Origin of the sequence: Pseudomonas sp. D(2018) (assembly GCF_005502555.1) — a bacterium.
Lineage (GTDB): Bacteria > Pseudomonadota > Gammaproteobacteria > Pseudomonadales > Pseudomonadaceae > Metapseudomonas > Metapseudomonas resinovorans.
The window spans coordinates 1-110,619 of the sequence record NZ_SCOK01000009.1 but is presented as its reverse complement, the minus strand read 5'-3'; the positions used below and the strand labels follow the sequence as shown (position 1 = coordinate 110,619).

Annotated in this window: 111 protein-coding genes, 3 tRNA genes, 3 pseudogenes and 1 riboswitch (1 of these 118 only partly in view); of the genes and pseudogenes, 52 read left to right on the top strand and 65 right to left on the bottom strand. The window is 64.0% G+C overall.

The window, feature by feature from the left end:
* The 3 genes from FFS60_RS08940 to FFS60_RS08930 all read right to left on the bottom strand — a co-directional run.
* Positions 1–1,546, bottom strand: partial view of a LuxR C-terminal-related transcriptional regulator gene (locus tag FFS60_RS08940; RefSeq protein ID WP_137821758.1) — the 5' portion only. Its footprint begins 1,001 nt before the window's first position; 1,546 of the gene's 2,547 nt are visible here — the first part of the coding sequence; the start codon lies at positions 1,544–1,546; the stop codon falls past the left edge of the window.
* A 185-nt stretch (positions 1,547–1,731) separates the two neighbouring features.
* Positions 1,732–3,099 (bottom strand): DUF1329 domain-containing protein, encoded by a 1,368-nt coding sequence (locus tag FFS60_RS08935; RefSeq protein ID WP_137821757.1) that lies wholly within the window; start codon positions 3,097–3,099, stop codon positions 1,732–1,734.
* A gap of 20 nt (positions 3,100–3,119) precedes the next feature.
* Entirely contained in the window at positions 3,120–4,916 is a 1,797-nt protein-coding gene (locus FFS60_RS08930) for a DUF1302 domain-containing protein (protein ID WP_137821756.1), read from the bottom strand.
* Between the two features lie 254 nt (positions 4,917–5,170).
* Here FFS60_RS08930 and FFS60_RS08925 point away from each other — a divergent pair, with 254 nt between their 5' ends.
* The 3 genes from FFS60_RS08925 to FFS60_RS08915 all read left to right on the top strand — a co-directional run bounded on the left by FFS60_RS08925 (position 5,171) and on the right by FFS60_RS08915 (position 8,083).
* Entirely contained in the window at positions 5,171–5,947 is a 777-nt protein-coding gene (locus FFS60_RS08925) for a helix-turn-helix domain-containing protein (RefSeq protein WP_371926395.1), read from the top strand.
* Between the two features lie 309 nt (positions 5,948–6,256).
* Positions 6,257–7,663: an FAD-binding oxidoreductase gene (locus FFS60_RS08920; protein WP_137821754.1), complete on the top strand. Its 1,407-nt coding sequence runs from the start codon at positions 6,257–6,259 to the stop codon at positions 7,661–7,663.
* A gap of 75 nt (positions 7,664–7,738) precedes the next feature.
* Entirely contained in the window at positions 7,739–8,083 is a 345-nt protein-coding gene (locus tag FFS60_RS08915; protein ID WP_137821753.1) for a cupin domain-containing protein, read from the top strand.
* 117 nt (positions 8,084–8,200) lie between these two features.
* On the opposite strand, the gene FFS60_RS08910 is transcribed toward FFS60_RS08915, so the two are convergent.
* The 6 genes and pseudogenes from FFS60_RS08910 to FFS60_RS08885 form a co-directional block, all read right to left on the bottom strand.
* On the bottom strand, positions 8,201–8,974 hold the full coding sequence (locus FFS60_RS08910; protein ID WP_028630260.1) for a crotonase/enoyl-CoA hydratase family protein: 774 nt from the start codon (positions 8,972–8,974) through the stop codon (positions 8,201–8,203).
* A gap of 192 nt (positions 8,975–9,166) precedes the next feature.
* Positions 9,167–10,078 (bottom strand): SDR family oxidoreductase, encoded by a 912-nt coding sequence (locus tag FFS60_RS08905; RefSeq protein WP_028630454.1) that lies wholly within the window; start codon positions 10,076–10,078, stop codon positions 9,167–9,169.
* 104 nt (positions 10,079–10,182) lie between these two features.
* Positions 10,183–10,434, bottom strand: a complete 252-nt coding sequence (locus tag FFS60_RS08900) for a hypothetical protein (RefSeq protein WP_137821752.1) — start codon at positions 10,432–10,434, stop codon at positions 10,183–10,185.
* A 120-nt stretch (positions 10,435–10,554) separates the two neighbouring features.
* On the bottom strand, positions 10,555–11,379 hold the full coding sequence (locus FFS60_RS08895) for an alpha/beta fold hydrolase (protein WP_051246865.1): 825 nt from the start codon (positions 11,377–11,379) through the stop codon (positions 10,555–10,557).
* Positions 11,380–11,429: 50 nt separating this feature from the next.
* Entirely contained in the window at positions 11,430–12,212 is a 783-nt protein-coding gene (locus FFS60_RS08890) for a class II aldolase/adducin family protein (RefSeq protein WP_028630451.1), read from the bottom strand.
* Between the two features lie 94 nt (positions 12,213–12,306).
* Positions 12,307–12,414, bottom strand: a pseudogene (locus FFS60_RS08885) (LrgB family protein); the annotation flags it as partial.
* A 5-nt stretch (positions 12,415–12,419) separates the two neighbouring features.
* On the opposite strand from FFS60_RS08885, the pseudogene FFS60_RS08880 reads away from it, so the two are divergent.
* Positions 12,420–12,530: pseudogene (locus FFS60_RS08880) on the top strand (LysR family transcriptional regulator); the annotation flags it as partial.
* A 90-nt stretch (positions 12,531–12,620) separates the two neighbouring features.
* Here the strand turns inward: FFS60_RS08880 and FFS60_RS08875 are convergent.
* Positions 12,621–13,079, bottom strand: coding sequence for a cupin domain-containing protein (locus FFS60_RS08875; protein WP_137821751.1), 459 nt, complete (start codon positions 13,077–13,079; stop codon positions 12,621–12,623).
* On the bottom strand, positions 13,079–13,528 hold the full coding sequence (locus FFS60_RS08870; RefSeq protein WP_137821750.1) for a flavodoxin: 450 nt from the start codon (positions 13,526–13,528) through the stop codon (positions 13,079–13,081). The genes FFS60_RS08875 and FFS60_RS08870 overlap by 1 nt, the downstream gene beginning before the upstream one ends.
* Before the next feature lie 103 nt (positions 13,529–13,631).
* Between FFS60_RS08870 and FFS60_RS08865 the strand changes: the two genes are divergently transcribed.
* The gene (locus FFS60_RS08865) at positions 13,632–14,078 is read left to right on the top strand and encodes a PAS domain-containing protein (protein ID WP_137821749.1); all 447 of its coding nucleotides are present in this window, start codon (positions 13,632–13,634) and stop codon (positions 14,076–14,078) included.
* Between the two features lie 229 nt (positions 14,079–14,307).
* On the opposite strand, the gene FFS60_RS08860 is transcribed toward FFS60_RS08865, so the two are convergent.
* A complete protein-coding gene (locus tag FFS60_RS08860; RefSeq protein WP_028630447.1) occupies positions 14,308–15,255 on the bottom strand; it encodes a MerR family transcriptional regulator in 948 nt (315 codons plus the stop codon).
* 233 nt (positions 15,256–15,488) lie between these two features.
* Between FFS60_RS08860 and FFS60_RS08855 the strand changes: the two genes are divergently transcribed.
* The 7 genes from FFS60_RS08855 (at position 15,489) to FFS60_RS08825 (ending at position 19,309) form a co-directional block, all read left to right on the top strand.
* Positions 15,489–16,058, top strand: coding sequence for an antibiotic biosynthesis monooxygenase (locus FFS60_RS08855; RefSeq protein WP_028630446.1), 570 nt, complete (start codon positions 15,489–15,491; stop codon positions 16,056–16,058).
* 80 nt (positions 16,059–16,138) lie between these two features.
* Positions 16,139–16,849 (top strand): dihydromonapterin reductase, encoded by a 711-nt coding sequence (gene folM, locus FFS60_RS08850; RefSeq protein ID WP_028630445.1) that lies wholly within the window; start codon positions 16,139–16,141, stop codon positions 16,847–16,849.
* A gap of 20 nt (positions 16,850–16,869) precedes the next feature.
* Complete coding sequence (gene folE, locus FFS60_RS08845; RefSeq protein ID WP_028630444.1) at positions 16,870–17,430, top strand: GTP cyclohydrolase I FolE; 561 nt, start codon at positions 16,870–16,872, stop codon at positions 17,428–17,430.
* Positions 17,431–17,433: 3 nt separating this feature from the next.
* The gene (gene folX / locus FFS60_RS08840; RefSeq protein ID WP_028630443.1) at positions 17,434–17,805 is read left to right on the top strand and encodes a dihydroneopterin triphosphate 2'-epimerase; all 372 of its coding nucleotides are present in this window, start codon (positions 17,434–17,436) and stop codon (positions 17,803–17,805) included.
* An 87-nt stretch (positions 17,806–17,892) separates the two neighbouring features.
* Positions 17,893–18,186, top strand: coding sequence for a DUF1244 domain-containing protein (locus FFS60_RS08835; protein ID WP_028630442.1), 294 nt, complete (start codon positions 17,893–17,895; stop codon positions 18,184–18,186).
* A complete protein-coding gene (locus tag FFS60_RS08830) occupies positions 18,183–18,524 on the top strand; it encodes a HopJ type III effector protein (RefSeq protein WP_028630441.1) in 342 nt (113 codons plus the stop codon). Before FFS60_RS08835 ends, FFS60_RS08830 begins: the two co-directional genes overlap by 4 nt.
* Before the next feature lie 197 nt (positions 18,525–18,721).
* Positions 18,722–19,309, top strand: a complete 588-nt coding sequence (locus FFS60_RS08825) for a putative glycolipid-binding domain-containing protein (protein WP_137821748.1) — start codon at positions 18,722–18,724, stop codon at positions 19,307–19,309.
* 370 nt (positions 19,310–19,679) lie between these two features.
* Here FFS60_RS08825 and trxB read toward each other — a convergent pair whose 3' ends face one another.
* Positions 19,680–20,627 (bottom strand): thioredoxin-disulfide reductase, encoded by a 948-nt coding sequence (gene trxB / locus FFS60_RS08820; RefSeq protein WP_028630439.1) that lies wholly within the window; start codon positions 20,625–20,627, stop codon positions 19,680–19,682.
* Positions 20,628–20,914: 287 nt separating this feature from the next.
* On the opposite strand from trxB, the gene cysZ reads away from it, so the two are divergent.
* Positions 20,915–21,682, top strand: a complete 768-nt coding sequence (gene cysZ, locus FFS60_RS08815; RefSeq protein ID WP_028630438.1) for a sulfate transporter CysZ — start codon at positions 20,915–20,917, stop codon at positions 21,680–21,682.
* Positions 21,683–21,745: 63 nt separating this feature from the next.
* Here cysZ and FFS60_RS08810 read toward each other — a convergent pair whose 3' ends face one another.
* Entirely contained in the window at positions 21,746–22,264 is a 519-nt protein-coding gene (locus tag FFS60_RS08810; protein ID WP_051246862.1) for a hypothetical protein, read from the bottom strand.
* A gap of 193 nt (positions 22,265–22,457) precedes the next feature.
* Between FFS60_RS08810 and FFS60_RS08805 the strand changes: the two genes are divergently transcribed.
* Complete coding sequence (locus FFS60_RS08805) at positions 22,458–23,669, top strand: glycosyltransferase family 1 protein (protein WP_137821747.1); 1,212 nt, start codon at positions 22,458–22,460, stop codon at positions 23,667–23,669.
* Here FFS60_RS08805 and FFS60_RS08800 read toward each other — a convergent pair.
* The 5 genes from FFS60_RS08800 to FFS60_RS08780 all read right to left on the bottom strand — a co-directional run bounded on the left by FFS60_RS08800 (position 23,666) and on the right by FFS60_RS08780 (position 27,762).
* Positions 23,666–24,625 carry a DegV family protein gene (locus tag FFS60_RS08800; RefSeq protein ID WP_028630436.1) on the bottom strand — a complete coding sequence of 320 codons (960 nt, stop codon included), beginning with the start codon at positions 24,623–24,625 and terminating at the stop codon, positions 23,666–23,668. The two genes, FFS60_RS08805 and FFS60_RS08800, sit on opposite strands and share 4 nt — an antisense overlap.
* Before the next feature lie 143 nt (positions 24,626–24,768).
* Positions 24,769–25,878 (bottom strand): NADH:flavin oxidoreductase, encoded by a 1,110-nt coding sequence (locus FFS60_RS08795; RefSeq protein ID WP_028630435.1) that lies wholly within the window; start codon positions 25,876–25,878, stop codon positions 24,769–24,771.
* A gap of 57 nt (positions 25,879–25,935) precedes the next feature.
* The gene (locus FFS60_RS08790; RefSeq protein ID WP_256658056.1) at positions 25,936–26,526 is read right to left on the bottom strand and encodes a TetR/AcrR family transcriptional regulator; all 591 of its coding nucleotides are present in this window, start codon (positions 26,524–26,526) and stop codon (positions 25,936–25,938) included.
* A gap of 141 nt (positions 26,527–26,667) precedes the next feature.
* The gene (locus FFS60_RS08785) at positions 26,668–27,150 is read right to left on the bottom strand and encodes a glutathione peroxidase (protein ID WP_028630433.1); all 483 of its coding nucleotides are present in this window, start codon (positions 27,148–27,150) and stop codon (positions 26,668–26,670) included.
* A 126-nt stretch (positions 27,151–27,276) separates the two neighbouring features.
* Positions 27,277–27,762, bottom strand: coding sequence for a peptidylprolyl isomerase (locus tag FFS60_RS08780; protein ID WP_028630432.1), 486 nt, complete (start codon positions 27,760–27,762; stop codon positions 27,277–27,279).
* On the opposite strand from FFS60_RS08780, the gene FFS60_RS08775 reads away from it, so the two are divergent.
* From FFS60_RS08775 to FFS60_RS08760, 4 genes are all read left to right on the top strand, one after another.
* Positions 27,731–28,057 (top strand): DUF3565 domain-containing protein, encoded by a 327-nt coding sequence (locus tag FFS60_RS08775; protein ID WP_081668144.1) that lies wholly within the window; start codon positions 27,731–27,733, stop codon positions 28,055–28,057. The genes FFS60_RS08780 and FFS60_RS08775 overlap by 32 nt on opposite strands.
* Positions 28,057–29,223, top strand: a complete 1,167-nt coding sequence (locus FFS60_RS08770) for an acetate/propionate family kinase (RefSeq protein ID WP_028630430.1) — start codon at positions 28,057–28,059, stop codon at positions 29,221–29,223. The genes FFS60_RS08775 and FFS60_RS08770 overlap by 1 nt, the downstream gene beginning before the upstream one ends.
* 22 nt (positions 29,224–29,245) lie before the next feature.
* Positions 29,246–31,282 (top strand): phosphate acetyltransferase, encoded by a 2,037-nt coding sequence (pta, locus tag FFS60_RS08765; RefSeq protein WP_137821745.1) that lies wholly within the window; start codon positions 29,246–29,248, stop codon positions 31,280–31,282.
* 452 nt (positions 31,283–31,734) lie between these two features.
* Entirely contained in the window at positions 31,735–32,640 is a 906-nt protein-coding gene (locus FFS60_RS08760) for an acyltransferase (protein ID WP_028629979.1), read from the top strand.
* Between the two features lie 79 nt (positions 32,641–32,719).
* Here FFS60_RS08760 and FFS60_RS08755 read toward each other — a convergent pair whose 3' ends face one another.
* The 5 genes from FFS60_RS08755 to FFS60_RS08735 form a co-directional block, all read right to left on the bottom strand.
* Positions 32,720–33,034: an EthD family reductase gene (locus tag FFS60_RS08755; RefSeq protein ID WP_028629978.1), complete on the bottom strand. Its 315-nt coding sequence runs from the start codon at positions 33,032–33,034 to the stop codon at positions 32,720–32,722.
* A gap of 113 nt (positions 33,035–33,147) precedes the next feature.
* A complete protein-coding gene (locus FFS60_RS08750; protein ID WP_137821744.1) occupies positions 33,148–35,304 on the bottom strand; it encodes a bifunctional diguanylate cyclase/phosphodiesterase in 2,157 nt (718 codons plus the stop codon).
* Complete coding sequence (locus FFS60_RS08745; RefSeq protein ID WP_137821743.1) at positions 35,285–39,013, bottom strand: response regulator; 3,729 nt, start codon at positions 39,011–39,013, stop codon at positions 35,285–35,287. Before FFS60_RS08745 ends, FFS60_RS08750 begins: the two co-directional genes overlap by 20 nt.
* Before the next feature lie 193 nt (positions 39,014–39,206).
* The gene (locus FFS60_RS08740; RefSeq protein WP_137821742.1) at positions 39,207–39,911 is read right to left on the bottom strand and encodes an OmpA family protein; all 705 of its coding nucleotides are present in this window, start codon (positions 39,909–39,911) and stop codon (positions 39,207–39,209) included.
* A gap of 80 nt (positions 39,912–39,991) precedes the next feature.
* Positions 39,992–40,636 carry an MBL fold metallo-hydrolase gene (locus FFS60_RS08735; protein WP_028629975.1) on the bottom strand — a complete coding sequence of 215 codons (645 nt, stop codon included), beginning with the start codon at positions 40,634–40,636 and terminating at the stop codon, positions 39,992–39,994.
* Positions 40,637–40,815: 179 nt separating this feature from the next.
* On the opposite strand from FFS60_RS08735, the gene FFS60_RS08730 reads away from it, so the two are divergent.
* Together FFS60_RS08730 and FFS60_RS08725 are read left to right on the top strand one after the other, a co-directional pair.
* Positions 40,816–41,838 carry an amino acid ABC transporter substrate-binding protein gene (locus FFS60_RS08730; RefSeq protein WP_137821741.1) on the top strand — a complete coding sequence of 341 codons (1,023 nt, stop codon included), beginning with the start codon at positions 40,816–40,818 and terminating at the stop codon, positions 41,836–41,838.
* A 14-nt stretch (positions 41,839–41,852) separates the two neighbouring features.
* A complete protein-coding gene (locus tag FFS60_RS08725; protein WP_137821740.1) occupies positions 41,853–43,193 on the top strand; it encodes an SLC13 family permease in 1,341 nt (446 codons plus the stop codon).
* A 62-nt stretch (positions 43,194–43,255) separates the two neighbouring features.
* On the opposite strand, the gene FFS60_RS08720 is transcribed toward FFS60_RS08725, so the two are convergent.
* Positions 43,256–44,275 (bottom strand): AraC family transcriptional regulator, encoded by a 1,020-nt coding sequence (locus tag FFS60_RS08720; RefSeq protein WP_137821739.1) that lies wholly within the window; start codon positions 44,273–44,275, stop codon positions 43,256–43,258.
* A gap of 122 nt (positions 44,276–44,397) precedes the next feature.
* Between FFS60_RS08720 and FFS60_RS08715 the strand changes: the two genes are divergently transcribed.
* Complete coding sequence (locus tag FFS60_RS08715) at positions 44,398–45,234, top strand: metal-dependent hydrolase (protein ID WP_137821738.1); 837 nt, start codon at positions 44,398–44,400, stop codon at positions 45,232–45,234.
* Between the two features lie 135 nt (positions 45,235–45,369).
* On the opposite strand, the gene FFS60_RS08710 is transcribed toward FFS60_RS08715, so the two are convergent.
* Both FFS60_RS08710 and FFS60_RS08705 read right to left on the bottom strand, forming a co-directional pair.
* On the bottom strand, positions 45,370–46,311 hold the full coding sequence (locus FFS60_RS08710) for an alpha/beta fold hydrolase (RefSeq protein WP_137821737.1): 942 nt from the start codon (positions 46,309–46,311) through the stop codon (positions 45,370–45,372).
* 87 nt (positions 46,312–46,398) lie between these two features.
* Positions 46,399–47,061 (bottom strand): TetR/AcrR family transcriptional regulator, encoded by a 663-nt coding sequence (locus tag FFS60_RS08705; protein ID WP_028629967.1) that lies wholly within the window; start codon positions 47,059–47,061, stop codon positions 46,399–46,401.
* Positions 47,062–47,148: 87 nt separating this feature from the next.
* On the opposite strand from FFS60_RS08705, the gene FFS60_RS08700 reads away from it, so the two are divergent.
* Complete coding sequence (locus FFS60_RS08700; protein ID WP_137821736.1) at positions 47,149–48,012, top strand: hypothetical protein; 864 nt, start codon at positions 47,149–47,151, stop codon at positions 48,010–48,012.
* On the opposite strand, the gene FFS60_RS08695 is transcribed toward FFS60_RS08700, so the two are convergent.
* From FFS60_RS08695 to FFS60_RS08680, 4 genes are all read right to left on the bottom strand, one after another.
* The gene (locus FFS60_RS08695) at positions 48,001–50,724 is read right to left on the bottom strand and encodes a LuxR C-terminal-related transcriptional regulator (RefSeq protein ID WP_137821735.1); all 2,724 of its coding nucleotides are present in this window, start codon (positions 50,722–50,724) and stop codon (positions 48,001–48,003) included. The two genes, FFS60_RS08700 and FFS60_RS08695, sit on opposite strands and share 12 nt — an antisense overlap.
* Positions 50,725–50,876: 152 nt before the next feature.
* Positions 50,877–52,244 (bottom strand): DUF1329 domain-containing protein, encoded by a 1,368-nt coding sequence (locus tag FFS60_RS08690; protein ID WP_028629964.1) that lies wholly within the window; start codon positions 52,242–52,244, stop codon positions 50,877–50,879.
* 31 nt (positions 52,245–52,275) lie between these two features.
* Complete coding sequence (locus FFS60_RS08685) at positions 52,276–54,138, bottom strand: DUF1302 domain-containing protein (protein ID WP_137821734.1); 1,863 nt, start codon at positions 54,136–54,138, stop codon at positions 52,276–52,278.
* A 240-nt stretch (positions 54,139–54,378) separates the two neighbouring features.
* Positions 54,379–56,061: a fatty acid--CoA ligase gene (locus FFS60_RS08680; protein WP_137821733.1), complete on the bottom strand. Its 1,683-nt coding sequence runs from the start codon at positions 56,059–56,061 to the stop codon at positions 54,379–54,381.
* 179 nt (positions 56,062–56,240) lie between these two features.
* Here FFS60_RS08680 and FFS60_RS08675 point away from each other — a divergent pair, with 179 nt between their 5' ends.
* Positions 56,241–57,416, top strand: a complete 1,176-nt coding sequence (locus tag FFS60_RS08675; protein WP_028629961.1) for an acetyl-CoA C-acyltransferase — start codon at positions 56,241–56,243, stop codon at positions 57,414–57,416.
* 91 nt (positions 57,417–57,507) lie between these two features.
* Here the strand turns inward: FFS60_RS08675 and FFS60_RS08670 are convergent, their stop codons facing one another.
* On the bottom strand, positions 57,508–58,686 hold the full coding sequence (locus FFS60_RS08670; protein ID WP_137821732.1) for an MFS transporter: 1,179 nt from the start codon (positions 58,684–58,686) through the stop codon (positions 57,508–57,510).
* An 83-nt stretch (positions 58,687–58,769) separates the two neighbouring features.
* On the opposite strand from FFS60_RS08670, the gene FFS60_RS08665 reads away from it, so the two are divergent.
* A complete protein-coding gene (locus FFS60_RS08665; protein WP_137821731.1) occupies positions 58,770–59,549 on the top strand; it encodes a helix-turn-helix domain-containing protein in 780 nt (259 codons plus the stop codon).
* 50 nt (positions 59,550–59,599) lie between these two features.
* On the opposite strand, the gene FFS60_RS08660 is transcribed toward FFS60_RS08665, so the two are convergent.
* The gene (locus FFS60_RS08660) at positions 59,600–60,229 is read right to left on the bottom strand and encodes a LysE family translocator (RefSeq protein ID WP_028629958.1); all 630 of its coding nucleotides are present in this window, start codon (positions 60,227–60,229) and stop codon (positions 59,600–59,602) included.
* An 82-nt stretch (positions 60,230–60,311) separates the two neighbouring features.
* Here FFS60_RS08660 and FFS60_RS08655 point away from each other — a divergent pair, with 82 nt between their 5' ends.
* From FFS60_RS08655 to FFS60_RS08635, 5 genes are all read left to right on the top strand, one after another.
* Positions 60,312–61,274, top strand: coding sequence for a 2-hydroxyacid dehydrogenase (locus FFS60_RS08655; RefSeq protein ID WP_137821730.1), 963 nt, complete (start codon positions 60,312–60,314; stop codon positions 61,272–61,274).
* A gap of 52 nt (positions 61,275–61,326) precedes the next feature.
* On the top strand, positions 61,327–62,325 hold the full coding sequence (locus FFS60_RS08650) for a class I SAM-dependent methyltransferase (RefSeq protein ID WP_137821729.1): 999 nt from the start codon (positions 61,327–61,329) through the stop codon (positions 62,323–62,325).
* 90 nt (positions 62,326–62,415) lie between these two features.
* Positions 62,416–63,891: an amino acid permease gene (locus tag FFS60_RS08645; RefSeq protein ID WP_371926391.1), complete on the top strand. Its 1,476-nt coding sequence runs from the start codon at positions 62,416–62,418 to the stop codon at positions 63,889–63,891.
* Positions 63,892–63,939: 48 nt separating this feature from the next.
* A riboswitch (yybP-ykoY riboswitch) is annotated at positions 63,940–64,122 on the top strand.
* A gap of 31 nt (positions 64,123–64,153) precedes the next feature.
* Positions 64,154–64,735 (top strand): TMEM165/GDT1 family protein, encoded by a 582-nt coding sequence (locus tag FFS60_RS08640; protein WP_137821781.1) that lies wholly within the window; start codon positions 64,154–64,156, stop codon positions 64,733–64,735.
* Between the two features lie 164 nt (positions 64,736–64,899).
* The gene (locus tag FFS60_RS08635) at positions 64,900–65,343 is read left to right on the top strand and encodes a ketosteroid isomerase-related protein (RefSeq protein WP_028629953.1); all 444 of its coding nucleotides are present in this window, start codon (positions 64,900–64,902) and stop codon (positions 65,341–65,343) included.
* On the opposite strand, the gene FFS60_RS08630 is transcribed toward FFS60_RS08635, so the two are convergent.
* Complete coding sequence (locus FFS60_RS08630; RefSeq protein WP_137821728.1) at positions 65,344–66,327, bottom strand: NAD-dependent epimerase/dehydratase family protein; 984 nt, start codon at positions 66,325–66,327, stop codon at positions 65,344–65,346. It lies immediately after the preceding gene.
* Between the two features lie 113 nt (positions 66,328–66,440).
* Positions 66,441–67,259 carry a M48 family metallopeptidase gene (locus tag FFS60_RS08625; protein WP_137821727.1) on the bottom strand — a complete coding sequence of 273 codons (819 nt, stop codon included), beginning with the start codon at positions 67,257–67,259 and terminating at the stop codon, positions 66,441–66,443.
* Positions 67,260–67,435: 176 nt separating this feature from the next.
* Between FFS60_RS08625 and FFS60_RS29415 the strand changes: the two are divergent.
* Positions 67,436–68,716: pseudogene (locus tag FFS60_RS29415) on the top strand (HAMP domain-containing protein); the annotation flags it as partial.
* Between the two features lie 15 nt (positions 68,717–68,731).
* Positions 68,732–69,574 carry a methyl-accepting chemotaxis protein gene (locus FFS60_RS29410; RefSeq protein WP_371926399.1) on the top strand — a complete coding sequence of 281 codons (843 nt, stop codon included), beginning with the start codon at positions 68,732–68,734 and terminating at the stop codon, positions 69,572–69,574.
* 49 nt (positions 69,575–69,623) lie between these two features.
* On the opposite strand, the gene FFS60_RS08615 is transcribed toward FFS60_RS29410, so the two are convergent.
* The 3 genes from FFS60_RS08615 to FFS60_RS08605 are packed head-to-tail and all read right to left on the bottom strand — an operon-like array spanning position 69,624 to position 70,705.
* Positions 69,624–70,238 carry an SOS response-associated peptidase gene (locus FFS60_RS08615; protein ID WP_028629949.1) on the bottom strand — a complete coding sequence of 205 codons (615 nt, stop codon included), beginning with the start codon at positions 70,236–70,238 and terminating at the stop codon, positions 69,624–69,626.
* A 24-nt stretch (positions 70,239–70,262) separates the two neighbouring features.
* On the bottom strand, positions 70,263–70,523 hold the full coding sequence (locus tag FFS60_RS08610; RefSeq protein WP_028629948.1) for a DUF2007 domain-containing protein: 261 nt from the start codon (positions 70,521–70,523) through the stop codon (positions 70,263–70,265).
* Positions 70,523–70,705 (bottom strand): CPXCG motif-containing cysteine-rich protein, encoded by a 183-nt coding sequence (locus FFS60_RS08605; RefSeq protein WP_028629947.1) that lies wholly within the window; start codon positions 70,703–70,705, stop codon positions 70,523–70,525. Before FFS60_RS08605 ends, FFS60_RS08610 begins: the two co-directional genes overlap by 1 nt.
* 105 nt (positions 70,706–70,810) lie before the next feature.
* Here FFS60_RS08605 and FFS60_RS08600 point away from each other — a divergent pair, with 105 nt between their 5' ends.
* Complete coding sequence (locus FFS60_RS08600; RefSeq protein ID WP_137821725.1) at positions 70,811–71,974, top strand: 1-acyl-sn-glycerol-3-phosphate acyltransferase; 1,164 nt, start codon at positions 70,811–70,813, stop codon at positions 71,972–71,974.
* 62 nt (positions 71,975–72,036) lie between these two features.
* Here the strand turns inward: FFS60_RS08600 and FFS60_RS08595 are convergent, their stop codons facing one another.
* Both FFS60_RS08595 and FFS60_RS08590 read right to left on the bottom strand, forming a co-directional pair.
* Positions 72,037–72,321, bottom strand: a complete 285-nt coding sequence (locus tag FFS60_RS08595) for a hypothetical protein (protein ID WP_028629945.1) — start codon at positions 72,319–72,321, stop codon at positions 72,037–72,039.
* A gap of 233 nt (positions 72,322–72,554) precedes the next feature.
* Positions 72,555–73,136: a YajG family lipoprotein gene (locus FFS60_RS08590; RefSeq protein WP_028629944.1), complete on the bottom strand. Its 582-nt coding sequence runs from the start codon at positions 73,134–73,136 to the stop codon at positions 72,555–72,557.
* A 175-nt stretch (positions 73,137–73,311) separates the two neighbouring features.
* On the opposite strand from FFS60_RS08590, the gene FFS60_RS08585 reads away from it, so the two are divergent.
* Entirely contained in the window at positions 73,312–73,545 is a 234-nt protein-coding gene (locus tag FFS60_RS08585) for a hypothetical protein (RefSeq protein WP_028629943.1), read from the top strand.
* Between the two features lie 308 nt (positions 73,546–73,853).
* The gene (gene mqo / locus FFS60_RS08580; RefSeq protein WP_256658055.1) at positions 73,854–75,416 is read left to right on the top strand and encodes a malate dehydrogenase (quinone); all 1,563 of its coding nucleotides are present in this window, start codon (positions 73,854–73,856) and stop codon (positions 75,414–75,416) included.
* Between the two features lie 156 nt (positions 75,417–75,572).
* Here the strand turns inward: mqo and FFS60_RS08575 are convergent, their stop codons facing one another.
* Together FFS60_RS08575 and FFS60_RS08570 are read right to left on the bottom strand one after the other, a co-directional pair.
* Positions 75,573–75,860, bottom strand: coding sequence for a PA4642 family protein (locus FFS60_RS08575; protein WP_028629941.1), 288 nt, complete (start codon positions 75,858–75,860; stop codon positions 75,573–75,575).
* Positions 75,861–75,923: 63 nt separating this feature from the next.
* The gene (locus FFS60_RS08570; RefSeq protein WP_137821724.1) at positions 75,924–76,412 is read right to left on the bottom strand and encodes a hypothetical protein; all 489 of its coding nucleotides are present in this window, start codon (positions 76,410–76,412) and stop codon (positions 75,924–75,926) included.
* Between the two features lie 129 nt (positions 76,413–76,541).
* Between FFS60_RS08570 and dauA the strand changes: the two genes are divergently transcribed.
* Entirely contained in the window at positions 76,542–78,296 is a 1,755-nt protein-coding gene (gene dauA / locus FFS60_RS08565) for a C4-dicarboxylic acid transporter DauA (protein ID WP_137821723.1), read from the top strand.
* On the opposite strand, the gene FFS60_RS08560 is transcribed toward dauA, so the two are convergent.
* Together FFS60_RS08560 and FFS60_RS08555 are read right to left on the bottom strand one after the other, a co-directional pair.
* A complete protein-coding gene (locus FFS60_RS08560; protein WP_137821722.1) occupies positions 78,263–78,736 on the bottom strand; it encodes a WbuC family cupin fold metalloprotein in 474 nt (157 codons plus the stop codon). The genes dauA and FFS60_RS08560 overlap by 34 nt on opposite strands.
* 3 nt (positions 78,737–78,739) lie before the next feature.
* A complete protein-coding gene (locus FFS60_RS08555) occupies positions 78,740–79,297 on the bottom strand; it encodes a hypoxanthine-guanine phosphoribosyltransferase (RefSeq protein WP_028629937.1) in 558 nt (185 codons plus the stop codon).
* Positions 79,298–79,576: 279 nt separating this feature from the next.
* Here FFS60_RS08555 and upp point away from each other — a divergent pair, with 279 nt between their 5' ends.
* Together upp and FFS60_RS08545 are read left to right on the top strand one after the other, a co-directional pair.
* Positions 79,577–80,215: a uracil phosphoribosyltransferase gene (gene upp / locus FFS60_RS08550; protein WP_137821721.1), complete on the top strand. Its 639-nt coding sequence runs from the start codon at positions 79,577–79,579 to the stop codon at positions 80,213–80,215.
* A gap of 3 nt (positions 80,216–80,218) precedes the next feature.
* Positions 80,219–81,496: a uracil-xanthine permease family protein gene (locus FFS60_RS08545; protein ID WP_028629935.1), complete on the top strand. Its 1,278-nt coding sequence runs from the start codon at positions 80,219–80,221 to the stop codon at positions 81,494–81,496.
* Positions 81,497–81,543: 47 nt separating this feature from the next.
* Here FFS60_RS08545 and FFS60_RS08540 read toward each other — a convergent pair whose 3' ends face one another.
* The 3 genes from FFS60_RS08540 to FFS60_RS08530 form a co-directional block, all read right to left on the bottom strand.
* Positions 81,544–82,911: an MFS transporter gene (locus tag FFS60_RS08540; protein ID WP_137821720.1), complete on the bottom strand. Its 1,368-nt coding sequence runs from the start codon at positions 82,909–82,911 to the stop codon at positions 81,544–81,546.
* A 139-nt stretch (positions 82,912–83,050) separates the two neighbouring features.
* Entirely contained in the window at positions 83,051–84,079 is a 1,029-nt protein-coding gene (gene hemH, locus FFS60_RS08535) for a ferrochelatase (RefSeq protein ID WP_137821719.1), read from the bottom strand.
* Positions 84,079–84,987: a TIGR01777 family oxidoreductase gene (locus FFS60_RS08530; RefSeq protein WP_137821718.1), complete on the bottom strand. Its 909-nt coding sequence runs from the start codon at positions 84,985–84,987 to the stop codon at positions 84,079–84,081. The genes hemH and FFS60_RS08530 overlap by 1 nt, the downstream gene beginning before the upstream one ends.
* 197 nt (positions 84,988–85,184) lie before the next feature.
* On the opposite strand from FFS60_RS08530, the gene FFS60_RS08525 reads away from it, so the two are divergent.
* The 5 genes from FFS60_RS08525 to phrB all read left to right on the top strand — a co-directional run bounded on the left by FFS60_RS08525 (position 85,185) and on the right by phrB (position 89,837).
* Entirely contained in the window at positions 85,185–86,168 is a 984-nt protein-coding gene (locus tag FFS60_RS08525; protein ID WP_028629931.1) for an NAD(P)/FAD-dependent oxidoreductase, read from the top strand.
* Between the two features lie 11 nt (positions 86,169–86,179).
* On the top strand, positions 86,180–86,386 hold the full coding sequence (locus FFS60_RS08520; protein WP_245586523.1) for a TIGR02450 family Trp-rich protein: 207 nt from the start codon (positions 86,180–86,182) through the stop codon (positions 86,384–86,386).
* 96 nt (positions 86,387–86,482) lie between these two features.
* On the top strand, positions 86,483–87,463 hold the full coding sequence (locus FFS60_RS08515) for a 2-thiouracil desulfurase family protein (protein ID WP_256658054.1): 981 nt from the start codon (positions 86,483–86,485) through the stop codon (positions 87,461–87,463).
* Between the two features lie 2 nt (positions 87,464–87,465).
* Positions 87,466–88,395, top strand: a complete 930-nt coding sequence (locus FFS60_RS08510; RefSeq protein WP_028629928.1) for a MerR family transcriptional regulator — start codon at positions 87,466–87,468, stop codon at positions 88,393–88,395.
* Positions 88,396–88,406: 11 nt separating this feature from the next.
* Positions 88,407–89,837, top strand: a complete 1,431-nt coding sequence (phrB, locus tag FFS60_RS08505) for a deoxyribodipyrimidine photo-lyase (protein ID WP_137821717.1) — start codon at positions 88,407–88,409, stop codon at positions 89,835–89,837.
* A gap of 130 nt (positions 89,838–89,967) precedes the next feature.
* Here the strand turns inward: phrB and FFS60_RS08500 are convergent, their stop codons facing one another.
* The 6 genes from FFS60_RS08500 to hemA all read right to left on the bottom strand — a co-directional run bounded on the left by FFS60_RS08500 (position 89,968) and on the right by hemA (position 95,306).
* Positions 89,968–90,483, bottom strand: a complete 516-nt coding sequence (locus FFS60_RS08500; protein ID WP_028629926.1) for an acyloxyacyl hydrolase — start codon at positions 90,481–90,483, stop codon at positions 89,968–89,970.
* 101 nt (positions 90,484–90,584) lie between these two features.
* Positions 90,585–91,379, bottom strand: coding sequence for a glutamate racemase (gene murI, locus FFS60_RS08495; RefSeq protein WP_137821716.1), 795 nt, complete (start codon positions 91,377–91,379; stop codon positions 90,585–90,587).
* Complete coding sequence (locus FFS60_RS08490) at positions 91,372–92,127, bottom strand: molybdopterin-synthase adenylyltransferase MoeB (protein WP_028629924.1); 756 nt, start codon at positions 92,125–92,127, stop codon at positions 91,372–91,374. Before FFS60_RS08490 ends, murI begins: the two co-directional genes overlap by 8 nt.
* Positions 92,121–92,951, bottom strand: coding sequence for a peptide chain release factor N(5)-glutamine methyltransferase (gene prmC / locus FFS60_RS08485; protein WP_137821715.1), 831 nt, complete (start codon positions 92,949–92,951; stop codon positions 92,121–92,123). Before prmC ends, FFS60_RS08490 begins: the two co-directional genes overlap by 7 nt.
* A gap of 1 nt (position 92,952) precedes the next feature.
* Positions 92,953–94,035, bottom strand: coding sequence for a peptide chain release factor 1 (gene prfA / locus FFS60_RS08480; RefSeq protein ID WP_028629922.1), 1,083 nt, complete (start codon positions 94,033–94,035; stop codon positions 92,953–92,955).
* Positions 94,032–95,306 carry a glutamyl-tRNA reductase gene (gene hemA / locus FFS60_RS08475; RefSeq protein ID WP_028629921.1) on the bottom strand — a complete coding sequence of 425 codons (1,275 nt, stop codon included), beginning with the start codon at positions 95,304–95,306 and terminating at the stop codon, positions 94,032–94,034. The genes prfA and hemA overlap by 4 nt, the downstream gene beginning before the upstream one ends.
* Positions 95,307–95,489: 183 nt before the next feature.
* Here hemA and FFS60_RS08470 point away from each other — a divergent pair, with 183 nt between their 5' ends.
* From FFS60_RS08470 to FFS60_RS08425, 10 genes are all read left to right on the top strand, one after another.
* Entirely contained in the window at positions 95,490–97,220 is a 1,731-nt protein-coding gene (locus FFS60_RS08470) for a tetratricopeptide repeat protein (RefSeq protein ID WP_137821714.1), read from the top strand.
* Between the two features lie 3 nt (positions 97,221–97,223).
* The gene (gene lolB / locus FFS60_RS08465) at positions 97,224–97,841 is read left to right on the top strand and encodes a lipoprotein insertase outer membrane protein LolB (RefSeq protein ID WP_028629919.1); all 618 of its coding nucleotides are present in this window, start codon (positions 97,224–97,226) and stop codon (positions 97,839–97,841) included.
* 1 nt (position 97,842) lies between these two features.
* Entirely contained in the window at positions 97,843–98,694 is an 852-nt protein-coding gene (gene ispE, locus FFS60_RS08460) for a 4-(cytidine 5'-diphospho)-2-C-methyl-D-erythritol kinase (RefSeq protein ID WP_137821713.1), read from the top strand.
* A gap of 32 nt (positions 98,695–98,726) precedes the next feature.
* Positions 98,727–98,801, top strand: a tRNA-Gln gene (locus FFS60_RS08455).
* A gap of 61 nt (positions 98,802–98,862) precedes the next feature.
* Positions 98,863–98,937 (top strand) — tRNA-Gln (locus tag FFS60_RS08450).
* Positions 98,938–99,022: 85 nt separating this feature from the next.
* Positions 99,023–99,964, top strand: coding sequence for a ribose-phosphate pyrophosphokinase (locus tag FFS60_RS08445; RefSeq protein WP_028629917.1), 942 nt, complete (start codon positions 99,023–99,025; stop codon positions 99,962–99,964).
* Between the two features lie 105 nt (positions 99,965–100,069).
* Entirely contained in the window at positions 100,070–100,672 is a 603-nt protein-coding gene (locus tag FFS60_RS08440) for a 50S ribosomal protein L25/general stress protein Ctc (RefSeq protein ID WP_028629916.1), read from the top strand.
* Positions 100,673–100,710: 38 nt separating this feature from the next.
* A complete protein-coding gene (gene pth, locus FFS60_RS08435; protein ID WP_137821712.1) occupies positions 100,711–101,295 on the top strand; it encodes an aminoacyl-tRNA hydrolase in 585 nt (194 codons plus the stop codon).
* 26 nt (positions 101,296–101,321) lie between these two features.
* Positions 101,322–102,422 (top strand): redox-regulated ATPase YchF, encoded by a 1,101-nt coding sequence (gene ychF / locus FFS60_RS08430; RefSeq protein ID WP_028629914.1) that lies wholly within the window; start codon positions 101,322–101,324, stop codon positions 102,420–102,422.
* Positions 102,423–102,645: 223 nt separating this feature from the next.
* A tRNA-Met gene (locus FFS60_RS08425) sits at positions 102,646–102,722 on the top strand.
* A gap of 88 nt (positions 102,723–102,810) precedes the next feature.
* On the opposite strand, the gene FFS60_RS08420 is transcribed toward FFS60_RS08425, so the two are convergent.
* The 12 genes from FFS60_RS08420 to FFS60_RS28650 all read right to left on the bottom strand — a co-directional run.
* Complete coding sequence (locus tag FFS60_RS08420; RefSeq protein ID WP_120654602.1) at positions 102,811–103,233, bottom strand: type II toxin-antitoxin system VapC family toxin; 423 nt, start codon at positions 103,231–103,233, stop codon at positions 102,811–102,813.
* Positions 103,230–103,475 (bottom strand): Arc family DNA-binding protein, encoded by a 246-nt coding sequence (locus FFS60_RS08415; protein WP_028629912.1) that lies wholly within the window; start codon positions 103,473–103,475, stop codon positions 103,230–103,232. The genes FFS60_RS08420 and FFS60_RS08415 overlap by 4 nt, the downstream gene beginning before the upstream one ends.
* A 35-nt stretch (positions 103,476–103,510) precedes the next feature.
* Positions 103,511–104,500 (bottom strand): tyrosine-type recombinase/integrase, encoded by a 990-nt coding sequence (locus tag FFS60_RS08410; protein WP_137821711.1) that lies wholly within the window; start codon positions 104,498–104,500, stop codon positions 103,511–103,513.
* Entirely contained in the window at positions 104,497–105,759 is a 1,263-nt protein-coding gene (locus tag FFS60_RS08405; RefSeq protein ID WP_137821779.1) for a hypothetical protein, read from the bottom strand. The genes FFS60_RS08410 and FFS60_RS08405 overlap by 4 nt, the downstream gene beginning before the upstream one ends.
* 184 nt (positions 105,760–105,943) lie before the next feature.
* Positions 105,944–107,122 (bottom strand): zonular occludens toxin domain-containing protein, encoded by a 1,179-nt coding sequence (locus tag FFS60_RS08400; protein ID WP_137821710.1) that lies wholly within the window; start codon positions 107,120–107,122, stop codon positions 105,944–105,946.
* A gap of 11 nt (positions 107,123–107,133) precedes the next feature.
* A complete protein-coding gene (locus FFS60_RS08395; protein WP_137821709.1) occupies positions 107,134–107,460 on the bottom strand; it encodes a DUF2523 domain-containing protein in 327 nt (108 codons plus the stop codon).
* On the bottom strand, positions 107,460–108,554 hold the full coding sequence (locus FFS60_RS28995) for a virulence factor TspB C-terminal domain-related protein (RefSeq protein WP_256658053.1): 1,095 nt from the start codon (positions 108,552–108,554) through the stop codon (positions 107,460–107,462). Before FFS60_RS28995 ends, FFS60_RS08395 begins: the two co-directional genes overlap by 1 nt.
* A gap of 475 nt (positions 108,555–109,029) precedes the next feature.
* Complete coding sequence (locus tag FFS60_RS08385) at positions 109,030–109,254, bottom strand: major capsid protein (RefSeq protein WP_137821708.1); 225 nt, start codon at positions 109,252–109,254, stop codon at positions 109,030–109,032.
* 7 nt (positions 109,255–109,261) lie between these two features.
* Positions 109,262–109,477, bottom strand: a complete 216-nt coding sequence (locus FFS60_RS08380) for a hypothetical protein (RefSeq protein ID WP_137821707.1) — start codon at positions 109,475–109,477, stop codon at positions 109,262–109,264.
* A gap of 182 nt (positions 109,478–109,659) precedes the next feature.
* Positions 109,660–110,061, bottom strand: a complete 402-nt coding sequence (locus FFS60_RS08375; RefSeq protein ID WP_137821706.1) for a DNA-binding protein — start codon at positions 110,059–110,061, stop codon at positions 109,660–109,662.
* A 266-nt stretch (positions 110,062–110,327) separates the two neighbouring features.
* Positions 110,328–110,540, bottom strand: a complete 213-nt coding sequence (locus FFS60_RS08370) for a hypothetical protein (protein ID WP_137821705.1) — start codon at positions 110,538–110,540, stop codon at positions 110,328–110,330.
* Between the two features lie 3 nt (positions 110,541–110,543).
* On the bottom strand, positions 110,544–110,619 hold a 76-nt coding region (locus tag FFS60_RS28650), incomplete at its 5' end, for a DUF5447 family protein (RefSeq protein WP_171016507.1).

Sequence of the window (110,619 nt, the reverse complement as noted above, 5' to 3'; positions counted from 1 at the left end):
CATGGTCCAGTTCGAGAAACGCCTCCATCAGCAGGTTGCCATGACTGCGCGCCAACAGCAGGGCCTCGCGATTGAGGCCCTGGGCATCGTCCAGCTTGCCGTCCAGCAACGCCTGCTGGGTAAGGCCGGAGTAGCAGATCAGGCTCTGTTCCCAGGCAGATTCGGGCAAGACGTCCAGCGCCTCGCGCAGGTGCAGGCGGGCACCGGGGGAGTCGCCCTGCAGGTGCGCCAGCAACCCGTACTGCGCCTGCCAGTACGCCACCAGCGCCTGCTGCGATGCAGCATCCGGCTGCGGCAGGAAGCGCGCCTGCTCGGCGATACAGGCCGCCGCCTCGTCCAGTTGCCCGGAGAACAGCAACGCGCCGGCCAGCATGCGCATGCAATGGGGCGAAACCAGCAGCAGGTTTTCGTCGACTTCCCGATTCAGGCGCAGCAGCAAGGCAACGTTGCGTCCCTGGAACAAATGTTCGACGCCCAGGTGCTGCAGCAGGCTGACGGCGGCTTCCGGCTGGCCGGCTTCCAGTGCATGCTCGACGGCGGTCTGCCATTCACCCTGGCCGGCAAACCACTGGCAGGCGCGCAGGTGCCAGCTGCGACCGGCCTGTGCATCCCGCGCCCGCATCTTGCTGGCCAGCGGTGCAAACACGCGGAACCAGCCGGGTTGCTCGGCCAACGGTTCGATGAAACTGCCCAGCGCCTGCAGATCTCGCAGCAACACAGCGCCTGCTCGGTTGCCGAACAGGTGGTCGCAGAGCGCCGCGTTGAAACGCGGCAAATGCACCAACGCATGCCAGGCCTCGATCTGCTCGGCGTCGAGGCTGGAAAACAGTTCATGGTCGAGGTACGCCGCCAATGTGGCGGAATGGCCGATACCGCTGCCGTACTCGGCAAAGCCCCACTCCGGTGGTTCGAGCAAGGCCATGCGCAGGCCCGCGCACCAACCGCCGGTACTTTCCAGCAGCCGACTGGCGGCATCGCCGGGCCAGTCCAGGGGTGATTGGGCGAGCAGCTTGAGCAATTCACCGCGCTCGAAGGCCAGGGCGTTGGCGTCCAACTCCAGCAGTTCGCCGTCGATCAACAGGCGCGGCAAATTGCAGGAAGGACGGCGACGACCGCTGAGCCACCAGCTCACGGACGAACTGCTGGCATTCAGTAAACGATCAAGGCAGGCATCGAGCTCAGCGTTGGGCCGACGACAGTAGTCATCCAGCATCAACCAGGTGGGCGTGTTCCAGGCAGCCAATGCACGCACCAGGCCCTCTTCATCCGCAACCGCGATCCCCAGGGCGTCCGCCAACATTGCGCAGAACTCGGCGACCGTTCGTTCCCGTCCCCCCAGGGGCAGCCAATGTACCGTGCAATCGCTCGGGCGGCGTGCCGCGCACTCCATCAGCAGGACGCTCTTGCCGCTGCCAGCGGGCGCGCAGAGCAGACGCAGGCGTGACGTGGAAGCGAGCAGGCGCTCGCACAGGCGTGGACGCGGGGCATGCAACGCCGGCAGACGGGGCAGGTGGGCAAAGGTTTCGAAGCGGCTCATGGCAGACATCCGGGTGTGCCTTTTGTTCTTGTGGGGGCGACCTGAATCCACACCCTAGGCCTCTATCTCGGGCTTTATGAAGGATCATTCAAAGCCCTGATCCAGCGCCATAAAAAAGGCGGCCAACGGCCGCCAGGTTCTGGAGTAGTGCAATCACATGCCTTGCCTGGCGCACATCCCTGTGCGCCGGTTGCTCAGCGTACTCCGGCGTTACGCAGCGCCGCCGGGGTGTAGTCGGCCGCCTTGCCGACGAAGCCGAATTCGAAGCTGTGCTTCTCTTCGTTCTTCATGCCCAGGGCCAGGTAGCGGCCGGCGATGATGTCGTACAGGGCTTCCAGGGTGTAGGCCGGAACCTGCTGGTGGTAGTAGAACTGGGCATGCCCTTCGGCGACGCGCCAGAGCTGGCCGCGACCGTCGTAGTGATCCACCAGCGCCACCTGCCAGCTGTCTTCGTCGATGAACATGTGGCGCTTGGCGTAGATGTGGCGCTCGCCCGGCTTCACGGTGGCGACCACTTCCCACACGCGGTGCAGCTCGTAACGCGTCAGGTCCTGGTTGATGTGCCCTGCCTTGATCACGTCGTCGTACTTGAGCTGCGGCGAATCCAGCTTGTAGCTGTTGTAGGGGATGTACATCTCCTTCTTGCCCACCAGCTTCCAGTCGTAGCGGTCTGGCGCGCCGGAGAACATGTCGAAGTTGTCCGAGGTGCGCAGGCCGTCCGCGGCGGTGCCCGGGCCGTCGTAGGCGACCTGCGGGGCGCGGCGCACCCGCCGCTGGCCGGCGTTGTAGATCCACGCCAGGCGCGGCTCCTTGACCTGGTCCAGGGTCTCGTGGACCAGCAGCACGTTACCGGCCAGGCGCGACGGCGCGGTGACCTGCTGCTTGAAGTAGAGCAGCACGTTCTCGCCCTTGGCCGCCGGCAGGTCCGGCATCTCCTGAGGTACGGCCACTTCTTCCTCGAAGCGGATCGGCGTGTAGGAGCCGTTCACCTGGGGGGTCGCCTGGGTGATGATCCGCCGCAGGTTGCCGCCACGGTAACGGGTGATGTGGTTCCAGATCACTTCCACGCCGTTCTTCGGGATGGGGAAGGCGTAGTAGCGGCTGGCGGTGAAGTTGGACAGGCCGTTGCCATCGTTGATCGGCTGCACGTTGAGCGCGCTCTTCTTCGCCGCTTCGTACACCGCCGGCGGCACGGCGACCGTGCGATGGGTCGGGTAGACCGGAATGCGGTAGGTGTCGGGGTAGCGCTTGAGCATCGCCACCTGGCCGTCGGAGAGTTTGTCCTTGTACTGCTCGACGTTGGCCGCGGTGATGGTGAACAACGGCTTTTCGCTGGCGAACGGGTCGGCGAGGAAGCCCTTGGCATCCACCGCACCGGCGTTCTTGCCGAGGCCACCGCTCCACTCGGGAATGCTGCCATCGGCATTGCCGGCCTTCTCCGCGCCCAGTGGGGTCAGGCTGGTGCCGAGTTTCGCCGCCTCATCGGCGGATACCGCCGCCATCACGTTGGCGGCCAGCAGGGACAGCGCCAGGGCGCCGCATTTCAGGATCGTCTTGCGCATCTTCATGTTCCCTTTGCCCCTCAGAAGTTCACGCCGAAGCTGACCGCGAGGAAGTCACGGTCTACCAGCGTGTTGTACTTGCCGCCGAAGAAGTCGGTGTAACTGAGGCTCGCGGTGTAGGTGTTCTGGTAGTCGGCATCGACGCCGATGCTCAGTGCCTTGGCGCCTTCGTTGAACAGACCGTTGGGGCCGTAGCCGTCGACGTCGTGGGACCAGGCGAGGTTGGGCCGCAGGTTGATGCCGGCAATCGCGTTGCTGTAGTCGAGCACGGCACGGGTGCGGTAGCCCCAGGAGGTGCTGGTGACGAAACCGTGGGTGTCGCCGCCGAAACCGTAGGCGCCGTAGATCGAGTCGCGGCCGTAGCGCAGCTCGCGAGTCGACTCCAGGCCGCCGACATGCACCACACCGATTTCACCCACCAGGGTCAGGCGGTCCGCGCCCATCACCTGGTCGATGAAGTGGGTCAGGGTGGTCTGTACCTGGGTGATTTCCTTGCGCTTGTAGCCGGTGTTGTCGGCACCGGGGCGGGTGGCAATGGGCGAGGCCGCGCCGCCGGCGATGGGGTTGACCAGGGCCAGGGTCATGTCGGTGGTGTTCAACTGCACCGGCGCGTTGGGGCGATAGCTCAGCTCGCCGCTCCAGGCCGTTCCGGTGGGTAGCGTGGTGGAAAAACTCAGGCCGTAGAGCTGGATGTCTTCCGGGTACTCCAGGTAGTACTGGCCGTTGCCCAGCAGGGTGCTCTGGGCCAGGCCGGCTCCGCTACCCGGGACAATGCCATTGGCGGTGGCGACGATGCCGGGAATCGCCGCCAGGGTTGCGGCGCTGGCGGTGGTGGTGCCCACCAAGGGTGTGCGGCTGTGGTAGTTCATGAAGTACGCGCCGTACTCGGTCTCGTCGCCCAGCCAGCGCAGGGCCGTACCGAACTGGCCGCCGTCACGGGCGTCACGGTCGCCACCACGCGGCAGGATCACGCCTTCGGAGGTAACGTCAAAACCCTGGCCGAACGCCGCCGCGATGGGCTGCAATGGCGCGATGGCCGGGCTGCCCACGGTGTAGCCGGTGTCGCAACCGTCAGCCGCCACATCGGACGTGGCGAAAAAGGTGCCGCAGTTGTCGAGGACAGTCTGGTCCCACTCCAGTTGATAGAAGGCCTCGGCGGACAGGTTGTCGGTCAGGCTCTGGGACACGTAGAACATGTTGACCGGAATCAGACCTTCCTTGAGCTCTGCACCAGGGCGGCGGAATGCGGACACGTCGATCGGGTTGATCGAGTTGATGCTGTTGCCGATGAAGGTGCTTTCACCCCAGCTCACCACCTGCTTGCCCAGCCGCACGCTGCCCGGCAGGTCGGCGATGGCGTAGTTGTGATAGATGAACGCATCGAGTAGCTGAGCCCCCGAGGACTTGGAACCTTCCTTGCGGTTGTGGTCGCTGATGTCCTTGAACAGGCGGCTCTCATCCTTCAGCTCGAAGTCGTACCAGTACTTGCCACGGACGAACACACCGGTATTGCCGTACTTCAGTTCGAGGTCATGGATACCCTTGAATATCTTCGAGAAGGTCTCGCCCTTCTTGAAGTTGAGGCGACCGTCATCGCCGGTCGAGGACTGCCCCTTGCCGCCGTTGTTGACGCTGATCAGGTCCGGATCGGCACCGCGCATGGACCAGCTCGCGCCCACCGACAGCGAGGAGTCGAATTGCCCCTCGATCTCGCCGATGTTGAAGGAGACCGCGTGAGCCTGGGCGGCGAATCCCATGGCGACTGCGGCGGCCAGCGCGTGCGGCCGGAAAACTGCGCGCATTGTTGTTCTTGTCATGCGGCTTTCCTGGTTAGTGAAGGAAGGCACAACCCTAACCAGTCACCCGTGCAGGCGATAAGCGCACCAAGGAGGGATTCATCCTGTCGCTCGAAAGAGTGAATCCGCGCTCTGCAATGCCGCCTGGCGCACCCTGATGGACGCCCCGCATAGCGCATCATCCAGAACATGGATGGAACTTCTGCCGCTCACTACCTCAGGGCCGCTGACTGAGGCATCCTGAGCGGGTCCCACCGCCCTGACCGACCATGACCATGCAAGACGCCCTCCCCGACCCGCAGACCGCCGCCACCCGTGATGTGGTGACGCGTTACCACCTGAGCTGGAAAGCCCGTGACATCGAAGCCGTATTAGCGCTCTACCACCCCGAGGTGGAATACAACGACTTCTTCCAGAACCGCTGCATGCGCCGCGAAGACCTGCGGGATTACCTCCAGGCCACCATGCCCACCGGCCCGGACGATTTCCTCGAACACAACGACCGCATCCGCATCGACGGCGACACGGCCTTCATCCAGTACGCCATCAGCGTCGCCGGCGGCGGTACCTTCCGCGCCAGCGAAGCCATCACCGTGCGCGACGGCTTGATCTGGCGAATCAACGAGTACGCCCTGCTGGTTCAACCCGCCTCGCAGACCAGCAAGCACCCGTCGCAGCGGCCAGCGGCCAGCCGCCTGGGTCTTTCGGCGCGGCAGCTGGGCATGCTGGCGCGGGATATCGAGGAATACTTCCAGCGCTCCAAGCCCTACCTCGATCCCGCGCTGGACCTGCACCAGGTCGCCGGCGCCACCGGTTACACCCGCAACCAGATTTCCTACCTGCTGAACCAGATGCTTGGGCAGAGCTTCTACCAATACGTCAACCAGGCGCGACTGGAGCACCTGCTCAGGCTGCTGGAAACCGCCGTGCCGCCCGTGCGCATCGACGAACTCGCCTTCAGCGCTGGCTTCAACTCGCTCTCGGCCTTCTACCGCTGCTTTCGCCAGCACACCGGCCTGTCGCCCAAGGCCTACCTCAAGCAGCTACTGTAGGGACGGATTCATTCACCCTGCAGGCCGAAAGCCGGCCCCTACCGAGGCGATGGGGCAGCTGCATTGCCCGTAGGAGCTGGCTTGCCAGCCAATGGCCGCGTTTCGCTGGCAAGCCAGCTCCTACAAGGCTCTTGGCCCGATGGTAGATCTCTCGCAACAGCTAACGCAGACATAGCGAATGAATTCGCCCCTACAACCGTCATCCAGACCGCCGCGCCCTCGCATTCCCAGCGTGCCCGCGCACACGACAAGCGCACCGCCACCCTCTAGCCTTGCCCGTCACGACAACCTTTGACCGGGGACCTGCCTATGCAGAACTGGCGCGAAATCAGCCTGTGGATGGACCAGCTCGATGAGGACCTCAAGCCAAGACCGGCGCTGTCCGGTTCGCTGGAGGTGGATGTGGCGATCATCGGCGCCGGCTACACCGGGCTGTGGACGGCCTACTACCTGAAGCGCCAGGCCCCCGAGCTGAGGATCGCCATGGTCGAGGCGCAGTTCGCCGGCTTCGGTGCCAGCGGCCGCAACGGTGGCTGGCTGATGGGCAACCTGCTGGGCGAGGATCGCGCCCTGGCATCGCTGCCCGCCGAGGTGCGCAAGGCCTCCTTCGACCTGCTCCATGGCATTCCCGATGAAGTAGCCGAGGTGCTGGAGCGTGAAGGTATCGACTGCCACTACCGCAAGGCCGGCATCCTCTACTGCGCCGCACGCTACCCGGAACAGGAGAAGCGCCTGCGCGAGCAGTTGGCGGACCTGCATGCCGAGGGCCTGAGCGAAGCCGACTACCGCTGGCTGAGCCCCGAGGAACTGAACGGCCAGTTGCGTGTGGCCAATCCCTACGGCGGCATCCATACCCCGCACTGCGCGACCATCCAGCCAGCGCGCCTGGTGCGCGGCCTGGCAGAAGCGGTGGAACGCATGGGTGTGCAGCTGTTCGAGCAGAGCCCCGCCACCCATTGGCAGCCGGGTCTGGTACGCACCCCCCAGGGCGAGATCAAGGCCCATTGGGTGGTGCCCGCCATCGAAGGCTATGCCGCCAGCCTGCCGCCGCTCGGCAAGTACCAGTTGCCGGTGCAGAGCCTGCTGATCGCCACCGAACCGCTGAGCGACGCCCAGTGGGCGGAAATCGGCCTGGAGCATGGCCAGGCGTTCAGCGAGAGCAGCCGCCAGGTCACGTATGCACAACGCACCGCCGACAACCGCCTGGCCTTTGGCGCGCGCGGCGGCTACCGCTTCGGCGGTCGGCTAAGGGAGGACTTCCAGCTCAGCGTTGACGAGGTCGACCTGCGCCGCTACCTGCTCGGCGAGCTCTTCCCGCAGCTACGCAACGTGCGCATCACCCACAGCTGGGGCGGCAACCTGGGCATGGCGCGGCGCTTCCATCCGCACATGCTGGTTGACCGCAACAACGGCATCGCCCTCTCCGGCGGTTACGGCGGCGAAGGTGTTGGCGCCAGCAACCTGGGCGGGCGCACCCTCGCCGACCTGATCCTCGGCAAGGAGACCCTGCTCACCCGCCAGCCCTGGGTGCTGGGCGATGGCCCGCTGGACCGCCTGAGCGCCTGGGAGCCCGAGCCCTGCCGCTGGCTCGGCTACAACGCGATCATCCGCAGCTTCGTCCACGAAGACCGGGTGCTGGCCAACCCCCACAGTGCGCCCTGGCGCCGTGCCATGGCGCAGAAGCTGGCCAACCTGATGGAAGGCCTGATGCGCTGAGCCGCACGAAATCCAATCTCACCCGTTCGCGAGCAGCGCTCGCTCCTACATCCAGGCATTTGCGGAGCCAACAACATGAAAGCCACTTTGCTGAAGAACACCCACGACCTGCCCCTGTCCGAACCGAACCCGGTACCCGTGCCCGTCGGCGAACCCGTGCCGCAGACTCGCGTGCACTCGGTGGAGCGCACCGACGGCGTGGAAACCGGCGTCTGGGAATGCAGCCCCGGCCGCTTCCGCCGGCAGATCGTCGAGCAGGAGTTCTGCCACTTCACCCATGGCCGCTGTACCTTCACCCCCGATGGCGGCGAGCCCATCGAAATCAACGCCGGCGACGCCCTGCTGCTACCGGCCAACAGCCTGGGCATCTGGGATGTGAAGGAGACCCTGCGCAAGACCTACGTGATCATTTCGCGCTGACGGACTTTCGCCCCTTCATGCGCTGGAGGGGCGAATTCATTCGCCAAGCAGAACGAAGTTCTGCCGAAGGAGTTTCGCCTCGCGCTTGCGGAACGCCGCCCGCCGCAACCTACGGAGTCAATCGTCGAATCGCCCGTGCCGCCCCTGCCCCGCTTTGAAGGATCGGGCACCGGCCAGCGTCTCGCCGCTGTGGATAACCTTCATCCCACCCGCGAATTCATTGGCAAGGGCCTCCTCGAACGGCAAGTCCCACTGGGCATAGGCGCTGGCACGATCAGCGAGCATGCACCGCAGCGGGAATGCAGCAATGGCGTGGGCCAGTTCCTCGGCCGCCGCACGGGCTTCACCCTTCGGCACCACCCGGTTGGCCAGCCCCATGGCCAAAGCCTCCTGGGCCTTCACCGGACGCCCGGTGAGAATCAGGTCCAGCGCCCGCCCCTGACCGATGACTCGCGGCAAACGCACAGTGCCGCCGTCAATCAGCGGCACACCAAAGCGGCGGCAGAACACGCCGAATACCGCGTCCTCGGCCATCACCCGCATATCCGCCAACAGCGCCAGCTCCAGCCCACCGGCCACGGCATGGCCTTCGACGGCGGCGATCAGTGGTTTCTGCAGTTGCATCCGGCTCGGCCCCATGGGCCCATCGCCCTCGGGATCGAGGCGATTGCGCCGCGCACCGTCCTCGGCCACCGCCCCCAGGTCGGCACCGGCACAGAAGGTGCCGCCAGCCCCGGTGAGCACAGCGACACGCGCTTCCTCGTCCACCTCGAACGCCCGCAGCGCCGCTGCCAGTGCGTCAGCCGTGGGCCGGTCGACGGCGTTACGCACGTCGGGCCGGTCGATGATCAACGTGGTGACCGGACCGTTCTTCTCGACTCTTACGTTCATGGGGGCTCCTGGGGGTGGAAATGAAGAACTGCTTTTTCTGTAGGGGTGAATTCATTCACCCCTACAGGATTTTTGCTCTCACCACGTTGCATGACCAATGAAAAAGGCCGGCAACAATGCCGGCCTTCAACATAGTGCTTCCCGAGACGGATGATCAGCCCACTGGCGGAACTGCCCCGGTGAACGGCGCGATCAGAGGGCGTACTTCTGCAGGTTGGCCATCATCTCGCGCAGCGCTTCAACGTTGTCCGCCGGATGGGCGGCATCGGTGAAGTCGCAGATGCGCTGCCAGTTCGCCGCAACGTCTTCGGCATCGAAGCCCGCCTTGGGGTCGAAGCCGAAGCCCAGGCTGCGCTCCCAGCGCACCTTGCCGATCCAGCCGCCACCCACTTCGAACAGGCCGGAAGTGTCCTGGCACTGTTCGCTGCCAAGGAACACCACCAGCGGGCTCACCAGCTCGGGCTTGAGCTGCTCGAACACCTGCGGCGGGATCAGGCCTTCGGTCATGCGGGTACCGCCGGTGGGGGCGATGGCGTTGACCAGGATGTTGTTCTTGCGGCCTTCGATGGCCAGGTTACGGGTCAGGCCGTAGAGACCAAGCTTGGCCATGCCGTAGTTGGACTGGCCGAAGTTGCCGTAGATGCCGGAGGTGGACGAGGTGAAGATGACGCGGCCGTAGTTCTGCTCGCGCATATGCGGCCAGGCGGCGCGGGTGACCTTGTAGGCGCCTTCGACGTGGACCTTGTAGACCAGGTCCCAGTCGGCGTCGTCCATCTTGTGGAAGGTCTTGTCGCGCAGGATGCCGGCGTTGTTCACCACCACGTCGATACGGCCGAAGTGGTCGAGGGCGGTCTGCACGATCTTGTCGCCGTCGGTCACCGAATCATGGCTGGCAACAGCGGTACCACCGGCTTCGCGGATTTCCGCTACCACGCGGTCGGCCGCCGAGGCGTTGGCGCCTTCGCCGTGGGTGCTGCCTCCCAGGTCGTTGACCACCACCCTGGCGCCATGACGGGCGAATTGCAGTGCGTGGGCGCGGCCAATGCCACCGCCGGCACCGGTGACGATTACGACTTTGTCTTCGAAGCGGATTGCATCGCTCATGGGCTGGGCTCCTTGGCAGGCCTGGGTATCCGCCGAGTCTCCGGCAGCCGCCCCGGCCCCACAAGAATCGGAACCGCCATGAATGGTGCCCGATAAGGGCGGCGTTACTTGATGGGAAGGTACAGGCTGCCACGCGGGCGCAGCTTGAACAGCCACCAGTGGTAGCTGTGACAGAGCAATGCGAGCAATGCAGCGGCCATCAGGCAACCGATCGAAGCCAGCCAGCTCCACAGGCCGGGCTCGCGCAGCACGGCATAGCCGATCAGGCTGAGACCGGCGATGAACAGCAGGGCCGCAGTGGCCGGCCCCAGGGTACGAATGATCGGATAGAGGAACACCAGAAAGCGGAACAGCATGGTCAGGCCTCGAGGGTGCCGGGCAACGCCTGCCCGGCCAATGGGTGAGGCCGGAGATGCTAGTGCCACGCCTCCAGCGACTGGAGGCGGACACGTCCTAATAGGTTGTGGGAAATGCCGCTATCTATCTCGATCATGAAAGGCCAGGTAGTGCTCCAGCACCTGATCCGGCGCCTCAGTCTGTGGGTAGTGGCCGATGCCTTCGAGCAGCACGGTGTCGGCATTCGGGATCAGTTCGCGGTAGCGCGCCACCATGTGCGCCCCGGAAATCGGGTCCACTGCGCCGTCGATCACCCGCAACGGCACCCCACCCTTCTGCATCGCTGCCACCCAACGGTCACGCTGCTGGCGACGTTCGGGGATGTAATGGATCAGGCGGTGCATCACGGACGGCCCATCGCTTTCGGCGATCAAGCGCCAGAAGTCATCCAGCTCCCGTTCGCTGGGCTGGGTGTTCGGGCCGAACACCTGGGCGAAGCTGGCAGCCAGCTTGCGCCGCGAGAACAGCCGACCGACCAGGCTACCGACGGGACTGAGCAGCAGTTTCTGCACCAGCACCGGCCGGTGGGTTTCCGGGAACAGGCCGCCATTGAGGAAGACGCAGCTGGCCAGGTTGAAACGCCCTTCGTGGTGCCGCGCCAGCAGCTCCTGGGCGACGCTGTCGCCATAGTCGTGGGCCAGCACATGCACCGGGCCATCCACCCCCAGGTGCGCCAGCAGCGCCTGCTTCAGGTCGGCCTGCTCCAGCAGCCGGTAGTCATGCCCACGCGGTTTTGCGGAGTAGCCGAAACCCAGCAGGTCGCAGGCGATGACGCGGAAGCGCCGCGCCAGGGGTTCCCAGAGGTAGTGCCAGTCCCAGGACGCAGTGGGAAAGCCGTGGATCAACAGCAACGGTTCGCCCTCCCCCGCCGTCCAGTAGCGGATGCGCTGGCCACGGAAGTCCATGTCCTGTGCCTGGGCGCGCCAATCGCCCAGGGGAATGCCGGCCAGGCCGGTCACTGCGCGTAACCGGGGAACTGCTGGTCGAGTTTGCGCAGCAGCGCCGGCCAGGGCAGCGCGCCGCCCATGCCCGAGGAGCTTCTCATCACACCGGCGAGCATCGCCTTGGCGCCGTCGAGGATCTGCTGCGGGATGTGGATAAGTTCGCCGCCACCGGACTGGGCCATCACCTGGATCTCGCAGGCGCGCTGCATCGTGAACATGCCGAGGAAAGCATCGGCGATGCTGCCGAAGGCGGTGAGCAGGCCATGGTTGGGCAGGATCATGAAGTTGGCCTGACCGAGGTCGGCCTGCAGGCGGGCTTTCTCGTCATGGTTCAGCGCGACGCCCTCGTAGCCGTGGTAGGCCAGGCTGGAAAGCACGAACAGCGACTGCTGGGACAGCGGCAGCAAGCCCTGCTTCTGCGCCGATACGGCAATGCCGGCGGGGGTGTGGATATGCAGCACGCAGCCCACGTCCGGACGCACCTCATGCACGGCGCTGTGGATGGTGTAGCCGGCCGGATTGATGTCGTAGGGGCCATCCATCAACTTGTTGCCGGCCAGGTCGATCTTCACCAGGCTGGAGGCGGTGATCTCGTGGAACATCAGCCCATAGGGGTTGATCAGGAAGTCCTCGGTGCCGGGGACCTTGGCGGAGATGTGGGTGAAGATCAGGTCGTCCCAGCCGTACAGGGCGATCAGGCGGTAGCAGGCGGCCAGGTCGACACGGGTCTGCCATTCGGCGGCGGACACCTTGTCCTTGAGGTTGAGCGACGGGAGGACGTGAGCGGCGGTCATGGCGAAACCTCGTTGTTGTTATCTGTGCGAGGAGTCTAGCCATGGGCTGCCGCGGCGATAGTCGCCTTGGCAGCCAGCTTAATGGCCTTGCGGGTCAGATCAGGGCAACCACCAGCGGCGCGGCAAAAAGATTGAGCAGGCCCATCAGGACCATCACGAGACCGGCCACCGTGTCCTCTTCACGCCCCACCTCCTGGGCCTGGTGCCCCTGACCTGCGCTGGGACATCGCCTTCGTCTGGCGCGAGGGCGCCTACCTGTCACGGGCAGCGCAGGCGTGGCTCGAATTGCGAGAGTATTCGCCGCTGAACGTTTCGTAGGGGCGAATGAATTCGCTCACAAGCGGGCTTCTGCCGTAGGGTGGACCTCGCTTCACCGGTCCACCATTCGAGGCCCGGCATAGCCCCCGGTCAGAGCAACGCAATATCCAGCAATGGCCATTCCCGCTGCGCCTCGGGGTCGTCGGCCAGCAGACGGAAGCCGGCGAATTCGAAACCCGGAGCCACATTGCACCCCACCAGGGTGTAAGCGCCCAAGGCACGGGCAGCTTGCCAGGCATGGGCCGGCACGGTGCGCTGGGGCAGGCTGCCGTCGGCCACCGGGCCGAGGATTTCACGGCGGACGTCTGCGGGCGATTCGGCGACCAGCAACTCCAGCGGATCGCCTTCATAGAAGTGCCAGATCTCGTCGGCATCCACCTGATGCCAGCGGCTCACGCCCCCCTGCGGCAAGAGGAAGAAAATCCCCGACACAGCTGCACGACCGCCCGGCAGGCGGCTGGCCGACTCGAACACCCGGCGGTAGAAGCCGCCCTCCGGGTGAGGAGCCAGTTGCAGCTCGCGGATCAGGTATTCGGCACGCGGATGCATCAGGCTTTCAGCGCTGCAATGACGCTGTTCAGCCAGGGCTCGGCGTCCAGCTCCGGGGTAACGGTTTCGCTGGCGTCCAGGCGCTGCATCTCCACCACTTCGCGCAGGCCGAGTTCGGCATAGAGTTCGCGCATCATCTCGCCGCCGCCGCAGAACAGGTCATAGCTGGAATCGCCCAGGGCGAGGATGGCGCCAGCGCGGCCGCGCCAGTTGGGCAGGCGGTCGCGCAGCTCGGCGTACAGGGGCAGCAGGTTGTCCGGCAGTTCGCCCATGCCCGTGGTGGCGGTCACGGTGAGCAGCGCCCCGGGGTCGAAGGTGATCAGGTCGTCCAGGCTCACCCGCGGCAGGTAGTGGGCATCGAGGCCGGCGGCCTTGAGCAGCTTTTCTGCATGACGGGCGACTTCTTCGGCGGTGCCGTAGACCGAGCCGGACAGGATGGCGACTTTCATGGGTACTCCGAGTCTGGGGCGAAATGCCGCGCATTATGCCGCAACTGGCAAGGACCGAAGGATGCCTTAGACTGCTTCCGGTCAGGTCGAGCGAGTCCGGGAAATGATCAACGCCAAGCTTCTGCAACTGGTAATAGACGCCTCCAACGACGGCATCGTGGTCGCCGAACAGGAGGGCGACGACAATATCCTGATCTACGCCAATGCCGCCTTCGAGCGCCTTACCGGCTACTCCAGCGACGAAATCCTCTACCAGGACTGTCGCTTCCTCCAGGGCCAGGACCGCAACCAACTGGGCCTGGCCGCTATCCGCCAGGCGATCCGCAACGGCCAGCCGTGTCGGCAAATCCTGCGTAACTACCGCAAAGACGGCAGTCCCTTCTGGAACGAGCTGTCGATCACCCCGGTTCTGAACGAATCCGACCAACTCACCTATTTCATCGGCATTCAGAAGGACGTTACCGAACAGGTGGAAGCCCGTCAGCGAGTGCGTGAACTGGAAGCGGAGTTGGCCAGCCTCAAGGCCGAGCTGGCGGCCCTGAAAGGCTGAAAAAAACCGGTAGCCCAGGAAAGGTGAATGAATCGGCCACCGGTAGCGCAGACAAACTTATACAAAGCAAATTTATGTACAAGTATTTGTATAGAATTTGATCAGCGCGCCAGCAAGGGTTGCTCGACTCTTCCTGCCGAACGGTCGCCTGAAGCGCAGCGCGCCGGGTAGCTACCCGGCACGCTGCCTTAGCCTCGATGAAGTCGACAAAAGACGGGCGAAAGCAGCTTCAGGTATCCAGGTGACCGGAAAGGAACTGCCGCAGGCGCCGCTGCATCAGTCGTCCCTCGCTGCCGAGGCAGGCGACGGGCGTGCCGTCGAGTTCCTCGCTCATCAGGTCGGCGGTATCGCCGGCCAGGGCCAGGGGGCAGTCCAGGCCCCGAGCCAGCCGGTTGAGTTGCTGGCCAAGGTCATCGTCCGGCGGCTGGTTGGAGAACAGCACCATGGCCTGGGGCTGCAGCTTGCCGCAAACCATCTCCAGCTCGGCCAGCGGCTGGCCCAGGCCAAGTACGCTGATTGCCACCTCGCTGCTGCCAAGCAGCAGGCCGGCCACCAGCAGCTCCAGTTCACGCCCCTGCCCTGGCAACGGTGCGAGCAGCACGCGTTGCTGCTGGCCACTGCGGGCCAGTTGCAGACGCTGCAGGACCCGGGCGCGGAGAAAACTGTCGAAGAAGACCCACTCGCTGCCACGACCGAACTCATCCTGACGCAGCAACAGCGCCTGCCAGACCGGCATCAGCACATCGGCGAAGGCCACGTGCAGGGGATAGGTGGAGAACACCTGGCCGTAGACCCGCTCCAGCTCCGCCTCGTCCAGGGTGGACAGGGCCTTGTGCACCTGGGCGCGCCGCTCGCTCCACTCCCCTGCGGCCGCTTCGTGGTGGATCGACGCCACCGGCACCTTCGCCGCATGGCTGCGGGCCAGCAGCTTGCCCACCTTGCTCACCGAGACGCCGCGCTCGATCCAGGCGAGGATGCTGCGTACCGCCTCGACATCCGCCATTGAATACAGGCGGTGACCGCTGTCGGTGCGCGTCGGCTGGATCAGCCCGTAGCGCCGTTCCCAGGCCCGCAGGGTGACCGGGTTGACGCCTGTCAGGCGCGAAACCTCCCGAATCGGGAAGAGTTCTTCCTGTTTCAGGGCGCTGGATGCGTGGGATGCACCGGATTCGGTCATGGTGGGCATTCGTCAGGGGAAAGATTCACGCAGTTTAAACCTTGCGGCGGGGATTCCAATTGGCCACAGGCCACGGAAAGCATGCCACGACCCACCGGTCATCCTTCACGCTGGCACTTTGTTGAAAAAACGGAATAATCCTTGCCTCTTTTTTTGCGCAGCCCACCACCCCGGCGCTGCGTGATGTGCCACTGCCCTACCCGGGCGGGCACCCGGTTGCAAGGAGATACACGATGTCTGCCGATCCCGTCACCCTGATGGTGGCCCGCCGCGTCGCCCGCGAGCGCTACCACGACTTCATGGCCTGGCTGCGCGAAGGCGAGCAACTGGCCGCCGACTTCCCCGGTTATCTCGGATCGGGCGTACTGGCGCCACCGCCGGATGACGACGAATTCCAGATGATCTTCCGCTTCACCGACGAGCCGACCATGGCCGCCTGGGAGCACTCTGCTTCGCGTCGCGCCTGGCTGGAACGGGGCACCGGCCTGTTCCAGCAACCCCACGAACATCGCGCCCTGGGCCTGGATGCCTGGTTCGGCAAGGCCGAACAGCGCCCGCCCCGCTGGAAGCAGAGCGTGGCCATCTGGCTGGCATTCTTCCCGGTATCCCTGGCCTTCAACCTGCTGTTCGAAGGCGCGCTGGGCGACTTGCCGCTGGCCGTGCGGATCCTGATCAGCACCCTGGCGCTGACGCCGCTCATGACCTATTGGTTCATCCCGCTCTCGACCCGCCTGCTGGCCCCCTGGCTGCAAGGCGGCCGCGCATCCCTGGCAAGCAATGGGGCTGCGGTGCAACCACGCTGAGCCGGCTCTTCCGAAAATTTGTACAAGCCCCACCCCTGGTATAACGTGGCCGGCCATAGTCCTCAGATTTCGAGGCGTCAATGAGCCGCCCCACCGCCCCCATCCTGATCACCGGCGCCAGCCAGCGCGTTGGCCTCTACTGCGCCGAGCGCCTGCTGGACGACGGCCAGCCGGTGATCATCAGTTACCGCACCGAACGTGACGGCGTCCGGCACCTGCGCCAACGCGGTGCCGTGACGCTGCAGGCGGACTTCTCCAGCGAAGCCGGCATCCTTGCCTTCATCGACTCGCTCAAAGCCTGCACCGACAGCCTGCGCGCCATCATCCACAACGCCTCGGACTGGCTCACGGAAGCGCCCGGCCAGGAGGCCGAGGCCTTCCAGCGGATGTTCAGCGTGCACATGCTGGCGCCCTACCTGATCAACCTGCAGTGCGAGGAACTGCTGCGCCGCAGCAGCCCGGCCGACATCATCCACCTCAGTGACGACGTGGCGCGCAAGGGCAGCGAAAAGCGTATCGCCTACTGCGCCAGCAAGGCCGGGCTGGACAACCTGACGCTGTCCTTCGCCGCGCGCTTCGCCCCGCACATCAAGGTCAACGGCATTGCTCCAGCTCTGGTGATGTTCAATGCCGATGACGATGACGCTTACCGCAAGAAGACCCTGGCCAAGTCGGCGCTAGGCATCGAGCCCGGCCCACAGGTGGTCTACCAGGGCCTGCGTTACCTCCTGGACAACTCCTACGTCACCGGAACGACCCTGACCCTGAACGGCGGCCGCCACCTCAAGTAGGCGCCACAAGGACTGCCACCATGAGCGATGATCTGAACCGGCACTACCGGGAAATCCTGCTGGGCCTGGGCGAAGACCCGGACCGTGAAGGCCTGCGCGACACGCCCAAGCGGGCGGCCAAGGCCATGCGCTACCTGTGTCACGGCTATGAACAGAGCCTGGACGAGATCGTCAACGGCGCCCTGTTCGCCTCGAACAACGACGAGATGGTGACGGTCAAGGACATCGAGCTCTATTCCCTCTGCGAACACCACCTGCTGCCCTTCATCGGCAAGGCCCATGTGGCGTACATTCCCACCGGCAAGGTGCTGGGGCTGTCGAAGATCGCGCGCATCGTCGACATGTTCGCGCGGCGGCTGCAGATCCAGGAGAACCTCACCCGCCAGATCGCCGAAGCGGTGCAGCGCGTGACCGGCGCCGCCGGGGTGGCGGTGGTGATCGAAGCCCAGCACATGTGCATGATGATGCGCGGCGTGGAAAAGCAGAACTCGGTGATGAGCACCTCGGTGATGCTCGGGGCTTTCAGGGAGTCCCAGAACACCCGCCACGAATTCCTGAAACTGATCGGACGGAGCAACTAGAGAATGCCGAGACTGGAGCCCGGAATGGCGCGAATCCGCGTCAAGGACCTGCGCCTGCGCACCTTCATCGGAATCAAGGAGGAGGAAATCCTCAACAAGCAGGATGTGCTGATCAATCTCACCATCCTCTACCCGGCTGCCGAGGCGGTGCGCGACAACGACATCGACCACGCGCTGAACTACCGCACCATCACCAAGGCGATCATCCGCCACGTCGAGGAAAACCGCTTCGCCTTGCTGGAGCGCCTTACCCAGGAAATCCTCGACCTGGTGATGGCCAACCCCAGCGTGCGCTATGCCGAAGTGGAAGTGGACAAGCCCCACGCGCTGCGCTTTGCAGAATCGGTTTCGATTACCCTTGCCGGCCACAGATAGGCCGGTGAGCAGCGCTGTTTACCGAGGCCACGGAGGGCTCTTATCATCCCCGCCCATTCCTCCCGAAAGCCCCAGGAGAATCCTGCCATGACCGAGCAAGAACGCCTCGAACTCGAAGCCGCCGCCTTCCGCCGTCTGGTGCAACACCTGCGTAGCCGCCCCGATGTACAGAACATCGACCTGATGAACCTCGCCGGTTTCTGCCGCAATTGCCTGTCCAAGTGGTACAAGGCCGCCGCCGACGATCTCGGCATGGACGTCACCCCGGACCAGGCGCGCGAAGAGATCTACGGCATGCCCTACGCCGACTGGAAAGCCAAGTACCAGAAAGAAGCCAGTGCCGAGCAGCAAGCGGCCTTCAACAAAGCGAACAAAGAATGAGCAATCTGAACGACTTCCGCGCCCGCCTGCACAGCGACCAGCACGTCTTCGCCGACACCCTGGCGTTCATCGCCGCCGGCTACGACTACCAGCAGAGCGCCTTTGCCAATGGCCCGGTGGAGAACGCCGCCGGCCAGAACGAAGGCTCCTGCAAGACCCTTGGCCTGGCCCTGCTGGAAGGCTTCAGCCTGGAAGAGACCCTGCTGGCCTTTGGCGAGCACTACCGCTCCGTGCTGGCCACCCCGGACGGCAGCGACCACGGCAATATCCGCGCCCTGATGAACACCGGTCTGGCGGGTGTGCGCTTCGAGCGCCAACCGCTGCAACGCAAGGCCTGATCCCTATCGACCGCCCCGTCCGGGGCGGTTTCTTACGCTTTGGCTTCCGATTTCTGTCGGTAATGACTGACAGATTTTTCCCAACCAAACGCGTATTTTTCTCATTTGTTATCGGTGGCAAACGGATACACCGAAGGATCGCGCGCTTTCCCGCAGGAGCGAACCCACCCCCCCTCTCCTCATCCCGGAGCGCATGGATGCAGCAAACCCTTGTCTGGAAACCCCTGACGACGCCCGGCGTGGAAAGCCTGCGCCTGTCCATGGATGAGCAGGGCATACATGCCAGCAGCCACCTGATCCAGAACCGCAATGGCCAGAGCATCGCCGCCACTTACGTGCTGGACAGCGACCCGCGCTGGCGCTTCCGCCATCTCTGGCTGAAGGTGGACTATCACGGACCACGCAGCCTGCGCCTGGACCGCGATATCCGCGGCCGCTGGCTGCTCAATGGCCAGCACCGTCGCGACCTCGACCCGTGCCAACTGGTGATGCTCGCCGGAACACCCTTCACCCATACCCCGGCACTGCAACGCTGCGGCCTGGAAACCGGCCAGAGCGAACAGGTGCAGGTCGCCTATATCGACCTGTCGAGCCTGCGGGTAGAAGCCCGTCAATTGCGCTACCACTGCCTGCGCCAGCACGCCCAGCAGAGCCTCTACCGCTGCGAGGCGGAAGGTCGCAAGGCAATCGAGCTGACCGTGGACAAACAGTCCCTGCTTCTGGAAGCGCAGGGGCTGTACCAGCGCATGAGCGCGCGGACACTGGAGCTGAATACCTGGGTTTGATCCGTAGCGCCCCTGCAAGGCTGACTCGGGTTAGGGCTACGCGCTTCTCTGTAGGGTCGAATTCATTCGCTATGTCTGCGTTAGCTGTTGCGAGAGATGGACCATCGGGCCAAGAGACTTGTAGGAGCTGGTTGCCAGCGAAACGCGGCCATTCGCTGGCAAGCCAGCTCCTACGGGCGATGCAGGTGCCTACAACATGCAATGCATGTCATAGCCAATTCATTCGGCAAGCAGGCCGAAGGGCTGCAACGCCGGGCCCCAAACGACCTGACGCGTCACTCTCCCCCGGCCCAATCCATCCTGAAACTCATCTGCAGCCTGACGCAAAAGAAAAGCCCCGCATTCGGGGCTTCTCTTCATCAGGTCAGGATTATTGCGCGTCGAGGTAACGCTCGACATCCAGGGCGGCCATGCAACCGGCGCCAGCGGAGGTAATGGCCTGGCGGTATACATGGTCGGCCACGTCGCCGGCGGCGAACACGCCGGGGATGTTGGTGGCGGTGGCGTTGCCCTCACGGCCGCCATTGACCACCAGGTAGCCGTCCTTGAGCGCCAGTTGGCCTTCGAACAGCGAAGTGTTCGGGGTGTGGCCGATGGCGACGAACAGGCCGTCCACCGTCAGCTCGTCAGTGCCGCCATCGTTGCGCTTCAGGCGCACGCCGGTGACGCCCATGTTGTCGCCCAGCACTTCGTCCACCTCGGCATTCAGCTTCAGCACGATCTTGCCTTCGGCGACGCGCGCCTTCAGCTTGTCCTGGAGGATTTTCTCGGCGCGGAAGGTCTCGCGGCGATGCACCAGGGTGACCTTGCTGGCGATGTTGGCCAGGTACAGCGCCTCTTCCACAGCCGTGTTGCCGCCACCGACCACCGCCACTTCGCGGTTGCGGTAGAAGAATCCATCGCAGGTGGCGCAAGCGGACACGCCCTTGCCCATGAACGCTTGTTCCGAAGGCAGGCCCAGGTAACGGGCGCTGGCACCGGTGGCGATGATCAGCGCGTCGCAGGTGTAGGTGCCGCTGTCCCCTACCAGGGTGAAGGGCTTACCGGCCAGGTCCACGGCATTGATGTGGTCGAAAACGATCTCGGTCTCGAAACGCTCGGCGTGCTCCTGCATGCGCTGCATCAACGCCGGGCCGGTGAGGCCGTGAGGGTCGCCCGGCCAGTTGTCGACTTCGGTGGTGGTGGTCAGTTGGCCGCCCGCCTGCATGCCGGTGATCAACAGCGGCTTGAGGTTGGCACGGGCGGCGTAGACAGCCGCGGAGTAACCGGCAGGGCCGGAACCGAGGATGATGACCCGCGAATGACGTGCTTCGGACATGGCTGACTCCCGCCCTTCCGGGCATAAAAAGGGGCCACTGCTGCACTTGGGGAAGGCTTTGGATGCAGTGGCCCCGTTGAACCGGGTCTGACCGCTACCAACTGGCCAGGAATGAGCGCAAGGTTACTGGCCGCCTCTGGATAGCGGAAATACCCGCTCTCAATCCTGGCAATAGGCGGCGCCTATTGCCAAAACGGCCATCAAAATTGTTCCGAGCCTTTTCCAGGCTTTCCACATCGCCGGCAAAGCCGCTAAGGTCGGCGCGTTTGCAACCTTGGGGGACCATCATGCCTGCACCCGCTCTATCCGGGCCGCAATACCTCGGCGAAGGACTGAAACTGGTTCTCAGCCCCGGACTGCGCCTGTTCGTCCTGCTGCCTCTGACCGTCAACCTGCTGCTGTTCACCGCCCTGATCGGCTTCGCAATGCAGGAGTTCAGCGGCTGGGTCGACGCCTTCATGCCCAGCCTTCCCGACTGGCTGAGCTTCCTTGAGTACCTGATCTGGCCACTCTTCGTGGTGCTGGTGCTGGTGCTGGTGTTCTTCTCCTTCACCATGCTGGCCAACATCATTGCCGCGCCGTTCAACGGTTTCCTCGCGGAGAAGGTGGAAGTGGTGGTGCGCGGCCAGGACGATTTCCCGGCCTTCAGCTGGGCCGAGTTGATGGCGATGATCCCGCGTACCCTGGGCCGCGAGCTGCGCAAGCTGGCCTATTTCCTGCCACGCGCCGGCGTACTGCTGATCCTTTCCTTCGTCCCCGGCGTCAACCTGCTGGCCGCGCCGCTGTGGATTGTCTTCGGTATCTGGATGATGGCGGTGCAATACATCGACTACCCGGCGGACAACCACAAGCTGGGCTGGAACGAGATGCTCGCCTGGCTGCGCGAGAAGCGCTGGCAGAGCCTGGGGTTCGGCGGCATCACCTACCTGGCGTTGATGATTCCCTTCGTCAACATCCTGATGATGCCCGCCGCCGTGGCCGGCGCCACCCTGTTCTGGGTGCGCGAGCAAGGTGACCTGGCGCTGCAGAAACAGGCCGGTCAGGTGGTGCGCTGATTCGCTGAACTGCACCTGCGGCAGGCCCCGGTCAGACCGGGGCTTGTCGCATCAGGACGGTAATCACGCCTGGGTGCGGATGGTCGGATTTTCCCGCTGCAGCTTCTCCTCCTCCTCTTCCTTGGCCTGCATCTCCATGCGCTGCTGGAAGCGCTCGGCGATCTCCTTCTCGACGGCCTCCCGCTGTTCCGGCGGCATGGCGTCGAGCTCCTCCTGGGTCAGTCCCATCTCCGCAAGGATCGCATCGCGCATCTTCTCGGCAGGCGACTTGTCCATGTATTCCTGGAACTTCTCCACCGCAGTCTGGCCGCCCAACTCCAGATCGGCCGGTAGATCCTTGTTGCTCATTTCCAGCTTCCCAGCCGAGTTCTGCAGTTCTACCCGCATTCGGGCAAAGCCCTCCTCGGTTGCCTGCCAGGCCCTGTAGTCACGCTCCGAGCCGGGGGACGTGGTACGTCGAGGCTCTTCCTTCGTGTTGATCGCGAAGGGATCCTCACTCTCCTTCGCAGATTTACCGTTGCGGAATCCAAGGCCTGACAGGGCGCTGCCCGCCCCTAGCCCGCTGATCGAGTTGATTGCCACCTGTGCTGCTCCTGTAAGGGAATCCGCGGCTTGGTACTCAAGTACCATGCCATGTTCACCCTTCGCTCCAAGGCCTTGAAAACAAAGGCTTCGCGGACTTTCCTGAGCGGAGCGACCACACCCTGGTGCGGCAAGGTCTTGCCGCCTGCGGCCGGCAGTCACATAGGCGTCATACGGCTGTCATACGAGCTACATGGCCCTTGCCGACACTGGCTCCATGACCATAGCGCCCCTGTACATCTCGCTGATCAGCGAAACCTTCCTGCCCGAAGTCAACGGCGTGGCCAATACCCTTGGCCGCCTCTGCGACGGCTTGCGCGCCGCCGGCCACCGGCTGCAACTGGTGCGTCCGCGCCAGTCCTGCGACAACGACCGCAGGAGTGACGACGACCTGATGCTGATCCGTGGCTGGCCGCTGCCGGGCTACCCCGGCCTGCAATGGGGCCAGTCCTGCCTGCACAAGCTGTTGCGCCGCTGGCGCCAGCGCAAGCCGGATGTGCTGTACATCGCCACGGAAGGCCCGCTGGGATTCTCCGCCCTGCGTGCCGCCCGGCGCCTGGGTATCCCGGTGGTGAGCGGCTTCCACACCAACTTCCAGCAGTACACCGGCCACTATGGCGCGGGCCTGCTGACCCGGTTGCTGACCAATTACCTGCGCTGGTTCCACAACGCCACGCGGCTGACCCTGGTGCCCAGCGTGAGCCAGTTGCAGGACCTGACCCGGCGCGGCTTCGAACGCCTGCAACTGCTCTCCCGCGGGGTCGATGGCCAGTTGTTCAATCCCGCTCGCCGCTGCCCCGACTTGCGTGCGCAGTGGGGCCTGGGCGAGCAGGACATCGCGGTGATCCACGTCGGCCGGCTCGCCGTCGAGAAAAACCTCGGCCTGCTCGGCGAGACCTTCCAGCGCTTGCAGCAACGTTATCCACAGCGACGACTGAAGCTGGTGGTGGTCGGTGACGGTCCGCAGCGGCTGCCGCTGCAGCGCGCCCTGCCGGACGCCCTGTTCTGTGGTGTGCAGCGAGGCGAGGAATTGGCCCGGCACTACGCCTCGGGGGATCTGTTCCTGTTCCCCAGCCTGTCGGAAACCTTTGGCAACGTGGTGCTCGAAGCCCTGGCCTCTGGTCTGGCGGTGGTGGCCTTCGACCAGGCCGCCGCAGCCCAGCATATCCGCCACGGCCACAATGGCGCCCTGGCCCTGCCCGATGAGCCGAACAGCTTCATCGAGGCCGCCACCTGGCTGCTGGAAGATCCGGAATGCCTGCGCCGAGTGCGCCTCAACGCACGCATGCACGCCGGCCGCCAGGGCTGGGAAGCCATCGTCCAACAATTCGAGCAGTACCTGCTGCATGCCCGCCGCCCCGAAGTGCAGGCCCCGGTCGGCGGGAGCCTGCCACCACACGCCTAGGAAAATGCAACGGCGGGAGCCGCAAACGCCAGGCTCAGGGCACCACGCCCCAGGTTGATCGCCCCTGTGGGGCTGAGCATCGCCAGATGCAGGGTCACGCCACTTTCCGCACAGGCCGCTTCCAGCTCAGCGAAGCCGGGCAGGTCACGTACCAGTGACAGCTCCCCGGCATAACTGATGCACACCTGCGGCGCCAGCAACTCACCCGCCAACACCCGGCTTCGTGCATGGGCCAGCAGCTTTTCCGCCGCCTTGTCGAAGTTCGGTGCCAGCGACACGGGCTTGTCCTCACCTTGCTGCACGCTGATCACTGGCTTCACGTCCAGCAATGAACCCAACCCCAGTGCCGCCCCCCGCAGGCGGTCGAGCAGGCCGCTGCGCTCGCCCTTCTGGAATCCGCGCTGGCGCAGATGACCGAGGTCATCGGGCAGGAGGAAGGTGCAGATCCGACCGGATAACTGCTCCAGCCGCGTACGCACGGCATTGGGGTGGGCGCCGTCGCCGATCAGCCGCACCGCCTCGGCGGCCAGCACCGCGGTACCGGCGAAGATGTTGCCGCCATCCACCACCCGCATCGCGAAGTGCCCACTCACCCCGGCCGCCGCACGGCGGTCCCGGTAGCGCTGGAGCAAGCCGAAGGAGGCCTGGGTGGCGTGCTCGAAGATCGGACTGCGCTGCGCGGAAATGGTCAGGCAGAGCACATGGTCGAATCGGGTGACCAGTTCCTCCAGGAACCACTCCTGCATTTCCGTCACCTGCAGCGGCTCGCTGCGATCAGCCGGGCCGACCTTCGGCAGCAGTTCGCTGTAGAACGCCTGGGTGGCCAGGGGAACGCGGCGATCGACCAGTGAGTGTTCACCCATCCGGATACGGATGGGCAGCACCGGGATGCGGTGCTTGAGGAGAAAGTCCTGGGGCAGGTCACAGGTGGCGTCCACTACCAGGCCAATGCGCATGGGTTGCTCCTTCGGCCGGTGTGCCGGCGCTTGTTGTGATGCGCGCACAGTGACCGCAGGAGGTGGTGGTGTCAGCCCAACTGAATGAGGGTTTGGTGGGGAGGGTGAAAAAGAAGCCCCGCGAGCGGGGCTTCTTCAACAACTTACACCAGGCTCGTCAGCGCATCCCGACTGAACGGGAGGATGTCCTGCATCCGCCCTTCGCGCACTTTCACGGCCCAGTCCGGGTCCACCAGCAGGGCGCGGCCCACGGCGACCAGGTCGAACTCTTCCTTGTTCAGGCGTTCCAGCAGGCCTTCGATATTGGCCGGTTGGGCGACCTTGTCGGTCTTGACCATGAACTGCAGGAACTCGCCATCCAGGCCGACGCTGCCGACGGTGATGGTGGGCTTGCCGGTGAGCTGGCGGGTCCAGCCGGCGAGGTTGAGCTCGGAACCTTCGAACTCCGGCTCCCAGAAGCGGCGGGTGGAGCAGTGGAAGATGTCCACACCGGCATCGGCCAGCGGCTTGAGGAATTCACCCAGGGCTTCGGAGGTCTGCACCAGACGCGCGGTGTAGTCCTGCTGCTTCCACTGGGAGAAGCGGAAGATGATCGGGAAGTCCGGGCCGACGGCGGCCCGGATGGCCTGGATCACTTCGATGGCGAAGCGCGAGCGGTTGGCCAGGCTGCCGCCGTACTCGTCGGTGCGCTGGTTGCTGCCTTCCCAGAAGAACTGGTCGATCAGGTAGCCGTGGGCGCCGTGGATTTCCACGCCGTCCATGCCGATGGACTGGGCATCACGAGCGGCCTGGGCATAGGCGGCAACCACTTCCTGGATGTCGTCCCTGGTCATGCCATGGATCACCACCTGGCCGTCCTTCACCTTCTCCGTCGGGCCGTAGCCGGGAACGCTGGCGTCCGGCTCGGTGCCCAGGCGACGTACGTTACCCACATGCCAGAGCTGCGGAACGATGCGGCCGCCTTCGGCGTGTACCGCGTCGACCACCTCCTTCCAGCCGGCCAGGGCGTCTTCACCGAAGAAGCGCGGCACATGGGGATAGCCGTTGGAGGCCTTGTGACCGATGGTGGTGCCCTCGGTGATGATCAGACCGACGCCGGCGGCCGCACGGCGGCGGTAGTACTCCACCACCTTGGCGTTGGGCACACCGCCCGGGGAGAAGGAGCGGGTCATGGGCGCCATCACCACGCGGGTGGGCAGTTCCAGGCCGCCAAGGCGGAAGGGTTCGAACAGGGCTTTAACGGGAGCGGTCATGGGTTCTCCTGTGGCCGGCCATATGACCGGTCGTCTCGGTTTCAAGGCTTTGGGAAATCAGGCCCGGAGCAGCAGCTCCAGGCGGTCGACGAATGCGGTCATGGGTGCGGTGCCGCCCCCCACTTTCAAGCGTGTCAGCACGCCCTGCCAGGCGTTGGCGATGAAGGCCGCGAGGTTGGCGCAGTCTTCATCGGCGCGCAGCTCTCCGGCGGTCACGGCTTCTTCCAGGCACGCCTGGAGGATGTCCACCGAGCCCTGCAGAATGCTTTCCACCTGCTCGCCGATGGCGGGCGACAGCTCGGCCATTTCGAAGCCGAGGCTACCGATGAAGCAGTGGTACTCCGGCTTCTCGCGGCTGGAGAAATGCGCCAGCAGTTCGCGGTAGTAGCCGAGGATGCGCTGGCACGGGCTCAGCGCCGGATTGCCCAGGACCTGCGCATAACGCTCCAGGCGCGGCAGGTAGAGGTACTCCAGGGCCTGCACGGCGAAATCTTCCTTGCTGGCGAAGTAGTGATAGAAGGAGCCCTTGGGGATGCCCGCGGCCTGGACGATCTCCTGCACGCCGGTGCCGTGGTAGCCACGGCGGGTCATCACCTGGGAGCCCTTGGCGAGGATGAGGTCGCGTTTGTCGAGTCGGATACTGGTCATGGCGGCGAGCATATGACCGGTCGTCTCGCCCCGCCCAGCACTATTGATTAGCGTGATTGGCGATTACAGGAAGGGAATGGTTGGAGCTGGAAACGCGGGGCGAGTCCTTTCGCCCCGGTCGTCATGAGTGGGGAAGGTGTATCAGGCCAGGGCCTTTTCGACTGACTGGATCAACGCGGGGTCATCCGGGGCGGTGCGCGGCGAGAAACGCGCCAGTACGCGACCATCCTTGCCGACGAGGAATTTCTCGAAGTTCCAGGTGATCTCGCCGGGGAACTCGGCGCCCTCGCCCGCCAACAGGCGGTACAGGGGATGGCGAGCCGAACCGTTGACCTCGATCTTGCTGCCCAGGGGGAAGGTCACGCCGTAGTTCAGGCTGCAGAACTCGCGGATCTCTTCCTCGCTGCCCGGCTCCTGCCCGGCGAACTGGTTACACGGCAGGCCCAGCACGGTGAAGCCCTTGTCGCGGTATTGCTGGTAGAGCTTTTCCAGCCCGGCGTATTGCGGGGTCAGGCCGCACTTGGAGGCGACATTCACCACCAGCACCACCTGGCCCTTGTAGGGCGCCAACGGCAGATCCTGACCGTCGAGCGCACGCAGATTGAGGTCGTGGAAGGCACTCATGACTGACTCCTCGAAAATCTCAGGGATTCCACAGCGGACAAAAAAGGCGCCCCGGGGCGCCTTTTCGGTTTTCTCAGCTTAGCAGCCGATTCGCGATTTGCCGGCTCGGCAGTCGCGGACGACCGGTCAGTGGTGGTGACCGCCTTCGCCGTGAATGTGGCCGTGAGCGACTTCTTCGTCGCTGGCTTCACGCACGGTGACGACCTTGACCTTGAAGTTCAGGCGCTGGCCGGCCAGCGGGTGGTTGCCGTCGACGGTGACGTCGTCGCCGTCGATGTCGCGGATGGTGACGATCTGCATGCTGCCGTCCGGGCCGGAGGCGTGGAACTGCATGCCGACTTCCAGCTGGTCAACGCCTTCGAACATCGCGCGATCCAGGGTGGCGACCAGCTCTGCGCTGTACTCGCCGTAGGCATCTTCCGGCTCGATGGCAACGTTCAGCTCGTCGCCAGCCTGTTTGCCTTCCAGAGCACGCTCCAGGCCAATGATGATATTGCCGGCGCCGTGCAGGTATACCAGCGGAGCGCCGCCGGCGGAGCTGTCGATCACCTCACCGGCGTCGTTGGTCAGGGTATAGTCGATGGACACAGCCTTGTTGGCGGCGATCAGCATGGTGCGAGACCTTCTGCAAATGAATGATGAAAGCGCAAGTTTAACCGCGCGGCCTGTCGATTGCGACCCGAACGCTGACGGGCGGCCCCGCCTGGTCGGCTACAGGCAAGACGAAGACGGTCACTGGGTCGCCGTGCTTTCCTGCGGCCATACTCAACACCTGAGGCACCAGCCGCCCTGGCAGTCCCGCGCGTGGGTACTCGATCCCGCTCAGCGCGCCGCCCAGTTGGGCCGCCTCTTCCCCTGCGGCTGGTGTGCCCAGGGATTGGCCGTCGAATCCTCCGAGGAAACCTGATGCCCGCACGCAACATCCTGGTGATCCACGCTCGCAAGACTTCCCTGCGCTTCGCCCTGGTCAACGAAGCCCACAGCCAGTTCATTCTCCACGGCATGGCCGACGGACTCGGCAGCCGCAACGCCGAACTGCGCTGGCAACGTGGCGGCGACAAGGACAGCCTGATGATCCCGAACGCCGACCACCGCTCGGCGCTGTCCCAACTGATGCCCATCGTCCAGGGCGCCGCTGGCAGCAAGCTGCACGGCGTCGGCCACCACGTCCTGCATGGCGGCGAACTGTTCAGCTCGGCCTGCCGCGTGGACGCCCAGGTGATCCGCCGCCTGCAAGCCCTGGTCCCGCTGGCGCCGCAGCAGATGCCGGCCAGTCTGGTGGGCATCGACGCCGCCATGCATCTGTTGCCGAACCTGCCCCACGTGGCGGTGTTCGACACGGCCTTCCACCAGAGCATGCCCGAGCACGTCTACCGCCTTGCCCTGCCGGACGCCGTCTACCGCGACCACGGCCTGCGCCGTTTTGCCTTCCACGGCAACAGCCACCGCTACGTCAGCCGCCGCGCCGCCGAACTGGCCGGGCTTTCCCTCGGTGACAGCTGCTGGCTCTCCGCCCATCTGGGCGCGCACAGCTCCGCCTGCGCCATCGTCAACGGCCAGAGCCGCGACGCCAGCATGAACCTGGTGATGGCCACCCGTAGCGGCGACATCGACCCGCATCTCTACACCCAACTGCACCGCAGCCTCGGCTGGAGCCTGGAGAAGATCGACCAGGTGCTTCGCCAGGAAAGCGGCTTGCTCGGCCTCTCGGAACTGGCCAGCGACATGCGCAGCCTGGAGCAGGCCCGCGATCAGGGTCACGCCGGCGCCACCCTCGCCATCGAAGTGTTCTGCTACCGACTGGCCCGAACCCTGGCCGCCGTTGGTTGTGCCCTGCCGCAGCTGGACGGGCTGATCTTCACCGGCGAGATCGGCGAGAATTCACCCCTTGTGCGCAGCCGCACGGTGGATCACCTGAAGCTGCTCAACCTGGCCATCGACAGCGAAGCCAACGCCCGCTGCGTGCGCGGCGTCGCCGGCCCCATCCACAGGCGTGGCCATCCGCGCGTGCTGGTAGTGCCTACCAACGAAGAGCGCCAGATCGCCCTCGATACCCTGGCCCTGCTCGCCTGAACCGCCTTTGCCAAGGAGTCCCATGCACTGTTTCTTCATCGCCCCGACCGGTTTCGGTGTCGGTCTCACCTCCACCAGCCTGGGCCTGGTGCGCGCCCTGGAACTGGCCGGCCTGCAGGTCGGCTTCCTCAAGCCTGTGGCCCAGCCCCACCCCGGCGACCTTGGCCCGGAACGCTCCACCGCGCTGGTGGCCCGCACACATGGCCTGAAGCCGCCCACGCCACTGGCGCAATCCCAGGTGGAGCGCATGCTCGCCGACGGCCAGCTGGACGAGCTGCTGGAAGAGATTACCGGCCTGTTCCACCAGGCGGCCCAAGGCAAGGACGTGGTGATCGTCGAAGGCATGGTGCCGACCCGCCATGCCAGCTACGCCGCGCGCATCAACTTCCATCTGGCCAAGAGCCTGGATGCCGACGTCATCCTGGTGTCAGCACCGGAAGACGAGAGCCTCTCCGAGCTGTCCGACCGCCTGGAAATCCAGGCCCAGCAGTTCGGCGGCCCGCGCGACCCGAAGGTCCTCGGGGTGATCCTCAACAAAGTGCGCGACGACGACTTCTCTCGCCGCCTCAAGGAGCAATCTCCGCTACTTCGCGGCGACGACTTCCGCCTGCTCGGCAGCGTGCCCTGGCTGGAAGAACTGAACGCCCCGCGTACCCGTGACGTCGCCGACCTGCTGCAAGCCCAGGTCATCAACGCCGGGGACTACGACCAGCGCCGGGTGCAGAAGATCGTGGTCTGCGCACGCACCGTGCCCAATACCGTGCAGCAGCTCAAGCCGGGCGTACTGGTAGTGACCCCGGGCGACCGCGACGACATCATCCTCGCCGCCAGCCTGGCCTCCATGAACGGCGTGCCGCTGGCCGGCCTGCTGCTCTCCAGCGATATCCAGCCCGACCCTCGCACCCTGGAGCTCTGCCGTGGCGCGCTGCAGGGCGGCCTGCCGGTGCTGGGCGTGGCCACCGGCACCTACGACACCGCCACCAACCTGAACCGGATGAACAAGGAAATCCCGGTGGACGACCGCGAGCGCGCGGAGAAGGTCACCGAGTTCGTCGCCCGCAACCTCGACCTCGACTGGCTGCGCAGCCGCTGCGGTGCGCCAAGCGCGACCCAGCGCCTGTCGCCGCCGGCCTTCCGCCACCGGCTGATCCAGCAGGCCCAGCTCGCCGGCAAACGTATCGTCCTGCCCGAAGGCAGCGAGCCGCGCACGGTACAGGCAGCCGCCGCGTGCCAGGCCCGAGGAATCGCCCACTGCGTGCTGCTGGCCAAGCCGGAGGATGTGCACGCCGTGGCCCGCGCCCAAGGCATCGAACTGCCCGAGGGGCTGGAAATCCTCGATCCGGATCGGGTCCGCGAGCGCTACGTCCAGCCCATGGTGGAGCTGCGCCAGAGCAAGAGCCTGAACGCGCCCATGGCCACCGCCCAACTGGAAGACAACGTCGTACTCGGCACCATGATGCTGGCCCTGGACGAAGTGGACGGACTGGTCTCCGGCGCCATCCACCCCGCCGCCAACACCATTCGCCCGGCCCTGCAGCTGATCAAGTCGGCACCCGGCTACCGCATCGCCTCGTCCGTCTACCTGATGCTGCTGCCGGAGCAGGTGGTGGTCTATGGCGACTGCGCGGTGAATCCCGATCCCGATGCCAGCGATCTGGCGGAAATCGCCCTGCAAAGTGCGGACTCGGCCGAGGCCCTGGGCATAGTCCCGAGGGTGGCGATGGTCTGCGACTCGGCCGATGAAGCGGAATTGGCGAAAGTCCGCGAAGCCACCCGCCTGGCCCGTGCCGCGCGCCCCGAGCTGACCATCGAGGGCCCCCTGCCCTACTCCGCCGCCACGCGTGATGGCCGCACCACCGTGTTCGTCTTCCCCGACCTGGCCACTGGCGATGCCGCCTACAAGGACGCACAGCAGGGTCACCCTGTGGTCAGCGGCGGCCTGATGCTGCAAGGGTTGCGCAAGCCGGTAAACGACCTGCCCCGCAACGTCCTGGTAGACGACATCATCCACACCATCGCCCTGACGGCGATCCAGGCGGCGTGCGGCAGCGAAGCTTAAGCACGACGACCGCAGCGCAAATTTGTGGGGGCGAATTCATTCGCTATGTCTGTGTTAGCTGTTGCGAGAGATTTATCATCGGGCCAAGAGCCTTGTAGGAGCTGGTTTGCCGGCGAAACGGGGCCATTCGCTGGCAAGCCAGCTCCTACGGGCGATGCAGGTGCTTGCAACACTTGATGCAGACATAGCCAATTCATTCGCCAAGCAGACCAAAGGTCTGCCCTTGCGAACGAGGAAGGGGCTGCTGCGCCCCCCTTGGCGAATGAATTCCCTCCTACCGCCTTCTCCCCCGGAATCAGCGCCCGCCGCGACCGCTCGGTCACCCTTCGCGCTTGCAGTTGAGTGAACAACCGTTAACCTTGGCCACCATTCTGCCCGCAGTCAGGGAACGCCGCGGGTCCTACCCATAACGAGGTGGCCATGACCACCCCCGGTGAGGCTCCAACCCGTCCATGCTGAGTTTTATCCCTTCCCCGCTGCTCGGCGCCCTGGCGGCGTTGATGCTGACCCTCAACACCTTGTTCTGGTGCATTCCGCTGTTCGCCGTCACCTTGCTCAAGCTGCTTTTGCCCTTCCATGCGGCCAAGCGCGTGCTGAACTGGGCTGCCAGCTTCGTCGCCGAGGGCTGGATCAGTTGCAACAAACTGTGGATGCGCCTGGTGCGCGACACCCGCTGGGACGTGGACGGCCTGGCCGGGCTGGACTACCAGCACAGCTACCTGGTCACCAGCAATCACCAGAGCTGGGTGGACATCCTGGTCCTGCAGCACCTGTTCAACCGCCGTATCCGCCTGCTGCGCTTCTTCCTCAAACAGGAGCTGATCTGGGTCCCGGTAATCGGTCTGTGCTGGTGGGCGCTGGATTTCCCCTTCATGAAGCGCTACTCCAAGGCCTACCTGGCCAAGCACCCGGAGAAGAAGGGCAAGGACCTCGAAACCACCCGCCGCACCTGCGACAAGTTCCGCGACAATCCGGTGGGTATCTTCAACTTCCTCGAGGGCACCCGCTTCACTCGCGCCAAGCACGACGAGCAGGACTCGCCCTTCCAGTACCTGCTCAAACCCAAGGCCGGAGGCATCGCCTTCGTGCTGGATGCCATGGGCGAGCAACTGCATTCGCTGGTCAACGTCACCATCCACTACCCGGATGGCAACCCGAACTTCTGGACCCTGCTCGCCGGCCGCCTGCGCCAGGTGGTGGTGCGCATCGAAAAAATGGAAATTCCCGGCGAGTTCATCGGCAAGAACTACGACCAGGACGAGCAGTACCGCCTGGCCTTCCAGCAATGGGTGAACCGCCTGTGGGAGGCCAAGGACGCCCAGTTGGTTCGGCTGCACCAGCAGTTCCCGCCAGCCTGAGCCTCAACCGGGTGGACGACCCTTCGTCGGTCCTCCCGCCCGGATACGAAGAGCCCGCCGATTGGCGGGCTCTTGTTCTTCATGGCGTCTGTAACACCTCATCCACCTGGAGCAAGGGCGCCAGGTTGGTGTAGTTGGGGATATCGGCGCTGATCTCGTCGCCGTTCAGTTCCAGCGTGCTGCGCAATTCCTCCATCGACAGTACCCATAGGTTGGCCATGCAGATGAACGGCGCCACGGCGCCATCCGCTGCGGCCAAGCCCTTGCGCACTTCGACCTTCACCAGGTTTTCGCCGATCAGGCGGGTCAGGAGCGGGATGTGTTCCTCGCAGTAGTAGGTGAAATCGAACTTGGCGCCCGGTGCGTTGGGGTACGCCACAACAAAGCAGTACATGGAGCCTCCTTATTGCAATAGGCCGGCGGCGTGATCCCGGATGCCCCCGACAACTCAAGTGTAGGCCCGCGCGTTCGGGTGTGCGTGATGCCACTCTCTCCGCCACCCCCTCTTCATGGAGAGGGAGTGAGGCTTTCGGAGGCCTCGCGCAGCGCGCTCCAATCCACTACCCGCGGAAAGGCCTCGGCCTTGGCGACGGGAAGCCCCGGCGCCACCAGGAAACCCTGCATGAAGGTACAGCCGTGCTCCAGCAACCAATCACGCTGGGCCAGGGTTTCCACCCCCTCGGCGATCACCTCCAGGCCCAGGTGGCGGCTGAGATCGATGATGGTGCTGACCACGGCGGCGTCGCGCCGCGACTCCAGCATGTTGGAGATGAACAGGCGATCGATCTTCAAGGTGTCCAGTTCGAAATGGCGCAAGTAGGCCAGGGACGAATAGCCGGTGCCGAAGTCGTCGATGGCGATGCGCACGCCCAGGGCGCGCAGTTGCCGGAGCTGCTCGCGGGTCAGCTCCAGGTCCTGCATCAGTGCGCTTTCGGTCACCTCGACCTCCAGCTGCTCAGGCCGCAGGCTGAATTCGCCGAGCACCCGCCGCAGGTCGTCCACCAGCTGCGGCATGCCGAACTGCACAGGGCTGACGTTGAGACTGATCACCAGGTCCTCGCCGAAACTCGGGAGCCACGCGCTGCACTGACTGGCCCCCTCCCGCAGCACCCAGTCTCCCAGGCGGTTGATCAGGCGGGTCTCTTCCAGCAACGGGATGAACACATTGGGCGCCACAGTGCCTGCGACCCGGTGTTCCCAGCGCAGCAAGGCTTCGAAGCCGCGCAGGCGGCCGGTCTCCAGGTGGACCTGCGGCTGGTAGACCAGGTGGAAATCGTTCTGCTCGATGGCGTTGCGCAGGCTTTCCTCCAGCATCAGCCGGGAGCGGGCGCGGCCGTTCATCTCCGGCGAGTAGAAGCGGTATTGCTGGCGACCGGCGCGCTTGGCCTCGTACATGGCGATGTCGGCCGCGCGCAGCAGGCCATCCACGCTCTGCCCGCACTCGGGGAAGCAGGCGATGCCAACGCTGGCGCCAAGGGTGATGTCGATGCCCTCGATGCGGTGGCGCACGGACACCAGCTCGATCAGTTTCTCCGCCACCCGCGCAGCGTCTTCGGGATGATCGAGGGTATCCAGCAGCGCCGTGAACTCGTCCCCCCCCATGCGCGCCAGGATGTCGTAGGGGCGCAGGCAATTCTTCAGCTGTTCGGCCACTCGCCGCAGCACGCGGTCACCGGCCTCGTGGCCGAGCGAGTCGTTGATCAGCTTGAAGCCATCCAGGTCCAGGTAGAGCACCGCCATGCGCTTGCCGTTGCGCTCGATGCGCGCCAGGGATGCCTCGAGCGCCTGGTGGAAGCCACGCCGGTTGAGCAGGCCGGTCAAGGCATCGGTGATGGCCTGGGACTCCAGTTGCGCATGCAGCTGGCGCACCACCGACATATCCAGGGCGATGACCACCATGGAGCGCTGCAGGCGTGGCAGGGGCGATGACGACAACGCCACCGGCAGGCGCTCGCCCCCCATGGTCTTGAGGCTCGCATCGTGCAGGCGATAGGTCTCGTTGCGCTTCCAGTGGCGGTAGAAATCCGACAGCTTCCATTCGGCGGCCATCTCAGGATGCCCGATCAGGCTCAGCAGCGGCTGGCCCTCCAGATCGTCCACCGCGCCCTGGAGCATATGCGCCATGGCCGGGTTGGCGAAGCTGATGATGCCGTCTTCGCCCACCACCAGGATGCCTTCCGCTGCGTTTTCCAGCACCGAGGCATTGAAGGCACGGGCACTGTCCAGTTGCTGGCTGAGTTGCAACAGGTCGCGCCGGTTGCGCTCGTGGGCCAACAGGGACTGGATCTTGTGGCGCAGCACCTGGGGGTCGAAGGGTTTGAGGATGAAGTCCACGGCCCCGGACGAATAACCGCGCAGCACGGCGTCCTGGGTGTGGGCGATGGCGGAGATGAAGATGATCGGCGTATAGCGGGTCAGCGGGCTGCTGCGCATCAGCCGGGCCACCTCGAATCCATCCATGCGCGGCATCTGCACATCCAGCAGCACCAGGCCGACCTCTTCCTCCAGCAGGCATTTCAACGCGGCCTCGCCGGAATCCACGGTACGCACCTGCCATTCGCCGTCGTCCAACAGCGCTTCCATGGCTGCAAGGTTCTCCTGGCGGTCATCCACCACCAGCAGGATGTTGGCCGCTGAGGCCTCCTTAAGCTGCAGGTGCGCCATGGCGACCTCCTGGTTGTTCCAGCCAGCGGTAGAGCATGTCCAGCAGTTCCTGGCGACTGATCGGCTTGGCCAGGTAGTCGTCGGCGCCGGCGGTGATGCATTTCTCCCGATCGCCCTTCATCGCGTGGGCGGTCAGGGCGATGATCGGGATGCCACAGCCGTGTTCCTGCTTGAGCACGCGGGTGGCGGTGTAGCCGTCCATATTGGGCATGGCCATGTCCATCAGGATGAGGTCGAAGGGTTCGCGCTGGAAGCAGGTGATGGCTTCCAGCCCGTCGCGGGCGGCGGTGACCTTCATGCCGGTTTCGTCGAGCAGGGCACTGAGGGCGTAGACATTCCGCACGTCGTCGTCCACCAGCAGCACACGGCTGCCTTCCAGCGGGTCCACCACCGAGCTGGCCTGGGGTTGGCGCAGGCCAGCCAGAAAGCCTTGAACCGCCGAGCTGAGGTTGTCGAGGTCCTCGCCGGCCTTGCGCACGACCACCGCGGAGTAGCGTCGCAGGCGCTGCAGGTTCTGCTGGTTGACGTCGACCCCGGTGTTTATGACGACCCGGGAGCCCTCCAGGGGGCGTTCACGGTCGAGACTGTCGAGCAGCTCGAAGCCATCCTGGTCAGGCAGATCGAGATCGATCACCAGGGCGGAGAAATCGCTCTGCGCATAGGCTTTGCGGGCACCCTCACCGTTGGCGCTGGTCACCACATCGAAACCCAGTTGCTCCAGGTGCTCGCGATAGTGCTCGCGTTCCACCTCGACATCCTCCACCAGCAGCAACTTGCGCTCCTCCAGCGGACGGCCGCCCTCCAGGCCCTGGAACACCTGCTCCAGGTCCTCTCGGGCAATGGGTTTGACCAGGTAGCGGGTGGCGTCCTCGTTCCAGTCCTGGGGCTGGGGGACACAGGAAATGATGTTCACCGGGGTAGTACGGTGGTTCGCATGACTGCGCAGGCGTCGGTAGATCTGCCAGCCGCTGATATCCGGCAGCAGGATGTCGAGGATGACCGCGGCGAAGCGCTCGTTCTGCAAGAGCGCGATGGCTTGCTTGCCGTTGCGGCAATGGACACTGGAGAACCCATGGGCCTGGGCTTCCTCGGCCATCACCGAGGCGAAATTGACGTCGTCCTCGACAATCAGTACCGACGGGCCCTGGCCGCCGCGCACTGGCTGCATGGGCCCTTCATCGTCCTTCGGCTGGCTGGCGGCCACTGCCACCGGCAACCGAACGGTGAAGCGCGAACCCCGTCCCGGTACGCTTTCCAGCGAGATATCGCCATCCAGGGCAAGCACCAGCTGACGGGTGATGGCCAGGCCCAGCCCGGTGCCCCCGAAGCGCCGGCTGGTCGAGCCATCGATCTGCTGGAAGGCCTGAAAGATACGCTCGTGCTGGTCCTCGGGAACGCCAATACCCGTGTCGCGGACGACGAAGCGCAACACCTCGCGCTCGTCGATGGCCGCGGCCGGGTCGAGCTCGACCGACAGCTCTACATCGCCACGCTCGGTGAACTTGAGGGCATTGGACAGCAGATTGCGCAGGATCTGGTGCAAGCGCACCCGGTCGCTGTGGATAACCCGCGGCACGCCGGCCTGGACGTGGGTAGAGAGGCGCAATCCCTTGATCTCGGCCATGGGCCGCAAGCTGCCGTCGAGCTCGGCGAGCATGTCCTGGACGTTGAGCGGTTCCAGCTTGAGCTGCATGCGCCCGGCTTCGACCTTGGCCAGGTCGAGCACATCGTTGATCAGCTGCAGCAGGTCGCTGCCGGCGCGGTGGACGATGTCGGCGTGACGGGTCTGTTTCTCGGTGAGGTTGCCGACCATGTTCTGACGCAACTGATCGCTGAGGATCAGGATGCTGTTCAGCGGCGTGCGCAGCTCATGGGACATGTTGGCGAGGAATTCGGACTTGTAACGATTGGCCAGCATCAACTGCTCGGCCTGGTCACGCAGGCGCTGTTCCGCCGCCCTGCGTTCGCTGATGTCGATGATCACCGCCTGAACCAGCAGTTCGCGGCCAGCGCGAATGGGCGACAGGCCCACCTCCAGGGGAATCTGGTGACCGTCACGATGCTGTCCGAACAACTCGCGGTTGCTGCCCATGCGCCGTTGCTCGGGCTTGCGCTGGAAGCCTTCGCGCAATGCCACATGAGCCTCACGCAGCGCCTCGGGAAGGAGCATCTCCACCGGCGAACCGAGCATTTCCTGGCGACCATGGCCAAACAGTTGCTCGGTCTGGCGGTTGACCATGGCGATCCGCCCCTGGGTATCCACCAGGACGATGGCGTTGGGCGACGCCTCGACCACCAGGCGGAAGCGCTCCTCGGCGCTCTTGCGCGCCTGCAGGTCCACCAGGTTGATCAGGTAGCGCTGGTTCGCGCCGTGGTTCAGGCTGCTCAGGGTCAGCGCCACCGGGATTCGCTCCCCCCCATCCTGTTGCGCTTCGACCTCGGTCAGCTGGGTGGGGGACTGGTCACCGTCGCTCGACTCCAGGGCCGCCATACTCGGCAGGTAGCGCTGCAATCGCTGCCCCAGCAGAAACTCGGTGTCACAGGCCAACAGATCGCCCGCACTGGCATTGGCCATCTCGATTCGACCTTGGGCATCACAGATAAGCGTGGCCACGGGCAGGTGCTGCAGCAACAGGCGGAAACGTTCCTCACGCTCGGCCAGCGCGGTGGCAGATGACAGGCTGAGCTGCAATTGCCGCTCACGCAGATAGAGGTAGCCGCCCGCCAACAGCGAGAGCAGCAGCGCAGCCGCCAGGCCCGTCCAGAGGCTGAAGGCGATGCGGTCGTTGCCCAGCATGGCCTCATACTTGGCCGTGCTGCTTATGCCCAACACCCAGGTGCGGCCGAAGAGCTTGAGCTCCTCGACCCGATGGAAGCGCGGCGGGTGGCTTCCGTCGGGCTCCTCCAGCATAGGCGTGCCAGGACTGCCCGCATCCTTGATGTCGATGCTGAAGAGGCTGCTCTGGGTGCCCAGGATTCCGTCCATCAGGTCGTTCATGCGAAAGGCGCCGCAAACCATGCCGACCAATGCCGCGCGACGCTCCTCGACGGTGACGCTGGGCGCGTCTGGGCGATACACCGGCATGAAGAGCAGCAGGCCGCTTTGCACGTGCTGGTCGGTCTCCTGCCGGAGCGTGACCGGCCCGGTGAGGATCGCCTCGCCGGTATCCCGGGCAAGATCGACCGCCTCCCGGCGCACCGCCTCGCTAAGCATGTCAAAGCCCAGGGTGCGCCGGTTGCGCCAGTCCATGGGGCTGCTGTATTGCACCACCAGGTACTCGTCCCGCGGCTCCGAGGGAAACACACGGAACTCACGGCGCCCCTGGTCCCAGATCTCGCCGACGAAGGCGTTCAGCTCCGGGTGCTTCAGATAACGCGCCCATGCCAGCGCCTGGATGCCCGGATAGCGATCCTGCAACTGCAACTGGTCCGTGGCCCGCCCCCACTCCTCGGCCGACACGGCAGCGCTGCCCACCATCAAACCAGACATGCCGCGCAGGACCATCTCGTAGGCGCGCATCCGGATGCCGACGCGCTGGGCAATTTCTTCCGCCTCGATCTTGAAGCGCTGCTCGTACTCGCTACGGTTGCGCGCTTCCAGGGCCAACCATTGCCAGAGCACCAGCCCCCCGAGAACCAGCATCAGGGTCAGGGTTACCAGCACTGGCAGCAGGTATTTGCGGGATAGGGGGGATTGACGATCGTCCATGCAGTCTCCTGTCCATTCCATGGCCGTCGCCGCGTCTCTGGGTACGCGGGCGAACGATTCAGGCGGGGCCCTGTGGAACCCTGCATCGCAGTCTAGACAGGAAAGTGGGAGCGGGCGTTGAGCCAGTAATTGCACGACGAGCGGCAGAAACGACGAGGCCCGCAACAGCGGGCCTCGTGGCGGTGGAGCGGTATCAGTATTGCTGCGGAGCCTGGGCGCCGGGGATGGGGGTCAGCTTGATCTCCACGCGGCGGTTCTGCGAACGGCCCGCCTCGTTGGCGTTGCTGGCGACCGGCAGGTCCGGGCCCATGCCACGGGAAGTCACGCGGGTGCCATTGACGCCCTGAGCCGTCAGGTAATTGGCTACGCTCTGGGCGCGCAGTTGCGACAGGTTCATGTTGTATTGGTGGCTGCCGGTGCTGTCGGTGTGGCCCACCACTTCGATGTTGTTCTGGTCGTACTGCTTGAACGAAGTCGCCAAGCTGTTCAGCGGGGAATAGAAGTTGCTGGCGATGTCCGCCGAGTTGGTGGCGAAGGTGATGTTGCCGGGCATGATCAGGTTGATGTTGTCGCCCTGGCGCTGTACCTGCACGCCGGTGCCTTCCATGCTCCGACGCAGCTCTGCTTCCTGCTTGTCGACGTAATAGCCGTAGCCTGCGCTGGCGGCGCCAGCCACGGCAGCGCCGATCAGCGCACCCTTGCCACGGTTGTCATGGTTGATCGCAGCACCCGCTACGGCACCGGCCAGGGCACCCAGGGCACCGTACTTGGCAGTCTTGCTCATGCCGCCCTCGGCGGGAGCCTGGACCTCACCCTGTTGGTTGTAAGGATTCTGAGCACAACCCGCCAGCATGGCGAAAGCGGTAGCGGCGATGATCAGACGACACGGGGTGAACATGGACTTTTACTCCTGAGAATTCTCAAAGCCGATATGGCTGCGGGCCATTAGAGCATCGAGGTTTATAGAAATTCCGTGGCTCAAGCTCGTACGAACGGATTTTCCCGCATCTCGTCACCGAGACGGGTGTCGGGGCCGTGGCCGGTGACCACGGTGGCCTCCTCGTCCAGGCTGTAGAGGCGCTGCTTGATGGACCGCTCGATGGTGTTGTAGTCGCCGCCCCAGAGGTCAGTCCGGCCGATGCCACGGCGGAACAGGGTATCCCCGGCGATCAGCAGCTTGGCCTCGGGGAACCAGAAACTCATGGAGCCGGGTGTATGCCCCGGGGTGTGCAGCGCCACACCGCAACCGCAGGCCAGTTCCTCGTCATCGGCCAGCCACTGGTCGGGCGCCGGCACCGGCTTGTAGGGCACACCGAACATGCGGCACTGCATTTCCAGGTTGTCCCAGAGGAACTGGTCTTCCTTGTGCAGATGCAGGGTGGCACCGGTCGCCTTCTTCAACTCTCCGGAGGCGAGAAAGTGATCGAGATGAGCATGGGTGTGGATGATGCTGACCAGCTTCAGGCCATGGGCTTCCAGGCGCGCCAGGATCAACTCAGGGTTGCCGCCCGGGTCCACGACTATGGCCTTCTTGCTGACCGGGTCGCCGATCAGCGTGCAGTTGCACTGCAACGGGCCGACCGGGAAGGTTTCGCGTATTAGTGCAGGTTTTGCGGCTTCCATGGGCGCCCCTGTTCGATAAAGAACGGAATTCTGTCACACCGAAATCGGAAATGGCGACCTTCCTGACCGCGTGCGCCCCCGCCGTGGCCGTCAATCTGCGGCGGCCACCGGACGGCCTGACAGCCCGGTGCCTCAACTAGAGTGAAAGTATCGCCACTCGAACCCGGGAGTTCAGCCTGATGCGCCTGACACGGTTGCTTGCAGCGCTGGTACTCCTGGCGGTTCAGGGTCTGGCGCCCCTGGCCGGCGAAACCCTCGCGAGCATCCACAATCGTGGTCAGTTGCGCTGCGGTGTCAGTGAAGGCATCGCCGGATTTTCCGCGCGTGACGCCACGGGCCGCTGGGTCGGACTGGAGGCCGACTTCTGTCGGGCAGTGGCAGCGGCAGTACTGGGCAATGGAGAACAGGTCGAATTCGTGCCGCTCAAGGCCTCTACCCGCTTCCCGGCCCTGCAGGCAAGGCGCATCGACCTGCTGGCACGGAACACGACCTGGACACTGACCCGTGAGGCGCTGCTGCAGGTGACATTTCCCGCCGTGCTTTTCTATGACGGCCAGGCGTTCATGGTCCCCAGGGCTTCGGGCATCGAGCACCTGGCCGAGCTACGCGAAGGCGAAGTGTGCGTCGAGAAGGACACGACCCACCAGCAGAACCTGGCCGACTTGATACGCGACCAGGACCTGAAGCTGCGCCCACAGGAAATCGACTCCGCGAGCGGCGCGGCGCAGGCCCTGTTCGCCGGCAAGTGCCGCGCCCTCACTTCGGATTCCGCCCAATTGGCCGCCGTGCGTCTGCTGGCTCCCGGCAAGCCGGACGATTTCGTGATTCTGCCCGAGCGCATCTCCAGGGAGCCGATTGGCCCGGTAGTTGCCCAGGGCGATGAGCAGTGGGCCTCGGTGGTGCGCTGGGTACTCCACGCCCTGGTTCTCGCCGAGGCGTACGACTTGACGCAGGCCAATGTCGAAGCCCGCGTCCGCAAAATGCGGGGACCGCAGGGACGTCTGCTGCGTGGCGAGGACCTGCGTCTGGCGAAAGCGCTGGACGTGCAGCCGGACTGGGCGATGCGTGCCGTGCGCGCAGTCGGCAATTACGCAGAGCTTTACGAGCGACACCTCGGCAGTCGAAGCCAGCTGGCGATCGAACGCGGCCCGAACCGCCTCTGGCGCGACGGCGGGCTCTTGTATGCGCCGCCAATAGACTGAGCCGGGAAAGCCGAATGAGCGACCTGCAGATTTACCTGACCCTGAGCATTTTCGCCCTGGTGGTCCTGGCGATTGCCTTCGACCTGATCGACATGGCGGTCGCCGCGCTGCTCGGCGTCGGCATGCTGCTGGCCCTTGGCATTCTCGGCAGCAGCAGTCTGATCGCCGCGATGCGCACGGCCGGCGGGCCCTTGTCGCTGTTATTCGGCGGCATGGTGGTCGCACGCGTACTGGCCCGCACCGGGCTATTTGAACGTCTCGGCGTGATGTTCCTGCGCGCGACCGGCGGCAGCGGCAAGCGCTTCCTGCTGCTGCTGATCCTCATGGTGGCGCCAGTCTGCGCGCTGCTGCCCAACGCCACGACGGTGATTCTGCTCGCCCCCGTGATCGTGCGCGTGGCTCGGGCCTTGAAGGTGGACATCGTCGCGCCGCTGGTGCTCACGGCAATCGTCAGCAACTCGGCCGGCATGTTAACCCTGGTCGGCGACCCGGCGACCTTCCTGGTGGGCAGCTCGATCGGCATGAGCTTCGTCCAATATCTGCAGAAGGTCAGCCTGGCTGGTCTGCTCGCCGTCCTGGTGATCATCCCGCTGCTGCCCTGGCTGATGCCGCAGATCTGGCGCGCACAGGTAGACCTGCCGGAACCCGAGCCGTTGCCGCCCATCGATAAACCGTGGTTCGTGGTCATGACCCTGGCCGTGTTGGCGTTGATGATCGCGCTGTTCCTGTTCGGCGAACTGCTGCCCCGCCCCATCGTACCGCCGGCAGTAGCCATCATCGCCGCGAGCCTGGCCCTGCTGGTGATCTTTTCCTCGCACGTGGAGCCGGTGGACGAACTTCTGCGCGCCATCGACTGGAAGACCCTGCTGTTCCTTGGCGCAATCTTCTGCCTGGTGGAGGCATTCACCGCAACGGGGCTGCTGCAGGGGCTCTCAATCAAGCTGGAAGAGTGGTTCGGTACGAACCTCCTGGTGGTCGCCCTGAGCCTCATGGTCGGGATCGGCTTGCTGTCCAGCCTGCTGGCCAACATCCCCGTGGTTGCCGCCTCGCTGATCATGACCAAAGGCTATCTGGTGGCCGCGGAAATCGTGCCGGAGATCGCCCTGGCTGCTATGTTCAGCGACTGGCCTGGTTCGACCATCCCGGTATTCATCGCGATGATGTTCGGCGCCACACTGGGCGGCAACGCGACGCTGATCGGTGCCTCGGCCAACATAGTGGCGGTGGGCATCTGTGCCAGCGAGGGGGAGCGCGTGAGCTTTGCCCGCTTCAGCCGCTACGGCGTGCCTATCACGCTGGCGCAGTTCCTCGTTTCCGGCCTCTATGTGTGGCTGATGTTCCACCCGATCATCTGAACCCGGTGCGCGCCATGGCGCCGCCATCCTCCATGGAGACAGACCGGCCAGGCAACCGGGTCTCATGGCCCTGCGCGATAGTCACTCGGCAGCTTGCCCGTCCACTTGCGGAAGGCACGGCGGAAGTTGGAGGGGTCACTGAAGCCCAACAGGTTGGCGATTTCGAACAACGGCAGATGGGTGGTGCCCAGGTACTGCAAGGCCAGGCTCTTGCGCACCTCGTCCAACACCTGTTGATAACTCGTGCCCATTGCCGAAAGGTGACGGCGCAGGCTGCGCCCACTGGTGTGCAGGGCGCGGGCGGCGCCGTCGAGGTCGGGGAAATCACCGGGGCGCGCCATCAGCAGGCGGCGCACGCGAGTCAGCAGCGCGTCCTGCACGTCCAGGGTGGCCAGCAGGGCTTCGCATTGCTGCTGGCACATCTGCACCGTGGCCGGATTGGCCAGGGCCATGGATCGTTCCAGGTAACTCTTGGGCAGGCTCAGCCAGTGGCAGGGTTGCTCGAAATGCGCCGAGACGCCGAACACCTCCGCGTAGCGCGCCGCGTAAGCCGGTGCCGAATGGGCGAAGCCCACCTGCTGGCCACGCAGTTCCTCACCCACCAGAAAGCGCGCGATGCTGAAGACACTGGCTAGCAGTCCCTCACCGGCGAATCGCCCCAAGGGTCCCATCGGGAAGGATTCGATGGCACGCAGTTGCAGGCAGTCGCCCTGCTCCACCAGTTCCAGCTCGTAGGCGAGCCCCAATACCCGGTAATACTTCAGCGCAAACTGCAGAGCACGGCCCAGGTTCGCGCTGGAGAGCACCGCATAACCGAGAATCCCGTGAGTGGAGACGTTCAACCGCTGGCCCAGAATCAGCCCCAGGGCCGGTTCGCGACACAGGTGCAAGGCCGCGCCGGCAAGCTGGTTGAAATCGAGGAAGGACAACCGGCCATTCGGGTTGCCGAGCAGCTCCGGCCGCACCCTGGCGCTGGCGAACAAAGTCTCGCGGGCCACACCCAATTCCTCGGCCAGGCCGAGCAAGGCTTCGGCATAGGCGACGGGGACCAATTCGGCGGAGAAAGTCAGCGGTTGCTTCATATTGGCATCGTGTTCTGGTTGTGGCCGGATATGACCCGAAGGTTGGCAGAAGATAACCTTGTCCGACAAAACCCGGCAAGCCGATAGTGGGACCATGGTCCAAACAGACTCAAGGAGCCCCCATGGCCAGCACCACACCCGAAGGATTGGTTATCCGTCCGCGCCACATGGATTTCGATTTGCCCAGCCCGCTGCCCCGCCACTGGCACAGCGGCGATGCCTTCAAGAGCCACCTGTTCGACGCGATGTCGGTGCTCTTCCCCGACGGCGAACGTTTCTTCATCGACTCGGTGCGCCAGTTCCGCGACCAGATCGACGACCCGGTACTGAAGGAGCAGATCCGCGGCTTCATCGGCCAGGAAGGCCATCACAGCCGTGAGCACCTGGAATACAGCAACCGCCTGCGCGAGCTGGGCTATGACATCGGCACCATCGAACGCCGTGCCCAGGCGCGCATCCGCTACACCCAGAAGAAGTTCTCCGCCCGCCGCCAGTTGGCCGCTACGGCCGCCCTGGAACACATCACCGCGATCATGGCCGACGGTCTGTTGAAGAACCCCGATTACATGGCCGGCGCCCACCCGACCATGGCACGCCTGTGGCGCTGGCATGCGCTGGAAGAAACCGAGCACAAGGCAGTGGCCTTCGACGTGTACAACCAGGTCTGCGGCAGCCACCGCCTGCTGCGCCGGGCGATGGTGATGGGCACCTTCTTCTTCGTGCTCGACACCACTCGCGGTCTGGCCCACATGCTCAAGCGCGACGGCCTCTTGTGGAACTGGCGTGTCTGGCGCGACGGTCTGAGCTGGATGTGGGGCCGCAACGGCATCTTCCGGCCGCTGGTGCGCACCTACCTGGACTTCTTCAAGAAGGGTTTTCACCCGTGGCAGCACGACAATCTGGATCTGCTGTACAGGACGCGGGAAGAGTTCGATGTGCCGCAGGCGAGCGCGGCTTGAGGTTTTCGTGATTGAAGAGAACGGACCTTCGGGGCCGTTTTCTTTTGTACTCGGAGTGGTGGCTGCCTCCCTCACCCCAGCCCTCTCCCAAAGGGAGAGGGGGTTGTCCATACAGGATCGGAGCCTGCGCCGATCTCAGCCCAGCAAGAACCGCATCGCGTCCGCCGCACTCTGCTGCGGAATCTCCTCCATCGGGATATGCCCTACCCCCGGATAGGTCTTCACCTGGATGCCCGGCAGATCGCGCTGCCAGAGCGGTACGTGCTTTGGCGATATCCAGCGATCCTTCTCGCCCCACATCAGCAGGGTCGGTGCCTTGATTTGCGCGACTCGCTGGCCGCTGTGCTCCAGCTCCGTGCCGTTGACCTTCAGCAGCACGCGGAAGATGTCCATCATCGCCCGACGATTGCCCGGGCGGCGCGACAGGTCGTAGTAGCGGTCCACCACGCCGGGTTTGATCCGGCCCGGTTCGCCGTAGACCTCCTTGATGCCCTGGGCGATCAGCGCCCTCGGCATCCACAGCGGCATGGCCAGGGTGGCGCCGGGCAGTGCTGCGGAGGCGATCATCCAGGGCACCTTGCGCATCGGGTAGCCGGCCGGATCGATCAGCACGAGTTTCTCGACCCGCTGCGGCTGGGTCAGAGCGAAGTTCCAGGCGATGTAGCCGCCTAGGGAGTTACCGGCGATGGAGGCCTTGGCCACCCCCAGGAAGTCCAGCAGCAGGCCGAGGATGCCGATCATGCGCTCAGCGGAATAGTCGCCATTGCGCTTGGGCCCGGTGAGGCCGAAACCCGGTACGTCGAAGCGGATGATGCGATAGTGCGGGGCAAAGGCCTCCACCCAGCCATCCCAGGTGTGCAGGGACGCCACCACGCCGTGGATCATGACCAAGGCCGGTTTGTCGCGGCTGCCCTCATCACGGTAGTGGACGTTGAAGCCATCCAGCTCGATGAAGCGCGAACCGCTGTCGGCGCTGGCGTAGCGCGCCTTCAGGCGGTCGAGCGGCAGTGAGCCGAAGCCCAGGCGGGCGAAGCCGGCGGCAAGCGGCGGCGACAGCGGCAAGCTGGATGCGGACATGCGGGGCACCTCGTGATTGTTGTTATCGAGGGCCTATCACAGCATGCGTCCGCGCCAACCGCGCCCAACCTAGGATGTGTCTGCTCGCTAGGCAGCGCGCGGCCGCAGTGCAGCGATCAACAGGTCCCCCAGCACCGTCTTGGCCCGCTCGATCTCAATCGCGGTCGCAGCGCCGGTCAGCAGCTCGAGAGACGCCGCTTCCATGGCCCAGATCAGCGCCCGATAGGTCAGCGGATCGCGTTCGTCACCTTCACCGTGCAGGCGCTCGGCGAGCAAGCGCCCCATTTCTTCATGGGCACGCTGGCGATGACTGGCGAGCGGGGAGTCGGCGCGCAGGGCTTCTTCCTGCATCAGGCGGATGATGGGGCCCACGGCCAGGTGGTAGTCGAAGAAACGCGCCACCATGCCACGTAGCCAGGCCTCGGCGCTGCCGGCGTCGTCCTGCATCTCGCGAAAGCGCGCCAGCAGCAGGACCACCGCCGTGCGGTAGATGCTTTCCAGCACATCCATCTTGTTGGCGAAGTACTTGTAGAAGGTCCGGCGAGAAACCCGCGCGGCATCCAGCAGGTCATTCACCGTGGTCTCGGCGATGCCCTTGCGGGCAAAGACCGGAATGGCCGCCAGCTGGATATTGGCGCGCAGCAGGTGGCCTACGAGCAGCCCTTCACCCTCGCCCTGCTGGCGCACAGCGTTGAAGCCCCCCAGGTCCTCGAACACTGCGCGTACGGCACCCTGCTCGCTTGTTTCCATCAGCCTGCTTCCCCAACCAAGGCGCGGGTGACGACACAGCGCGGCCTCGTTACTCTTGGCCGGCCCTCCCCCGCAGGATTGTCCTGACTGATGACGCTAACACGCCCCCTGCTCTGGCCGCTGGCCATCCTTTTGCTGGTTCTCGCCCTGCGCGCACCGGCCGCCGAGCTTTTCTACCTGGGGCAGAAGATCCCGGACATCCAGCGCCCCTGGGCCAGCGCCGAGTACCATCAGTTGATCCTGGCGCTGCAGACGATCGACACCACTCAGGTGAACGCACTGCCCCGGCGCAGCGGCGAGTTCACCGGGCCCATCTACACGCGCATGGTCAGCGAGGAAAACTTCAAGCCGCAGTTGAACATCTACGCACCGCTGGAGTTGCGGCAGAACGAGGCGCGCGAGGTGCTCTTCCAGCTCAAGGAACTGATGCGCCTGTATTTCGACTTCAAGGCCGCGCAGCAGCCTTACGGCGCCGAAGCACTGGGCCTGATGACCTATTCCCTGCGCCAGCAGGCCATCCTCTTCACCCTTACGGTGGAGTTCTGGATGACGCTTTCAGAGAAGGAGCAGAGCAGCCCGATTCGCCTGCAGGGGCTGCAAGAAACCAAGGCGGCGGCCGCCATGCTGACGTCCAGCGCGCTGGACTATCTGGGCCTGACGCGCCAGTTCAACCGCGAGGACCTGGTGCTTTACAGCGCCGAACTGGGCAAACAGTTGCCGGAACTCTTCGTGCACTTGCCGGCGGAGGTGCGCGGTCAACTGCTGGCGCGCGTCGCCGATCTGGCCGAGAAACACCCATACAGTGAGGTACGCGGCAACATGGCCGATCTGCTGCCCGTACTGGTCAGCATTCAGCAGGATGTGGACACCCAATTGTCCAGGCCCGTGGCGCCCAAGCCAGCCAAACCGGCGCTTGATCTTTCGGCACCGCCCGCTGCCTCAGCGCAGTAAACCGAGAGACTTGGCCCGCGCCACTGCTTGGGTACGTCGCTCCACACCCAGCTTGCTGTTGATGTGGCGGGCGTGGCTTTTCACCGTGTGCAGCGAAATGAAGAGGCGCTCGCTGATTTCCTGGTTCGAGCAGCCCTGGGCAATCAGTTGCAGCACCGCCAACTCCCGTGAACTTAACGCCTCGGCGGTTCCGACATCCACCGGCAACACGGCCTCGACACCCGGCAGCAGGTCGAGCAAGTCGCGTACGTCGTCCGGTGAACGGGTAGCCAGCTGTTCACGCAGCCACTGCGGGTGCTGCTCGAGGAGCTCCCGATAGGGCAGCAGTGCACCGCCCGGCAAGGACTCCAGCGCGCGATCCAGCAGGGCGATGGCCTCCCGCTCACGACTTGAGCGCAGCAGGCTCGCCAGCTGCAGTCGAGCGGCCAGCGCTACATGCATCACGCCCTGGCGTTCGGTCTTTTCCAGCAGACCGCGCAGAAGCGCTTCGGCGTCTGCCGTGCGGCCCTGGGCGCGGGCCAACGCGGCTGTTTGCTGCTCGATGCAAAGCGGCAGCAGCGGATGGAACTCGGGGGCGGCGGCAGCCCCCTCGCCGGCATAGGTTTCCGCCAGACGCGGCAACCAGGCTTCAGCCAGTTCCAACTGTCCCTGGGCCAACCACAGCTCGCATTTGGACAGGGTGATCATGGCCAGGTAGTAGACCGGCGGCACGTCCCAGATGTGCATCAACCGTTCAGCTTCGGCGAGTTGGGCGAAAGCGGCGGCGAAGCGGCCCTCGCGGCCTTCCAGCGCGGCCAGGGCACAGTGCCCGATCAACAGGCTGATGTCGCGGCAGGCACGGGCTTCGGCAATACCCGCCTGCAGGCTGACGCGCGCCGCCTGGTTCTGCATGCGCATGCAGAGCAGGAAACCCTGATAAAGCATCAGCCGCGCGCGCGCCACGCAGGCCCTGGGCACCTCCACGCCACGCAGGCGTTCCAGGCCGCTCTGCACTTCGGCCTGGGCGCGCAGCGTTTCGCCGCGCACCTGTAGCACTCGCGCGCGGTCGTAATGAACCAGCGCCTCGAATAGCGGATTGGCCCCTCGCTGGGCCAATTCCAGGGCTTCTCGATTGAGGCCACGGGCGCGCCAGAGATCGCCGCGCACCAGGGCGATATTGCCCAGCAAGGACAGGCACAAGTGGCGCTGGCCGTAGTTCTCGGCCAGCAACGCGCTCAGGGCTTCGGTGCAGAAATGTTCGGCACGTTCGATGTCGCCGCGGCCACGGGCGATCAGGCCGCTGATGGCCTGCCACTGCACCAGCAGGCTGCGCTGTTGCACGGCGTCTGGTGCCGGGAGGAAGCGCGCAAGGTTGCTCGCCAGCTCTTCCGCTGCGTCCAGTTGGCAGGCCAGGCCCAGGGCCAGGCTGTAGAGCACGATCAGGCGAGGCGTGCTGGACAGCAGGCTGTCGGGGAGGTCCATCTTCCAGCGCAGCAGCATGGCGATGTTCTGGTTGGCCAGCAGCTGTTCTTCAGACAGGTTCTGCACCAGCGAGGCCGCCACATCGGGCTGGCCGGCACGCAAGGCCTGCTCCACCGCCTCATCCAGCAAGCCGCGCGCGCTGAACCAGCGACAGGCGCGCAAGTGCATGCCGGACGGCGCCAGGCTCGTGGTGCCGCGGCTGCGCAGCAGGTCGGAGAACAGGTGGTGATAGCGGAACCACTGGCCTTGTTCGTCTAGGGGAACCAGGAACACCTGGTGGGCCTGCAGGTAACGGAGGATGGCGGCGCTGTCGTGGCTTTCGCGCACGGCATCGCAGAGTTCGGCGCAGAAACGCTCGAAGCGGGCGGTTTCAAAGAGGAAGGCCTGGACTTCGGGCGGCTGGCGCTCGATGACTTCCTCCAGCAGGTATTCACGGATCAGGCTTTCGTCACCATGGGTGGTCCGCTCCACCTCAGTGCTGGCAGGGGCTTCCTGGCCTGCAAGCAGCCACAGGCGCAGGCCGGCGACCCAGCCTTCGCTACGTTGGAGCAAACCGTCCAGGTCGTCGCCTTCGAGCTTCGCACCCTGGCTGCTCAACAGCGCCAGGCACTCGTCTTCAGTCAGGCGCAGGTCTTGCTCGTTCAGCTCCAGCAGGTGCCTCGACAGGCGCAGCCGGGCCAGGTGCCAATCCGGGCGCTGGCGACTGGTGACCAGCAGCACCCAACCGTCGGGCAGGTGGTTGAGGAGGAATTGCAGGCAGCGGTCGAGCACCGCGTTCTGTGCCAGGTGATAGTCGTCCAGCACCAGCAACAGCGGCTGGTTGGCATCCAGGTGTTCGGCCACTTCGTCGAGCAGGCCATCCAGCCACTGCTCGAAGGCGAAGGGCTGGTGGCGCTGGCGCATTTTCAGATGGCCCATGGCTTCATCACCCAGCCCCGGGTAGAACTGGCGAAGGCCGTCCAGCAGACGTTCGAGGAAGCGCCCCGGATCGCTGTCACGCCGGCTCAGGCTGAGCCAGAGGCTTCGCCAGCCGGGCGGCAGGCTTTCGCAGAACTCGATGGCCAGGGAGCTTTTGCCGAAGCCAGCCGGCGCGCTGAGCATCAGCAGGCGGCCGTCGAGGCCAGCGGCAAGGCGCTCGCACAGGCGCGGACGCGGGACATGGCCGGCAGGGCGCGGCGGGCGAAAGAAGCGCGCATCTGCCACGGGAGCAGCGGTCGGTGTCATGGATCGCGAACTGGTCAGGACGGTCATCACCCAGCTTCTAGGAATGTTGTGCGTACAGGGGCGCGAACCTGAACGAGCCTAGCGGTTCAGGGGACCCAATAGAAGCCCCGGCGGGAAGGAAGTACAGACAAGAAAAAGCCGGCCCGGAGGCCGGCTTCGCTACAAGGTGTTGCAGGGGATCAGCGAACGCCCGCCTGACGCAGGGCCGCCGGGGTGTAGTCGCTTTCGCCAGCGGTGTAGCTGAAGTCGTAGGACTGTTTCTCCTCGTTCTTCATACCCAGCGCCAGGTAACGGCCGGACAGCAGGTCGTAGAGGCTTTCCAGCGTGTACCACGGTACCTGATGGTTGTAGTAATACTGGGAATGGGCCTCAGCCACGCGCCACAGGGTGCCACGGCCGTCGTAGTGGTCGATGGCAGCGGCTTGCCAGGTGTCTTCGTCGATGTAGAAGTCACGCTTGGCGTAGATGTGGCGCTCGCCCTGCTTCAGGGTCGCTACCACGTGCCATACGCGGTGCAGCTCGTAACGGGTCAGGTCCTGGTTGATGTGGCCGGCCTTGACGATGTCGCTGTACTTCAGCTTCGGATCATCCAGCTTGTAGCTGTTGTAGGGGATGTAGATCTCCTTCTTGCCTTCCAGCTTCCAGTCGTAACGGTCCGGCGCACCGTTGTACATGTCGAAGTTGTCGGAAGTACGCAGGCCGTCGGCAGCGGTGCCCGGACCATCGTAGGACACCTGCGGCGCACGGCGTACGCGGCGCTGGCCAGCGTTATAGAGCCAGGCCAGGCGCGGCTCCTTCACCTGGTTGAGGGTTTCGTGCACCAGCAGCACGTTACCGGCCAGGCGGGACGGCGCAGTCACACGCTGCTTGAAGTAGAACAGCACGTTGCTCGGCTTGCTCGCATCGTAGTCCTTCAGCTTGTCGCGGAAGGTGAACTCGTCCTGGAAGTACACCAGGCTGTAGGAGCCGTTCGGCTGCGGGGTCGCCTGGGTCACCAGACGGCGCACGCTACCGCCACGATAACGGGTGATGTGGTTCCAGATCGCCTCCAGGCCATCCTTCGGAATCGGGAAGGGGTTGGCGGTACGGAAGTTTTCCAGGCCGTTGCCGCCTTCGACCAGTTTGGTGTTGGTGGCGTTGTACTGGGTGGCCTCGAGCACGCTGGCCGGGACGGTGGCCGAACGATGGGTCTTGAACACCGGCATCTTGTAGGTGTCGGGGTAGCGCTTGAACATCGCCAGCTGGCCAGGGGTCAGCTTGTCCTTGTACTGGTCGACGTTCTGCGCAGTGATGGTGAACAGCGGCTGCTCACTGGCGAACGGGTCGGACAGGAAGCCCTTGGCATCAACGGTGCCGGCATTCTTCGGCAGGCCGCCGGTCCACTCGGGAATGGAACCGTCAGCATTGCCGGCCTTCTCGGCGCCCAGCGGGGTCAGGGTGGACCCCAGCTTGGCCGCTTCGTCGGCCGATACCGCAGCCATGACACCGGTGGCCAGCATGGACAGCGCCAGCACGCCAGTTTGCAGCAGACTCTTTGTTGTTTTCATTTTCATGGTTTTCCTCAAGATTCCAGTCCGCTTAGAAGTTCACGCCGAAGCTGAGGGCGACAAAATCGCGGTCCTCGACAGTGGTGTACTTGCCGTCGAAGAAGTTGGTGTACGACAGGCTGGAGGTATAGGTGTTCTGATATTCGGCATCCAGACCAAGGCTGACGGCCTTGCGGCCTTCCTCGAAGTTGGCGCCTGGGCCGGGCGAGTAACCGTCGACGTCATGGGACCAGGCGACGTTCGGCTTAAGGTTGATGCCGGCGAACACGTCGTTGTAATCCCACACGGCGCGGACACGGTAGCCCCAGGAGTCGGAGGTAGTGAAACCGTCGTTCTCGCAGTAGCGGCTGACGTTGTTCAGCGGACCGCCGCCACCAGTCAAGGTGCCTTGGTTCAGCGCTTCGCAGCGGCCGGCAGTCGGCAGCTCGCCCGGACCGTACACAGGATCGCGGCCATAACGGAGCTTGCTGGAGCTTTCCAGGCCACCGACATGAGTCCACGCGACCTCACCGACCAACGTCAGGCGTTCGGCGCCCATCACCTGATCGAAGAAATGGGTGAAGGTAGTCTGCAGCTGGGTGATTTCCTTACGGCGGTAACCGTGGGTGTCAGTGCCCGGGACCGCCTGGAGCGGCGACACGGTGGGATCTAGGGGTGTCAGGCCGCCGAAGAGGATGTCGGTGGTATTGAGCTGAACCGGTGCATTGGGACGGTAGCTGACTTCGCCGCTCCAGGCCGTACCGGTGGGAAGGGTTGTAGAGAAGCTCAAGCCATACAGCTTGATATCCTCTGGGTACTCCATGAAGTACTGGGAGTTGCCCGCAACCAATAGCGGCGCGAGGGCGGCAAATGCCGGCGGCAGGCTGGCGGCCAGGTCGAAGACGCTCTGGGCAGCCGCAGAGCCGCTGAAGATCGGCAGGCGGCTGTGATAGTTCATGTAATAGGCGCCGAATTCCGTATCCAGCTCCTCGGCGAAGTAGCGCAACGCCAGGCCATACTGGCCATCGTCGTCGGCATCGCGGTCAGGGCCACGACGTACCAGGATCCCCTCCTCGTCGACGTCCACGCCAAGTCCTGCTGCTATTTCCGGTACGCCCGGTGGCAGGCTCGAGCGGCTACGCAGCACTCGCAGATTGTCGTCGCAGCCATCAGCCACCACGTCCGGCTGGGAGAAGAAGGTGCCGCAGTTGTCGACCACCGTCTGGTCCCACTCCAGCTGGTAGAAGCCCTCGGCGGACAGGTTGTCGGTCAAGCTCTGGGACAGATAGAACATGTTGACCGGGATCAGGCCTTCCTTGACCTCGGCGCCAGGGCGGCGGAATGCGGCTACATCTACCGGGTTGATGACGTTGATGCCGTTCTGGATGAAGGTACTTTCACCCCAGCTCACCACCTGTTTGCCCAGGCGCACGGAGCCCGGCAGGTCGGCGATGTTGTAGTTGTGGTAGATGAAGGCATCGAGCAGCTCGGCGCCGGAAGACTTGGCGCCTTCCTTGCGGCCGTTGTCGTCGATGTCTTTGAACAGACGACTCTCGTCCTTCAGTTCGAAGTCGTACCAATACTTGCCACGGAGGAAGACACCGGTGTCGCCGTACTTGAGCTCGAGGTCGTGGATGCCCTTGAAAATCTTCGAGAAGGTCTCCCCACGCTTGAAGTTTAGACGGCCGTCATCGGAGGTCTGCGACAAGCCACGTCCCCCGTTGTTGACGCCGATCAGGTCCTCGTTCGGCTTGGCGGTGGACCAACTGGCCCCCACAGAAAGCGAAGAGTCGAACTGACCTTCGATTTCACCGATGTTGAACGTCACGCCGAATGCCGGTGCAGCGAGCGTGGAAGCGAGGCTGACGGCCAGTGGCAGCTTTGCCAGGCGCCAGAACGTTGTGGTTGTTGTCATCGACGCTACTCCATGTGTTTTTTGTTATTGATGGTTGCGGACTATAGCCAGCGGGTATTAGCGCTTGATCCCTCGAAAGTGTGATTTGGAACCCCCAGACACTCTGGCCCGCACCTTTCGACGGATTAGTCCGATCCTTCGGTAGGAAAGATAGCCAGTAATTTTCAGAACGCAGCAATTAACAAGCCAAGCGTTTGCTTGGTTGCCGGGCCGCACCCTAGAGGGCGCGGCCCGTGCTGCTTAGAGAGCGGAGAGGAAAGTGCTGCCGGCGGCCTGCCATTGAGCGATGTCGACACGAATGCGTTTCTTGTCCAGCTTGCCCACGCTGGTCTTGGGAATTTCAGTAACAAGCGCGATCTGGCTGGGAATAGCCCACTTATTGATGTGACCTTGCTCGACAAAGGGCTTGAGGTGTTCCTTCAGCGCCTTGGCATCCAGGGGCTGATTGTCACGAACCACCACCAGGGCAAAGGGACGTTCGCCCCACTGCGGATCGGGAACGCCCACCACGGCCACTTCGCGTACCGCCGGGTGACGACTGATCAAGTCTTCCAGTTCCAGTGAGGAGATCCACTCACCGCCGGTCTTGATCACATCCTTGATGCGGTCGCGGATCTCGATGAACCCCATCCCGTCCAGCGTGGCCACGTCCCCGGTATGCAGCCAGCCACGCTCCCAGAGCTCCTCGCTCTTCTCCGGCTCGTTGAAGTAGCCGTAGGTCAGCCAGGGCGCGCGCAGCACCAGCTCGCCCTGGGACTCGCCATCAATCGGCTGGAACTGCCCATCGGCGTCCATGATGGCCGCCTCGACCAGCGGCACCGGCACGCCGGCCTTGATGCGGTAGGTGGTGCGCTCATCCTCGCTGCCGGCCAGCAGCTCTTCGTTGAGGTGCGCCACCGAGATCAGCGGGCAGGTCTCGGACATGCCGTAGGCAGCGGTGAGCTGGATACCACGGGCCTTGGCCGCGTCGTACAGGGCGCGGTTCAGCGCACTGCCACCGATGATCATCTTCAGGCCGCCGAAGTCATATCCCTGGGCGGTCGGGGCATTCATCACCATCTGCAGGATGGTTGGCACGCAGTGGGAGAAGGTGACCTTCTCTTCGCGCATCAGGCGGCAAAGCATGTCCGGCTCGTAACGGCCGGGGTAGACCTGCTTCACCCCGAGCATGGTGGCTACATAGGGCACACCCCAGGCGTGAACGTGGAACATCGGGGTGATGGGCATGTAGACGTCATCGGTACCCATCAGTCGGATGCTGTCCAGCGCACCGATGGTGGCGGCCATGGACAGGGTGTGCAGCACCAGCTGGCGGTGGGTGAAGTAGACGCCCTTGGGATTACCGGTGGTGCCAGTGGTATAGAAGGTGGTGGCGACGGAGTCTTCGTCGAAGTCTGGGAAGTCATACGTCGGGCTGGCCGCCGCCAGCAGGGTCTCGTACTCGCCGACCAGGTTCGGCAGGTCGACGTTGTGATCCGTACCGTCGGTGAGCAGCAGGGTTTTCTCCACCGTGGTCAGTTGGCTGCCGATGGCCTGGTAGATCGGCAGGAACTCGCTGTTGACCAGCACGAAGCGGTCTTCAGCATGGTTCATGGTGTAGAGGATCTGGTCCGGCGAGAGGCGGATATTGATGGTGTGCAGCACGGCACCGATCATCGGGATAGCGAACATGCACTCCAGGTAGCGGTGGCTGTCCCAATCCATCACCGCGACGGTATCACCCGCCTTCACACCCGCTTCGGTGAGCACGTTGGCCAGACGCGCGACGCGCTCGTTGAAGGTGGCGTAGCTGTAGCGAATGCGGTCGCGGTAAACGATCTCGCGAGTCTTTTCGTATCGGCTGCCGGACATCAGCAGGCGCTTGATCAGCAGCGGATAGACGTAGGCGTTTTCGGCGGGCTTGATGACGCGGGTCTGGAGCATGAGACGCACCTGGTGAGGTTGGGGACTTTATTGTTGATCTCGACTTTAGGCCCCATCGGCGAGACGCAAATCAGTCAAAAGAGTGATTTGATGAGTGACTCTTTTTCGACTTTCGGTCACCAGATAGAATCCGGGGCTCCGGCCGGTCGCGGCCCGTTATCCACAGAGGTAGGTTCGAGATGTCCGATATCGTTATCGTCAGTGGCGCCCGTACACCCATGGGCGGTTTCCAGGGCAGCCTGTCCGGCGTTTCCGCCGTGGACCTTGGAGCGCTGGCCATACGCGAGGCCGTCAGCCGGGCCGGTATCCAGCCGGCCGACGTGCAGGAAGTGATCATGGGCAACGTGCTGCCCGCCGGCCTCAAGCAGGGCCCGGCCCGCCAGGCCGCCTTGAACGCCGGCCTGCCCGCCACCACCGGCTGCACCACCATCAACAAGCTCTGCGGCTCCGGCATGAAGGCCGTGATGCTGGCCCACGACCTGCTCAAGGCCGGCAGCAACTCGGTGATGGTGGCTGGCGGCATGGAAAGCATGTCCAACGCCCCCTACGTGCTGGAAAAGGCCCGCACCGGCCTGCGCATGGGTCATGGCGAAATCAAGGACCACATGTTCCTCGACGGCCTGGAAGACGCCCGCACCGGTCGCCTGATGGGCTCCTTCGCCCAGGAAACCGCCGACCGGTACAGCGTGACCCGTGAAGAGATGGACGCCTACGCCATTGAATCCCTGAAGCGCGCCCAGGCCGCCATCGCCGACGGTTCCCTGGCCGCCGAGATCGTCCCGGTGACCGTGACCACCCGTAAGGGTGAGGTGGTGGTCAAGGACGACGAGCAGCCGCTGACCGCCAACCTGGACAAGATTCCCGGCCTGAAGCCCGCCTTCAAGAAAGACGGCACCATCACCGCTGCCAACGCCAGCTCCATTTCCGACGGCGCCAGTGCCTTGGTCATGATGACCGCCGAAGAAGCGGCCCGCCGCGGTCTCAAGCCGCTAGCGAAGATCGTCGGCCACGCCACCCAGAGCCAGGACCCGAGCGAATTCACCCTGGCCCCCATCGGCGCCATGTCCAACCTGTTCAAGAAAACCGGCTGGAACAAAGACGATGTCGACCTGTTCGAGATCAACGAAGCCTTCGCCATGGTGACCATGCTGGCCATGCGCGAACACGGCCTGGACCACGCCAAGGTCAACGTCTACGGCGGCGCCTGCGCCCAGGGTCACCCGGTTGGCTCCACCGGTTCGCGCATCATCATCACCCTGATCAACGCCCTGCGTAACAAGGGCGGCAAGCGCGGCGTGGCTTCGCTGTGCATCGGTGGCGGTGAAGCGACTGCAGTGGCGATCGAACTGCTGTAAGGGCTACTGCGGGGAAGAGAAAGGCGCGACTTTGGTCGCGCCTTTTTTTGTGTGTTCCCGGCGCACTGATCCGAACGCGCCTTTTCTATCCTCAAGCCACCACCGCCACATGCGCCGGTGTCCTCGGAAACACCAGTGCCGCTGCGAATGTCAGCACCGCAAACCCCACCAGCACCAGATACAACCCCACAAGCCCCTGCCTCGGCTCAATGAAGGCGATCATCGGAATCGCCGCCGCGCTGGCACCGAATGAAACGAAGTAGCGCAGCGCGAAGACCCGCGCCTGCCAACGAGGTGCGACGAAGTTGGCAACCATCGAGTCGTTCACCGTTACCTGGCCGAACACTACGAACATGAAGGCCGCCCCCAGGGCGATCACCACCCAGCCGTCGGCCCAGGCCATCGCCAGCAGCAAGGGCGCTTGGCAGAAGGTCAGCAGCACGAAGGGCACCTTGAGGCTGACACGATCGATCACCCGACCGATCAGCAACTGGGCCACCGCGCCAAAGGCGTAGGCCAGGCTGACCACCAGACCGAGAGTTTCCGGTGCGACGAAGAGGTCATGCAGGCGCTCCTGGAACAGCTTGGGATAGGTCACGGTGGAGGCGTTGAACACCACACCGCCGGTCGCAGTCACCAACGCCAGCACGCCGAATACGAGCGGCATCGATACTCCAGCCGCGAGGCCTCCGCGTTGGGCGCCGGCCGCCGCGGAGGTGGGCGCTTCCTCGCGCACGCACCAGGCGAACCAGAAGCCCAGCAGCACTGCCACGACGCCAGGCAGGATGAAGGCTGCGCGCCAGCCGAACTGCGCGGTGAGATAGCCAGTGAGCAGCGCGGCAAAGGCCACCCCGAGATTGCCCCACATGCCATTAATGCCGATTTCCCGCCCGCGATTCTCCGCATGGGCCACCAGCATTGCCGTACCCACCGGGTGGTAGATGGCAGCGAACACCCCGACCAGGGTAAGCCCCGCTACCAGGGCCGGAATCGAGGTGCAGAGGCCAGTGAAGATGGCCGAGGCACCGATCCCCAGGAAGAACACCAGCATCATGTGGCGCCGGCTCCAGCGGTCACCCAGCCAGCCGGCGGGTAGTGAGCACGCACCGAAGGCGATGAAGCCGCCGAGCGATAGGCCGATCAGCTCGCCGTAGGCAAGACCGAAGTCGCGCCCCATGCCAAGCACGGCAGCGGGGAAGATGAGCATGAACATGTGGTCAATCACATGGGCGGCGTTGATGAAGCGGATAACGGTTCGAGGTCGATTCATGGCAGCGAACGTTTGGTTGTTGGAAGCGCCATGCTAGGTTGTCCACTAAGAATCAACCGGCCACAGAAGTCATCGAATCGGACATGCTGATCAGACTCCACCAGCACGACCGCCTGAGCGCAGTTGCCCGCGACTATCAGGACGGCGCCCACGTCGAACGCCACTGCCACGAGGAAGCACAATTCCTCTACGCCGCACGCGGCCTGATGCGCCTGGTCACGACAGCCGGCGCCTGGGTGATACCTCCGACCCAGGCGGTGTGGATTCCACCGGGCGTGGAGCACCAGATATTCATGGCCGGACAGGTGCAGATGCGCACCCTGTTCATCGCCGCCGATGCCGTTCCCGCCTCCCTCGACGACTGCTGCGTGCTGGCGGTCCCGCCGCTGCTGCGGGAACTGATCCTGCGCGCCGTTCAACTGGAGGAGATGGACGCCGAGGAGCACAGGGCCCTGGTGCAACGGCTGTTACTCCACGAAATCGCCGCCCTGGAGCACATGCCCCTGCACCTGCCATTGCCAGAGGACCGACGCCTGCGAGCCATCTGTCTGGCACTGCTGAAAGCGCCGGAGCAGGACCGCACACTGGAAGATTGGGGACTGGAGGTAGGCGCCAGTAGCCGCACCCTGGCCCGGCTGTTCGCCCGCGAACTGGGCATGAGCTTCAACGACTGGCGCCAGCAGTTGCGGCTGACGGAGGCCCTGCCCCGCTTGCTGTCGGGACAGAGCGTGCAGAAAGTGGCCGTTGACCTTGGTTACGGCAGCGGCCGTGCCTTCAGCGCCATGTTCCGGCGCCTGCTGGGGAAGAACCCGAGGGAGTACGTGGCCAGCCTGGGGTTGCTGGCCACGCTGGAGACGGAATGAATCATTGCCTGTAGGGGCCAAGCGAGCCGAAGGTTCGCGCCCTCAACGATTTACTTCAGCTCAGTAAAGGCCAGCTTGATCCCCAGCCCCACCAGCACCGCGCCCATCAGCCGGTCGAACCAGTGGCCCATGCGGGCAAAGCCTGCGCGCACGCGGCGGTGGCTGAACAGCAGTGCCACCAGGCTGAACCAGGCGGCAGTGGCGCACGCCAGGTAGACGCCATAGCCAGCCTGCACCGTCAGCGGCGTATGTGGATTGATGACCACGGTGAATAGCGACAGGAAGAACAGGGTCGCCTTCGGATTCAAGCCGTTGGTGACGAAGCCTGTGACGAAGGCGCCGCGCGGGCTGCGCTCGCCGGCCATGAGGGAGGCTTCTGCTGCCACCGGGTCTGCAGGTTTGGCCCGCAAGGCCTTGATGCCGATGTACAGCAGATAGGCGGCAGCCGCCCATTTCAACGCGTTGAACAGCATGATCGACTGCGACACGATCAGGCCGATGCCCAGCAGCGAATAGGCCACATGCACGAAGATGCCCATGCCCACCCCCAACGCCGTCCAGGTACCCGCACGGCGACCATGGGCCACGCTCTCGCGCACCACGATGGCGAAGTCCGGACCGGGACTGGCCACGGCCAGCAGGTGAATCAGGGCGACGGTGAGGAATTCCGTCCAGTACATGCGACCTCCGAGGGATGTAACAAGCTTTGATAGGCTGGCAACCTTACGCCTTCCAACGGACTCGCAAAAGGTACAGCCCCGCATGAACAGCAGCCGCGCCGTATTCCTCGACCACGCTTCTCTCGATCTTGGCGACCTCGACCTGGCCCCGCTGCAGCTGGCCTTCGGCGAACTGCAACTGCATGCGCAGTCCGCTGCCGAAGAGGTTGCCGAGCGCTTGCGTGGCGCCCAGGTAGCCATCAGCAACAAGGTGCGCATCGACGCCGCCACCATGGCCGCGACCCCGGACCTCAAGCTGATCCTGGTAGCCGCCACCGGCACCAACAACATCGATCTGGAAGCCGCTCGCAAGCATGGCATCACCGTCTGCAACTGCCAGGGCTACGGCACGCCGTCGGTGGCCCAGCACACCCTGGCACTGTTGCTCGCGCTGGCCACCAGCCTGCCGGACTACCAGGCCGCCGTGCGCGCCGGCCGCTGGCAGCAAGCCAGCCAGTTCTGCCTGCTGGACTTTCCCATCATGGAACTGGAGGGCAAGACCCTGGGCCTGCTCGGCCACGGTGAGCTGGGTGGTGCAGTGGCGCGCCTGGCCGAAGCCTTTGGCATGCGCGTGCTGCTCGGCCAACTGCCCGGGCGCCCTCCCCGCGCCGACCGCCTGCCGCTGAGTGAGCTGTTGCCCCAGGTGGATGCACTGACCCTGCACTGCCCGCTCAATGAACAGACCCGCGACATGATCGGCACCGCCGAACTGGCCCTGATGAAACCGGGTGCCTTGCTGGTGAACACTGCCCGTGGCGGCCTGGTGAACGAAGCGGCCCTGGCCAGCGCCCTGCGCAGCGGCCATCTGGGCGGTGCCGCCACCGACGTACTGACTCAGGAGCCGCCGCGCGACGGCAACCCATTGCTGGCCGCCGACATCCCGCGCCTGATCGTCACGCCGCACAACGCCTGGGGCAGCCGCGAGGCCCGCCAGCGCATCGTGCAGCAACTCGCCGACAACGGCGTCGCCTGGCTGAAGGATTCGCCCGTCAGAGTCGTAAGCTAGTTCCTACAAGTTCCTGATAAAATTCGCTGCTTTTATCAGGATCTTTCTTCAGATGGACCCTCGCAGCGAAGTCCTGCTCAGGCAGGCGGAACTGTTCCAACGCCCGGTGCTGCTGGCCGGGCTGCCGGCGGATGACCTGCTCGGCACCTTGCCGCAGGCCAGCGGCTGGAGCTGGCACGCCGGTGAACAGGCAGCCCTGGAAGCCCGCTTCGCCGGGCGTAGCCAGTTCGGCACCACACCGCCGGACGTGCCCTTTGCCGCGGCCGTGCTATTCCTGCCCAAATCCCGCGAGCTCACCGACTACCTGCTGGCTGCGCTCGCCGCGCGCCTGCCCGGTGGCGAACTGTTCCTCGTCGGCGAGAAGCGCGGCGGCATCGAACGCGCCGCCAAACAATTGGCCACCCTCGGCAAGCCGCGCAAGCTGGACAGCGCACGCCACTGCCAGCTCTGGCAGGTAAACATCGACCAGGCGCCCGCCGCCCCCGACCTGGAAGCCCTGGCCCAGCGCTATCGCCTGGACCTGACTGACGGCCCGCTGGAAGTAGTGAGCCTGCCTGGCGTGTTCAGCCATGGCCGACTGGACCGCGGCAGCGCCCTGCTCCTGCAGCAACTGGATGGTCTGCCCAGCGGCCATCTGCTGGACTTCGGTTGCGGTGCCGGGGTGCTCGGCGCGGTACTCAAGCGCCGTTATCCACAGAGCCAGCTGACCCTATTGGACGTGGATGCCTTCGCGGTCGCCAGCAGCCGCCTGACCCTGGCCGCCAATGGTCTGGAGGGCGACGTGATCGCTGCAGACGGTATCCATGGCGCGCCCGAAGGCCTGGCGGCAATCATCAGCAACCCGCCCTTCCACCAGGGTGTGCATACCGATTACCAGGCCAGCGAAGACTTGCTGCGCGAGGCCAGGGATCACCTGCTGCCAGGTGGCGAACTGCGCATCGTGGCCAACAGCTTCCTCAAATACCCGCCGCTTATCGAGTACCATCTCGGCCCCTGCCAGCCCCTCGCCGAAGGGGATGGCTTCCGCATTTACCGTTCCCGCCGGGTCTGACCTGGCGGGCACCGCCTCAATACCCTTGCTCAAGCGGCATCCAATAGCCGCCCTCTCCCCCGGTCTCGGCCGGGGGATCTGGAGATCTTTGTGACCAATTTGAACACTGCTATCGCCACTCCACCCAAGGATGGGCTGCATCGCTCCCTCAAACCCCGCCACCTGAACATGATCGCCATCGGCGGCTCCATCGGTACTGGCCTGTTCGTCGCGTCCGGCGCCACCGTAGCCACTGCCGGACCGGGCGGCGCATTGCTGGCCTACGCGCTGATTGGCCTGATGGTCTACTTCCTGATGACCAGCCTGGGCGAGATGGCCGCGCACATCCCGGTTTCCGGCTCGTTCAGCACTTATGGCAGCCGCTTCGTCGACGATGGCTTCGGTTTCGCCCTGGGTTGGAACTATTGGTACAACTGGGCGGTGACCATTGCCGCTGAACTGGTAGCGGCGCAGCTGATCATGAGTTTCTGGCTGCCGGACGTGCCCGGCATCTACTGGAGCGCCCTGTTCCTCGGCCTGATGTTCCTGCTCAACGTGATCTCGGTGAAGGGCTTCGGCGAAAGCGAGTTCTGGTTCGCCCTGATCAAGGTCGTGACGGTGGTGGTGTTCATCGGCATTGGCCTGGCCACCATCTTCGGCATCATGGGCGGTATCGAGTCGCCTGGCTTCAGCAACTTCACCCTGGGTGACGCCCCCTTCGTCGGCGGCCTGCAGGCCATGGTCGGCGTCGCGATGATCGCCGGCTTCTCGTTCCAGGGCACCGAGTTGATCGGCATTGCCGCGGGCGAATCGGAGAACCCGAAGAAGAACATCCCCATCGCCATCCGCCAGGTGTTCTGGCGAATCCTGATGTTCTACATCCTGGCCATCTTCGTGATCGGCATGCTGATCCCCTACACCGAGCCGAACCTGCTGAAGAACGACGCCAGCGACATCAGCGTTTCACCCTTCACCCTGCTCTTCGAGCGCGCCGGTTTCGCTGCCGCGGCGAGCGTGATGAACGCGGTGATCCTTACCGCCATCCTCTCGGCCGGCAACTCGGGCATGTACGCGTCCAGCCGCATGCTTTACAACCTGGCGCTGCAGGGCAAGGCACCGAGGCTCTTCTCTCGCCTGTCCGCCAGCGGCGTGCCGCGCAACGCCCTCTACGCCACTACCCTGGTCGGCGCGCTGTGTTTCTTCACCTCGATCGTCGGCGACAGCACCCTCTACACCTGGCTGCTGAACACCTCGGGCATGTGTGGCTTCATCGCCTGGCTGGGCATCGCCATCTCCCACTACCGCTTTCGCAAGGGCTACCTGTCCCAGGGCGGTCGCCTGGAAGACCTGCCCTACCGCGCCAAGCTGTTTCCCTTCGGCCCGCTGTTCGCCTTCATCCTGTGCCTGGCAATCACCCTGGGGCAGAACTACCAGGCGTTCTTCGGTGATCGCATCGACTGGGCGGGCCTTGCGGCCACCTACATCAGCCTTCCGCTGTTCCTCGCCATTTGGCTGGGTTACCGCCTGAAGAAGGGCAGCCGCCTGGTGAACTACGCGGAGATGGATGTGCGCGGCGGCGACAACTGACCGACCGGCAATTCGCGCTTGCCGGGGCGACCCGGCTTGTGCAAAATGCGCCCCGTCCTAGGGGAGTAGTCTCCCGCGAGCGCCCTGCTCGCATGGCATGCGTCAACACACTTGGTCCACAGACCATGGCGCATGCGACCCAGAGCCTGCATAGACAGGCCCGCGGTTTGACAAGACCTATGACACATACAACCTGACCCGGGGTGGGCAGATTGCGTGTGTCATGGTGATTAGTCGACCCGCCCCCGTAGGAACCCTGATGCTGGAATCCCTCTTCGTCCCGACCCTGATCGTTGCCCTCGCCGAAATCGGTGACAAGACTCAGTTGCTCGCACTTCTGCTCGCCGCTCGCTTCCGCAAGCCTTGGCCGATCATCTGGGGCATCGTCGCCGCTACCCTGGCCAACCATTTCGCCGCCGGTGCGGTGGGTTCGTGGGTCGCCAGCTTCTTCTCCGCCGCCACCCTGAGCTGGATTCTTGCCGCCTCTTTCGCCGCCGTCGCCCTCTGGACCCTGGTACCGGACAAGCTGGATGACGACGAAGAATCCGGGCTGAAGAAGTACGGCCCGTTCGTCACCACCCTGATCGCCTTCTTCCTCGCCGAAATGGGCGACAAGACCCAGGTCGCCACTGTGATGCTGGCAGCGCAGTACCCGCATTTCGTGATGGTGGTCCTGGGCACCACCCTCGGCATGCTGATTGCCAACGTCCCGGTGGTGCTGGCCGGTAACTTCGCGGCTGATCGCCTGCCGCTGACGCTGATCCGCCGCCTGGCCGCCGTCGCCTTCGCCGCCCTGGCCGTCTACGCCATATACGAAGCGCTGAAGCTCAGCGGAATGATCTGACCGGCCCCGCACAGCCTTTCGTAGGATAGGTTGAGCGACGCTCAAGCGGAGCGCCGCCGGCCACATCCTACGAAGTTGCCTCCAACCGGCGGCGTTTCGGCCAATGGCTGGAACGAGCGTACTGGTAAAGTGACGCGCTGGATCAAGGCGCAGGGGAGCGCATCGTGTCACTGGACGATATGAAAAGGCTGGTTCGCCAGCACATCGAGCTGTCGTGGAACAAAGGCCGCCTGGCGCTGGCCGAGCAGTTGCAGAGCAAGGACTTCCTCTACAAGAGCTCCTTCATTGGCCGGCCCCTCAACAGCGCCGCCTACAGCCAGATGGTCGCGAACATCCGCGATGCCATGCCCGACCTGGAAGTGGTGGTGGAGGAATGCATAGCCGAAGGCAACAAGGTGGTGACCTGGTGCACGCTGATCGGCAGCATCCAGAAGCCTGCCCTGGGCTATCCACCCAGCGACAGGATTCTCAGCATCTCGGCCATGGCCTTCTGGACCCTCAATAGCCTGGGTGAGGTACAGGAGATCTGCACCATGTTCGACATGGAAAGCTTCCGCGCCCAGCTCGGCCTCTCGACCCAGCCCCTGGCCGAGAAAGCCCTGCCCTGATCACAGATAGCCGTTGGCCCGGAACCAGCCAATGGTGCGTTCCAGGGTGACCTCCAGCGGCGTCTCGGCAACGAAGCCCAGTTCGTGCTGGGCCTTGCTGCCATCCAGGAACTGCCCGCCGGCCATCACCGCGATGGCCGTATCATCCAGCTTCGGCAACTCGCCTGAGAGCCGGTAACGCATCCTGCCGAGCGCCGCCATGCCCTTGGCCAACGCCAGCGGCATCGGTTGCGGCGGCTGCACGCCAAGCAGGTTGGCGATACGCTCAGTCAGTTCGGCCATCTCGATGTTCTGTCCGGCCAGCAGGTAACGCTCGCCCACCCGCCCCTTCTCCAGCGCCAGCAGCAGGCCGCGCCCGGCATCGGCGGCATCCAACACGTTGCGCCGGCCGGGTACATAGTGGGTCATCCAACCTTGGGCCATGGCGGTGATGAGGCGCCCGGTACTGGGGACGGCATCGAACTCGCCGAGGCACATACCAGGAATTCCGATGATCACCGGCAGGCCGCTACGGGCCTGTTCACGGGCCTGTTCATCCAGCGCCCACTTGCTCAGCAGATAAGCGTTCTTCCAGCGCGGCATGCCTTCATAGAACAACCCCTCGTGACCGGGCAGGCCTTCGGGATGGCGAGGCAGGGCAATGGCAGCGCCGGTATAGAGAATGCGCGGCACGTGGGCAGCGAGGCAGGCGGCGTAGAAGTGGTTGGTCTCGTCGAGGGCGCTGGCAACCTCTTCCTGCCAGCGGCGCGGCCGCTTCGGGTAGCCTGCGGCGCAGAAGATCACACCGTCGAGGCCACTGAGCGTGCGAGTGAGACCGGCATGATCGAGCAGTTCGGCGGACCGGCACTCGGGCTCCAGGTAGGCCAGCCGCTCGATCCGTGACGACGGCCGATGTATCAGCACCAGCTGGTGCCCCGCGGCTTTCACCGCCCGAGCCGTGTGATGGCCGAGCAAGCCGGTTGCTCCAAGTACGGCGATTTTCACTGCAGCTCCTCATCCGTTGGAGATTCGCCACCCCGGAGAGTCCGAAGTGGCGGCAAGCAGTCTAGAACGCGGGTTGCCGGGATGCCAGCCGCTGGGCCGGCACCTTGCCCTCCTCAGCGTTGCCCCTTGGCCTGCTGGTACAGCGGCATCACTTTCGGAATGGCCGCCTTCAGCGACGACATCCGCGAGCTGGAGGACGGGTGCGTGCTCATGAACTCCGGCGGCGCACCACCACCGGCCTGCTCCATCTTCTGCCAGAGGGTGATCGCGGCGTTCGGGTCGTAGCCGGCACGGGCGGCGAGTTCCAGGCCGATCAAGTCCGCCTCGTTCTCGTTGGACCGGCTGTTGGGCAGGGTCATCAGGTAGTCGACACCTGCGTTGGCCATGCCCAGGCCGGCCTGACCGACGCCCAGCACCGAGCCGATCTGGTTGGCCATTTGCACGCCATAGGCCTTGGACATGGCTTCACGGCTGTGTTCGCGCAGGGCGTGGGCGATCTCGTGGCCCATCACCGCTGCCAGTTCGTCATCGGTGAGTTTGAGCTTATCGATCAAGCCGCTGTAGACGATGATCTTGCCACCGGGACCGCAGTTGGCGTTGAGTTCGTCGCTGTCGATCACGTTGGCTTCCCACGCCCATTGCGCGGCGTCCGGACGGAACGCGGACGTCTGGGCGATCAGGCGCTTGGCAATCGCGTCGACACGACGGGCATCGGTGCTGTTCTTGTCCAGCACGCCCTTTTGCGAGGCCTCGCTCAGGGTCTGCTGGTAGGACTGGGCGTACATCTGATTGAGCTCGGCACTCGACAGCATGCTGAACATGTACTGCTTGCGCTCGACGCCCACTGCCCCGCCGCTCGTGGTGTTGACGGCCTGGCATCCTGCCAGGAGCAGGGCCGCGGTCAGCCCGGACAGATAAAACAGCTTGGCCATGATGGCTCTCCATCTCTTTGCGAGGTCGGTAATGCTACGGCCGACCAGATAACCCGGCAACCGCGTCGCATGTAGACAAGCCGACGACGCTTTTATCTGCATGGGCGATTTAGGAAATTTCACAGTGCGGCCGATATACAGATGCAAGGTGAAGTCCTTTTTTCCCCGGAGCCCACATGAAGTTCAGGTCCATTCAATTCTCCATCGCAGCCTTGGCAGGAGCCAGCGTGCTGGCGGTGGTTGCCGCCCTGGTGCTCTACGCACTGTTTTCCGGTGCGAAAACCCAGGAACTGGTGCAGCAACGAACCCAGGCGCTGCTCGAACAGGTCATCAACGAGCGGCTGGTGGCCCTTGCCGGTTCCCAGGTCAGCCAGATTCAGCGCGAACTGGAATTGCCGCTGGGCATCGCCAAGAACATGGCCAACCTCAACAGCCTGCTGGGGGAAACCGATGAGGCCGGCAATCCAAAGTTGAGCATCAGCCGCGAGCAACTCAACAATCTGGTGCGCCAGACCACGGAGCGCAATCCCAAGCTGAACGGTAGCTACATCGGCTGGGAGCCCAATGCCATCGACGGCGCCGATGCCAACTACGCGGGACAGAAAGGCAACGGCTACGACGGTACCGGCCGCTTCCTGCCTTGGTGGTTCCGCAACGCAGACGGCAGCCTGGGCCAGGACGCCATTGGTTTCATGGAAAGCGAGAAGATGCTCAACACGGGCGTCCGCGAAGGCGAGTACTACCTCTGCCCGAAAGAACGCAAGAAACCCTGCGCCATCGACCCCGCACCCTATGACGTGGGCGGCAAGATCATGATCCTTTCGTCCTTTACCGCGCCGATCATGATCAAGGGCGAATTCCGCGGCATCAGTGGCGCCGACTTCTCCCTGAATTTCATCCAGGACCTGCTGACCAAGGCCGACCAGCAGCTTTACGACGGTGCCGGCGACATGGCCCTGATCGCCAGCAACAACCGCCTGGTGGCCTACTCCAGGGACAGCGCCAAACTGGGTGAAGAAGCCGCCAAGGTGTTCGACACCAGCACCATGGACAGCCTGCGCGGGTTCTCCGGCAATCAGCCGTCCTACCGCATCGACCAGGCCAGCCAGCGCATCGAACTGATGGTGCCGTTCGGCATCGGCGACACCGACGCCCGCTGGGTGCTGCTGATCCAACTGCCGGTGCAGGCAGTGATGAAGGAACTGTCCCAGTTGCAGGGCAACCTCGCCGCCCAGCGCGACGCCGATATCTTCGGCATGACCCTGGTGGGGCTGCTCATCGCCGGTCTCGGCCTGCTGGTGATCTGGTTCGTCGGCTACGGCATCGCCCGTCCGCTACGCCAGATGGTCGGCATGCTCGACGATATCGCCAAGGGCGACGGCGACCTGACCCAACGCCTGCACAACAACCGGGCCGATGAAATGGGCGCCATCGCGGGCGGTTTCAACACCTTCCTCGGCAAGCTGCAATCGATGATCAGCCAGGTGGTGACCTCGGTGCAGAAGGTCAGCGATTCGTCCGAGCACACCGCCGACATCGCCATCCGCACCAACCAGGGCGTGCAGAAGCAACTGGCGGAGATCGAGCTGGTGGCCACCGCCGTCCATGAGATGACCGCCACCGCCCAGGATGTGGCGCGCAATGCAACCCACGCGGCGGAAGCGGCCAGCCATGCCGACCAGGCAGCCAACCACGGCAAGCGCATCGTCCACAGCACCGCCGAAGCCATCTCCGCCCTGGCCACCGAGATCGGCCGCGCCGTGGGCGTGGTGCAGAACCTGGCCAAGGACAGCGAGAACATCAACGCCATCCTGGTGGCCATCCGTGGCATCGCCGAGCAGACCAACCTGCTGGCGCTGAACGCGGCCATCGAGGCAGCGCGTGCGGGTGAGCAGGGCCGCGGCTTCGCTGTGGTTGCCGACGAGGTGCGCAACCTGGCGCAAAAGACCCAGCAGGCCACCGAAGAAATCCAGACGATGATCCAGCAACTGCAGCACGGCACCCGTGAAGTGGTGAAGGTGATGCAGGACAGCCAGGAGAAGACCGACACCAGCGTGCAGCACGCCAACGAGGCCGCCCATGCGCTGGAGTCGATCACCCAGGCGGTATCGGTGATCAACGACATGAACACCCAGATCGCCAGCGCGGCCGAGGAACAGAGCGCAGTGGCCGAAGACATCAACCGCAACGTGATCAACATCGGCCAGGTGGCCAACGAGGTCGCCGGCGGTGCCGACGAAGCCTCCCAGGCCAGCGCCGAACTGACCAAGCTGGCCGAGCAGCAAAGGCGGCTGATCAATCAGTTCAGGGTGTAAAACCAAAAGCCCCTCTCGAAGAGGGGCTTTTTCGTAGGAAAAGGGCGCCTCAAGCCGGCGTCAGGCACTCCGGCCCGTCCAGCTTCGGGTCATTCACCAGGTTCGCCAGTGGGCGTTCGCGCAACTGCGGCCCCGGCCTGGCCAGCAGTTCGAGCAACTGCATTGGCGTCGAATCAGCGGCCAGCCAGAGCCGCTGGCCTTCCTCGTCCAGCACCAGCGGGCGACGCAGGTCGGCCACGGGCTGGGTGACCATCGCCAGGCTGAGGTATTCCATGCCACCGACCGGATAGGCCTCCCACAGCGCGGCGAAGTACATGATTCCGCCTTCGGCGCTGACCCAGTAGGGCCGCTTGCGCACACCGCGCCACTCGTAGAAACCATTGGCCAGGATCAGGCAGCGCCGCGAACGGAAGGCTTCGCGGAACATCGGCTGGTCGGCCAGGGTTTCGACACGGGCGTGGGCGGGGGTCTTCGACAGGTCGGTGAGCCAGGCCGGAGTCAACCCCCAGCGGGCCATGTCGGCGCGGCGTTGGTCACCCAGTTCACGCAGCATCAATACCCGGCCACCGGGGGCCAGGTTCCAGTGCGGTTGATGGTCGGCGGGGAAACCAGGAAGGGCCGCCAGTGCAGGCGTCCAGCGAAACAGAGCGAAACGTCCAGACATGGGGCAGCCTGTTCAGGTCGGGGATCAGCAGAGCAGCGTGCCGGGATAGCTGTCAGGCTCTTCGCCCGGCAGGGGTTGCGCGGCATTGTACGCGGCGATCAACCCGCTGGCGCGTTCGGCGTCGTCGTCCTCGACCAGCAGGCCGAGCAAGCCGAACATCGGTAGTTCCCCGATGCCCCCCAGCAGATGGCTACCGGCCAGGTGGGCCTCCACGCCCTCACTGGAGAGCATGCCCAGCAGCAGTTCGGCTTCGATCAGGTCCCTGGGCTCATAGATGCGCCGCATCAGTCATCCTCCCGGCGAACCTCCAGGCTCCAGTCCTGGCCGTCGGTCCAGAGCAGGAACAGGATGGGCCGGCAGCACACCGGGCAATCTTCGATGTATTGCTGGTCGCCACCCGAGAGATCGAGCACAGCTTCGGCTGGCTCGCCGCAGTAAGGGCATTGGTAGTCCTCTGTTTCCAGCATCCCGCCTCCCGTGTGACTTGCCTGTATAATCGCCGGTCTATTTGACGCCCCGAACACCCGGGCCTCCCCCCCTTTACCCAGCCAATTCCAGAACAAGAGTGACCAATGGGCGAATTTGAAGCCATCCGACCCTATGACGATGCCGAGGTACCGGCAGTGCTCTCGCGCCTGTTCGCCGATGACGCCTTCCTCGGCACCCTCACCCGCTATCGTTTCCCGAAACTGGCGGGACCGCTGGGCTGGCTCCTCAAGCCTGTTATAGCTCATCGGCTACGTCGGGAGTTCGCCAGCATCGATTCGGTGGCCGCGTTGCAGGACCGCATCGAGCCCTATGTGGATAACACCATCGAGCGCGCCACCGACGGCGTGACCTACTCGGGCGTGGAACGCCTGAAGCCAGGCACCGCCTACCTGTTCCTGGCCAACCACCGCGACATCGTCATGGACCCGGCCTTCGTCAACTACGCCGTGTACCACGCAGGCCTTCCGACGCCCCGCATCGCCATCGGCGACAACCTGCTGCAGAAGCCCTACGTCAGCGACCTGATGCGCCTGAACAAGAGCTTCATCGTGCACCGCAACCTGGCTGGACGCCGCGAGAAGCTGGCAGCCTTCCAACTGCTGTCGGCCTACATCAATCACTCGATCCGCCAGGATGGACAGTCGATCTGGATCGCCCAGGCCGAGGGTCGCGCCAAGGACGGTGATGACCGCACCGATTCGGCGATCCTCAAGATGTTCCACATGAGTCGCAAGGACGAGCCCTTCTCGAATGTGATTCGTGACCTGCACCTGATTCCGGTATCCATCAGCTACGAGTACGACCCCTGCGACCAGGCCAAGGCTCGTGAACTGCAGATCCGCGCCAGCACGGGCAGCTACGCCAAGGCTGCGGGCGAAGACGACACCAGCATTGCCCTGGGCATCACCGGCTACAAGGGCCGGGTGCACATTGCCTTCGGTAGCGAGATCGGCAGCGCCAGCGAAGACGCCAAGCAACTGGCCCAGGAAATCGACAAACAGATCCTCGGCGGATATCGCCTGTTCCCGGTGCACTACCTGGCCTACGCCCTGTGGGGCGAACGCGACCCGGAACTGCAGGTCCCGACGGCAGCGGAAGTGTTCAGCGGCGACGAACTGGCTCGCGCCGAGGCCGAGTGGCAGAAACGCCTGGGCGCCTGCCCCGAAGAACAACGCCCCTACCTGATCCAGCAGTACGCCAACCCGGTGCGCAATCAGTACCGGATCAAGGCAGGTCTACCGCTTTAACCAGGCTCCAGAACGCAAAACGGCGACCCTTGGGTCGCCGTTCTTGTTTTGCGCTGGTGCACTCAGAGTTGCGTACTGGCCCAAGACACGCCCAGGGCTACTGCCAAGCTGAAATAGCCAAAACTGTAGAAGAAGCGATTGAGGCGCCGAGCAGACTCATCCTGCACGTCGGTGGTTTCCATCTCTTCCAGATCGCTCTCGGCAGCCAGACGGGCAATGGAACGCTGCTCGCGCAGACGGGTAGCCAGCAACACCCAGGCGCCGGCAGATGCAAAGAACAAAGCCAGGCCATTCACAACCTGTGCGGGGTGGGCCAGGAACATGGCCCAAAGCGCCTGCAGCGACATCTTCAACTCCGCTTCAGGCGGTGCGACCGTGCACGCAACCTGCAAGACAAGGAAATGTCCGCCCTAGACCAGGCGGCTTCTCGGAAGGCTCGGAGTTTACCGAAACCAGCCCCCCCTCACGTGGTCGTTCCGACGAATGCCGCTGCAACCGCTCCCACAAAGAACCCACTGCACTGCAGTTGCACGCAGAAAAAAGCCCGGCGCTTGGCCGGGCTCCATCGTGCAGGGTTGCCTTACTGCGAAAGCACCTGACCGATGGTCGGGTCCTTGAAGGCACGGGTCAGGGCGTCGCTCAGCACATCGCTCACCAGCTTGGTGTTGGTCTGCTGGTTCGGTGCGGTACCGAAGCGCTGGTTCAGCGAGGCGCCGTACTTGCCGCTGTAGCGACGGGTGCTGTTCTGCACATCGACGCGGAAGCTGGCACTGATGTTGGCCTCGGTGACATAGGTTTCCTTGGGCGACTGGTACTTCAGATCGGCCAGGGTAAGGGTCAGCTGCGGCGCGTTGTAAGCGTTCGGGGACGGGGTGAAGCCCAGAAGGCGCACAGCGGCCTCGGCCTCAGCTTGCAGGCGCGGCAGGATGTCCTGGCTCTGCACGCTGATCGCGCTGGTGTCGGAATAGATGCCGCCACGGGTGCCAAGCACCGGGGACGGACGACCATCGGCGACGCGCACCACCACCGGCTGACCCTGGCCCATCGGGGTCAGCGGGCCGGTGAGTTTTGGTTGCGGGCTGAGTTGCTGCGGGCTGAGGGCACAGCCGACCAGGGTCAGGCTGAGGGCGGCCAGCAGGCCAAGCAACGGGCGTTTCAGCATGCTTTATCTCTCCAGGAGTGAAGGCAAAACGGCCGGCAGTATAACCAGCCGGCCAGGGTACTGACAGAGCGCCATTCCCGTGCAATGTCAGACCGCCATCCGTGCTTACGGTTCCTGTCATGCCCTTGTCACGCCCACGTGGGATAAAGGCGCTGCCCTGATTGGAGTAGTCCCGATGATCCTCTTCTGGTCCCTGTTCGCCCGTCGCCCGCAACGCCGCTGCTTCGCCCTGGTGGATACCGCCGGGATCTGCCGTGGCCTGCACCAGGGAATCGACTGCCCGGCCACCGGCAACTGGGTGGAAGTCCGCGAATCCAGCCTCGCCTGGCTCGACCAGCCGCTCCCCGCCAGCGCCCGCGTCGCACCGGTCGTCGGACAGCCTGCGCGTCGCCGCGCGTTGGCAGCCTGACCGGCGGAAGAAGAAAAGTCACAGCAAGCGCCCTATTCCCCCGATTTCATCGTTATAATCGCCCCCCGATTATAAGGTCGTCTCCTGATCGGGCCTCGCAACACCGCACCTCGCGCCAGCTTGGGCATCCGCACAGCCCCACAGAGAGCCGTCCACTTTTCGCGCTGCCACTCGTTGGTTCGCCGCATCCTTTCGCCCGAATTGCAAACGCTTTTTTGCAGGGACGCATGCGTAGTAACGCGCGCGCAGACGGAAGCGGCCTGCCCGGGGGTAGGCGATCCTTTTGAGGTTCACGTCTCCAAAAGAGCGTGAGAAGACGGTTTTTCACTACTTCACGAGAGAGTGGCGAGCAAATGGCGCAAAACGATTACGAAGCAGTGGACGTGTTGCTGGTCGGGGCCGGCATCATGAGCGCTACGCTGGCGGTACTGCTTAAAGAACTCGATCCCGGCATCAAGCTGGAGATTGCAGAACTCCGGGAGTCGGGGGCCATCGAGAGCTCCAACCCCTGGAACAACGCAGGTACCGGCCATGCAGGCCTCTGCGAGCTGAATTACACGCCCCAGGCGGCCGATGGCTCCATCGACATCAAGAAGGCCGTCAGCATCAATGCCCAGTTCGAGGTCTCCAAGCAGTTCTGGGCCTACATGAGCGGCAAGAGCGCATTCGGCTCGCCCAAGACCTTCATCAACGCCGTCCCGCACCTTTCTTTCGTGCGCGGCGACAAGGACACCGCGTTCCTCAAGAAGCGCTTCGAGCTGCTCCGCCAGCACCACGCCTTCAGCGAGATGGAGTACACCGAAGACCGCGCCACCATGGCCAAATGGACGCCGCTGATGATGAAAGGCCGCGACGCGTCCGAGAAGATCGCCGCGACCCGCGCCATGAACGGCACCGACGTCAACTTCGGCGCGGTCACCAATCAGTTGCTGCAATACCTCACCAGCCTGTCGAACACCCGTGTCAGTTACTTCCAGAAGGTCACCGACCTCAACCGTACCGACAAGGGCTGGAAAGCCAGCATCAAGAACACCCAGACCGGCGCCAGCCGCGAAGTGTCCGCACGCTTCGTGTTCCTGGGTGCCGGCGGCGGCGCACTGCCGCTGCTGCAGCTCTCCGGCATCCCCGAAGGCAAGGGCTTCGGCGGCTTCCCGGTAAGCGGCCAGTGGCTGCGCTGCGACAACCCGGAAGTGGTCAAGCAGCACCAGGCCAAGGTCTACAGCCAGGCCGAAGTCGGCGCCCCGCCGATGTCCGTGCCGCATTTGGACACCCGTGTGGTCGATGGCAAGAAATCCCTGCTGTTCGGCCCTTACGCCGGCTTCACCACCAAGTTCCTCAAGCACGGTTCCTTCATGGACCTGCCGCTTTCGGTGCGCCCGAGCAATCTCGGCCCGATGCTGGCCGTGGCTCGCGACAACTTCGACCTGACCCGCTACCTGGTCAAGGAAGTGATGCAATCCCAGGAACAGCGCCTGGACGCCCTGCGCAAGTTCTATCCGGACCTGAACCCGGCCGACTGGCGCCTGGAAGTGGCCGGCCAGCGCGTGCAGATCATCAAGAAGGACGCCAAGAACGGCGGCATCCTGCAATTCGGCACCGAACTGGTCTCGGCCGAAGACGGCAGCATCGCAGCCCTGCTGGGTGCCTCTCCGGGTGCGTCCGTGACCGTGTCCATCATGCTCAACCTGATCGAGCGCTGCTTCGCCGAACAGACCCGTTCCGAGCAGTGGGTTGCCAAGCTGAAGGAAATCTTCCCGGCCCGCGAGAAGGCCCTGGAAAGCGACGCGGCCCTGTACCGCGAAGTCAGCACCCGCTCCGACGAGCGCCTGGGCTTGGCCAGCGTCGACACCGCGACCCAGAGCATCGCCTGAGCCTCGGCATCACGCTGATCGAAAAAACCGCCCTTCGGGGCGGTTTCTTTTTGTCTGCTGGAAGCCGTCTCGAAGCGCCTGCCTTGTGCGAGCCGAGCATCAGCGCCAACGAAAAAGCCCCGCTCGATGGCGGGGCTCGTTCGTCAGCGCAAGGTATCAGCCACGCGCTGCCTTGATCACTTCGATATAGGGCTCGGCCTGGCGCTGGTCCTGAATCAGGGCGATGAAGTCGTTGCCCTGCTCATCCTTGGCATTGAGGTCGTAACCGGCTTCGACGAAGAAGCCGACGAAGCGCTCGAAGTCATCGATGCGCAGGCCACGGTAGGCCTTGATCAGCTTGTGCAGCGACGGCGGCGTGGAGTCAGCCGGCTCGACCGCGAGGAACAGCTTGATCGAATCCTCGGAGATTTCTTCGCCAATCACCTGCTTCTTGTCTTTACGCATCGCTCACTTCTCTCGGGCCAGGTATCACGGGGCGGGCAGTTTACCCCCGCCCGGCCCCCACGCTCAACGCAGGCGTACCGCGCCGCTGTGCAGGTCGGCCCAGACATGGCCGTTGGGGTAGCTGAGGAACTGGCAATACACCGGCCCGTTGCGCAACAGATCAAGCACAGCCGTGTACTGCGCCATCGGGTAATTCAGGCTGAGGATGCGGCTCTGGGGGTCATAGCTCGGCTTCTTCAGGCTCTTGCCCTCGACGTCGAACTGGATCACCACCTGGCGCACATCGGCGCCCTTGCTCAGCGGCTTGCCCTTGAGGCGCACCACGGCGGGCGAGGTGATCGGAATCGGCTGCTGGTTGGACTGGCGCTGGCTACCCAACACGACCGAGTACTCGATGATCTGGATCAACTGCTGCTGATCAGGCTGTTCATGGCGCAGTGAAAGGTCGTCAGGCGGCAGGAATTGGGCATGCATGGGCGCGTTTTCGGCGGCGCCGAGGGGCAGGCTCAGAAACAGGACCAGGCAGGCCCCGAAGCGCAGGGAAACGGGCATCGACAACTCCGCAATCAGATAAGCGCGCCACTCTAGCACGCGCCTTTCGGACAGCGGCATACGACTCAGGTCAAACCTCAACCGGCATTCCAGACCCTATACTCGGCGAGTTCCAGCGAAGGAGCCGCCATGTCCACATACCTCCCCCCACTATTTGCTGCCCTGCGCCAGTCCCTGTGCGAGGGGTACTCGCTGGCGAGCCTGCGTGGCGACCTGGCCGCTGGCGTGACCGTCGGCATCATCGCCATACCCTTGGCCATGGCGCTGGCCATTGCAGTCGGCGTAGCCCCGCAGCACGGCCTCTACACGGTGCTGATGGCCGCGCCGTTGATCGCCCTCACTGGCGGCTCGCGCTTCAATATCTCAGGCCCCACCGCAGCCTTCGTGGTGATCCTGCTGCCCATCACCCAGCAGTTCGGGCTGGGCGGCCTGCTGCTCTGTACCCTGATGGCCGGGCTGATCCTCATCGCCATGGGCCTGGCACGCCTGGGCCGGCTGATCCAGTTCATCCCCTATCCAGTGACCCTGGGCTTCACTGCCGGCATCGGCATCGTCATTGCTACCCTGCAGATCAAGGACCTTCTGGGCCTGCAGCTGGCGCAGACACCGCAGAACTATGTGGACCAGTTACGCCTGCTGGGCGAAGCGCTGCCGACCACACACCTCGGCGACACCCTGGTGGCCATCGCCTGCTTCGCAGTACTGGTGTTCTGGCCGCGCCTGGTGCCCAAAGTGCCGGGTCATCTCGCGGCCCTGGCCCTGGGCGCCCTGCTCGGCCTGCTGCTGGAGGCCCTGAACCTGCCCGTCGCCACCCTGGGCGAGCGCTTCAGCTACGTGGTGGACGGCGTCAGCCATCCCGGCATTCCGCCCTTCCTCCCGACCTTCGCCTGGCCCTGGCAACTGCCCGGACCGGATGGCCAGCCCCTTGGCCTGTCCTTCGAGCTGATTCGCCAGTTGCTGGCGCCGGCCTTCGCCATCGCCATGCTCGGCGCCATCGAATCGCTGCTCTGTGCCGTCGTGGCCGACGGCATGGCCGGCACGCGTCACGATCCCAATGCCGAACTGGTCGGCCAGGGCCTGGGCAATCTGGTCGCCCCACTGTTCGGCGGTATCACGGCCACCGCCGCCATCGCCCGCAGCGCCGCCAACGTCCGTGCCGGAGCGCGCTCGCCCATCGCCGCCATCATTCACGCCGGCGTGGTCCTGCTGGCGATGCTGCTGCTCGCGCCGCTGTTCAGCTACCTGCCTATGGCCGCGCTGGCCGCACTGCTGCTAATGGTGGCCTGGAACATGAGCGAGGCACGGCATGTGGCGCATACCCTGCGCATCGCACCGCGCAATGACGTGTTGGTGCTGCTGACCTGCCTGATACTGACGGTACTGTTCGATATGGTGCTGGCGGTGGGTGTTGGCCTGCTGCTGGCCGCGGGCCTGTTCATCAAGCGCATGAGTGACCTCACCGACACGGCCCCGCTACCACGTCACTTCCACGAAGCGCTGCACGAGTTGCCCGAACAGGTGCTGGCCTACGCTATTCGCGGGCCGCTGTTCTTCGGTGCAGCCGAAAAGGCCCTGAGCGTGCTTCGCCGTTTCAACCCCGAGGTGAAGGTGGTGATCGTCGAAATGGGAGCGGTTCCCATGCTGGACATGACGGCACTGGCCGCCCTGGAGAACCTGTTGCACGACTACAGTCGCCAAGGCGTAGGACTGGTGCTGGTGGGCACCTCACCGCGTGTGCGACTGAAACTCCGCCGTGCTGGCGTCCACCGGGAGAGCGGACGCCTGGCCTACGTGCAGTCGCTGGAACAAGCGCGGGCCAAGGCGCTGCAATGGCTACACAGCGATGCGCCTCAAACGAACAGCGAGCGCATCCAGGCCAAGTAATCGGCCGCGCCTGACTCACCCTCGCGAGGTGCCCAGGCCGGTTGCTCGCCTTCGCCAATCGGACGGTAAGGACCGGCCTTGCACTCGAACAGCAGGCTGTCCGGATCCAGCACCACCAGGGCATGGAACACACCTGGCGGCAGGTCGACGCCAATGCAATCACCGCCGGCGACCAGCTCGCGCTTGTCGGTCACCCTGCCGTCTTCATCAAAGATCAGCAGACCCAGACGGCCCTTGAGCACCAGCAAACTTTCCGCCTTGTCAGCGGACAAGTGCCGGTGCGGCGGGATATAGGTTTCGGGTTGCAGCCCCACCGCCATGCGATGGCAGGGCTCTTCCATGGCATGGAAGTTATGGTGCTGGCGCTTGCGCGGGCTCGCCGCAGCTTTCTCGGCCAATTCGGCGAACAGGCCCTGATCGAGGAAACGTGGCGCGCCCATGGTTCAGAGCCCCTTGACCGCGAAGATACCCGCGGCGTTGCGCCAGTAGCCCTTGTAGTCCATGCCGTAGCCGAAAATGTAGCGGTCTTCGCAGGGCAGGCCAACGTAATCGGCCTTCAAGTCCGGACGGGCCTTGCGGTCGTGGGTCTTGTCGATCAGCACGGCGGTATGCACGTTGGCCGCGCCGGCGTGTTTGCAGAAGTCGATGATGGCGGCCAGGGTGTGCCCCTCGTCGAGGATGTCGTCAATGATCAGCACATCGCGGTCGATGAAGGAGATTTCCGGCTTGGCCTTCCAGAACAGCTCGCCGCCGCTGGTTTCGTTGCGGTAGCGAGTGGCGTGCAGGTAGGACAGCTCCAGCGGGAAGTTCAGCTTGGGCAGCAGCTTGCCGGCGAAGATCAGGCCACCGTTCATCACGCAGAAGACCACCGGATTGCGCTCGGCCAGCTCACCGTTGATGGCTTCGCCGACCTGGGCGATGGCCGCCTCGACCTGGGCTTCGGTGTACAGGCAGTCGGCTTCGGCCATTACCTGGCGGATGTGTGCGAGATCGGCGGACATGGCAATTCCTCTGGGTTCGGCGGGGAACATGCACGGTTCCCGGTGAAAACTTGAACGGGGCGTCAAGATAAAAGTCGGCAAAGGTACCCATCCGCCTGCCCCGGGGCAAGCCCCGACGGACGAGTGTCGACCATACTGCAGCAGGCTGCCGCCGCGTGTGACAGTTCCTTGCTTGACCGCGACATCCGTGGCCGGGACCCACCAGTCAGTGCAGCACAGCCCGTGATCAATGGATTAAGCTAACGCAATTTTTTTGCCAGCCCGCCGGAGAACCCTTCCATGCCCATCCGTGAGATCCGCCACCCGCTGATCCGCCACAAGCTCGGCCTGATGCGCCGCGCCGACATCAGCACCAAGAACTTCCGCGAACTGGCACAGGAAGTCGGCGCCCTGCTGACTTACGAAGCGACCAATGACCTGCCCCTGGAGAACTACGAAATCCAGGGCTGGGCCGGCACTGTGCAGGTCGAGAAGATCGCCGGCAAGAAGATCACCGTGGTGCCCATCCTGCGCGCCGGCATCGGCATGCTCGACGGCGTGCTCAGCCTGATCCCGGGCGCCAAGGTCAGCGCCGTCGGGGTGGCCCGCAACGAGGAAACCCTGGAAGCCCACACCTATCTGGAAAAACTGGCACCGGAGATCGACGAGCGCCTGGCGCTGATCATCGACCCGATGCTCGCCACCGGCGGCTCCATGGTCGCGACCATCGACCTGCTCAAACGCGCCGGCTGCAAGGAAATCCGCGCCATGGTGCTGGTTGCCGCACCCGAAGGCATCAAGGTCGTCAACGATGCCCACCCGGACGTGATGATCTACACCGCCTCCATCGATCAGAAGCTCAACGAGCACGGCTACATCATCCCGGGCCTTGGCGATGCCGGCGACAAGATCTTCGGCACCAAGCAGAAGGAAAACTGATCGATGAGCGACGAATTCAAGGACCCGCTCTGGCGTCAGGTCATCTCCGGCGCCCAGATGCTTTTCGTGGCCTTCGGTGCCCTGGTGCTGATGCCGTTGATCACCGGACTGGACCCGAACGTAGCGCTCTTCACCGCCGGCCTTGGCACCCTGCTGTTCCAGTTGGTCACCGGACGCCAGGTGCCGGTATTCCTGGCCTCCAGCTTCGCCTTCATCACCCCCATCATCCTCGCCAAGGGCCAGTTCGGCCTGGCCGCGACCATGGGCGGCGTGGTGGCGGCGGGCTTCGTCTACACCTTCCTCGGCATTGCCGTGAAGATCAAAGGCACCGGCTTCATCGACCGCCTGCTGCCGCCAGTGGTGATCGGCCCAGTGGTGATCTCCATCGGCCTGGCCATGGCCCCCATCGCCGCCAACATGGCCATGGGCAAGGGCGGTGACGGTGCCGAGCTGATCCCCTACGCCACCGCCATGTGGATTTCCATGCCGGCGCTGCTCACCACGCTGATCGTCGCCGTGTTCGGCAAGGGCATCTTCCGCCTGGTGCCGATCATCTCCGGCGTGCTGGTTGGTTTCGCCCTGTCCTTCTGGTTCGGCGTGGTCGACACCGCCAGGATCGCCGCCGCGCCCTGGCTGGAGCTGCCCAACTTCACCGCCCCCGAGTTCAACCTGCAGGCCATCCTGTTCATCGTCCCGGTTGCCCTGGCCCCGGCCATCGAGCACATCGGCGGGGTGATCGCGGTGGGCAGCGTGACCGGTCGCAACTACCTGAAGAAGCCCGGCCTGCACCGCACCCTGCTGGGCGACGGCCTCGCCACCTCGGCCGCCGGCCTGTTCGGCGGCCCGCCGAACACCACGTACGCGGAAGTGACCGGCGCAGTGATGCTGACCAAGAACTACAACCCGAAGATCATGACCTGGGCAGCGGTCTTCGCCGTCGGCCTGGCCTTCATCGGCAAGTTCGGCGCCATTTTGCAGAGCATCCCGGTACCGGTCATGGGCGGCATCCTCTGCCTGCTGTTCGGCTCCATCGCCGCGGTGGGCCTGAACACCATGATCCGCCACCAGGTGGACCTGGCCGAGGCGCGCAACCTGGTGATCGTCTCCGTGACCCTGGTGTTCGGCATCGGCGGCATGCTGGTGGGCACAGGTACCGGCCAGGACGATTTCGGCCTGAAAGGCATCGCCCTCTGCGCCATCGTCGCCATCGCCCTCAACCTGATCCTGCCGGGCCATCAGACCTGGAGGCATCAGAGCCCGGACGACGCACCGCACATCTGAGGCAGCGCCAAGAAACAGCCCCGCGATGCGGGGCTTTTTTGGCCTGCTTATCCCGTAGGTTGTGCCTCGCGAAGCATGGTTTCGTCTTGCGAATCCACGCCCCACTGCTGCAGGCGCTTCAGACTTTCGCGGTACGGTTTCAAGCCTGCCCCCAGGAGCACCACCGAACTGGCCACCGCAAGGGTCGTGACGATCAGCAACGAGTAACGCAGGGCCTTGTCGTCGGCGAAAACGTAGTCGGTCACCAGGGCGACAGCCGTGGGGCCGAATCCGAGGCCGATCAGGGTGATCACGAAAAGGTAGATCGCCGAAGCCTGACCCCGCATGGAGTTGGGCATGATCTCCTGGATCGCCGCCGGCGCCACGCCGAAGGGCATGCTCAGACAGAACACCGTGGGCGCCATCAGCACCGTGACCCAGAAGGCATCGTCCATCAGCGGGAAGAGCGCCACGAGCGGCAGCGCCCCCATGGCGGCGAACAGGCCGACGCGCATGTTGGCGTCGGCCCGCCCATGCTTGGCCATCCAGTCCGCCAGCCGTCCACCGAAGACGATGCCGAGACAGCCGAATACCGCCACCAGGCTGCCGTAGATCACACCCACCTGGCCGGCGTCCCAGCCGTGGGTGCGAATGTAGAAGGTGGGTATCCAGGCGGCGCTGCCATAGCCGGCGAAGGCCAGGCCGGCGAAGCCGAAGTTGTGGCAAATCACGGTGCGCCGGTTGCTGCGCAGGTAGCGACCGACTTCCGCAAGGGGCACCACCACGCCGGCGCCAACGCCGCGCCGCTGGGGTTCACGCACGGCCAGCATCAACAAGGTGAAGAGTACGCCTGCCGCGCCGAGGGCCAGGAAAATCAACTGCCAGGGTCGCACCTCGCCCACGAGCGGCAGGTGCACGTCGCCCTGTGCGGAAGCGAACTTGATCACCAGCCCACCGAGCAGGAAGGCCAGCCCGGAGCCGAGATAGACGCCCATGGAATAGACGCTGATGGCGGTGGCACGACGCTCCTTGGGAAAACTGTCAGCGATCAGCGAATAGGCCGCCGGCGACAACGCCGCCTCGCCCACGCCAACGCCAATGCGGCAGAGCAGGAACTGCCAGTAGAGCTTGGCCATGCCGCAAGCTGCAGTGGCGGCGCTCCAGAACAGCACGCCGACCGCGATCAGCCCGCGTCGGCTGCGGCTATCAGCCAGACGTCCCAAGGGAATGCCACACACGGTGTAGAAAAGTGCGAAGGACAAGCCCATCAGCAAGCTCATCTGCGTGTCGCTGATGGCCAGGTCGCGGCGGATGGGCTCCACCAGCAGGTTGAGGATTTGCCTGTCGATGAAGGACAGCACATACGCCACCATCAGGATGGCGACGGTGGTCCACGCGCTCAGGCTCGAGGGGTAGCCGTTGTTCTTGTTCTGCACTGGGCTCTCCTCGGCGCCGCCGGTGCGGCGCACGACGGTTGAAGAAGAACCCAGCTTAGGTGGCCATGGACAGGCTGAATACCGGAGATCACACGATATAGGCAGAGTGAATGCGCACCATGCACTCCGGCTGATAACTTCAGAGCGGCCTTACGGCCGTCTCGCAGAGCCGGGCTAGCGCCGACACCCACTGCGGATGGCTGTTCATGCAAGGCACCAGCACCAGTTCCTGTCCGCCGGCTTCCTGGAACTGCTCGCTGCCGCGCTGGCCGATTTCCTCCAGCGTTTCAATGCAGTCGGCCACGAAGGCTGGGCACATCACCAGCAGCTTCTTCACGCCCTGCTTCGCCAGTTCGTCGAGGCGGGCCTCGGTATAGGGCTCGATCCACTTGTCCCGGCCCAGGCGGGATTGGAAGGACACCGACCACTGCTCAGGCTTCAAGCCGGCGCGCTCGGCGAAGGCTTCAGCGGTGCGCTGGCACTGGCTGCGGTAGCAGACCGCCAGGACCTGGTCGCTTACGCCACGGCTGTCCGGGGCACGCAAGTCGTGCTGCGGGTCGATGCCTTTCACCAGCTTGCGGATATGCCGCTCGGGCAAACCGTGGAAGCTCAGCAGCAGGTGATCGAACTCCTGCTCCAGGTAAGGCTTGGCGCTGGCCACCAGCGCGTCCAGGTAGTCCGGCTCGGCAAAGAAGGGAGGCAGCACCGACACCTCCAGCTTCAGGCCCTGCTCGCGGATCACCCGACGTGCCTCTTCGATAGCAGTTGTGGTGGTGCTGTCGGCGAACTGCGGATAGAGCGGTGCCAGGGTGACGCGTTTGATGCCCTGCCCGGCCAATTTGCGCAGCGCGCGTTCGATCGAGGGCTCGCCGTAGCGCATGGCCAGCTCCACCGGACCATGCGGCCAGTGCGGGCCGATGGCCTCCTGCAGCTCACGGCTGAGGACAATCAGCGGCGAGCCATCCGGCCACCAGATGGACGAATAGGCGTGAGCCGACTGCGCCGGGCGCTTGATCAGGATCAGCGAAACCAGCAGGCGCCGCAGCGGCCAGGGCAGGTCAACCACGTAAGGGTCCATGAGGAACTGGTCGAGGTAGCTCCGTACATCCTCCACCGCGGTGGAAGCCGGAGATCCCAGGTTGACCAACAGCAACGCGTGATCAGTCATCAAACATCCTTAGGCTTCAGCAGGTCGCCGAGCGCCATGTCCAGATCGGTGAATGCAAAGGTGAAACCTGCCGCCCGCAACCGGGCCGGCACCGCGCGCTGTCCGCCCAGCAGCAGGCCGGACAGTTCGCCCAGCAGCAGCCGCAGGACGAACGCTGGCGCCGGCATGAAGGCGGGTCGCCCCAACGCACGCCCAAGGCTGCGGGCGAAGTCGCGGTTGCGTACCGGCTGCGGCGAGCACGCATTATAGGGACCGCGCGCATCGTCCCGCCGCAAGAGAAAATCGATCAGGGCGATTTGATCATCCAGATGCACCCAGGGCATCCATTGCCGGCCATTGCCCAGGGGACCACCCAGCCCCAACTTGAACGGCGGCACCAGGCGCTTGAGGAAACCACCGTCACGCGCCAGCACCAAACCGGTGCGCACCAGCACCACACGGATGCCAAGTGCGTCGGCGCGTTGCGCGGTCTCTTCCCAGGCCACGCAGAGCTGGCTGGCGAAGTCGTCGGTTACAGGCGGCGAATCCTCGGTCAGCTCCCGCTCTCCACCATCGCCGTACCAGCCTACCGCCGAGCCGCTGAGCAGCACCCGCGGCATCTGGTCGCGCTTTTCCAACCACTCCAACAGCTGCTCGGTAAGGGTGATGCGGCTGCCCCAAAGCTGTGCCTTACGCTTGTTGCTCCAGGGGCGGTCAGCGATGGGTTCGCCGGCCAGGTTGACGATGGCGTCCAGAGGCTCGTCGCCATAGTCGGAAAACTGACTGATGCCACGCACCGCACGGCCGCACAGGCTGGCGACGCCTTGCGGTCGGCGGCTCAGGACTGTGAGCTGATGCCCCTCGGCCAGCCATCGTTGGCAGAGCGCCCGGCCGATCAGACCAGTACCGCCGGTCAGCAATATGTGCATGGCATCCTCCTCGCATGGCGCTAAGTGCGGATATCGCCCTAGTCTGGTTTATGACGTTTCGACGTGCCCCGGATTGGGCCACGCACCGTCAGAAATACAGGCATCCGCGATTGGAACCGACCAACCTGTACAACGCTTGAATATTGTACAGGTCTTGTCTAAAGCGTAGCCTGTAGCCATAGGTAACGAGGTAGACCATGAGTGCACCTATCGCCATCATCGGTACCGGTATATCCGGCCTCTCCGCCGCCCAGGCGCTCCATGCGGCTGGGCAGGACGTGGAACTCTTCGACAAGAGCCGCGGCAGTGGCGGGCGCATGGCCAGCAAGCGCAGCGATTCCGGCTCGGTCGACCTTGGCGCGCAGTACTTCACCGCCCGCGACCGCCGCTTCGCCGAAGTGGTACAGCAATGGCGCGACCGAGGCTGGGTCGCCGAGTGGTCACCGAGTCTCTACAACTACAGCGAAGGCCGCCTGCTGCCCTCCCCTGACGAGCAGATCCGCTGGGTCGGCACACCACGCATGAGCGCCATCACCCGTGCCCTGCTCGGCGCCCTGCCGGTGAATTTCGCCTGTCGCATCACCGAGGTCTTCCGTGGCGAACGCCACTGGGGCCTGCAGGATGCCGAAGGTCTCAGCCACGGCCCCTTCAGCCATGTGATCGTCGCCACACCAGCACCCCAGGCTGCTGCATTGCTGGCCGCCGCCCCCAAACTGGCCGGCGCCGCCGCAAGCGTTGCCATGGAGCCGACCTGGGCCGTGGCGATGGGTTTCAACGAACCGCTGGACACCCGCGTAGAAGGCTGTTTCCTGCAAGACAGTCCGCTGGAGTGGCTCGCTCGCAACCGCTCCAAGCCAGGTCGCGAAGCCAGTCTGGACACCTGGGTCCTGCACGCCACCAGCGCCTGGAGCAAGCAACACCTGGACATGCCCAAGGAAGCGGTGATCGAGCACCTCCATGGCGCATTCGCCGAGATGATCGGCTGTGCCGTACCAGCCCCGAATTTCAGCCTGGCCCATCGCTGGCTCTATGCCCGACCAAGCCAGGCGCACCAGTGGGGCGCCCTCGCCGACGCCGACCTGGGGCTGTACGCCTGCGGTGACTGGTGCCTGTCCGGCCGCGTGGAAGGTGCCTGGCTCAGCGGCCAGGAAGCCGCACGCCGACTGCTCGAACACCTGTGACCGCGCCGCGGTTGAACCCGCGTAAACTGCTGCTCTCGAAATGGACGGCCATAAAGCCGTCGGACCGCGAAAAACACTTCCTGGTCAGCCGTCTCATCCTCGATGACGCCGGCGCGATATGTGCCGTGGAACTCGAAGCGGTTCACAGCCACCGCTGCCAGCGCCTGCCCTGGCGCACCCTGGCCGACACCCGCCGCTGGCAGATCGGCTGGCACTGACCCCGCCTCCCAAAACTTGTACAAGGTATTTGACTTGTACAATTTTTTTCCTATTATTCCTTGAAAGCTATACATGATTCAGGACTTGTATAATTCATGTCCAGGTATCTGCCCATGCCCTTCGATCTACCCCAGCGCCCTAAATTGGGCATCAGCGCCTGCCTCCTCGGCGACCCCGTGCGCTTCAATGGGGGGCACAAGGAATCGCGGTTATGCAGCCGCAGCCTGGCGGAGCATTTCGATTTCGTGCCCCTGTGCCCGGAAGTGGCCATCGGCCTCGGCATTCCCCGCGAACCCATCCGCCTGGTGGGCGCCCCCGCTGCCCCACGCGCAGTGAACAGTCGCGAACCTCAACGCGACCACACCGAAGCGTTGGCAGAGTTCGGCGAAATCATGGCCACGCAGCTCGACGACATCAGCGGCTATATCTTCATGCAGAAATCCCCGTCCTGCGGGTTGGAACGGGTCAAGGTCTACCAGGCCAACGGACATGCAAGCGATGGTGGCGGCCGCGGAATCTTCGCCAGCGCCTTTTGTGCCCGCCGTCCAGACCTGCCAGTGGAAGAAGACGGTCGCCTCAATGACCCGGTCCTGCGGGAAAACTTCCTCACGCGCGTCTATGCCTACGCCCAATGGCAGGCACTGTGCCGCGAGGGCCTGAGTCACAAGTCGATCATCGCCTTCCACTCTCGCTACAAGTACCAGCTGATGGCGCACGACCCGGTGCAGTACAAGGTCCTTGGTCGCCTGCTCGGCGGCATCGGCGCACAGCCAGCGGAGGAGATCGGCCCGCGTTACTTCTCGGCCCTGATGGTCGCCCTGAGGAAATGCGCCACCCGCGGAACCCACAGCAACGTGCTGCAGCACCTCAGCGGCTACCTGAAGCCTCACCTCAGCCGCCCCGAGAAGGCCGAACTCCAGCGCCTGATCGAGCAGTACCGCAGCGGTGTGGTCCCACTGGTTGTGCCTATCACCCTGCTCAAGCACCACTTCAACGGTCACCCGGACCGATACATCGCCCAGCAGGCCTACCTGCAGCCGCATCCGGAAGAACTCAGCCTGCGCAACGCCCTCTAGTCATGGACATCACCCGCGACAACCCAACGGGCAACGACTACCAAGCTGCCCTCGCACGCGGACTACTACCGATCCGCGAAGTGGCGCGCCAGACCGGCATCAACCCGGTAACCCTGCGCGCCTGGGAACGCCGCTACGGATTGATCGTGCCGCTTCGCACCAGCAAGGGCCACCGCCTGTATACCCGGGAGGAAGTGGCGCGCATCCACCTGATCCTCACCTGGCTGGACCGGGGCGTCGCTGTGGGTCAGGTCAAGGGGTTGCTCAAGGACCAGGACGCACCGGCATCCCTCGATACCTCCTCCGACTCACCCTGGGAAGAGCAGCGCCGGCACCTGTTGGAAGCCATCGGCAACCTCGCCGAGCGCCAGCTGGATGAGTGCTTCAACGCAGCCATGGCGCTGTATCCGCCCAAGACGCTCTACCGCCAGTTGCTACAGCCCCTGCTGCAAGACCTGGAGCAGCGCTGGCGCACCCAGTTCGGTGGCCAGGTGGAGCGCGTGTTCCTCTACTCCTGGCTGCGCACCAAGCTCGGCACACGCCTCTACCACAACAACCGCCAGTACAGCGCCGCGCCGATCCTCCTGGTCAACGCCTCCGACCTGCCCATGGAGCCAGGCCTCTGGCTGACGGCCTGGCTCGTCAGCAGCGCCGACTGCGCGGTGGAAGTCTTCGACTGGCCGGTGCCCGCCGCCGAACTGGCACTGGCCACGGCGCAGATCCAACCCCGCGCCCTGCTGTTCTACTCCAGCCAGCCGCTCGCTGCCGGCCAGTTGCCCCGACTGCTCGAAGGCCACCCCTGTCCATGCCTGCTGGGCGGCCCCGCCGCGGCCATCCACCAGGCTGAACTCGCTCCTGGCGCCACCCTGGCCGAAGGCCCGCTGGACGCCCTGCAAGCCCTTGCCAACCTGGGCCTGCTGCTCAACCGATAAAGGAACGCGCCATGCGCCAACTCATGTGGTTCCGCACCGACCTGCGCGTGCAGGACAACAGTGCCTTGCACGCCGCCATGGCGGCCGGCCCCACCCTCGCCCTCTATCTCGTCAGCCCCGGCCAGTGGCAGGCGCATGACGACGCACCGGCCAAGGTGGACTTCTGGCTACGTAACCTCGCAACGCTGGCCCGCGCGCTGGGCCGATTGAACGTGCCGCTGCTGATTCGCCGCGCCGAAACCTGGGCCGACGCCCCGTCCGTGGTGCGTGACCTCTGCCGCGAGTTCGATATCAGCTCCGTGCAGGTAAACGAGGAGTACGGCATCAACGAAACCCACCGCGACCGCCAGGTGGCCGAGCGGCTGGCCGCAGACGGCATTGTCCTGCGCAGTCATCTCGACCAACTGTTCTTCCGCCCCGGCAGTGTGTTGACTCAGTCCGGCAGCTACTTCCAGGTCTACAGCCAGTTCCGCAAGGTCTGCTATCAGCGCCTGCACATCGCCATGCCGAGTTGCCTGCCACCGCCCAGGGCGCAGGACGAGCTGGGCATCCGCAGTGACACGCCACCGGCCATGGTGGACGGCTTTCCCACGCCGCCGGAAAGCTTGCGGCAGCTCTGGCCGGCCGGCGAAGAGGCTGCCCTCGAACGCCTGGATGCCTTTGCACTGGAGGAGCTCTGGTGCTACGAGAAACGCCGCGACTTCCCCGCCCAGCCAGGCACCAGCCAGCTCTCGCCGTACCTCGCCGCAGGCGTGCTCTCGCCCCGCCAATGCCTGCACGCGGCACTGCGCAACAATCAGGGCGAATTCGACAGTGGCAATGCCGGTACCGTCTGCTGGATCAACGAACTGCTCTGGCGCGAGTTCTACAAGCACATCCTGGTCGGCTACCCACGCATCTCCCGGCACCGCCCGTTCCGCCAGGAAACCGAAGCCCTTGCCTGGCGCCATGCGCCAGATGAACTGGAAGCCTGGCAACAGGGCCGCACTGGCGTTCCCATCGTTGACGCTGCCATGCGCCAGCTGCTCGCCAGCGGATGGATGCACAACCGCCTGCGCATGGTAGTGGCCATGTTCCTCACCAAGAACTTGCTGATCGACTGGCGCGAAGGCGAGCGCTGGTTCATGCGCCACCTGATCGACGGTGACCTGGCAGCGAATAACGGCGGATGGCAATGGAGCGCGTCCACCGGCACCGATGCTGCCCCCTACTTCCGCATCTTCAACCCCATCAGCCAGTCGCAGAAGTTCGACCCGGACGGTCGCTTCCTGCGCCAATGGCTGCCTGAACTCGCCCACCTGGACAAGCGGGATATCCACAACCCGGCGAGCCTTGGCGGCCTGTTCGGCGCGCCGGGCTATCCCCCACCGCTGGTGGATCTCTCCGCCAGCCGTGAACGTGCCTTGGCGGCCTTCAGGAATCTTTCGGAACGGGTCGTGTGAAGACGACTCAGGCCTGCGGGGCCATGTGGGCAATTGTTGGGCCTTGCCGAGCTCCACCACCCCGGAGGATCAATGCAACGCCAACAAAAAACCGGACACTTGGTCCGGTTTCTTGTGCTGCAGATTCGCCTCAGAAGGACAGGCGATAGTGCAGGGTATAAGTCTCTACGCCATCGTTCGGCTGCTTGATGCCGGCGTTGGAATAGTGCATGGCACGTACGCCGACTTCCTGGTTGGCGAAGCGCAGGCCCAGACCCAGGCGGTCTTCGAACTGGAAGGACGAGCCCAGGTCATTGTCTTCCAGATCGGTGTTTTCGAACACGGCAACGCCGATACCGGCTTCGATGTAGGGCTTCACAGTCTCACCGGCGAATTCATAGACGAACACCGGCGAGAAGGACAGGCTGTGGTTGCTGGAGGTCTCGTCACCTTCCCAGTAGGTGTAGGCGGCGTCCCAGAAACCGGTCAGGCGACCCACGTCGCTCTGGAACCAGCTGCTGGAGAAATCGAATTGGGTCCCCAAGCGATACACCATCGTGGACTCGCCAGTCTGGCCTATATCCAAAGAAACATCCGCCGCCTGAGCGGAAGCGATGTGACCGATAGACATGGCTGCTGCTGCGGCCCAGCAGAAAAGCTTCTTCATGAAAACAGTCCTTTTTCTGAAGTGCTGAAAAACGTGTTAATACCTAGTCGCGATTATAGATAGCTTTTTAATCGGGGAAAGAAATCTGGCGGACTTTTCCATCAGTCAGGGAACTTGTCCACGCGGGCAGACTCGCCCCAGAGCACCGGCAGGATTTCCTGCATCATCGCCGGGTCGCCACTCGACCAGAAACGACATGGTTCAGACTCCCCGCCCGCCAGCAGGCCACGTGCATCCAGCAGGCGTTGGAGCTGTCGGGCAACAGCCGCACCGGTATCGATCAGGCTGACGGAGTCCGGCACCATCTGGCGCAACAACGGACGCAGGAACGGGTAGTGGGTGCAACCGAGGATCAGCGTATCGCACCCCTCGGCCAACAGCGGCTCGACATAGCCAGACAACAGGGCACGCGTCTCCGGGCCCATGAGGTCGCCGGCTTCGATGCGCTCCACCAGTCCCGGACAGGGTTGGGTAATCACCCGCACGTCCCCCGCAAAGCGATCCAGCAGCGCAGCGAACTTGGCGCTCTTCAGCGTGCCCGTGGTCGCCAGCACGCCCACGACACCACTGCGCGTGGCCGCCGCTGCCGGCTTCACTGCAGGCTCCATGCCGACAATCGGCAGCTGTGGATAACGCTCGCGCAGGTCGGCTACGGCCGCCACGGTGGCGGTGTTGCAGGCCAGCACCAGCGCCTTGGCGCCCTGGCCAAGAAGGAACTCGGCGATGTGATGGCTGCGTTCGCGGATGAAGTCGGCGCTCTTCTCACCGTACGGGACATGGCCACTGTCGGCCACGTACAGCAGCGATTCGCGGGGCAACAGTGTGCGGATTTCCCGCAGGACGGAGAGGCCGCCAACGCCCGAGTCGAAGACCCCGATCGTGGCCGCCTCAGGCATGCCGGACACCGCAGACTTCGCAGGCGGGGTCGCGCTTGACCCGCAGCTCGCGGAAACGACTGCCCAGGGCATCCACCAGCAACAGGCGGCCGACCATGGACTCACCGAATCCGGCGAGCAGCTTCAGGGCTTCCAATGCCTGCAGGCTGCCCACCAGACCAACCAGTGGGCCGACCACACCGGCTTCGCTGCAAGTCAGCTCGGCTTCACTGCCATGACCGTAGAGGCAGTGGTAGCAAGGGCTGTCGTCGCGACGCGGGTCAAAGACCGAAAGCTGGCCCTCGAGACGAATTGCAGCGCCAGACACCAGCGGTTTGCCGGCAGCCACGCACGCGGCGTTGACCGCTTCGCGGGTACCGAAATTGTCGGTGCAGTCCAGCACCACATCCACCGCAGCGACAGCGGCGGCCAGGGAATCCTCATCCAGCGCACGCGAGTGCGGCACCAGGCGCACGTCCGGATTCAACGCAGCAAGGCGGGCCATGGCTGAATCGACCTTGCTTTGCCCGACGCTGTTGCTGTCGTGGACGATCTGCCGCTGCAGGTTGGTCAGGTCGACGGTGTCGAAGTCTGCCAGGTGCAGTTCACCTACCCCGGCGGCGGCCAGGTAGAGGGCGACCGGAGAACCCAGGCCTCCGAGACCGACGATCAGGACACGGCTCTGCTTCAGCCGCAGTTGGCCGTCGACGTCGATCTGCGGCAAGAGGATCTGCCGGCTGTAGCGAAGGAGTTCCTGATCACTCAGCATGGCCATTGTCCAAGGGAGATGCGTTCGTGGTCGCCCAGGTCGCGGCGGCTTTCCACGTGCTGAAAGCCCTGGCGGGACAACAGGTCACGCACGGCCGGAGCCTGGTCGTAACCATGTTCCAGCAGCAACCAGCCACCAGGCAGCAGGTGCTTGGGTGCGTCCCGGATGATCAGGCGGATGTCGTCCAGACCATCAGCGCCGGCGACCAGGGCGCTGGTCGGTTCGAAGCGCACGTCCCCCTGGGCCAGGTGCGGGTCCTGGGAGGGTATGTAAGGCGGATTGCTGACGATAAGCGCGAAGCGTTGCTCGCCCAGGGCGGAGAACCAATGGCTCTCGACGAACCGGGCGTTGTTCAGCTTGAGGCGCGCGCGGTTGCGCTCAGCCAGCGCCACGGCGGCGGAAATGCGATCGACACCGGTCACTTCCCAGCCCAGGCGCTCGCATGCCAGGGCCAAGGCAATGGCTCCGGTGCCAGTACCCAGGTCAAGCACCTTGGAGGTACTTGCCGGCAGCAGGGCCAGCGCCGTTTCCACCAGCAGCTCGGTATCCGGACGCGGGATCAAGGTATCGGGTGCTACCTCCAGGTCCAGGCTCCAGAAGCCTTGGTGACCGAGGATGTACGCCACTGGCTCACCCATGCGGCGGCGCTGCAGGTAGCTGGCGAAACGTTCAGCCACTTCGCTGGAGACCACCCGTTCCGGCCAGGTGTGCAGGAAGCTGCGCGGCTTGCCAAGGGCGGCAGCCAGCAGCAGTTCGGCATCCAGGCGCGGGGTAGGGGAATCAGGCAGCTGGGCTTGCCCGAGGAGGCTGGCGATGATCGTCACGTCAGTCTCCCAGAGCCGCGAGCTGGTCGGCCTGGTATTCGGCAAGCAATGGCTCGATCACAGCCTCCACTCCCCCGGCCATGACGTCGTCCAGGGCGTAGAGGGTGAGGTTGATGCGATGGTCGGTAACCCGGCCCTGCGGGTAGTTGTACGTACGGATGCGCTCGGAACGGTCACCGGAACCCACCAGCAAACGACGGGTGTCGGAGATTTCCTTTTGAGCGGCGGCTTCCTGCTGGTCATTCAGCTTGGCAGCGAGCCAGGCCATGGCCTTTGCGCGGTTCTTGTGCTGCGAACGCTCTTCCTGGCACTCAACCACGATGCCCGACGGGATGTGGGTGATCCGCACCGCCGAATCAGTCTTGTTGACGTGCTGACCACCGGCGCCCGAGGAGCGGTAGGTGTCGACGCGCAGATCGGCGGGATTGATCTCGATGGCGGCCTGCTCGTCGGGCTCTGGCAGCACGGCGACAGTGCAAGCGGAGGTGTGGATGCGCCCCTGGGATTCGGTTTCCGGCACCCGTTGCACACGGTGCGCTCCGGACTCGAACTTGAGCTTGGCGTAGACGTTGTCGCCTTCGACCCGGGCAATCACTTCCTTGTAGCCACCGTGCTCCCCTTCGTTTTCGGAGAGGATTTCGACACGCCAACCCTGGCGCTCGGCATAGCGGGAATACATGCGAAAGAGGTCGCCGGAGAAGATCGCCGCCTCGTCGCCGCCGGTACCGGCGCGGATTTCCAGGAACACGTTGCGACCGTCGTTGGGGTCCTTGGGCAGCAGCATGCGCTGCAGGCGGTCTTGCAGCTCCACCAACTGCTCGCGGGCGAGTGCGACTTCCTCCTCGGCCATCTCGCGCAGGTCTGGATCATTGTCCTTGAGCAGCGCCTGGGCGCCTTCCAGATCACTCTGAACCTTGCGGAACTCGCGAAACGCCAGAATCACCGGCTCGACCTCGGCAAACTCCTTGGAGTAAGCGCGGAATTTCCCTTGGTCACTGATGACTTCGGCATCGCCGAGCAGGGCGGTGAGCTCCTCGTAGCGGTCCTGGAGGAGGTCGAGCTTGTTCAGCAGGGAAGCTTTCATTGCGAACGTTTATCCGAGCCCTCGTCGAGGGCGAAGAGTTCCTGGGCCACGGCCAGCGCGTCGAAGCGACCGTCGGCAGAGAGTTTCTTCAGCTGCACGCTGGGGGCGTGCAGCAGCTTGTTGGTCAGGCCACGGGCCAGCAGGGCCAGCACTTCTTCGGCCGAAGTGCCGTTCTGCAGCATGCGCTGCGCCTTGAGCACTTCCTCGTCACGCAGACGCTCCGCCTGCTGGCGATAGGCTCGCAATACGTCAACCGCGGCCAGCTCTCGCAGGCGCTGCATGAAGTCTTCGACACCAGCCCCCACCAGCTCCTCGGCAGCCTGGGCTGCACCCTGGCGGCTCTTGAGGTTTTCCGCGACGACCTCGTGCAAGTCGTCCACGGTATAGAGGTAGACGTCGTCCAGTTCACCCACTTCGGGCTCGATGTCACGCGGGACAGCGATGTCGACCATGAAGATCGGTTTGTGTCGACGCTGCTTCAGCGCACGCTCCACCGCGCCCTTGCCAAGAATTGGTAACTGGCTTGCTGTGGAGCTGATGACGATATCGCTGTTGACCAGTTCCTGGGGCATGTCGGCCAGCAGCACGGCATGGGCGCCGAACTCTTCGGCCAGGATGCTGGCGCGCTCCAGGGTACGGTTGGCGACCACGATGCGCTTCACGCCCTGCTCGTGCAGGTGGCGGGCGACCAGGGTGATGGTCTCGCCGGCGCCGATCAACAGCGCCTGGCTGCGGTGCAGGTCGGAGAAGATCTGCTTGGCCAGGCTGACGGCAGCGAAGGCCACGGAAACCGGGTTCTCGCCAATGGCGGTGTCGGTACGCACCGTCTTGGCGGTGCTGAAAGTCGCCTGGAACAAGCGGCCGAGCAGCGGACCGACCGTACCGGCCTCACGGGCAACGGCGTAGGCGGACTTCATCTGGCCGAGAATCTGCGGCTCTCCGAGGACCATGGAGTCCAACCCGGAGGCAACGCGCATCATGTGGCGGACGGCGGCATCGTCCTGGTGCACGTAGGCACAGGCACGCAGCTCTTCCAGGCTGAGGTTGTGGTAGCCGGCCAGCCAGGCGAGTACCTCATCGGTGCTGGGGTGATCCTGCTCCAGGTAAAGCTCACTGCGGTTGCAGGTGGAGAGGATCGCCGCCTCGCGACTGGGCGTTATGCGACACAGCTGCTGCAGGGCCTCAACCAGCTGCTCGGGGGTGAAAGCCACGCGTTCGCGGACATCCACCGAGGCGGTCTTGTGGTTGATACCAAGAGCAATGAAGGCCATGCAGGGTCGCTAACTGAAACAGGAGGGCGCGCAATTGTCCTACTTCACCCGAACAACGACAACCACCGCCGATAATTGTCTGCTCGACCAGGTTTGCCCCCGCGGGTTGCCGCCCCGCCCCATGTGCTAGCCTGACGGCTTGTGTCATGATGAGACACTCGCTGGTTAGTCGCCTTCCTTCCTATGAATAGATCCCTCTCGTTGCTGACCGCCCTGCTGTTTCTCGGCGGCTGTCAGAGCTTGACCCACAAGTCCCCGGACGGCACCCCGCCGGTCGAGGAAGGCAACCAGGCCTCCGCGCCCGCCAAGCCCGAGGTCTATGGTTCGTTCAACCGCGAAACCCTCTACGCCCTGCTCGCTGCCGAACTGGCTGGTCAGCGCAACCGATTCGACATCGCCCTCGGCAACTACGTACAGCAGGCCAACGCCACACAGGACCCGGCTGTAGCCGAGCGCGCTTTCCGCATCGCCGAGTACCTGGGCGCAGACCAAGCCGCATTGGACACCTCGTTGATCTGGGCCAAGAACGCTCCCGACAACCTTGATGCCCAGCGCGCCGCAGCCGTGCAACTGGCGCGCTCCGGCCGTCATGACGAAGCCATGACCTATATGGAGAAGGTGCTCCAGGGTCAGGGCGACACCCATTTCGACTTCCTCGCGCTCTCTGCCGCGGAAACCGACGCCGATACCCGCGCAGGCCTGTTGCAAAGCTTTGACCGCCTGCTGACCAAGTACCCGGACAATAGCCAACTCGTCTTCGGCAAGGCCGTGCTGCTGCAACAGGATGGCCGCACCGAAGAAGCACTCCATCTGCTCGAAGGGGTGCCCTCCGACGACAAGGAAATCGCCCCGATCCTGCTGCGCGCTCGCCTACTGCAAAGCCTCAAACGTGGCGACGAGGCCCTTCCACTGCTGCAGAAGGCCATCAAGCAACACCCTGACGACAAGCGCCTGCGCCTGACTTACGCCCGCATGCTGGTAGAGCAAGGTCGCCTGGACGAAGCCAAATCCGAGTTCTCCGGCCTGGTCCAGCAATTCCCTGACGACGACGACCTGCGCTACTCCCTGGCGCTGGTCTGCCTGGAAGGCGAAGCCTGGGACGAAGCCCAGGTCTACCTGGAAGAACTGGTTGACCGCGGCAGCCACGTCGATTCGGCGCACTTCAACCTTGGCCAGGTCTATGAAAAGCGTGGCGACAAAGACAGCGCGCTGCTTGAGTACGCCTTGGTCGGGCCGGGCAATGACTACCTGCCAGCGCAAATGCGCCAGGTGGAAATCCTTCTGGAAAGCGGCAAGCCCGACGAAGCGGAAGCTCGCCTGGCCAAGGCCCGCGATGCCCAGCCGGACTACGCTATCCAGCTTTACCTGATCGAAGCCGAAAGCCTGGCTGAGCGCCAGCAGCCCGAGCGCGCCTGGAAGGTCATCCAGCAGGGCCTGCAGCAGTATCCCGACGACCTCAATCTGCTCTATACCCGCGCCATGCTGGCCGAGAAGCGCAACGACCTGACCCAACTGGAGAAGGACCTGCGCTTCATCATCGAGCGCGAGCCGGAAAACGCCATGGCGCTGAACGCCCTCGGCTATACCCTGGCCGACCGTACCACGCGTTACGACGAGGCCAAGAAGCTGGTGGAACAGGCCCACAAGCTCAACCCGGACGACCCGGCCATCCTCGACAGCCTCGGCTGGGTGAATTACCGCATGGGCAACTTGCCTGAAGCCGAACGGCTGCTGCGCCTGGCCCTCAAAGAGTTCCCCGACCACGAAGTCGCCGCGCACCTGGGCGAAGTGCTCTGGGCCCAGGGCAAACAGGTCGAAGCCCGCAAGATCTGGGCTGAGGCCCTGCAAAAGCAGCCTGACAGCACCATTCTCCGTGACACCATGCAACGCCTGACTGGCTCCGGAGCCCTCTGATCCATGCGTTTACGTAACCTCCTGGCGGCTGGCGCGCTTCTCCTGCTCACCGGCTGCGCCGCCCTGATTCCCCATGAAACCTTCGAAGGCCAGGGCAACCAGGCCTCCTGGAATGCGCACAAGGCCCAGGTCAGCACCCTCGACGGCTGGCAGATCAGCGGCAAAGTAGGCATCCGTGCCCCCAAGGACTCCGGAAGCGGCACCCTGTTCTGGCTGCAGCGCCAGGATTATTACGACATCCGCCTTTCCGGCCCGCTGGGCCGTGGTGCCGCGCGCCTGACTGGCCGCCCGGGCAAGATCGAACTGGAAGTAGCCAATCAGGGCCGTTACCAGGCCGAAACCCCCGAAGCGCTCCTGGAAGAACAGCTCGGCTGGCGCCTGCCGGTGTCCCACTTGCTCTGGTGGGTGCGCGGCTTGCCCGCCCCCGACACTCGCAGCCGCCTGACCCTCGACGGCGCCAGTCGCCTGTCCCACCTGGAGCAGGACGGCTGGCAAGTGCAATACCTGAGCTATGTCGAGCAAAACGGCTATGCCCTGCCCGAGCGCATCAAGCTCAGTGGCGAGAACCTTGACGTCACCTTGGTGATCAAGGACTGGCAGCCACGCCAGCTCGGGCAGTGACATGCAGGACGCGCAACTCATCCTGCCTGCTCCAGCCAAGCTCAACCTGATGCTGCACATCCTCGGCCGTCGCGCCGACGGCTATCACGAGCTACAGACGCTCTTCCAGTTTCTCGACCATGGCGACGAACTGGGTTTCTCGCTGCGCCAGGACGGTGAAATCCACCTGCGCACCGAAGTGCACGGCGTCCCCCATGACAGCAACTTGATCGTTCGCGCTGCTCGCAAACTGAAGGCCGAATCGGGTTGCCGCCTCGGAGCCGACATCTGGCTGGACAAGCGTTTGCCCATGGGGGGCGGGATCGGGGGCGGAAGCTCCGACGCCGCCACTGCCCTCCTCGCCCTGAATCGCCTGTGGAACCTGGGCTGGAGCGAAGATCGCCTGGCCACCCTCGGGCTCTCCCTAGGCGCCGACGTACCGGTCTTCGTGCGTGGCCGCGCCGCCTTCGCGGAAGGTGTCGGCGAGCAGCTGACTCCAGTGGAGCTGCCGGAGCCCTGGTTCCTCGTAGCGGTGCCGCAAGTCTTTGTCAGCACAGCAGAAGTTTTCTCCGATCCTGAGTTGACACGGAATTCTCCGCCCATTAAAGTTCGCAGCCTTCTTGAGGGGGGCGGTCGGAATGACTGTCAGCCGGTGGTCGAGAAACGTTACCCAGATGTACGTAACGCGCTGATCTTGTTGAATAATTTCACATCAGCTAGATTGACCGGCACTGGAGCTTGTGTGTTTGGGAGCTTCCCAAGCAAGAGCGATGCTGATAAAGTCTCGCGCCAACTTCCGGCCACTCTGCCGAGCTTTGTCGCTCAGGGGCGTAACATCTCGATGTTGCACCGCAAGCTTCAAGGTCTGGCTTGAGAAGGAATGCAAGGCATTCGGTTGTACGATACAGGGGCGTCGCCAAGCGGTAAGGCAGCAGGTTTTGATCCTGCCATGCGTTGGTTCGAATCCAGCCGCCCCTGCCATTAACCCCACCGGGGTTTACGTACAACACAACGAAAGCACTGCGCAGCAAGTTAAAATTCTAGGGGCGTCGCCAAGCGGTAAGGCAGCAGGTTTTGATCCTGCCATGCGTTGGTTCGAATCCAGCCGCCCCTGCCATACACTTAAAAAGCTGTTCAAAAGCTACGGCCTTTGAACGGCTTTTTGATTCATCAGGTCTACCCTCAGCCGGCAGGTACTGCGCGTGTCCAAGATGATGGTCTTCACGGGGAATGCCAACCCCGATCTGGCGCGTCGCGTCGTACGTCAACTGCATATTCCCCTCGGCGATGCCTCCGTAGGCAAGTTCTCCGACGGCGAAATCAGTGCTGAAATCAATGAAAATGTCCGCGGCAAGGACGTCTTCCTGATCCAGCCGACTTGCGCACCGACCAACGATAACCTGATGGAACTGGTGGTGATGGCTGACGCCTTCCGCCGTTCCTCGGCCTCCCGCATCACTGCGGTCATCCCCTACTTCGGCTATGCCCGCCAGGATCGCCGTCCGCGTTCCGCCCGCGTGGCCATCAGCGCCAAGGTAGTGGCTGACATGCTGACCGTAGTCGGCATCGACCGTGTACTCACCGTCGACCTGCACGCCGACCAGATCCAGGGCTTCTTCGACATTCCGGTGGACAACATCTACGGCTCCCCGGTCCTGGTCGATGACATCGAAGACCAGCGCTTCGAAAACCTGATGATCGTTTCCCCGGACATCGGTGGCGTGGTTCGTGCCCGTGCCGTGGCCAAGTCCCTCGGTGTTGACCTTGCCATCATCGACAAGCGTCGTCCGAAGGCCAACCAGTCCGAAGTCATGCACATCATCGGCGATGTCGAAGGCCGCACCTGCGTGCTGGTCGACGACATGGTCGACACCGCTGGCACCCTGGGCCACGCAGCCAAGGCCCTGAAGGACCATGGCGCTGCCAAGGTCTACGCCTACTGCACCCACCCAGTGCTGTCCGGACGTGCCATCGAGAACATCGAAAACTCCGTGCTGGACGAGCTGGTGGTGACCAACACCATCCCGCTGTCCGCCGCGGCACAAGCCTGCTCGCGTATCCGTCAGCTGGATATCGCGCCGGTTGTGGCTGAAGCGGTCCGCCGCATCAGTAATGAGGAATCGATCAGCGCGATGTTCCGTTAAGGACATCCCTGACGAAAGCACCCCGCCTCGGCGGGGCTATTTGCCCAACCGCCCGGATGCTGGTCGCAAGCATTACGGGCGTTTTGGCTATTTTGGAGAAGTGTAATGACTGATTTTGCCCTGAATGCCGAAGCGCGTTCTGACCTGGGGAAAGGTGCGAGCCGCCGCCTGCGTCGTAATGCCAACCTGGTTCCCGCTGTAATTTACGGCGGCGAGAAAGCCCCGCAATCCGTAAGCCTGCTGGCCAAAGACCTGGCCAAGCTGCTGGAAAACGAAGCTGCTTTCAGCCACGTGATCGCCCTGAACGTTTCCGGCGCTACCGAAACCGTTCTGATCAAAGCCCTGCAGCGCCACCCGGCCAAAGGCTTCGTACTGCACGCTGACTTCCAGCGCGTAGTTGCCGGCCAGAAGCTGACCGCCCACATCCCCCTGCACTTCATCAACGAAGCTACCTCCGTTGGCGTGAAGCAAGGCGGCGGCGAAGTTTCCCACACCATCTCTGAAGTCGAAGTCTCCTGCCTGCCGAAAGACCTGCCGGAGTTCATCGAAGTTGACCTGGCCAAGGTCGAAGTAGGTCAGACCGTTCACCTGTCCGACCTGACCCTGCCGAAAGGCGTCGAGCTGGTGGCCTTGGCCCACGGCAACGACCTGGCAGTTGCCAACATCCATGCTTCCCGCGTGGTGAAGGAAGAAGGCGAAGCCGAGTAATTTCTTACTCTGCGTCAGCCTGACAAAGGGCCCCTGTAGTGACTGCCATTCAACTGATCGTCGGCCTGGGTAATCCAGGCCCCGAATACGACCAGACCCGGCATAACGCAGGGGCCCTTTTCGTTGAGCGCCTGGCGACGCGCGAACGCGTCAATCTGAGCCTCGACAAGAAGTACTTCGGCCTGGTCGGGAAGTTCTCTCACCAAGGTCGCGACGTTCGTCTGCTGATCCCCACCACCTACATGAACCGCAGCGGCCAGTCCGTAGCGGCCCTGGCCGGGTTCTTCCGCATTCCGCCCGAGGCCATTCTGGTGGCCCACGACGAACTCGACATGCCACCCGGTGTTGCCAAGCTCAAGACTGGCGGCGGCCACGGCGGCCACAACGGGTTGCGCGACATCATCGCTCAACTCGGCAACCAGAATTCGTTCCATCGCCTGCGGCTTGGCATCGGCCATCCGGGGCACAGCAGCCTGGTTTCCGGCTTCGTTCTCAGTCGCGCCCCGCGCAGCGAACAGGAACTGCTCGACACCAGCATCGATTTCGCCCTCGACGTGATGCCAGAACTGCTCGCCGGTGACCTCACCCGCGCCATGCAGAAGCTGCACAGTCGCAAGGCCTGAACCCACTCCGCGCAGAGGCACACTCCATGGGATTCAATTGCGGCATCGTCGGCCTGCCTAACGTCGGCAAGTCCACCCTGTTCAACGCCCTGACCAAGTCCGGTATTGCAGCGGAGAACTTCCCCTTCTGCACCATCGAGCCGAACAGCGGCATCGTGCCGATGCCCGACTTGCGCCTCAATGCCCTGGCCGAGATCGTCAAGCCCGAGCGCGTGATCCCCACCACGATGGAATTCGTCGACATCGCCGGCCTGGTAGCCGGTGCTTCCAAAGGTGAAGGCCTGGGTAACAAGTTCCTTGCCAACATCCGCGAGACCGACGCCATCGCCCACGTGGTGCGCTGTTTCGAAGACGAGAACGTCATCCACGTTTCCAACAGCGTCGACCCCAAACGCGACATCGAGATCATCGATCTCGAACTGATCTTCGCCGACCTCGACAGCTGCGAAAAGCAACTGCAGAAAGTCGCTCGCAACGCCAAGGGCGGTGACAAGGACGCCCTGGCACAGAAAGCCCTGCTGGAAAAACTCATCCCCCACTTCAGCGAAGGCAAGCCGGCGCGCTCGCTGCTGAAGAACCTGGGTGACGAGGAGAAGCGCCTCGTTCGCGGCTTCCACCTGCTCACCAGCAAACCGGTCATGTACATCGCCAACGTTGCCGAAGACGGTTTCGAGAACAACCCGCACCTTGACGTGGTGAGAGTCATTGCCGAGGAAGAAGGCGCCATCGTGGTTCCGGTGTGCAACAAGATCGAAGCCGAAATCGCCGAACTCGACGACGGCGAAGAAAAGGACATGTTCCTCGAAGCCCTCGGCCTCGAAGAGCCCGGCCTGAACCGCGTGATCCGCGCCGGCTACGACCTGCTCAACCTGCAGACCTACTTCACCGCAGGCGTGAAGGAAGTCCGCGCCTGGACCGTCCGTATCGGAGCCACCGCCCCGCAGGCTGCTGCCGTTATCCACACCGACTTCGAAAAAGGCTTCATCCGCGCCGAAGTAGTCGCCTATGACGACTTCATCCAGTACAAGGGTGAAAACGGTGCCAAAGAAGCCGGAAAATGGCGTCTTGAAGGCAAGGAATACATCGTCAAAGACGGCGACGTGATGCACTTCCGCTTTAACGTCTGATCCACGAAAAAGCCCCGGACCTCCGGGGCTTTTTGCTTCTGTAGGATGGTGTTGAGCGAAGCGATACCCATCACGGGCACCTGCTTCGATCCGCTGAAAACCCTCCCCGGCCACCGCGCTTCCCTGAAAACGTTCTCACCACCTAAACAATTGAAAGATCACAAAATTATCTAAGCGAAGGGGTTGACAGCCCCCCGACAGATGCGGAAAATGCGCGCCACTCGGCTACATAGCTCAGTCGGTTAGAGCGCAGCATTCATAATGCTGATGTCCCAGGTTCAAGTCCCGGTGTAGCCACCATACAAATCAAAGGGTTAGCGCAAGCTAGCCCTTTTTTGTTTTGGGCGACAGACTACAAACAGACTACATCCCGACTACCGAGCCTTTGCTAGGCACCTTCCCAAGGATTCACAAGGTCCACCCCCAACTCCTCGAAGTCACGGGTGTTTCGTGTAGCGACCTTGGCGCTGTAGAGCCGGGCTATCGCCGCAATCTGTCCATCAGCCATATCTGTCACCCTTCCCTTGGCTTCACTGGCCGAAACCAGCGCCGCATAGTGCACAGCTGCATCCACATCAAAAGGCAGAATGCAGCCGGCAAAGAGCTTGTTGAAAAGCGTGTCGGCGCCTATCGCCAACAAATCCTTCCGCTTACCGTTTGGCATCCTGGCGATCCCATAAAGGATCTCAGCCACTGAGATGGAACAGATCACCAGTTCGCTACCTGGCTGAGCATCCAGCCATGCAACGACGCTTGGGTCAGGCCTGGATTTCATCATCTCCGAAAGGACATTGGTGTCTAACAGGATCATTCATCAAAGTCCGCTGCACGTGCCTTTGTGTTGCGGGGAGGCAATTCCAAATCCACACCGCCCGCAGCGGCAAAAAGTTCGTGAATCCGAGTGCCCATTCCGCTGGGCTTGTTCTGCTTCGCAAGTGCTTCAGCAAGGATCACCCTCACTTCTTCCTCCATCGAGCGACCATGGCTGGCGGCCACGACACGAAGCCGAGCTTTCAGCTCATCGTCCAGGTTGCGAATCGTGATGCTAGCCATAGGGACCTCCAATGGAATCATTGCAATCACTGCAATCATACTGGAACGTGCCTGCTTTGCGCCAATGGCGACAGACGCAATGCGGATTCCAGATGATCCGGCGACAGATGCGCATAGCGCATGGTCATGGCGATCGACGAGTGGCCGAGGATCCGCTGCAAGCTGAGGATGTCCCCTCCCCCCATCATGTAGTGGCTGGCGAAGGTATGCCGGAGGATGTGGGTCATCTGCCCTGGTGTGTGGAAGCCACAGCGCAGGTAGGCACTTCGAAATGCGGCCCTACAGGACACGAACAGCCGGCCATTCCCGGGCATCCCTACCTTGAGCGCTATCGCCTCAACTTCAGCGGGGATCGGTACTGACCTGGACTGGCGGTTTTTGGTCCGGTGGAAGTGCGCCTTGCCTCCGAATATGGCACTGCGCTGCAGCGATTCAGCCTCATCCCAACGCGCTCCCGTTGCCAGGCAGATCAGCGCGACGGGGTAGGTATGGTTGTTGGTGGACTTGCGGCACTCCTCGAGGAGCTGCTCGATCTGCGCCAAGGTCAGAAATGTGAGTTCTACCTGATCGGTCTTGATCTGACGGACCTTGGCGAGAGGGTTGTCTCCTACCCACGCCCCCAAGCGGTTCAGTTCCGAGAAAACGGCGGAGAGATAGCGCTGCTCATGGTTGACCGTGTGCGGCGAGACATCCTTGAGGCGTGATTGCCGATAACGAGCCCAGGCGAGCGTATCGAACTCAGACACGCACGGGTCGTGTAGTCGTTCGACCACCGCCAATGTTCGAGCGAGTCTGTATTGGTGGTCCTTGAGCGAGCAGCCATGCAGGTCGTACCAGAGTTGCACCAGGTCAGACAGGCGATCATCCAGCGGCCTGCCGGTTTGCTTCAGCAAGGACAGGAAGTTCGCCTCATAGCGCTGAGCAGCAGCCTTGGTGAGAAACCCGTATTTGCGGATTCGGCGCCCGGAGCGACCGTTCTCATAGAAATCCGCCGTCCAGGTCTTACCTTCCTTGCGTGCCGTCATACCGCCCTACCCCACCTGATCGTTCGCTCCGTCAGCAGCTTCTGGATGTGCTTGTAGATATCACGCTCGCCCTTTTCCTTTGCGGCGTAGTGATCGCGTATTACCGGCCAGCACACCCATTCCCGGAGGCTGGCGAAGGCCTTTTCCGCGCCCACTCGCTCCCGTGCAAGCAGGCTGATGAAGTTTCCCAGGAAGAGCTCCACGTTCTTGCCGGTGAAGCCCTGGGAGGTCTTGAAGTGGCGCTTGTAGTGGGTGCGTCCCGCCAGCGATTCAGCCGGGATAGAGACCTTCACGTCCTGGCGCATCAGGGTCCAGAAGGCATCGAGTACGCCCTTACTGGAACACAAGCGGAAAGACTCCAGACCGTACTGGAACAGCCCGTCGAGATGGCCCGCCAGTTCGGCAAAAGTGCGGTTGTCGATCATGGCGCCGGTATCCATATCGGCCGAGCCATCGGCAAACTGCTGGACGACGGAGTGGTGATAGCGCAGTTCGATCCGCCAGACAGGAGCTTCAGGGTCGTAGTTCTGGTCGTCCTCGACATCGAACGGGTTGTCCATGCCGGACCAGACCGAGCGCCAATAGTCGAGCTTGTCGATGCTCCAGGCCTGAAGGGACTTGTTGTAGATGGCGAGCTGGATGCCTGACGCCGAACCGAACAGGAAGGACTGGCCACGGCCATAGGAGACGGCTTCCCCGTCGTAGTGCACTTCCTTGATGCCGGAAAGGTCACGGCGGGCTCGTGCACGGCACAGCAGACGGTCAATCAGATCCTCGGGAGGCGTCCAGCCTTGCACGTCCAGGGCGAGATGCACGGCGCACTGGTTGGGCTCGACGTGTTGCATGGCTGCCTTGGCGAAGCGGTCCATCCACTCCTGCAGGACGTCGGGCGTGCATGACTGAATGGCGTGCGGGCTCACTTCGATCTTCATGTGGGCGCCGATTACGTCGATCTTCACGTTGAAGTTCTTCAACAGGAGGACGAAGCCAAGGTCAGCGTTCTGCAGCTTGTACTGGTAGCCCGAATCGCGACCTACACGTCCTGCGTGCCACTGGTGCCCGGCAAATTCGACGATGTCGCCCTGCTCCACCAAAGAAACAATCTCGGGACGCAACATCCCACGGTAGAGCTGCCGAACCGTATCCACACGACAGCCCAACAGGCGGACGCTGGACAGGTCGTTGATGCGTGCGGTCTTCGGGTCCAGGAACAAACGCCCGAATTTCGAGGGCTCAGCGGTGAGTCCATCCAGACGCATCTGATCAATTGCTTTCTTCACTGTTCTTTCCCCATCAGTGAGTAACAACAAGGTTTCTAAAAGCGGTTCATAAGACGTGCTACAGGGACGTCAGGCCCGCGGCCCTTTGCGCGGTGCTCGCGGGCTCGCATCCGGGCAAAAGGGCCGCGGGAGAAGGCCTGACGGTGTGCAAAACGGCTTGCAGCTACCACAGGAACTCCCCCTTCACGTAAGGCACCTGGGTCACGCGGACTTGCTTCGGTGGCGTATCGGGGCCGAAGGACTGTTGGCCAGGGGCGGACGCGGAAGGCAGCGGATTGGCCTTGTAGGTCTCCAGGGATTGCCGATCCGGCAGGCTGGAGTCGAAGTAGCCGTAGGTCGCGGCCATGATGCAGAAGTCAAACGAGGTGGCGACGCGGGTGGCCTGCTGGCTGTAGCACTGGCAGGAGACGCCATCCTTCACCGTGTCCGGTGGACGCTTGGCGACCAGGAACGGATCCGACGTGGACAGGCAGTACAGGCGCGGATGGGTCACCGGCTTGGTCAGTTCGTCATACACCGGCGCCGTGGACGGGATATCCGGGATCCTCGGTTGCAGGCTGGCGAGATACTGCGCCTTGGTCTTGGGCGCGCTGCCGGTGGGTGGACTGAGTACCGCGTCCACCTTGTCGCTGACCTTGTCCACCAGGGACTTTTCAACGCTGGCCACCGCCGCCGCTTCTACCGGGGTGGAGCCCTGCTTGTAGCGCTCATAGGCGCGATAGACGAGCACCGCCGCGACCACCAGCACCAGGCAGGCGAGGATGAATTTCTTCGGCAGGTTGACCTTGAAGTGGTGGCCGGCGTTGGCGCTCTGGTAGACGTCAAAGAAGCGTTTGTCGATCTTCACCGGCTGCTTGTCGGCGTCCTTGAAGGCGGTCTTCTTCTCTACCTCCTCGATGACGAACTGCGATTCGAAGCGCAGCAGCTGGGCGGACTTGAACACCCGCACGAAGTGGATATGCCCATCGGCCAGCCGCCGTGCATGCACATCGAGAAAGCGCGGGTCCTGGGTGATCAGGTGCAGCTCGTGGCCGTTCTTGCGGATCAGCTCCAGGCGGCTGACGTGTTCGGGGATCGCCTTGCGCGGGTCTCGCACGCCGAACATGGGCACCGCCGCAGAACCCTGGGCTTCGTCCACCACGATGATGGCGTCGGCGGGTAGCTCATACCATTTGGTGGCGTCGTCGAACTCGAACCACGCCGCTTGCAGCTTCTCCGGCTTGAGGCCGGTGACGTTGTGGTAGTAGACGACGCGGCCAGCCCGAAAGGCCTTGTCGTCGATTTCGCGGATGGCGTTGAGGGTCTTGCCGTGACCGGGCTTGCCGGTACGCAGGATGATCATGGCCGCCTCCCTTAAGCATCAATGGAGGTGCCACCAGGGGCACGCCAGACTTGTTTGCGTTTGAGGTCGGCGGCCTTGTCCAGTCCGGTGAGGATCAGGCGGGTGGTGATCGCGGAGAGGAAGATGTTGACGATGACGTCGAACTTGGCGAGGCCGAGCATCTGCTGAATCACCACCCCGGTACTGCCGATGTTCTGGGTGATGTAGTTCTTCGCCACATCGAGCACAGCGTTGTAGCCGACGTAGGTGACGAAGCCGACGCCGAGCATGCGCAGCACGAGGCGTACAGCGGGGCCGATGATCATGATGATGAGCTGGGCGATGAAGAGGAATTGCATCAGGCACCTCCAAAGGCACGGCCCACGTACAGCGCCGCCATGATCGAGGCGATGGCGACGAAGACGTAGGAAAGGTCGGAAGCCGCCGCGCACAGCGGCTCATAGGAAAACGCGAGGGTCTTGCCGCCGCCGGAGCGCAGGCTGACGGTCTTGTCTACCGGGCAGGTACCGGAGGGCAGCCAGCGGGCGCCGGACTCGATAAAGGACGGCACCTGCAGCTCAGGGGACTCGGGGTTGCCGGGATCGGCACCGGTCAGCAGCTCTTCAATTTCCTGCTTGTGACCGGGGAAGTCGTTCAGCTCTTCGGCGGCGCACTTCTGCTCCTTCTCCTGCTGGAGGATGGCGCACTGGATGGCGTCGCCTTCGCAGGTAATCGACTGCTCGCATTGCAGGCCGGTGGCGCTGGACTCATCTTTCTCCTCTTCCTCCTTCTCCTGCTGTTCCTTGGCCTTGTCGTCCTGGGACTTGCCGTCACCGTCCTTGCACCCCGAACCGGTGCAGGTGGAGGACTCGTCGCCCTTGCTGCCGTCCGCGTTGGTGTGGCTGACCGAGGTGTTGTTGGTCACGCTGGTGGTGCAGGCCTTGGTGCCCGAGCAGTTGGTCGTGGTGGTGGTTTCGCTGGTGGTGGTGGTCTTGGAGCCGTCCGGGTTGGTGACCTCGGTGATTTCCTTCTCGGTCTCGGTTTTCTGCTTGGAAGGCGGCGGGGTCTTGGGGATGCACACGTCCTGGATACCCGCCCCCACGTCCACCTGCCCACGGTCGCATGAGCCGGGGTTGGTGTATTCAGAGGTGGTCTGGCAGGTCATGTGCACCCGCCCTTCCCCATCCGTCACCTTGTCGGTGCAGCTGGATTCAGACTTGGATTGCGCCTCGAGGGAGGATGGCCCCTTGTTGGGGCTGTCTTCGGCGGTGCAGGACACGCCATTGCCCTTGTACGAGAACAGGCCGAACACGCCATTGGGCGTGCCATCGACGAAGCGGTAAACGTTGGTCGGCCCGGCACCGTTCCAGGCATACTGGCAGGCGTTCTGGCAAACCACGCCGGCCGGATCGGTGCGGGCGCCGATCGCACCACCACCGGTGTATTCGCCCATGCGGTGTTCGTGGGAGATTTGCTTACCGATGGTCGGTTCGCAGACATCCGGTGCAGGCACCTCGCAGGCCCCCGTCATCGGGTTAAGGGGTTGCCCCGGTGGGCAGGAGTCCCCGATTCGATACATCGGGTTAGCCCAACGCGGCGTGCCCTCAGCATTTCGGAGAGTGCAGTCGGCCTGCGTGCCATCACGGTACAGCGGCGAGACACTCTTCGTTGGATAGATGGTGGTTAATCGGGCAGCCTCGCACAACGCTTCCGGGCTGGCCTTAGCGCCAAGCCTGAGGTTGTCGGGCAGGAATACCCAGGCATAGGTCGCCGCCTCAGAGCCGCCCGAAAAACACCAGGTAAAAAGCCACGCAGCAAAGGGCCAGATAAAACGTCGGATAGTCGAAGGACATGGATTCACCATCTCGCTACTCGCCCTGTGGAAAAGAAAGGCCCGGCGAACCGGGCCCGTGGAGCGGACGCCGGGGTTACAACGCGCGGCGCATGTACTTGAACGCCGCAGCGCCGACCAGGACGGCGAACACGGCCCAACCGATGGTGTTGGTGTCCTCACCGGCAGTGGTCAGGGCGCCGGTGGCTTCGGCGGGTACGGCGGCGTAGACGATGGATCCGACGAAGGCACAGGCAGTGCCGACAGCGGCGGTGGTGGCACCGACGGAACGGCGCAGGAGGGATTGCAGGTTCTGGCTCATAGAGACCTCACAGCAGTTTTTTCAGGATGAGGAAGGCAAAGACCGAGGCGAAGAGGATCAGGACTTCATCCTTCAACGCCATGGCGTCCTCCCAGCTCAAACCGGACCCGTGATCGAGCGAGGTCCGGAGTTCTTCAGCCGTGACAGCGGACAGTTGCCCGGTGCAGACGATGCCGCCGCCTACCCGGATGCCCCAGTCGCCGTCACAGACGATGAAGTTCACGCCGCGTGCTCCAGGACCTGGGCCGGCAGCGGTTCTTCACAGCCACCCGGGCAGGTGTGTTCATGGAGCTTCGGCAGGAGGTCGGACGCCGGGGCCGGTTGATTCCAGAGCTGGCCCATCGGTCGCCCGCAGCGGTCACACACGACGCGATCCAGAATCACCATGGCGGCGCCCTCCCCCGGTTAGGACTTGGCCGGTTCAGTCGGAGCCGGAGTGGCTTGCGGCTGAGCCTGCTGCTGGCGGTTCGGCTGGTTGCTGCGCGGGGCCGGTTGGTCGTGCACCACGGCGACGATCACCTGCTTGTTCTCGATGCGGCCGTACTGGTCGCGGGTGGGGCGGACGGCGGTTTCGAATTTCATCTTTTGCGGGCCGCGGCTGAAGTCGATTTCTTCCAGCACGGCGGGGTCGCAGCTGTAGCCGGTGAACTCGAAGCCACGGGCGTTGGGGCGTTCCTTGGAGCCTTGGGGGATGGGCGAGAAGCCCTGCAGGCTGGCGAAGACTTCGCCGGTGTCTTTCTTGGCGTACCAGTCGGTCTGGACGACGAGGATTTCCAGGGTGGCTTTGGCGGTTGGGATGTCGAACATGGGTATTTCCTCTTTTGGTTGCGCCTTGGGCGCGGTCTGTAATCAGCCGGCTCGACTTTCTTGGGCGTGAAGGGTCCCTCGACCCGTGGTTGGCCGTTCTGTCGGTGTGGCTGTGGGTGGTGCCTGGTGCGTACGGTCGGGCTGCGGGGTGGCCGGTCAGGCCTCAAACACCAAGGGCGCTGCCCTTGTCATCCCGCTCTTGCCGCCGAGGGCTCGGGAGCGCGGGGCGGTGAAGCGTTGCCCCTCTCTCCCAAGCCGAGGCTGTTTCAGGGTGGTGGACGGTCAAGGGTGCGCTTCGCCCGGCGCTCCGTTTGGCCGAACGGTGAAGCGTGTTCGGACAAGCCGGTGCGGCGGCCCTGGACCTGGGCGAATGCGGTGTGGAGGCGCAGGCGGGGGAAAAGCCCGAAGGCTTTGGCCAGGCGGAAGGTCAGGACGGCGATCAGGGCCACGACCAGGGTGATGAGTTGGGCGTCAGTCATGGCTCAGTCCTCGAACGGCTCGTGGATGGGCACGAAGGGCGTGGGTGGCCCGCTGTCGTACACAACGTGCCAGTACTTC

Coding starts and splice junctions, on each gene's coding strand:
- FFS60_RS08935 (WP_137821757.1), bottom strand. CDS start 3,099: ATGCGCAAGACGATCCTGAAATGCGGCGCCCTGGCGCTGTCCCTGCTG.
- FFS60_RS08930 (WP_137821756.1), bottom strand. CDS start 4,916: ATGACAAGAACAACAATGCGCGCAGTTTTCCGGCCGCACGCGCTGGCC.
- FFS60_RS08925 (WP_371926395.1), top strand. CDS start 5,171: ATGCAAGACGCCCTCCCCGACCCGCAGACCGCCGCCACCCGTGATGTG.
- FFS60_RS08920 (WP_137821754.1), top strand. CDS start 6,257: ATGCAGAACTGGCGCGAAATCAGCCTGTGGATGGACCAGCTCGATGAG.
- FFS60_RS08915 (WP_137821753.1), top strand. CDS start 7,739: ATGAAAGCCACTTTGCTGAAGAACACCCACGACCTGCCCCTGTCCGAA.
- FFS60_RS08910 (WP_028630260.1), bottom strand. CDS start 8,974: ATGAACGTAAGAGTCGAGAAGAACGGTCCGGTCACCACGTTGATCATC.
- FFS60_RS08905 (WP_028630454.1), bottom strand. CDS start 10,078: ATGAGCGATGCAATCCGCTTCGAAGACAAAGTCGTAATCGTCACCGGT.
- FFS60_RS08900 (WP_137821752.1), bottom strand. CDS start 10,434: ATGCTGTTCCGCTTTCTGGTGTTCCTCTATCCGATCATTCGTACCCTG.
- FFS60_RS08895 (WP_051246865.1), bottom strand. CDS start 11,379: ATGGACTTCCGTGGCCAGCGCATCCGCTACTGGACGGCGGGGGAGGGC.
- FFS60_RS08890 (WP_028630451.1), bottom strand. CDS start 12,212: ATGACCGCCGCTCACGTCCTCCCGTCGCTCAACCTCAAGGACAAGGTG.
- FFS60_RS08875 (WP_137821751.1), bottom strand. CDS start 13,079: ATGCATCCGCGTGCCGAATACCTGATCCGCGAGCTGCAACTGGCTCCT.
- FFS60_RS08870 (WP_137821750.1), bottom strand. CDS start 13,528: ATGAAAGTCGCCATCCTGTCCGGCTCGGTCTACGGCACCGCCGAAGAA.
- FFS60_RS08865 (WP_137821749.1), top strand. CDS start 13,632: ATGATCAACGCCAAGCTTCTGCAACTGGTAATAGACGCCTCCAACGAC.
- FFS60_RS08860 (WP_028630447.1), bottom strand. CDS start 15,255: ATGACCGAATCCGGTGCATCCCACGCATCCAGCGCCCTGAAACAGGAA.
- FFS60_RS08855 (WP_028630446.1), top strand. CDS start 15,489: ATGTCTGCCGATCCCGTCACCCTGATGGTGGCCCGCCGCGTCGCCCGC.
- folM (WP_028630445.1), top strand. CDS start 16,139: ATGAGCCGCCCCACCGCCCCCATCCTGATCACCGGCGCCAGCCAGCGC.
- folE (WP_028630444.1), top strand. CDS start 16,870: ATGAGCGATGATCTGAACCGGCACTACCGGGAAATCCTGCTGGGCCTG.
- folX (WP_028630443.1), top strand. CDS start 17,434: ATGCCGAGACTGGAGCCCGGAATGGCGCGAATCCGCGTCAAGGACCTG.
- FFS60_RS08835 (WP_028630442.1), top strand. CDS start 17,893: ATGACCGAGCAAGAACGCCTCGAACTCGAAGCCGCCGCCTTCCGCCGT.
- FFS60_RS08830 (WP_028630441.1), top strand. CDS start 18,183: ATGAGCAATCTGAACGACTTCCGCGCCCGCCTGCACAGCGACCAGCAC.
- FFS60_RS08825 (WP_137821748.1), top strand. CDS start 18,722: ATGCAGCAAACCCTTGTCTGGAAACCCCTGACGACGCCCGGCGTGGAA.
- trxB (WP_028630439.1), bottom strand. CDS start 20,627: ATGTCCGAAGCACGTCATTCGCGGGTCATCATCCTCGGTTCCGGCCCT.
- cysZ (WP_028630438.1), top strand. CDS start 20,915: ATGCCTGCACCCGCTCTATCCGGGCCGCAATACCTCGGCGAAGGACTG.
- FFS60_RS08805 (WP_137821747.1), top strand. CDS start 22,458: ATGGCCCTTGCCGACACTGGCTCCATGACCATAGCGCCCCTGTACATC.
- FFS60_RS08800 (WP_028630436.1), bottom strand. CDS start 24,625: ATGCGCATTGGCCTGGTAGTGGACGCCACCTGTGACCTGCCCCAGGAC.
- FFS60_RS08795 (WP_028630435.1), bottom strand. CDS start 25,878: ATGACCGCTCCCGTTAAAGCCCTGTTCGAACCCTTCCGCCTTGGCGGC.
- FFS60_RS08790 (WP_256658056.1), bottom strand. CDS start 26,526: ATGACCAGTATCCGACTCGACAAACGCGACCTCATCCTCGCCAAGGGC.
- FFS60_RS08785 (WP_028630433.1), bottom strand. CDS start 27,150: ATGAGTGCCTTCCACGACCTCAATCTGCGTGCGCTCGACGGTCAGGAT.
- FFS60_RS08775 (WP_081668144.1), top strand. CDS start 27,731: ATGGACACAGCCTTGTTGGCGGCGATCAGCATGGTGCGAGACCTTCTG.
- FFS60_RS08780 (WP_028630432.1), bottom strand. CDS start 27,762: ATGCTGATCGCCGCCAACAAGGCTGTGTCCATCGACTATACCCTGACC.
- FFS60_RS08770 (WP_028630430.1), top strand. CDS start 28,057: ATGCCCGCACGCAACATCCTGGTGATCCACGCTCGCAAGACTTCCCTG.
- pta (WP_137821745.1), top strand. CDS start 29,246: ATGCACTGTTTCTTCATCGCCCCGACCGGTTTCGGTGTCGGTCTCACC.
- FFS60_RS08760 (WP_028629979.1), top strand. CDS start 31,735: ATGCTGAGTTTTATCCCTTCCCCGCTGCTCGGCGCCCTGGCGGCGTTG.
- FFS60_RS08755 (WP_028629978.1), bottom strand. CDS start 33,034: ATGTACTGCTTTGTTGTGGCGTACCCCAACGCACCGGGCGCCAAGTTC.
- FFS60_RS08750 (WP_137821744.1), bottom strand. CDS start 35,304: ATGGCGCACCTGCAGCTTAAGGAGGCCTCAGCGGCCAACATCCTGCTG.
- FFS60_RS08745 (WP_137821743.1), bottom strand. CDS start 39,013: ATGGACGATCGTCAATCCCCCCTATCCCGCAAATACCTGCTGCCAGTG.
- FFS60_RS08740 (WP_137821742.1), bottom strand. CDS start 39,911: ATGTTCACCCCGTGTCGTCTGATCATCGCCGCTACCGCTTTCGCCATG.
- FFS60_RS08735 (WP_028629975.1), bottom strand. CDS start 40,636: ATGGAAGCCGCAAAACCTGCACTAATACGCGAAACCTTCCCGGTCGGC.
- FFS60_RS08730 (WP_137821741.1), top strand. CDS start 40,816: ATGCGCCTGACACGGTTGCTTGCAGCGCTGGTACTCCTGGCGGTTCAG.
- FFS60_RS08725 (WP_137821740.1), top strand. CDS start 41,853: ATGAGCGACCTGCAGATTTACCTGACCCTGAGCATTTTCGCCCTGGTG.
- FFS60_RS08720 (WP_137821739.1), bottom strand. CDS start 44,275: ATGAAGCAACCGCTGACTTTCTCCGCCGAATTGGTCCCCGTCGCCTAT.
- FFS60_RS08715 (WP_137821738.1), top strand. CDS start 44,398: ATGGCCAGCACCACACCCGAAGGATTGGTTATCCGTCCGCGCCACATG.
- FFS60_RS08710 (WP_137821737.1), bottom strand. CDS start 46,311: ATGTCCGCATCCAGCTTGCCGCTGTCGCCGCCGCTTGCCGCCGGCTTC.
- FFS60_RS08705 (WP_028629967.1), bottom strand. CDS start 47,061: ATGGAAACAAGCGAGCAGGGTGCCGTACGCGCAGTGTTCGAGGACCTG.
- FFS60_RS08695 (WP_137821735.1), bottom strand. CDS start 50,724: ATGACCGTCCTGACCAGTTCGCGATCCATGACACCGACCGCTGCTCCC.
- FFS60_RS08690 (WP_028629964.1), bottom strand. CDS start 52,244: ATGAAAACAACAAAGAGTCTGCTGCAAACTGGCGTGCTGGCGCTGTCC.
- FFS60_RS08685 (WP_137821734.1), bottom strand. CDS start 54,138: ATGACAACAACCACAACGTTCTGGCGCCTGGCAAAGCTGCCACTGGCC.
- FFS60_RS08680 (WP_137821733.1), bottom strand. CDS start 56,061: ATGCTCCAGACCCGCGTCATCAAGCCCGCCGAAAACGCCTACGTCTAT.
- FFS60_RS08675 (WP_028629961.1), top strand. CDS start 56,241: ATGTCCGATATCGTTATCGTCAGTGGCGCCCGTACACCCATGGGCGGT.
- FFS60_RS08670 (WP_137821732.1), bottom strand. CDS start 58,686: ATGAATCGACCTCGAACCGTTATCCGCTTCATCAACGCCGCCCATGTG.
- FFS60_RS08665 (WP_137821731.1), top strand. CDS start 58,770: ATGCTGATCAGACTCCACCAGCACGACCGCCTGAGCGCAGTTGCCCGC.
- FFS60_RS08660 (WP_028629958.1), bottom strand. CDS start 60,229: ATGTACTGGACGGAATTCCTCACCGTCGCCCTGATTCACCTGCTGGCC.
- FFS60_RS08655 (WP_137821730.1), top strand. CDS start 60,312: ATGAACAGCAGCCGCGCCGTATTCCTCGACCACGCTTCTCTCGATCTT.
- FFS60_RS08650 (WP_137821729.1), top strand. CDS start 61,327: ATGGACCCTCGCAGCGAAGTCCTGCTCAGGCAGGCGGAACTGTTCCAA.
- FFS60_RS08625 (WP_137821727.1), bottom strand. CDS start 67,259: ATGGCCAAGCTGTTTTATCTGTCCGGGCTGACCGCGGCCCTGCTCCTG.
- FFS60_RS29410 (WP_371926399.1), top strand. CDS start 68,732: ATGATCAGCCAGGTGGTGACCTCGGTGCAGAAGGTCAGCGATTCGTCC.
- FFS60_RS08615 (WP_028629949.1), bottom strand. CDS start 70,238: ATGTCTGGACGTTTCGCTCTGTTTCGCTGGACGCCTGCACTGGCGGCC.
- FFS60_RS08610 (WP_028629948.1), bottom strand. CDS start 70,523: ATGCGGCGCATCTATGAGCCCAGGGACCTGATCGAAGCCGAACTGCTG.
- FFS60_RS08605 (WP_028629947.1), bottom strand. CDS start 70,705: ATGCTGGAAACAGAGGACTACCAATGCCCTTACTGCGGCGAGCCAGCC.
- FFS60_RS08600 (WP_137821725.1), top strand. CDS start 70,811: ATGGGCGAATTTGAAGCCATCCGACCCTATGACGATGCCGAGGTACCG.
- FFS60_RS08595 (WP_028629945.1), bottom strand. CDS start 72,321: ATGTCGCTGCAGGCGCTTTGGGCCATGTTCCTGGCCCACCCCGCACAG.
- FFS60_RS08590 (WP_028629944.1), bottom strand. CDS start 73,136: ATGCTGAAACGCCCGTTGCTTGGCCTGCTGGCCGCCCTCAGCCTGACC.
- FFS60_RS08585 (WP_028629943.1), top strand. CDS start 73,312: ATGATCCTCTTCTGGTCCCTGTTCGCCCGTCGCCCGCAACGCCGCTGC.
- FFS60_RS08575 (WP_028629941.1), bottom strand. CDS start 75,860: ATGCGTAAAGACAAGAAGCAGGTGATTGGCGAAGAAATCTCCGAGGAT.
- FFS60_RS08570 (WP_137821724.1), bottom strand. CDS start 76,412: ATGCCCGTTTCCCTGCGCTTCGGGGCCTGCCTGGTCCTGTTTCTGAGC.
- dauA (WP_137821723.1), top strand. CDS start 76,542: ATGTCCACATACCTCCCCCCACTATTTGCTGCCCTGCGCCAGTCCCTG.
- FFS60_RS08560 (WP_137821722.1), bottom strand. CDS start 78,736: ATGGGCGCGCCACGTTTCCTCGATCAGGGCCTGTTCGCCGAATTGGCC.
- FFS60_RS08555 (WP_028629937.1), bottom strand. CDS start 79,297: ATGTCCGCCGATCTCGCACACATCCGCCAGGTAATGGCCGAAGCCGAC.
- upp (WP_137821721.1), top strand. CDS start 79,577: ATGCCCATCCGTGAGATCCGCCACCCGCTGATCCGCCACAAGCTCGGC.
- FFS60_RS08545 (WP_028629935.1), top strand. CDS start 80,219: ATGAGCGACGAATTCAAGGACCCGCTCTGGCGTCAGGTCATCTCCGGC.
- hemH (WP_137821719.1), bottom strand. CDS start 84,079: ATGACTGATCACGCGTTGCTGTTGGTCAACCTGGGATCTCCGGCTTCC.
- FFS60_RS08530 (WP_137821718.1), bottom strand. CDS start 84,987: ATGCACATATTGCTGACCGGCGGTACTGGTCTGATCGGCCGGGCGCTC.
- FFS60_RS08525 (WP_028629931.1), top strand. CDS start 85,185: ATGAGTGCACCTATCGCCATCATCGGTACCGGTATATCCGGCCTCTCC.
- FFS60_RS08515 (WP_256658054.1), top strand. CDS start 86,483: ATGTCCAGGTATCTGCCCATGCCCTTCGATCTACCCCAGCGCCCTAAA.
- FFS60_RS08510 (WP_028629928.1), top strand. CDS start 87,466: ATGGACATCACCCGCGACAACCCAACGGGCAACGACTACCAAGCTGCC.
- phrB (WP_137821717.1), top strand. CDS start 88,407: ATGCGCCAACTCATGTGGTTCCGCACCGACCTGCGCGTGCAGGACAAC.
- FFS60_RS08500 (WP_028629926.1), bottom strand. CDS start 90,483: ATGAAGAAGCTTTTCTGCTGGGCCGCAGCAGCAGCCATGTCTATCGGT.
- murI (WP_137821716.1), bottom strand. CDS start 91,379: ATGCCTGAGGCGGCCACGATCGGGGTCTTCGACTCGGGCGTTGGCGGC.
- FFS60_RS08490 (WP_028629924.1), bottom strand. CDS start 92,127: ATGCTGAGTGATCAGGAACTCCTTCGCTACAGCCGGCAGATCCTCTTG.
- prfA (WP_028629922.1), bottom strand. CDS start 94,035: ATGAAAGCTTCCCTGCTGAACAAGCTCGACCTCCTCCAGGACCGCTAC.
- hemA (WP_028629921.1), bottom strand. CDS start 95,306: ATGGCCTTCATTGCTCTTGGTATCAACCACAAGACCGCCTCGGTGGAT.
- FFS60_RS08470 (WP_137821714.1), top strand. CDS start 95,490: ATGAATAGATCCCTCTCGTTGCTGACCGCCCTGCTGTTTCTCGGCGGC.
- lolB (WP_028629919.1), top strand. CDS start 97,224: ATGCGTTTACGTAACCTCCTGGCGGCTGGCGCGCTTCTCCTGCTCACC.
- ispE (WP_137821713.1), top strand. CDS start 97,843: ATGCAGGACGCGCAACTCATCCTGCCTGCTCCAGCCAAGCTCAACCTG.
- FFS60_RS08440 (WP_028629916.1), top strand. CDS start 100,070: ATGACTGATTTTGCCCTGAATGCCGAAGCGCGTTCTGACCTGGGGAAA.
- ychF (WP_028629914.1), top strand. CDS start 101,322: ATGGGATTCAATTGCGGCATCGTCGGCCTGCCTAACGTCGGCAAGTCC.
- FFS60_RS08420 (WP_120654602.1), bottom strand. CDS start 103,233: ATGATCCTGTTAGACACCAATGTCCTTTCGGAGATGATGAAATCCAGG.
- FFS60_RS08415 (WP_028629912.1), bottom strand. CDS start 103,475: ATGGCTAGCATCACGATTCGCAACCTGGACGATGAGCTGAAAGCTCGG.
- FFS60_RS08410 (WP_137821711.1), bottom strand. CDS start 104,500: ATGACGGCACGCAAGGAAGGTAAGACCTGGACGGCGGATTTCTATGAG.
- FFS60_RS08405 (WP_137821779.1), bottom strand. CDS start 105,759: ATGCGTCTGGATGGACTCACCGCTGAGCCCTCGAAATTCGGGCGTTTG.
- FFS60_RS08400 (WP_137821710.1), bottom strand. CDS start 107,122: ATGATCATCCTGCGTACCGGCAAGCCCGGTCACGGCAAGACCCTCAAC.
- FFS60_RS08395 (WP_137821709.1), bottom strand. CDS start 107,460: ATGCAATTCCTCTTCATCGCCCAGCTCATCATCATGATCATCGGCCCC.
- FFS60_RS28995 (WP_256658053.1), bottom strand. CDS start 108,554: ATGGGCGAATACACCGGTGGTGGTGCGATCGGCGCCCGCACCGATCCG.
- FFS60_RS08385 (WP_137821708.1), bottom strand. CDS start 109,254: ATGAGCCAGAACCTGCAATCCCTCCTGCGCCGTTCCGTCGGTGCCACC.
- FFS60_RS08375 (WP_137821706.1), bottom strand. CDS start 110,061: ATGTTCGACATCCCAACCGCCAAAGCCACCCTGGAAATCCTCGTCGTC.
- FFS60_RS08370 (WP_137821705.1), bottom strand. CDS start 110,540: ATGACTGACGCCCAACTCATCACCCTGGTCGTGGCCCTGATCGCCGTC.